Annotated in this window: 80 protein-coding genes; 35 read left to right on the top strand and 45 right to left on the bottom strand. The window is 46.6% G+C overall.

What is annotated here, in order from left to right:
* Positions 1–161 precede the first annotated feature (161 nt).
* Positions 162–710 carry a gamma carbonic anhydrase family protein gene (locus tag R7H07_RS18835; protein ID WP_033906568.1) on the top strand — a complete coding sequence of 183 codons (549 nt, stop codon included), beginning with the start codon at positions 162–164 and terminating at the stop codon, positions 708–710.
* A gap of 7 nt (positions 711–717) precedes the next feature.
* Here R7H07_RS18835 and R7H07_RS18830 read toward each other — a convergent pair whose 3' ends face one another.
* From R7H07_RS18830 to R7H07_RS18815, 4 genes are all read right to left on the bottom strand, one after another.
* Positions 718–981: a DUF1488 domain-containing protein gene (locus R7H07_RS18830; RefSeq protein ID WP_005379090.1), complete on the bottom strand. Its 264-nt coding sequence runs from the start codon at positions 979–981 to the stop codon at positions 718–720.
* A gap of 3 nt (positions 982–984) precedes the next feature.
* On the bottom strand, positions 985–1,818 hold the full coding sequence (gene aroE, locus R7H07_RS18825; RefSeq protein WP_042523879.1) for a shikimate dehydrogenase: 834 nt from the start codon (positions 1,816–1,818) through the stop codon (positions 985–987).
* Between the two features lie 101 nt (positions 1,819–1,919).
* Positions 1,920–2,837, bottom strand: coding sequence for an oxygen-dependent coproporphyrinogen oxidase (gene hemF / locus R7H07_RS18820; RefSeq protein WP_206959989.1), 918 nt, complete (start codon positions 2,835–2,837; stop codon positions 1,920–1,922).
* Between the two features lie 47 nt (positions 2,838–2,884).
* The gene (locus tag R7H07_RS18815) at positions 2,885–3,442 is read right to left on the bottom strand and encodes an L-threonylcarbamoyladenylate synthase (RefSeq protein ID WP_005379084.1); all 558 of its coding nucleotides are present in this window, start codon (positions 3,440–3,442) and stop codon (positions 2,885–2,887) included.
* A gap of 199 nt (positions 3,443–3,641) precedes the next feature.
* Here R7H07_RS18815 and purE point away from each other — a divergent pair, with 199 nt between their 5' ends.
* Together purE and R7H07_RS18805 are read left to right on the top strand one after the other, a co-directional pair.
* Positions 3,642–4,127, top strand: coding sequence for a 5-(carboxyamino)imidazole ribonucleotide mutase (gene purE, locus R7H07_RS18810; protein ID WP_033906572.1), 486 nt, complete (start codon positions 3,642–3,644; stop codon positions 4,125–4,127).
* A 4-nt stretch (positions 4,128–4,131) separates the two neighbouring features.
* Positions 4,132–5,265, top strand: coding sequence for a 5-(carboxyamino)imidazole ribonucleotide synthase (locus R7H07_RS18805; RefSeq protein WP_033906573.1), 1,134 nt, complete (start codon positions 4,132–4,134; stop codon positions 5,263–5,265).
* A 63-nt stretch (positions 5,266–5,328) separates the two neighbouring features.
* On the opposite strand, the gene R7H07_RS18800 is transcribed toward R7H07_RS18805, so the two are convergent.
* The 4 genes from R7H07_RS18800 to R7H07_RS18785 all read right to left on the bottom strand — a co-directional run bounded on the left by R7H07_RS18800 (position 5,329) and on the right by R7H07_RS18785 (position 8,646).
* On the bottom strand, positions 5,329–5,898 hold the full coding sequence (locus tag R7H07_RS18800) for a type I DNA topoisomerase (RefSeq protein ID WP_005386647.1): 570 nt from the start codon (positions 5,896–5,898) through the stop codon (positions 5,329–5,331).
* 78 nt (positions 5,899–5,976) lie between these two features.
* Positions 5,977–6,456 carry a DUF494 family protein gene (locus tag R7H07_RS18795; protein ID WP_031823674.1) on the bottom strand — a complete coding sequence of 160 codons (480 nt, stop codon included), beginning with the start codon at positions 6,454–6,456 and terminating at the stop codon, positions 5,977–5,979.
* A gap of 2 nt (positions 6,457–6,458) precedes the next feature.
* Positions 6,459–7,568 carry a DNA-processing protein DprA gene (gene dprA, locus R7H07_RS18790; RefSeq protein WP_149192458.1) on the bottom strand — a complete coding sequence of 370 codons (1,110 nt, stop codon included), beginning with the start codon at positions 7,566–7,568 and terminating at the stop codon, positions 6,459–6,461.
* Positions 7,552–8,646, bottom strand: a complete 1,095-nt coding sequence (locus R7H07_RS18785) for a LysM peptidoglycan-binding domain-containing protein (protein ID WP_206959990.1) — start codon at positions 8,644–8,646, stop codon at positions 7,552–7,554. Before R7H07_RS18785 ends, dprA begins: the two co-directional genes overlap by 17 nt.
* Positions 8,647–8,784: 138 nt before the next feature.
* On the opposite strand from R7H07_RS18785, the gene def reads away from it, so the two are divergent.
* The 6 genes from def to R7H07_RS18755 all read left to right on the top strand — a co-directional run bounded on the left by def (position 8,785) and on the right by R7H07_RS18755 (position 15,154).
* Positions 8,785–9,303 (top strand): peptide deformylase, encoded by a 519-nt coding sequence (def, locus tag R7H07_RS18780; protein ID WP_005379068.1) that lies wholly within the window; start codon positions 8,785–8,787, stop codon positions 9,301–9,303.
* 33 nt (positions 9,304–9,336) lie between these two features.
* The gene (gene fmt, locus R7H07_RS18775; RefSeq protein ID WP_064368874.1) at positions 9,337–10,284 is read left to right on the top strand and encodes a methionyl-tRNA formyltransferase; all 948 of its coding nucleotides are present in this window, start codon (positions 9,337–9,339) and stop codon (positions 10,282–10,284) included.
* Between the two features lie 80 nt (positions 10,285–10,364).
* Positions 10,365–11,648: a 16S rRNA (cytosine(967)-C(5))-methyltransferase RsmB gene (rsmB, locus tag R7H07_RS18770; RefSeq protein WP_158159522.1), complete on the top strand. Its 1,284-nt coding sequence runs from the start codon at positions 10,365–10,367 to the stop codon at positions 11,646–11,648.
* Positions 11,649–11,711: 63 nt separating this feature from the next.
* Entirely contained in the window at positions 11,712–13,088 is a 1,377-nt protein-coding gene (gene trkA, locus R7H07_RS18765) for a Trk system potassium transporter TrkA (RefSeq protein WP_005379062.1), read from the top strand.
* A 9-nt stretch (positions 13,089–13,097) separates the two neighbouring features.
* Positions 13,098–14,543, top strand: coding sequence for a TrkH family potassium uptake protein (locus R7H07_RS18760; protein ID WP_017821575.1), 1,446 nt, complete (start codon positions 13,098–13,100; stop codon positions 14,541–14,543).
* Positions 14,544–14,569: 26 nt separating this feature from the next.
* Positions 14,570–15,154: a DUF3157 family protein gene (locus R7H07_RS18755; RefSeq protein ID WP_005379050.1), complete on the top strand. Its 585-nt coding sequence runs from the start codon at positions 14,570–14,572 to the stop codon at positions 15,152–15,154.
* Between the two features lie 33 nt (positions 15,155–15,187).
* Here R7H07_RS18755 and trhA read toward each other — a convergent pair whose 3' ends face one another.
* Both trhA and R7H07_RS18745 read right to left on the bottom strand, forming a co-directional pair.
* Complete coding sequence (gene trhA / locus R7H07_RS18750) at positions 15,188–15,841, bottom strand: PAQR family membrane homeostasis protein TrhA (RefSeq protein WP_025768918.1); 654 nt, start codon at positions 15,839–15,841, stop codon at positions 15,188–15,190.
* Positions 15,842–15,911: 70 nt separating this feature from the next.
* Positions 15,912–16,718 carry a sporulation protein gene (locus R7H07_RS18745; protein WP_017821573.1) on the bottom strand — a complete coding sequence of 269 codons (807 nt, stop codon included), beginning with the start codon at positions 16,716–16,718 and terminating at the stop codon, positions 15,912–15,914.
* 296 nt (positions 16,719–17,014) lie between these two features.
* Here R7H07_RS18745 and R7H07_RS18740 point away from each other — a divergent pair, with 296 nt between their 5' ends.
* The 5 genes from R7H07_RS18740 (at position 17,015) to R7H07_RS18720 (ending at position 21,017) form a co-directional block, all read left to right on the top strand.
* Positions 17,015–17,182 (top strand): hypothetical protein, encoded by a 168-nt coding sequence (locus R7H07_RS18740; RefSeq protein WP_005379043.1) that lies wholly within the window; start codon positions 17,015–17,017, stop codon positions 17,180–17,182.
* A 166-nt stretch (positions 17,183–17,348) separates the two neighbouring features.
* Positions 17,349–17,615: a YihD family protein gene (locus R7H07_RS18735; protein WP_033906580.1), complete on the top strand. Its 267-nt coding sequence runs from the start codon at positions 17,349–17,351 to the stop codon at positions 17,613–17,615.
* A gap of 308 nt (positions 17,616–17,923) precedes the next feature.
* Positions 17,924–19,345 (top strand): cytochrome c oxidase accessory protein CcoG, encoded by a 1,422-nt coding sequence (gene ccoG, locus R7H07_RS18730; RefSeq protein WP_033906581.1) that lies wholly within the window; start codon positions 17,924–17,926, stop codon positions 19,343–19,345.
* Between the two features lie 48 nt (positions 19,346–19,393).
* On the top strand, positions 19,394–20,380 hold the full coding sequence (locus R7H07_RS18725; protein ID WP_172563652.1) for a serine/threonine protein kinase: 987 nt from the start codon (positions 19,394–19,396) through the stop codon (positions 20,378–20,380).
* 34 nt (positions 20,381–20,414) lie between these two features.
* Entirely contained in the window at positions 20,415–21,017 is a 603-nt protein-coding gene (locus tag R7H07_RS18720) for a thiol:disulfide interchange protein DsbA/DsbL (RefSeq protein WP_136976927.1), read from the top strand.
* Between the two features lie 46 nt (positions 21,018–21,063).
* Here R7H07_RS18720 and R7H07_RS18715 read toward each other — a convergent pair whose 3' ends face one another.
* Positions 21,064–21,942: an acyltransferase gene (locus tag R7H07_RS18715; protein WP_206959992.1), complete on the bottom strand. Its 879-nt coding sequence runs from the start codon at positions 21,940–21,942 to the stop codon at positions 21,064–21,066.
* Positions 21,943–22,091: 149 nt separating this feature from the next.
* On the opposite strand from R7H07_RS18715, the gene R7H07_RS18710 reads away from it, so the two are divergent.
* Positions 22,092–23,048 carry a DUF2860 domain-containing protein gene (locus R7H07_RS18710; RefSeq protein ID WP_005379034.1) on the top strand — a complete coding sequence of 319 codons (957 nt, stop codon included), beginning with the start codon at positions 22,092–22,094 and terminating at the stop codon, positions 23,046–23,048.
* A gap of 58 nt (positions 23,049–23,106) precedes the next feature.
* On the opposite strand, the gene R7H07_RS18705 is transcribed toward R7H07_RS18710, so the two are convergent.
* Positions 23,107–24,630, bottom strand: coding sequence for a YifB family Mg chelatase-like AAA ATPase (locus R7H07_RS18705; RefSeq protein ID WP_005383862.1), 1,524 nt, complete (start codon positions 24,628–24,630; stop codon positions 23,107–23,109).
* A 465-nt stretch (positions 24,631–25,095) separates the two neighbouring features.
* On the opposite strand from R7H07_RS18705, the gene ilvG reads away from it, so the two are divergent.
* The 5 genes from ilvG to ilvA are packed head-to-tail and all read left to right on the top strand — an operon-like array spanning position 25,096 to position 31,394.
* Positions 25,096–26,742, top strand: a complete 1,647-nt coding sequence (gene ilvG / locus R7H07_RS18700; RefSeq protein WP_005378960.1) for an acetolactate synthase 2 catalytic subunit — start codon at positions 25,096–25,098, stop codon at positions 26,740–26,742.
* A gap of 11 nt (positions 26,743–26,753) precedes the next feature.
* A complete protein-coding gene (ilvM, locus tag R7H07_RS18695) occupies positions 26,754–27,038 on the top strand; it encodes an acetolactate synthase 2 small subunit (protein WP_005378958.1) in 285 nt (94 codons plus the stop codon).
* A gap of 12 nt (positions 27,039–27,050) precedes the next feature.
* Positions 27,051–27,989 carry a branched-chain-amino-acid transaminase gene (gene ilvE, locus R7H07_RS18690; protein ID WP_206959994.1) on the top strand — a complete coding sequence of 313 codons (939 nt, stop codon included), beginning with the start codon at positions 27,051–27,053 and terminating at the stop codon, positions 27,987–27,989.
* A gap of 13 nt (positions 27,990–28,002) precedes the next feature.
* Positions 28,003–29,844: a dihydroxy-acid dehydratase gene (ilvD, locus tag R7H07_RS18685; RefSeq protein WP_206959996.1), complete on the top strand. Its 1,842-nt coding sequence runs from the start codon at positions 28,003–28,005 to the stop codon at positions 29,842–29,844.
* Between the two features lie 2 nt (positions 29,845–29,846).
* Positions 29,847–31,394, top strand: a complete 1,548-nt coding sequence (gene ilvA / locus R7H07_RS18680) for a threonine ammonia-lyase, biosynthetic (protein ID WP_206959998.1) — start codon at positions 29,847–29,849, stop codon at positions 31,392–31,394.
* A 54-nt stretch (positions 31,395–31,448) separates the two neighbouring features.
* Here the strand turns inward: ilvA and punR are convergent, their stop codons facing one another.
* The gene (gene punR / locus R7H07_RS18675) at positions 31,449–32,351 is read right to left on the bottom strand and encodes a DNA-binding transcriptional activator PunR (RefSeq protein ID WP_017821565.1); all 903 of its coding nucleotides are present in this window, start codon (positions 32,349–32,351) and stop codon (positions 31,449–31,451) included.
* Positions 32,352–32,503: 152 nt separating this feature from the next.
* Here punR and punC point away from each other — a divergent pair, with 152 nt between their 5' ends.
* Positions 32,504–33,709 carry a purine nucleoside transporter PunC gene (gene punC / locus R7H07_RS18670; protein ID WP_206959999.1) on the top strand — a complete coding sequence of 402 codons (1,206 nt, stop codon included), beginning with the start codon at positions 32,504–32,506 and terminating at the stop codon, positions 33,707–33,709.
* A 44-nt stretch (positions 33,710–33,753) separates the two neighbouring features.
* Here the strand turns inward: punC and R7H07_RS18665 are convergent, their stop codons facing one another.
* Positions 33,754–34,530, bottom strand: coding sequence for a transporter substrate-binding domain-containing protein (locus R7H07_RS18665; RefSeq protein WP_005378944.1), 777 nt, complete (start codon positions 34,528–34,530; stop codon positions 33,754–33,756).
* A 115-nt stretch (positions 34,531–34,645) separates the two neighbouring features.
* On the opposite strand from R7H07_RS18665, the gene R7H07_RS18660 reads away from it, so the two are divergent.
* The gene (locus R7H07_RS18660) at positions 34,646–35,386 is read left to right on the top strand and encodes an amino acid ABC transporter permease (RefSeq protein ID WP_005383852.1); all 741 of its coding nucleotides are present in this window, start codon (positions 34,646–34,648) and stop codon (positions 35,384–35,386) included.
* Between the two features lie 84 nt (positions 35,387–35,470).
* On the opposite strand, the gene glmU is transcribed toward R7H07_RS18660, so the two are convergent.
* The 23 genes from glmU to R7H07_RS18545 all read right to left on the bottom strand — a co-directional run bounded on the left by glmU (position 35,471) and on the right by R7H07_RS18545 (position 55,722).
* Complete coding sequence (glmU, locus tag R7H07_RS18655; protein ID WP_053304044.1) at positions 35,471–36,832, bottom strand: bifunctional UDP-N-acetylglucosamine diphosphorylase/glucosamine-1-phosphate N-acetyltransferase GlmU; 1,362 nt, start codon at positions 36,830–36,832, stop codon at positions 35,471–35,473.
* A gap of 149 nt (positions 36,833–36,981) precedes the next feature.
* The gene (locus R7H07_RS18650) at positions 36,982–37,404 is read right to left on the bottom strand and encodes a F0F1 ATP synthase subunit epsilon (RefSeq protein ID WP_176319949.1); all 423 of its coding nucleotides are present in this window, start codon (positions 37,402–37,404) and stop codon (positions 36,982–36,984) included.
* A gap of 18 nt (positions 37,405–37,422) precedes the next feature.
* Positions 37,423–38,826: a F0F1 ATP synthase subunit beta gene (gene atpD, locus R7H07_RS18645; RefSeq protein ID WP_005383849.1), complete on the bottom strand. Its 1,404-nt coding sequence runs from the start codon at positions 38,824–38,826 to the stop codon at positions 37,423–37,425.
* A 35-nt stretch (positions 38,827–38,861) separates the two neighbouring features.
* Positions 38,862–39,728 carry a F0F1 ATP synthase subunit gamma gene (atpG, locus tag R7H07_RS18640; RefSeq protein WP_005378932.1) on the bottom strand — a complete coding sequence of 289 codons (867 nt, stop codon included), beginning with the start codon at positions 39,726–39,728 and terminating at the stop codon, positions 38,862–38,864.
* Between the two features lie 44 nt (positions 39,729–39,772).
* Complete coding sequence (gene atpA / locus R7H07_RS18635) at positions 39,773–41,314, bottom strand: F0F1 ATP synthase subunit alpha (RefSeq protein WP_005378931.1); 1,542 nt, start codon at positions 41,312–41,314, stop codon at positions 39,773–39,775.
* A gap of 13 nt (positions 41,315–41,327) precedes the next feature.
* A complete protein-coding gene (gene atpH, locus R7H07_RS18630) occupies positions 41,328–41,861 on the bottom strand; it encodes a F0F1 ATP synthase subunit delta (RefSeq protein WP_017635596.1) in 534 nt (177 codons plus the stop codon).
* A gap of 14 nt (positions 41,862–41,875) precedes the next feature.
* Positions 41,876–42,346, bottom strand: coding sequence for a F0F1 ATP synthase subunit B (gene atpF / locus R7H07_RS18625; protein ID WP_005378929.1), 471 nt, complete (start codon positions 42,344–42,346; stop codon positions 41,876–41,878).
* Between the two features lie 74 nt (positions 42,347–42,420).
* A complete protein-coding gene (atpE, locus tag R7H07_RS18620) occupies positions 42,421–42,675 on the bottom strand; it encodes a F0F1 ATP synthase subunit C (protein WP_002540812.1) in 255 nt (84 codons plus the stop codon).
* Between the two features lie 57 nt (positions 42,676–42,732).
* Positions 42,733–43,545 carry a F0F1 ATP synthase subunit A gene (atpB, locus tag R7H07_RS18615; RefSeq protein WP_005378922.1) on the bottom strand — a complete coding sequence of 271 codons (813 nt, stop codon included), beginning with the start codon at positions 43,543–43,545 and terminating at the stop codon, positions 42,733–42,735.
* 8 nt (positions 43,546–43,553) lie between these two features.
* Complete coding sequence (locus tag R7H07_RS18610; protein ID WP_005378921.1) at positions 43,554–43,943, bottom strand: F0F1 ATP synthase subunit I; 390 nt, start codon at positions 43,941–43,943, stop codon at positions 43,554–43,556.
* 189 nt (positions 43,944–44,132) lie between these two features.
* A complete protein-coding gene (locus R7H07_RS18605) occupies positions 44,133–45,014 on the bottom strand; it encodes a ParB/RepB/Spo0J family partition protein (protein WP_005383840.1) in 882 nt (293 codons plus the stop codon).
* 24 nt (positions 45,015–45,038) lie between these two features.
* Positions 45,039–45,812, bottom strand: a complete 774-nt coding sequence (locus tag R7H07_RS18600) for a ParA family protein (RefSeq protein ID WP_005383838.1) — start codon at positions 45,810–45,812, stop codon at positions 45,039–45,041.
* A 10-nt stretch (positions 45,813–45,822) separates the two neighbouring features.
* Entirely contained in the window at positions 45,823–46,458 is a 636-nt protein-coding gene (rsmG, locus tag R7H07_RS18595) for a 16S rRNA (guanine(527)-N(7))-methyltransferase RsmG (protein ID WP_130546159.1), read from the bottom strand.
* A complete protein-coding gene (gene mnmG / locus R7H07_RS18590) occupies positions 46,458–48,353 on the bottom strand; it encodes a tRNA uridine-5-carboxymethylaminomethyl(34) synthesis enzyme MnmG (protein ID WP_206960000.1) in 1,896 nt (631 codons plus the stop codon). The genes rsmG and mnmG overlap by 1 nt, the downstream gene beginning before the upstream one ends.
* Positions 48,354–48,832: 479 nt before the next feature.
* Positions 48,833–49,267 carry an FMN-binding protein MioC gene (gene mioC / locus R7H07_RS18585; RefSeq protein WP_005378900.1) on the bottom strand — a complete coding sequence of 145 codons (435 nt, stop codon included), beginning with the start codon at positions 49,265–49,267 and terminating at the stop codon, positions 48,833–48,835.
* 100 nt (positions 49,268–49,367) lie between these two features.
* A complete protein-coding gene (gene mnmE / locus R7H07_RS18580) occupies positions 49,368–50,729 on the bottom strand; it encodes a tRNA uridine-5-carboxymethylaminomethyl(34) synthesis GTPase MnmE (protein ID WP_005383836.1) in 1,362 nt (453 codons plus the stop codon).
* A gap of 130 nt (positions 50,730–50,859) precedes the next feature.
* Entirely contained in the window at positions 50,860–52,482 is a 1,623-nt protein-coding gene (gene yidC, locus R7H07_RS18575) for a membrane protein insertase YidC (protein ID WP_005383834.1), read from the bottom strand.
* A gap of 2 nt (positions 52,483–52,484) precedes the next feature.
* Positions 52,485–52,742 (bottom strand): membrane protein insertion efficiency factor YidD, encoded by a 258-nt coding sequence (gene yidD, locus R7H07_RS18570; protein WP_005378822.1) that lies wholly within the window; start codon positions 52,740–52,742, stop codon positions 52,485–52,487.
* The gene (gene rnpA / locus R7H07_RS18565) at positions 52,709–53,032 is read right to left on the bottom strand and encodes a ribonuclease P protein component (RefSeq protein ID WP_005394102.1); all 324 of its coding nucleotides are present in this window, start codon (positions 53,030–53,032) and stop codon (positions 52,709–52,711) included. The genes yidD and rnpA overlap by 34 nt, the downstream gene beginning before the upstream one ends.
* Positions 53,033–53,078: 46 nt before the next feature.
* On the bottom strand, positions 53,079–53,213 hold the full coding sequence (rpmH, locus tag R7H07_RS18560) for a 50S ribosomal protein L34 (protein ID WP_005378825.1): 135 nt from the start codon (positions 53,211–53,213) through the stop codon (positions 53,079–53,081).
* A gap of 242 nt (positions 53,214–53,455) precedes the next feature.
* Entirely contained in the window at positions 53,456–54,193 is a 738-nt protein-coding gene (locus tag R7H07_RS18555) for an amino acid ABC transporter ATP-binding protein (RefSeq protein WP_005378827.1), read from the bottom strand.
* The gene (locus R7H07_RS18550) at positions 54,190–54,861 is read right to left on the bottom strand and encodes an amino acid ABC transporter permease (RefSeq protein WP_005378829.1); all 672 of its coding nucleotides are present in this window, start codon (positions 54,859–54,861) and stop codon (positions 54,190–54,192) included. Before R7H07_RS18550 ends, R7H07_RS18555 begins: the two co-directional genes overlap by 4 nt.
* A gap of 114 nt (positions 54,862–54,975) precedes the next feature.
* Positions 54,976–55,722 (bottom strand): amino acid ABC transporter substrate-binding protein, encoded by a 747-nt coding sequence (locus R7H07_RS18545; protein WP_005378831.1) that lies wholly within the window; start codon positions 55,720–55,722, stop codon positions 54,976–54,978.
* 412 nt (positions 55,723–56,134) lie between these two features.
* Between R7H07_RS18545 and dnaA the strand changes: the two genes are divergently transcribed.
* The 6 genes from dnaA (at position 56,135) to R7H07_RS18515 (ending at position 63,956) form a co-directional block, all read left to right on the top strand.
* A complete protein-coding gene (dnaA, locus tag R7H07_RS18540) occupies positions 56,135–57,541 on the top strand; it encodes a chromosomal replication initiator protein DnaA (RefSeq protein WP_005378835.1) in 1,407 nt (468 codons plus the stop codon).
* Between the two features lie 63 nt (positions 57,542–57,604).
* The gene (gene dnaN / locus R7H07_RS18535) at positions 57,605–58,705 is read left to right on the top strand and encodes a DNA polymerase III subunit beta (protein ID WP_206960001.1); all 1,101 of its coding nucleotides are present in this window, start codon (positions 57,605–57,607) and stop codon (positions 58,703–58,705) included.
* 9 nt (positions 58,706–58,714) lie between these two features.
* Positions 58,715–59,794, top strand: a complete 1,080-nt coding sequence (gene recF, locus R7H07_RS18530) for a DNA replication/repair protein RecF (protein ID WP_005378839.1) — start codon at positions 58,715–58,717, stop codon at positions 59,792–59,794.
* Between the two features lie 13 nt (positions 59,795–59,807).
* Complete coding sequence (gyrB, locus tag R7H07_RS18525; RefSeq protein ID WP_005378841.1) at positions 59,808–62,225, top strand: DNA topoisomerase (ATP-hydrolyzing) subunit B; 2,418 nt, start codon at positions 59,808–59,810, stop codon at positions 62,223–62,225.
* Between the two features lie 343 nt (positions 62,226–62,568).
* The gene (locus R7H07_RS18520; protein WP_025768940.1) at positions 62,569–62,985 is read left to right on the top strand and encodes a GreA/GreB family elongation factor; all 417 of its coding nucleotides are present in this window, start codon (positions 62,569–62,571) and stop codon (positions 62,983–62,985) included.
* A gap of 533 nt (positions 62,986–63,518) precedes the next feature.
* A complete protein-coding gene (locus R7H07_RS18515) occupies positions 63,519–63,956 on the top strand; it encodes an Hsp20 family protein (RefSeq protein WP_005378857.1) in 438 nt (145 codons plus the stop codon).
* 127 nt (positions 63,957–64,083) lie between these two features.
* Here the strand turns inward: R7H07_RS18515 and R7H07_RS18510 are convergent, their stop codons facing one another.
* From R7H07_RS18510 to glyQ, 4 genes are all read right to left on the bottom strand, one after another.
* Positions 64,084–65,337, bottom strand: coding sequence for a valine--pyruvate transaminase (locus R7H07_RS18510; RefSeq protein ID WP_154204935.1), 1,254 nt, complete (start codon positions 65,335–65,337; stop codon positions 64,084–64,086).
* Between the two features lie 229 nt (positions 65,338–65,566).
* Positions 65,567–67,651, bottom strand: coding sequence for an alpha-amylase (locus R7H07_RS18505; protein ID WP_206960002.1), 2,085 nt, complete (start codon positions 67,649–67,651; stop codon positions 65,567–65,569).
* A 217-nt stretch (positions 67,652–67,868) separates the two neighbouring features.
* Positions 67,869–69,935, bottom strand: coding sequence for a glycine--tRNA ligase subunit beta (gene glyS, locus R7H07_RS18500; protein ID WP_005378875.1), 2,067 nt, complete (start codon positions 69,933–69,935; stop codon positions 67,869–67,871).
* Position 69,936: 1 nt separating this feature from the next.
* Positions 69,937–70,866, bottom strand: a complete 930-nt coding sequence (gene glyQ / locus R7H07_RS18495) for a glycine--tRNA ligase subunit alpha (protein WP_064376850.1) — start codon at positions 70,864–70,866, stop codon at positions 69,937–69,939.
* A 484-nt stretch (positions 70,867–71,350) separates the two neighbouring features.
* Here glyQ and R7H07_RS18490 point away from each other — a divergent pair, with 484 nt between their 5' ends.
* Both R7H07_RS18490 and R7H07_RS18485 read left to right on the top strand, forming a co-directional pair.
* Entirely contained in the window at positions 71,351–71,905 is a 555-nt protein-coding gene (locus tag R7H07_RS18490) for a TMEM165/GDT1 family protein (protein WP_005378877.1), read from the top strand.
* Positions 71,906–72,065: 160 nt separating this feature from the next.
* Positions 72,066–72,326, top strand: coding sequence for a hypothetical protein (locus R7H07_RS18485; protein WP_005378878.1), 261 nt, complete (start codon positions 72,066–72,068; stop codon positions 72,324–72,326).
* 44 nt (positions 72,327–72,370) lie between these two features.
* Here R7H07_RS18485 and tusA read toward each other — a convergent pair whose 3' ends face one another.
* On the bottom strand, positions 72,371–72,619 hold the full coding sequence (gene tusA / locus R7H07_RS18480) for a sulfurtransferase TusA (protein ID WP_005378879.1): 249 nt from the start codon (positions 72,617–72,619) through the stop codon (positions 72,371–72,373).
* Positions 72,620–72,752: 133 nt separating this feature from the next.
* Here tusA and R7H07_RS18475 point away from each other — a divergent pair, with 133 nt between their 5' ends.
* Together R7H07_RS18475 and R7H07_RS18470 are read left to right on the top strand one after the other, a co-directional pair.
* Entirely contained in the window at positions 72,753–72,935 is a 183-nt protein-coding gene (locus tag R7H07_RS18475; RefSeq protein WP_005378880.1) for a hypothetical protein, read from the top strand.
* A gap of 168 nt (positions 72,936–73,103) precedes the next feature.
* Positions 73,104–74,048 (top strand): LysR family transcriptional regulator, encoded by a 945-nt coding sequence (locus R7H07_RS18470; protein WP_005378881.1) that lies wholly within the window; start codon positions 73,104–73,106, stop codon positions 74,046–74,048.
* 52 nt (positions 74,049–74,100) lie between these two features.
* On the opposite strand, the gene R7H07_RS18465 is transcribed toward R7H07_RS18470, so the two are convergent.
* From R7H07_RS18465 to fadB, 3 genes are all read right to left on the bottom strand, one after another.
* Positions 74,101–75,081, bottom strand: coding sequence for an MDR family oxidoreductase (locus R7H07_RS18465; protein ID WP_042523906.1), 981 nt, complete (start codon positions 75,079–75,081; stop codon positions 74,101–74,103).
* A gap of 250 nt (positions 75,082–75,331) precedes the next feature.
* Positions 75,332–76,507, bottom strand: a complete 1,176-nt coding sequence (gene fadA, locus R7H07_RS18460; protein WP_006743176.1) for an acetyl-CoA C-acyltransferase FadA — start codon at positions 76,505–76,507, stop codon at positions 75,332–75,334.
* 14 nt (positions 76,508–76,521) lie between these two features.
* A complete protein-coding gene (fadB, locus tag R7H07_RS18455) occupies positions 76,522–78,693 on the bottom strand; it encodes a fatty acid oxidation complex subunit alpha FadB (RefSeq protein WP_206960003.1) in 2,172 nt (723 codons plus the stop codon).
* A 261-nt stretch (positions 78,694–78,954) separates the two neighbouring features.
* Here fadB and R7H07_RS18450 point away from each other — a divergent pair, with 261 nt between their 5' ends.
* From R7H07_RS18450 to hemG, 3 genes are read left to right on the top strand one after another with little or no spacing between them, the layout of a single operon-like run.
* Positions 78,955–79,578, top strand: coding sequence for a YigZ family protein (locus tag R7H07_RS18450; protein ID WP_005378891.1), 624 nt, complete (start codon positions 78,955–78,957; stop codon positions 79,576–79,578).
* Positions 79,579–79,624: 46 nt separating this feature from the next.
* Positions 79,625–81,082: a TrkH family potassium uptake protein gene (locus R7H07_RS18445; protein WP_005378893.1), complete on the top strand. Its 1,458-nt coding sequence runs from the start codon at positions 79,625–79,627 to the stop codon at positions 81,080–81,082.
* Between the two features lie 9 nt (positions 81,083–81,091).
* Positions 81,092–81,619 (top strand): menaquinone-dependent protoporphyrinogen IX dehydrogenase, encoded by a 528-nt coding sequence (gene hemG / locus R7H07_RS18440; RefSeq protein ID WP_054577148.1) that lies wholly within the window; start codon positions 81,092–81,094, stop codon positions 81,617–81,619.
* The last annotated feature ends 120 nt before the right edge of the window (positions 81,620–81,739 follow it).

The following is an 81,739-nucleotide window of genomic DNA, read 5'->3' as shown; positions in this document are numbered from 1 at the left end:
TCAGCGAGGTGGCATTATAGAGATTGCGATCACATTGGCAAGCCCTTTTTCTCGTTTTTTTTGATTTTTTTATCGTTTGGGTGTTTTTTATTCTAAAAGGCGAGTTTTCACTACTATTCTACCTCCATACACCCTGTAATCGCCCTGAATAAGGAAAAAAGATGAGCTCAATGAGAAGCTACAAAGGTATAAAGCCTGAACTTGGTGAGCGTGTTTACGTTGACCCAACCTCTGTTTTAGTCGGTGATATCCGAATTGGCGATGATTCTAGCATTTGGCCACTGGTAGCAGCGCGAGGTGATGTAAACCACATTCACATTGGTGATCGAACGAATATTCAAGATGGCAGTGTTTTGCATGTCACCCATAAGAACGCCGAAAACCCAAACGGCTACCCATTGATTATTGGTAATGACGTTACGATTGGCCACAAAGTGATGCTGCACGGTTGTCAGATCCACGATCGTGTTTTGGTTGGTATGGGAGCTATTGTTTTAGATGCTGTTGTAATTGAGTCAGAGGTGATGATCGGAGCAGGCAGTTTAGTGCCACCTGGGAAAGTATTAGAAAGTGGCTACTTATATGTTGGAAGCCCAGTAAAACAAGCTCGCCCTCTATCAGAAAAAGAACGAGCTTTCTTGCAAAAGTCTGCCAATAACTATGTGCAGAACAAAAACGACTACTTAAATGAAGTAAAAGACTTGAACTAAAGCCCTGTTAACCGATGATGATATGGCCTTCTTCGTTGAAGGCTTCATCTTCTATTAGCTCTTCAGCCATTTCTTCTAGGTCGAATCGGTAATCAGTAAACACTTTAATTGCCGCTTGCTCAGTTTCGATCAGTGAACCACTGAGCTTTTCTAGCTTTTGTTTCGTCACAAAGCACTCTATTAGTGCGCCTGATTGTTGCGCCGAAAAGTTTACCGATTGTGATACTTCATCCCATGATTGAATATCTGGGAATAAGATGGATTGATTCATCGCTTATTGACCTTCAAGGTTCTTTCTTAGTTCTCTGAGAATTTGTTTGGCACCAGGACGTAAGCCACGCCAAAGCATAAAGCTTTCTGCAGCCTGCCCAACCAGCATTCCAAGACCGTCATACGCATGAGCGGCACCATTTTCTCTTGCCCATAAGTTAAAGCTCGTCACTCCTTTGCCATAAATCATGTCATAGCTTGTGCTGTTGGCGGCAAAGATAGAGGAAGAGATAGCAGGCAGTTCACCACTAAGAGAAGCGGAGGTAGAGTTAATGATGACATCATACTCTTCATCAATACTTTCCATCTCTCTCGCTACGATAGGACCATGAGAGACAAACAGCTCTGCGAGCTCTTGTGCTTTACTAAAGGTACGGTTGGTAATGGTTAAAGAGGTCGGCTTTTGATCGAGTAGTGGCTTAATAACACCACGAGCTGCACCACCAGCGCCAATAATTAGGATTCGCGCACCTTCCAATACAACCTGATGCTGAAGCAGATCTTGCACTAAACCTGCACCATCAGTGTTGTCACCGATGATTTCACCATCGTCTAACTTCTTGAGGGTATTTACCGCGCCTGCTAACTGAGCCCGTTCTGTCAATCGACTAGCAAATTGATAAGCATCTTCTTTAAATGGCATAGTGATGTTGCACCCCTTGCCACCTTCAGCAAAAAACACCTTCGCCGCGTCAATAAAACCATCAACAGGTGCACTTTCTGCGGTGTACACCAAAGATTGATTAGTTTGACGAGCAAACAAGGTGTGAATGAATGGCGACTTACTGTGTCCGATAGGATTACCAAACACGGCATAGCGATCGATTTGCTGGGTCATTTCCTTACCTTTGTTCCTTACTTAGATATAGAGAAAACAGGGCCACCTGATTACAGATGACCCTATCACTATCTATCTATATAGAAAAGGAGATTCCGTGCTTACCACTCTTGGGGCGTTAGGTATCGCTCGTAAAGCTCAGCTTCTGGCGATCCCGCTTCTGGCTCGTAGCAGTACTCCCAGCGAGCGAGCGGCGGCATTGACATCAGAATCGACTCAGTACGCCCACCGCTTTGTAAACCAAATAAGGTGCCACGGTCATACACTAAGTTGAACTCTACGTAACGGCCGCGACGATATAGTTGGAATTCACGCTCACGCTCACCATACTCGATCTCTTTACGACGAGAAACGATCGGCAAATAAGCCTGGCAATAGCCTTCACCGACAGCTTTGATGTAAGCAAAACACTTATCAAATTCCCACTGGTTTAGATCATCAAAGAACAAACCGCCAACACCGCGAGTTTCATTACGATGTGGTAGGAAGAAGTATTTGTCACACCATGCTTTATGCTCTTGGTAAACATCGTCACCAAATGGCGCACAAAGCAGTTTTGCAGTGTCGTGCCATGATTGGCAATCTTCTTCAAATGGATAGAACGGCGTTAGGTCAAAACCACCACCAAACCACCAAATTGGGTCTTCGCCATCTTTTTCTGCAATAAAGAAGCGGACATTGGCGTGTGAAGTCGGTACATAAGGGTTTTTAGGGTGAATAACCAAAGAAACACCCATCGCTTCAAAACGACGACCCGCTAGCTCTGGACGATGCGCTGTCGCAGATGCTGGCATTTCTTTCCCTTCCACATGCGAGAAGTTCACGCCTCCCTGCTCGAAAACAAGGCCATCACGCAAAACACGTGAGCGCCCACCGCCACCAAGACGTTCGCCCGGTTCACGATGCCATGCATCCTCGACAAAGACGGCCTTTCCATCTTCTTGTTCTAACTGCTGACAAATGGAGTCCTGAAGTGACATCAAGAACTGCTTTACGGCGTGCTTATCGATCGCTGACATACGTTATTACCTATTACGTGAAACCTAATGATGGCTGGCTAGCAGGGTTAACCCTGTCTTAATATTTGTGAAGTTTTGGCGTCACGAATCTCGCTGGGTTTATCACGACCGCTGGTCTCGCCACGAAGAATGGCGACCAGCTTATCACCCAACTGTTCTTCGACTTCTTCCGTGGTCATACACGGTGGTAAGCCGGAAAGATTCGCGCTGGTAGAGGTTAACGGCTTTCCGAATGCATTACACATTTTTTGCACCAAAGGATGATCAGTCACACGAACCGCAATTGAATCAAACTGCCCTGAAACCCAGTTGGATACTTTATCGCTCGCTGGCATGATCCAAGTGTATGGGCCTGGCCAAGTGGCATGAACAGTCTGTAATTGTTCTTCAGTCAACTGAGATTCATCAATATAAGGCAAGAGCTGATCGTAACTTGCAGCGATGAGAATCAGCCCTTTTTCTACCGGACGCTGCTTGAGCTCTAATAGCTTTTGAATTGCTTCTGGGTTATCTGGATCACATCCGACACCAAAAACCCCTTCTGTTGGATAGGCAATCACTTCGCCTTGCTTGAGTGCGTTGAGCACTTGTTCAAAGTTATCCACCGATTACTTCCTATTTGTTTGACTGTGTTGTTTTCACTAAGTGTACAAATATTCATTCTCAGACACTAAAGCAATTTTTTTATAAAATGTATCAATAGCGCCAACAACAAGACGCAAACGTTTGCTTGAGATAAAAATCCCCGTATAATGCGCACAAATTTATAGCTCACCTAATTTTTGCAGCTTAAAGGAGTTTGAGATGAAAGTCGGTATCATCATGGGTTCTAAATCCGATTGGCCAACCATGAAACTAGCAGCGGACATGCTAGATCAATTTGGCGTGCCTTACGAAACAAAAGTCGTGTCAGCACACCGAACTCCTCAATTACTGGCTGACTACGCTAGTGGCGCAAAAGAACGCGGCATCAAAGTTATCATCGCAGGCGCAGGTGGTGCAGCCCACCTACCAGGTATGGCGGCGGCGTTTACTAGTTTGCCAGTGCTTGGGGTTCCCGTTCAGTCTCGTGCACTGAAAGGTATGGATTCACTGCTCTCTATTGTACAGATGCCAAAGGGAGTTGCGGTTGGTACATTGGCGATTGGCGAAGCGGGCGCAGCAAACGCCGGTATCCTAGCAGCGCAAATCCTAGGCACTCATGATGAAAACATCATGGCGAAGGTAGAAGCATTCCGTAATGAGCAAACGGAAACAGTTCTCGCAAATCCAAACCCTGCAGAGGATTAATCAGATGCATGTACTGGTTCTTGGTGCGGGTCAGTTGGCTCGTATGATGTCTCTGGCTGGTGCGCCACTGAATATTCAAATTTCAGCTTACGATGTCAGCAGCGGTGATGTCGTTCACCCTTTAACTCAACAGGTACTTGGCCATGGCTTGGAAAATGCGATTACGCAAGTTGATGTGATTACTGCCGAGTTCGAGCATATTCCACATGACGTGCTAAAGGTTTGCGAAGCGAGCGGCAAGTTCCTACCAAGTACGCAAGCCATCAAAGCAGGTGGTGATCGCCGTATTGAAAAAGCACTGCTTGATGATGCTGGCGTGCGCAACGCGAAATACTACGTCATTGAAACTCGTGAAGACTTTGAGCGCGCAATTGAACACGTTGGTATGCCAATGGTTCTGAAAAGTGCATTGGGTGGCTACGATGGTAAAGGCCAATGGCGCTTAAAAGAAGCTTCTCAAGTCGACGACATTTGGACTGAGATGGCAGAGTGCATCGCGGCAACACCAACTCAAGCGATTGTTGCTGAAGAGTTTGTTCCTTTTAACCGCGAAGTATCACTAGTTGGTGCTCGAAGCAAAGATGGAAATGTGGAAGTGTACCCTCTGGCAGAGAATGTTCACACCAACGGTGTATTGAGTCTTTCTACTGCGATTGATGCGCCAGAGTTACAGGAACAAGCAAAGCAAATGTTCACGGCTGTCGCAGATAGCCTAGATTACGTTGGCGTATTAGCGCTTGAGTTCTTTGATGTCGATGGGGCACTTTTAGTGAATGAGATTGCTCCACGCGTGCACAACTCTGGTCACTGGACACAGCAAGGTGCAGAAACGTGTCAGTTTGAAAACCATCTGCGCGCAGTATGCGGCTTACCATTAGGTAGTACGAAATTGGTTCGTGAAACCTCAATGGTGAATATTCTTGGTGAAGATACGTTGCCAGAAACGCTGCTCGCCATGGATGGTTGTCACATCCATTGGTACGGCAAAGAGAAGCGCGAAGGGCGCAAAATGGGTCACATCAACGTATGCGGTGACTACCCAGGAGAATTGCACCGTAGGTTGTGCGCTCTCGCGAAGGTCTTAGATCCAATGACATTCCCAGCCGTGCACGAGTTTGCGAAACAAGCACAACGCTAAAATCTAGCCCCAAAAACCACAAAGGGTCGCACGATGCGACCCTTTTTAATTCCTTTGATGTATTTACCCTTGTTGAGTGTGCTGGCACTTACGGTTGGCACATTGCAATTTCACACCACTGGCGAGTTTCTTCTCCACCAACAACGTAAAACCACATTCTTCGCACCTCCCCTTTACCGGAGGGAGATTCACTGCAAATTTGCATTTAGGGTAGTTATCACATGCGTAGAAAGTTTTACCAAAACGCGTCTTACGTTCAACTAAATGACCTTTACCGCATTCAGGACACGCGTGGTGCTCTTGCGACTGCTTTTCTGGCTCAGGTTGATTAATCGACTCAATATGATGGCACGCCGGATAGTTACTGCAACCAACAAACATGCCATAACGCCCTTGGCGTAATACCAACTCGTTACCACAATCTGGACAAGGAACGCCAAGCTCTTTGACGATGTGTCCATCATTGTTGTGCAGGGCTTTGATGTAATCACAGCTTGGGTAGTGGCTACAGCCAAGAAAGGGACCGTGTTTGCCATGTTTGAGGGTCAACTCGCTGCCACATTTAGGACACGGCTCGTGTTCCAATGCGTGTTCATGGGCAGAGAAAAGGGTGTTGTCGATTTTACTACTCATACTTACCGTTTCGTGAAAAACACACCAAAAGACAAGCTCGCGTTCTTGCTAGCTAAACTCGAACTTGCCTAGATTGGGTTAGTGAAGAATCCCTTGTTCTTTGGTGTACAACAGCTCTTCCATTAGCGTATAAGCGTTTTCATTACCAGGCACATTAAACAGCACCATCAAAATGATCCATTTGAGGTCTTCAAGCTCAAACTCGCTCGTTTCTAGCCCCATCACTCGGTCAATCACCATTTCACGAGTTTCTGTCGTCAATACATTGATTTGCTCAAGGAACAATAAAAAACCTCGGCACTCCAAATCCAAACGCTGTATCTCTTTCGCAGTGTAGATACGAGTCGATGATGACGCGATACAAGCCGAAATCGCAGAAGATGTATCACTTTGCTGCAGCGCTGCGAGCTCTTCTAACCAGACAAGGGCTTTATAGATATCTTTTTGTTGGAAGCCAGCGCGAAGCAATTCTTCTTCCAACTCGTCTTGTTCGACCTGTAACTCTGCATCGCTATGGATGTAGGTTTCGAATAGATACATCAGTATATCCATCATCATAGCTAGCCCCTCCCCTTTCGAATATAGCCACCTGAAACCGCAACGACATGCCCAGAGAGTTCTAACTCTAAGAGCTGCATCATGACTTCTTGGACAGGTATATTGGTCCTGTTTGCAAGAATATCAACCGGTGTAGCTTCACTTCCTACGTTAGCTAACAGCTGAGGAAATGGCAATTCTTCTTCATCATTTAACGTAGAAAATAAATCGGTACTCTGATTAATAGACCAATCAAGCAAGGACTGTATTTCATCTAAGACATCTTTCGTCTTTTCTACGAGGCAAGCGCCATGACGTATCAACTGGTTTCCACCGCAGGCATTGGGGGCATTGATTGACGCTGGCAGCGCAAATACTTCTCGACCTTGCTCAAGCGCGTAACGAGCTGTAATTAACGAGCCGCTCTTTTTCGCCGCCTCGACGACCAGCACACCAAGCGATAATCCACTAATAATACGATTACGACGCGGGAAGTTTTCTGGGCGCGGCTTGGCATTAGGCCGAAACTCAGACACCAAAGCCCCATGTTCAATAACACGTTGCGCTAAACCACGATGACGTGCCGGATAAATATTTTCTAAGCCAGATCCTAGCACCGCAATCGTCTTACCACCCGCTTGCAACGCACCATCATGCGCATGACCATCAATGCCTAAAGCGAGACCACTGGTGACAATAAAATCGTGCTGAACAAACTCTGCAGCAAACTGACGTGCATGCTGTAATCCATCAATACTCGCATTTCGACTGCCAACCATCGCGATTTGTGGCTGAGAAAGACAAGTAGGGTTTCCTTGAACAAAAAGTAGAGGTGGCGGTGCAACGATTTGTTTGAGTTGAGGTGGATAACGCGGGTCAGTCAGTGTCAGGATATGATGGTTTGTAGAAGCCTCAAGCCAGCTTAAACAAGCATCGACTTCTTTATCTGTTGAAGCCCAAGCTTGAATTTGCTTAGTTGTTAACCCAAGTTGTTGTAGCTGTTCAGGAGAGAAGTTTACGATGTTACATGGCGTGTCTCTTGCCAGTAGCTTATTCATTTTGACGCCGCCAATGCCTGGTAAACAACTCAGTTTTAACCAGGCAACGAGATCATCGTTATTTCGTCGATTCATCGATGGTTAATTCGTCCGCCAACGGTGACACCACCGAAATATCTTGGTTAATGGGTTTCGTACTGTTAGTGATCAGTGCCAAGCTAAAGTACTCATAAGGACGAATGACCAGCAACTCACCAACTTTGCTTTGAGGCAAAGTGATTTTCTTATCAAGCACGCCAAACTCTTTCTTGAACTCATCGCCGTCTTTGTAAACTGGGTGCGCGTCTTCTTTTAAATCAAACACACTGCCTTGCTTGAGATTATCTGACGTGCCTTTATCAATCACCACGACTTGGTTAGTTGAACTAAAGCGAATACCTTCGATATTACCTAGCAACTTTGCAGAACTGCCTTGTGGCGACGGCAGCGGATAGAACGTAGTCGTGAAGTCAGTATTCTCAACCGATTGATTTGGCAACGCGATATCGTTACGTAGGATTTCTTGCATTTGCGATGTAAGCTTCAAACCTGAATAATCACTCGAAGCTTCAACGAGCTCGCCTTTGGCAATCAAACGCAGCGCGGTAATCTCTTCGGACACATCGTCACGCGAAAAGGTAGCTACTGGTCGGTAAATAGCCCAACCTGTCGCGGTCTGATTGCCATTGATATACAGCACATCTTCTGTAGTCAGATACTTACTGCCTTTGCTGCTACCCATCACTTTTGCAGCATTGTTCAACGAATCTTTATCTAGCAACCGATCCGATTTGAGGTAAGGCATCACCAAACCTTCCGCGACCGTTGGTACGGCTTTCTTTTCTGTGATGCGAGCTTTCGGGCTCAGCTTCTTAACCGGTTTTAGGCTCAACACGGGCTGACCGTTAATCCATACCAAAGACAGCTTGTCTCCGGGATAAATTAAATGAGGGTTATCGATTTCCGGGTTTACTTGCCATAAACGAGGCCACAACCACGGGCTATCCAAGTACATGGCCGAAATATCCCATAGCGTATCGCCCTTCACAACTACATATGTTTGTGGCGCATCATCTTTAACAGTCAGTGGGTTCGCATCCACATTTGCTACAGCGTTGAAAGAGAAAAGTAACGGCAACGTAACACTGGCAACGTTGCGGAAAATTCGATTCATGACCCTCGTCCTTGGTCTATTAAGCAGGAACCAGAATGGAAATTGGTGCAAGGATGCTGTCATTTAGGCTATAAAATGTCTAGAATTGAGCCAACAAGGTTTGTGCTGTTTCGGCACAGTTCAATATTTCGAGTGAATATGTCTGTATTACAAGTATTAACATTCCCGGATGATCGCCTGCGCACAGTCGCAAAGCCTGTTGAAGCGGTGACACCTGAGATTCAAAAAATCGTCGATGACATGATTGAAACCATGTACGACGAAGAAGGTATTGGCCTTGCTGCAACGCAGGTTGATATTCACAAACGTATCGTAGTGATTGATATTTCAGAAACTCGCGATGAGCCGATGGTGCTAATCAACCCTGAGATTCTGGAAAAGCGTGGCGAAGATGGCATCGAAGAAGGCTGTCTGTCGGTACCAGGTGCGCGCGCACTTGTGCCTCGCGCTGCAGAAGTTACCGTTAAAGCACTGGATCGTGATGGCAAAGAGTTCACCTTTGAAGCCGACGACCTGCTAGCGATTTGTGTTCAACACGAGCTTGATCACCTACAAGGTAAGCTGTTCGTGGATTACCTATCGCCACTGAAACGCAAACGCATTCAGGACAAGCTAGCGAAAATCAAACGCTTTAACGAGAAGCAGCAAAACGCTTAATCTCGAACCATACCAATTAGAAGGAAGTCTACCTTGAGTCAGTCTTTACGAATTGTCTTTGCAGGTACTCCGGATTTCGCCGCCCGTCACTTGGCGGCGTTGTTGTCTTCGGAGCATGAAGTCATCGCGGTTTACACAAACCCAGATCGTCCAGCGGGTCGTGGCAAAAAATTGGCTGCGCCACCGGTAAAACAACTGGCGCTAGAACACAATATCCCGGTTTACCAACCTGAAAGCTTTAAGTCCGACGAAGCGAAACAAGAACTTGCCGATCTGAACGCCGACCTTATGGTTGTCGTGGCGTACGGTATGCTGCTGCCACAAGCGGTTCTTGATACCCCTAAACTGGGTTGTATCAACGTACATGGTTCTATCCTACCTCGTTGGCGTGGTGCGGCTCCAATCCAACGCTCTATTTGGGCGGGCGATGCAGAAACTGGCGTGACCATCATGCAGATGGACATCGGTCTCGACACTGGTGATATGCTGAAGATTGCAACTCTGCCAATAGAAGCGACAGATACCAGCGCTTCAATGTACGAAAAATTGGCTGAGCTTGGTCCAGAAGCCCTGATTGACTGCCTAGCAGACATTGCTGCGGGTAAAGCAGTGCCAGTGAAGCAAGACGATGAGCTAGCGAACTATGCGAAAAAACTCAGCAAAGAAGAAGCACGCATCAACTGGAACGACGATGCGGCGCACATTGAGCGCTGCGTTCGTGCATTTAACCCATGGCCAATGAGCCACTTTGAGGCGGCAGAAAACAGCATCAAAGTATGGCAAAGCCGTGTGGCAGAGCAAACCAGTGACAAGCCAGCCGGCACCATCGTGCAAGCAGATAAAACCGGTATCTATGTTGCGACAGGCAACGGCATACTGGTGCTAGAGCAACTGCAAGTTCCTGGCAAAAAAGCCATGTCAGTTCAGGATATTCTGAATTCGCGTGCGGCTTGGTTTGAAGTGGGCACTCTGCTAGTTTAAGCCATACTAGGGGTTATTATCCCCAATTATACGAACTTTTAGAGGGCAGAGATGCCCTCCTTTACTTTAAGGTACTCATCATGAATGTTCGCGCTGCGGCTGCTAACGTCCTGTATCTTGTCGTCGACAAGGGCCACTCACTTTCAAGCGCTCTTCCAGCGGCTCAACAAACGGTACGACCTCGTGACCACGCTCTGTTACAAGAGATCTGTTACGGTGCGCTACGTTACCTCCCTCGCCTAGAAATGATCGCAAACCAGTTGATGGATAAGCCCCTCAAAGGCAAACAACGTGTATTCCATCACCTAATTCTGGTTGGTATTTACCAACTGAGCTTCATGCGTATTCCTGCGCACGCAGCAGTCGGTGAAACGGTTGAAGGCACTAAAGAGCTGAAAGGTCCTCGTCTGCGTGGTTTGATTAACGCGGTATTGCGTAACTACCAGCGCAACCAAGAAGAACTCGACCAAATGGCCGTCAGCAACAACGCTGGCAAGTACGGTCACCCAAGCTGGTTACTAAAACTGCTGCAAGAGGCCTACCCACAGCAATGGGAAAGCATAGTTGAAGCGAACAACCAAAAAGCACCAATGTGGCTCCGTGTAAATCACCAACACCACACTCGTGATGAATACCTTGCGCTGCTCAAAAATGAAAACATTGATAGCACGCCACACACAGAAGCAATGGACGCCATAAAATTGGCCGCACCATGTGACGTGATGAAGCTACCTGGTTTTGATAAAGGTTGGGTTTCGGTACAAGATGCGGCAGCGCAGCTCTCGATCAACTATCTAAAACCACAAGACGGCGAACGGATTTTAGATTGCTGTGCTGCGCCAGGTGGCAAGACGGCGCACATTCTAGAGCGCACGTCGGGCAGTGAAGTGGTCGCGATTGACTGCGACGACACACGCTTGAAACGTGTGCATGAAAACCTGAAGCGTCTCAACCTTCAGGCAAAAGTGGTTTGCGGTGATGCGCGTAATCCACAAGAATGGTGGCAAGGCGAGCAATTTGATCGCATTTTGCTGGATGCCCCATGTTCTGCGACTGGCGTGATTCGTCGTCACCCAGACATCAAATGGCTACGTCGTGCAGACGACATCGCCGCATTAGCAGAGCTACAAAGTGAAATTTTTGATGCCATGTGGACGCAACTGAAGCCCGGCGGCACCATGGTTTACGCGACTTGTTCAATCACACCGCAAGAAAACGTGGAGCAAGTAAAAGCGTTTTTAGCACGTACCGCGGATGCGCAACTGCTGGATTCTGATCCCGACCAGCCTGGTCGTCAAATTCTACCAGGCGAAGAAGATATGGATGGTTTCTACTACGCAGTGCTAACTAAAACACACGCGTAACAGCATGCTAAATAGGGCGATTGAAGTGATTTCAATCGCCTTTTTCAGATACGAGAAAAGAGTATGAAGATCATTATTCTTGGTGCAGGTCAGGTTGGCGGCACACTGGCAGAAAACCTAGTGGGTGAAAACAACGACATCACCATCGTCGACAATAATGCCGACCGACTGCGTGAATTGCAGGACAAATACGACCTGCGTGTGGTCAATGGCCATGCGAGCCACCCAGACGTGCTGCATGAAGCTGGCGCGCAAGACGCCGATATGCTCGTCGCAGTAACCAACACTGATGAAACCAACATGGCCGCCTGTCAGGTCGCGTTCACTCTATTCAATACCCCAAACCGCGTTGCACGTATTCGCTCTCCAGAATACTTGGCAGAAAAAGAAGCCCTGTTTAAATCTGGCGCTATTCCTGTTGATCACCTTATCGCACCAGAAGAACTCGTCACGAGCTACATCGAACGTCTGATCCAATACCCAGGCGCGCTGCAAGTGGTGAGCTTTGCTGAACAGAAAGTCAGCCTAGTGGCGGTGAAAGCCTACTATGGTGGCCCGCTGGTGGGTAATGCGCTGTCTGCTTTGCGTGAGCACATGCCGCACATCGATACCCGTGTGGCGGCTATTTTCCGCCAGGGTCGCCCGATTCGCCCACAAGGCACCACGATTATTGAAGCCGACGATGAAGTGTTCTTCGTTGCAGCAAGTAATCATATTCGCTCAGTGATGAGTGAGCTTCAGCGTCTAGAAAAACCGTACCGCCGCATCATGATTGTTGGCGGGGGTAACATCGGCGCAAGCTTGGCTAAACGCCTAGAGCAAACTTACAGCGTGAAGCTGATTGAGCGTAACTACCAGCGTGCAGAAAAGCTCTCTGAGCAACTAGAAAACACCATCGTGTTCTGCGGTGATGCGGCAGACCAAGAGCTTCTCTCGGAAGAGAACATCGACCAAGTCGACGTCTTCATCGCGCTGACCAACGAAGATGAAACCAACATCATGTCTGCAATGTTGGCAAAACGCATGGGCGCCAAAAAAGTGATGGTGCTGATCCAACGTGGCGCTTATGTAGACCTGGTACAAGGCGGCGTAATTGATGTAGCAATCTCACCTCAGCAAGCCACTATTTCAGCCTTGCTAACGCACGTTCGTCGCGCTGATATCGTAAACGTGTCCTCACTTCGCCGCGGTGCTGCGGAAGCGATTGAAGCCGTCGCTCACGGTGATGAAAGTACATCCAAAGTGGTTGGACGTGCAATTGGAGATATAAAACTTCCACCTGGGACCACCATTGGTGCTATCGTTCGTGGCGAAGAAGTTCTTATTGCCCACGACCGTACGGTCATCGAGCAGGATGACCATGTGGTGATGTTCCTGGTCAACAAAAAATACGTATCAGACGTCGAAGCGCTATTCCAGCCGAGTCCATTCTTCCTCTAGGATTTTCCTATGGTCAACTTACGTCCCGTACTGTTTGTTATCGGGCTAGTTTTATCCAAACTGGCCCTGTTTATGTACGTGCCGACTTTGGTCGCTTTCTTTACCGGTACGGGGGGATTCCTCGATTTCGCCCAAGCCGTTGTGATCACGCACCTTGCCGCCTTCATCTGCCTAACGATAGGTCGAACCGCCAAGTTCAAACTCAGCGTACGCGATATGTTCCTCATCACCAGTTTGGTTTGGACCATCGCGAGTGCGTTTGCCGCCTTGCCATTTGTGTTTATCAACCACATCAGCTTCACCGACGCCTACTTCGAAACGATGTCGGGTATCACCACGACGGGCTCAACGGTGCTCAGTGGCCTAGACAACATGGCGCCGAGCATATTGCTGTGGCGCTCTATTTTACAATGGCTTGGTGGCATTGGTTTTATCGTGATGGCGGTAGCAGTGTTACCTATGCTGAATGTCGGTGGTATGAAGCTATTCCAAACCGAATCATCAGATTGGTCGGATAAAAGTAGTCCAAGAGCGAAAACGGTCGCCAAAAACATCGTAGCGGTATATTTAATGCTAACGGGCCTATGTATTTTGGGCTACTTGATCACCGGCATGAACCTGTTCGAAGCAATCAACCATGCCTTTACTACGCTATCGACGGGTGGATACTCTACATCTGATGGGTCAATGAACCACTTCTCTAATGGCGCACATTGGGTGGCCACTACCTTTATGTTCTTAGGTGGTTTGCCGTTTTTGCTCTTTATCGCCGCGTTACGTAAACGCCGTATTGATGTGTTGGTTAACGACGCTCAAGTTAGAGGATTTGCGTACCTGTTCGTATTCTCAAGCTTAGTGATTTCAGCTTGGTTAGTGATTCGAGATGGGTACACCATTTTGGATGCCCTGCGAGTGTCGATGTTTAATATTGTCTCTGTCGTCACCACAACTGGCTTTGGCTTAGAAGACTTCACCGCATGGGGCGCATTACCCACCACTCTTTTCGCATTCTTAATGATGGCGGGAGCATGCTCAGGATCAACGTCTGGCGGGATCAAAATCTTCCGCTTCCAAATTGCGATGACGCTGCTAAACAAACAAATGATGAAGTTGATTCACCCTTCAGGGGTGTTTGTACAGCGTTATAACCAGCGACCGGTGAATGATGATATTGTTCGCTCAGTGGTGGCATTTGGCTTGATGTTTTTTATCACCATTATCTTTATCGCGGGTTGTTTAAGTGCACTAGGCCTCGACCCTGTGACCAGTATTTCTGGCTCAATCACCGCCGTTGCCAATGTTGGCCCTGGTATGGGCAGTGTGATTGGCCCGACAGGCAACTTCGCGCCTCTGCCCGATACTGCCAAATGGCTCTTAAGCTTTGGGATGTTAATGGGCCGCTTGGAAATTCTGACTATTCTTGTACTGTTCTTTCCTGCGTTTTGGCGCCGCTAAGCAGACTCTAATTAAAAGGTATAACAATGAAAACATGGATTACTCTGGCGACCCTACTTGCCGCCTCATCCACATACGCCGCCGAGGTCATCACTTTAGCCGATGGTCGAGAAGTGAAGTTGAACGATGACTTTACCTGGGAGTACGTCATGAAAAAACCGGCGCAGCAAGCGACGGAGACACAAACAACAGCAAGCGTAGTTGAAACAATCGCAGCTCCTGCGATTGCGACAATTCCTGTGGTAACGAAAACCGTTGGCACGACCGTGGTGGTAAACGCCAAAAAGCCAACCATGCAGCTATCAGATTCAGGTGTGGATGTATTGATTGGTTCAGCAAGCTATCAAAGCGGTGAGCTTATTTTGCCTACATCAATCACTAACCAAAGCTCTCAATCTGTCATTCAAGTGGAAGTTGAGGTGCAAGTGTTTGATATGTCTGGTCAGCAACTGGCAAAAGAAAACGTGACGGTTTGGCAATCCATCAAGCGCATGGCGGATACCTACCTGCGACCACAGCAAGCGGAACAAGGTAAGAGCATTAAATTGGCTGTACCGCAATCACAGCAATACCAGTTTTCTGCCAAAGTGCTAGAGGTAAAAACTCGCTAATACGTGTTTAATATTCTTTGTTGAGCCTATCGGCTAGATAGGCTCAACAAAGTAATAAATAGCAAAGAAATGGCACACGCAGCCAGCCAAAACAAAGCCGTGCCAAATCGCATGGTTAAAGGGAATGCGCTTCGCAACGTAGAAAATCACGCCCAGTGAATACACAACTCCACCAGCAGCAAGCAGTGTAAGTCCGCCGACATCCAAGTTGATCGCCAACTGATAAATCACAATCAACGATAACCATCCCATCACCAAATACGTCATCAAAGAAAGCTTTTTAAATCGATAGACGAACGCAACTTTCATGATGATGCCGATCAACGCAATGCTCCAAATAACGATCATCAACCCAAATGCTAGAGGTGTTCTTAAGCTGACTAACAAGAAAGGGGTATAGCTGCCTGCTATCAAAAGATAAATAGCACAGTGGTCGAAGGTTTTTAGCCAACGTTTCGCTTTGGGATGAGGGATCGCATGATAGAGCGTCGAGGCCAAAAATAGCACGATAATACTCGCACCATAAATCGCCATACTGGTAAGCGTTAAAGTGTCAGCTTGATGGTCTATGGCTTTAACTAACAGCAGTATCAAGCCAACAATACCAAAAATCATCCCTATACCGTGGGTGATGGTATTGGCCAGTTCTTCACGTTGACTGTATTGAGGTTTCTGCAGCTCGGACATCAATGCGCCTATACTAGAGTTTGAAATTTGCTCTAGTATGGCACATTAGGCTTACACGTGTAAGCTTAAATTAAGACTCATGAACGGCAGTAGTTTGATCGAGATAATTGAGTACCAGTTCGCCAACTTGATCTGGCTTAGTCGTGGCAGGAATGGTCAGCTCTCGCTTGAGTTTGCCACTACTCAGTAAGCTCGCGAGCATGCCACCTTGCCCCTTGCGTGTGCGGTCAACTTCAAACCACAACTTGAGCTCTTGCTCACTGCGGTGGGCAACAAATTCTAATTCGCGCCACACGCCGTGGTAAGGTCCGTCGGTTGGCACCAGTTCAAACTCTTGCACAAATGGTAGATCGAATCCTTTCACTTCCTCGCATTCCACCTGGCGAATTCGTAAACCTTGCGCTTCAAATGCAGATAGTACCGCATCCATCAGTGGATCAGGTCGAACGGTGAGGATGTCTTTATCAGTCGGATCCAAAGCAGCGGCAACGTCTAAGCCGGTTTCTAACCATACTTTGGCATCACCAATGGTGACAGGCGTGTTCCAAGGCACATCGAGCTTAACATCGAAGGTACGCTCTTCGCCGGAATGGATGGTAAATGCGTAAGGGAGACTCCACTTAGCAAGCACATGAGTTTGAGGTACTCGGCGCATGCTGTGTCCTTCTCGCGCACCACGGTCATCAGGGGCTTCTGCGATGTAGCGGCAACAGAGTTTTAAATCAATGTTGTCGATCGCTTGTTCAGTCGCACCACCATATACATGGATCGACACATCCACACTTTGACCTGGGTATAGCACGTCTTGGTTTAAGATTGAGTCTACCTTCGCGCTCCCAATCCCAAAACTGGCAAGTGTCTTCTTCAAAAATGACATAGGCACCTCCTTCATCGAGATCTCATACTACTACTGCTGATCGTGGGATCAAACAAAAATTGCCTCGAACATCGCGACAAAATGACAAAATCTAAACAATTCAATTGCTCAACTATCGACCAATTATTACAAGGATGCTAATCTTACACTTGATATGCATGCATATCGGTATTCCTGACTCATTAACTGGATTGGCGAGAGCCAGAAGAGTGATTCTTCAATCTTGTTGGAGCCTAGCTCATAATGATTCAGGCCATTACATCGGCAATGGATATGCCTGACAGTTAGGTAAATTAATGCGCCCAACAACAGTCAGGTTCGCACACACTAATACTAGTGCAATGCGCCGCCGCAGTGGCTTTACTACTGCACCAAAGGCAAAGCAAGTTGCGCCAGCAATGACATTGGTTGAGAAGACAGCAATGATGTCGAGTGTTCCGGCCAAAGTTATCAAAGCAGCTTAATCAAAAGCGCGGCGCCAGCTGCGCTTTTTTCTTTGCACGCGACTCATAAAGCTTCAAAGACTTAGAACAAACTACAGTGAAAGAGATAGTTTTTCCTATTTGGTCTTCGCAAAGCAATTTGGTACCTTTACTGCTAATTACACCTATAAATTCTGTGGAGAAAGAAATGAAGTGTCATCGCATTGAAGAGCTGCTTGAGCTACTAGAGCCTGAATGGCATAAAGAGCAAGAGCTGAACCTATTGCAGTTCATCGTTAAGCTGGCAAAAGAAGCAGGCTATGAAGGAAAGCTAGAAGATCTGACCGACGATGTACTGATCTACCACCTTAAAATGCGTAATAGCAGCAAAGATGAAATGATCCCTGGACTCAAAAAAGACCAAGAGGACGATTTTAAAACGGCGATCCTACGCGCTCGTGGCATCATCAAATAACCAGCTCAACAGCCAGTATTCTTTAAGCGACTCTCTCTGTGAGTCGCTTTTTTATAACCAAAGTTTTTAGTCCCACAATTGGTTATAACTGTTCAGCCAATTATCAGGTTAACTGTACTGATTTTTGTTGTTAAACATTGACTGCGTTAAAGAAACGGAATTGTTATTGATTGTATAATCGCCGTTCATCAGTATTTACTAAAATAATTATGTTCGGTCATCTTTATGACGGAACGAGCAGCAATGTCATCGAGCGACATCAATAGAAATGACGCCGTACATTATAAAAGCCTAAGAAGGATGAGTGCATGAGTCAGGACAAGATCGATATCAAAGATGTGACTCCTAAAACCTATAATCCCAAAACCCACAAAGGAAACGGGGATCGGTTTAACCCAAGTAATCGCATCTATGTACGCGAAAGTAAAGGAACTTACCAGAAACTACGTCGTTACGGTGGTTGGTTCTTACTACTTCTCTTCGCTTTGATACCGTGGATTCCTTACGGTGAACGTCAAGCGATCTTGCTCGATATTGGCAACCAGCAGTTCAACTTTTTCGGTACCACCCTGTACCCACAAGATCTTACCCTACTCGCCTTGCTGTTTGTGATCGCGGCGTTTGGGTTGTTCTTTATTACCACCTTCTTAGGTCGGGTTTGGTGTGGCTATCTCTGCCCACAAACCGTCTGGACCTTCATGTATATCTGGTTTGAAGAGAAGCTCGAAGGTAGTGCCAATAAACGCCGTAAACAAGACTCCAATAAGCTGACGGCGAATTTAGCGATGCGTAAAACCGTCAAACATATAGCTTGGTTTGCCATTGCACTCGCCACTGGTTTTACTTTTGTTGGCTACTTCGTACCAATGAAGCAATTGGTTATCGACTTTTTCACCTTTAACGCCAACTTCTGGCCCGTCTTTTGGGTAATGTTCTTTGCCATTTGTACTTATGGTAATGCTGGTTGGATGCGTTCCATCATGTGTATTCACATGTGTCCTTACGCGCGCTTCCAGTCTGCCATGTTTGATAAAGACACCTTCATCGTTGGCTACGATGCAAAACGTGGGGAAAAACGTGGCCCACGTCCGCGCAAAGCCGATCCAAAGCAACTTGGTTTGGGTGATTGTATTGATTGTGACTTGTGTGTGCAGGTGTGCCCAACAGGTATCGATATTCGTGACGGCTTGCAGTATGAATGTATCAACTGTGGCGCCTGTATTGATGCGTGTGACAACACCATGGATCGCATGGGCTACGAGAAGGGCCTAATTAGTTACACCACCGAGCACCGCTTATCGGGTAAGAGTACCAAAGTCATGCGTCCGAAGCTGCTGGGCTATGGAGCTGTGCTACTGGTCATGGTCGGTCTTTTCTTTGCCCAAATTGCAGCGGTAGACCCAGCCGGTATGAGTGTTATTCGCGACCGTAACCAACTGTTCCGCGTTAATAGCTCGGGCGAAGTAGAAAACACCTACACCCTCAAGGTGATCAACAAAACTCAGCAAGTGCAAGAGTACTCGTTGGATGTTGAAGGGCTATCCGATGTAAGCTGGTATGGTAAGCAGACAATTCAGGTCCAGCCAGGTGAGGTATTGAACCTGCCAATGAGTCTTGGTGCCGATCCTGACAAGCTAAACTCTGCGATTACGACAATTCAGTTTATACTCACCGATAAGAGCAACGAATTCACCATTGAAGTGGAAAGCCGATTTATCAAGAAGCTATAACTTCGATGACTAATGGAAAAAGGCTCAGTAATGAGCCTTTTTGTTTATATGTCCCAAAGTATGTTTAACTTTGACGCCCTTACCCCAGACTTTATGTGGTACGCGTTAGAAAGCATCGGCGTTCGCGCAGAATCAGGCTTTCTTCCCCTCAATAGCTACGAAAACCGTGTTTATCAATTTACTGACGAAGAGCGTCGTCGTTATGTCGTCAAGTTTTACCGTCCTGAACGTTGGAGCAATGAACAGATCCAAGAGGAGCACAACTTTACTTTAGAGCTGATTGGCAATGAGATCCCCATCGCACCACCTGTGCGCATCAACGGTGAAACCCTGCATCACTATCAAGGCTATGCTTTTGCGCTGTTTGATAGCGTGGGTGGTCGCCAATACGAGGTTGACAATTTAGATCAGCTCGAAGGTGTAGGGCGTTTCCTTGGCCGAATCCATAAAGTCGGCAGCCGCCAAGCCTTCCAACATCGCCCTACGATCGGCTTACAAGAATACCTGTATCAACCAAGAGAGATTCTGCAAAACGCCAATATGATTCCAATGCACTTGGAGAACAGCTTCTTCAATGACTTGGATATGCTGATCAAATCAATTGAAAGCCACTGGCAAGAAGGCTTCAATATCATTCGTTTGCATGGCGATTGCCACCCAGGCAATATTTTGTGGCGAGATGGCCCTATGTTTGTTGATTTGGATGACGCTCGTAACGGCCCTGCAGTACAAGACTTATGGATGCTATTGAACGGTGAACGCCAAGACAAACTGATGCAGTTGGATATTGTTTTAGAGGCTTACCAAGAGTTTTGCGACTTTAATCCTGCAGAATTGAAACTAATCGAGCCACTTCGCGGTCTACGAATGGTGCACTATATGGCATGGCTGGCAAAACGTTGGCATGACCCTGCATTTCCTCTCGCTTTTCCATGGTTTAATGAGCCAAAATACTGGGAAGGTCAGGTCCTTGCATTTAAAGAGCAGATCGCCGCTTTAGAAGAAGCACCGCTGTCTTTAATGCCTCAATGGTAAGTCAGGCCAAAAATTCAAAAATGGAGATATTTCGATGAAAAAACTGTTCGCACTGTTTTCTATGCTGATGTTAAGCCTGTCGGCACATGCAGCGCAATTCAAAGAAGGTGAACATTACAAATTATTGGATCTTGAGGCATCAAAAAAACCTCTTGTGACGGAGTTTTTCTCTTTCTACTGCCCGCACTGTAATAGCTTTGAACCGGTTATCCAGCAACTGAAAAAGCAGTTGCCAGAAGGTACTAAGCTATTAAAAAACCACGTTTCTTTCATGGGTGGCAACATGGGCCCATCAATGAGCAAAGCCTACGCAACGATGGTTGCACTAAAAGTGGAAGACAAAATGGTGCCAGTGATGTTTAACCGCATCCACAATCTAAAGAAAGCACCACGTAATGATGAAGAACTTCGTCAAATCTTCCTTGATGAAGGTGTAGATGCGAAAAAATTCGATTCTGCATTCAAAGGCTTCGCGGTTGATTCAATGGTTCGCCGTATGGACAAGCAATTTGAAAACAGCGGTCTAACCGGCGTTCCTGCGGTTATCGTTAACAACAAATACCTAGTTCAAGCACAAAGCATCAAAACGATGGATGAGTACTTCTCTCTGGTGAACTACTTGCTGACACTAAAATAAGCACATCGATATCAATCAAAAGGGGAGCACGTCGCTCCCCTTTTGTTTACTTGTAAATCTCTTGTAGTAACCGATCTTTTTCTTGCCACACATCACTCAGCCATTGCTGAAATTGCCGCTTATAGGGCTTATCGTTGAAGTAATCACCGAGCACTCGTTCATCAACGGGTAACACATTCACACGCACAACCACCTTGCCCATTCGACCCATCAATAAATCCTTGAACGGTTTATGCGTATTTTTTGGGTACGCCAACGTCACGTCGATAATGCTCTCGAACTGTTCCCCCATCGCCGCTAACGTGTACGCAATCCCGCCCGATTTTGGTTGCAGCAAATATTGATAGTTTGCTTTACTCTTACGCTGCTTTTCTTCGGTAAATCGGGTTCCTTCGACATAGTTAACCACTGTGGTTGGAGTGTGTTTGAATTTAGCGCACGAGCGACGTGTCGTCTCTAAATCTTGACCTCGCTTATGAGGGTTGCGGATCAGATACTCTCGCGAATAGCGACGCATAAATGGCATGTCGAGCGCCCAACACGCCATCCCGATGAAAGGCACATACAGCAGTTGTTGCTTGAGAAAAAACTTCGGCATGGGAATACGGTCTTTAAACACGCAGCAAAGCACAACAATATCTGTCCAACTGAGATGGTTACTGATCAGCAGATACCACCCGTCTTTTTTAAGCGCTTCACCGCCCTGAACATCCCACTCAACACGGTTAGATACCGCCAGAATGCACGCATTAACGGTAGCCCATAACCACATCACCTTATTGGCACAAGCGGTCGCTATCGCTTTTAGCTTTACGCCAGGAAGCAATATTTTAAATACAGCGATAACACAAATTGCGAGTGAACAAACCGCAGAATTGAGAATCACAAAAGAAGCGTTAAAAAAAAATAACAAATATGCCAACATGATAGTCAAACAACAGTAATAATGTGTGAAGAATAAAACAGCGTGTAATTATACTGCGCCTTTGCCACATTGGAACATGCGTGGGAATGGTCAGATTTGTTACCGCAACCAATATGTGCACCACTCATTCGACAACAAGGAGATAACGAATGAAACCAAGGCTACTTCTCTTGCCTTTGGCCTTTGTCGTCAGTTCTGCTCAGGCTCAACTCGCTGAAACCGCAGGTTTTGGCGGTGAAATTTCGCTGAATGCCGGATTCATATCATCAGAATCCAATTTCAATACAGAAAATAGTAACACCATCGATTCTCTCGATAAGCGTGCCGATAGTGACAGTTCCGTTATCGCTGCACCGCTAGGGAGTGTGACATACACCTTTGGTAGCCGACTCAACCACCAAGTTTACGCCGGTACCACACGCTCAGATGTCGCGGTAGGTACACTCGCTTTTCAGTTGGGCTATCAACACGAGCTACAATCTGGCACCGTGCTCGATGTTTCCTATCTGCCGACGGTACTCAAAGGCGAAACTTGGCGCAACCCTTATCAAGTAGGAACCGCACGTAAAGAGACGGATGTTGACGGCAATGCATATCGCTTTCAGATCAAAGGGTTAATTGATAAGAACTTCAACCTTGATCTTGCTTATGCTGATAAAGACATCGAGCAGGAGGAAGTGACAGACCGCTCACTTGCTCGCGATGCTAACCTTTACTATGTCAAAGGCGACTATCGCATTCCACTCAACCAAACGTCTATGTTGCAACCCGCTTTCACCTACATCAATCAAGATGCCGACGGTAAGGCGGAATCATTTGATTCGTACGGGTTTGACATCAGCTGGTTTAAATTTATCAATCGCCATCGATTGGCTCTCACCGCGGGTTACGCATGGAAAGACTATCAAGCCGCTAGCCAAACTTTTGCTAAAACACGAAATGACGACACCATCAGCCTATTTGCGGCCTACGAATATCAAAACGTATTTGACTGGCAAGACTGGTCGTTCATTTCTTTAGCCGGCTATAGCCAAACTGACTCGAATATCACGTTTTATGAGGAGAAAGAGTACCTATTGTCGCTTGGTCTCAACTACACCTTCTAACGTCCTTCATCGCAACAAGGCGCTCACAACACTTGTTGCGATGACATTTTGCATGTCTCTATACCGCTTGCGCCGTAAGCTGTTTCAGTAAACGGTCCATCGCTCGATACCCAAGCGCCTCGGCCAAGTGCGTTCGTTCAATTTGCTCCGCCCCATCCAGATCGGCGATTGTTCGCGCCACTTTGATAATACGATGATATGCACGAATCGAGAGCCCTAAACGGTGCAAAGCGGTTTCAAGAAACTCAGCATCACTCTTGTGCAAGGGACAAAACGCCTCAATTTCTCGACTACCTAGCAGTGCATTGACCTTACCACTGCGGTTTAGCATATTGTTACGCGCATGGCTCACACGCGCTTTTACGATAGCAGTCGGCTCACCGCGATCACCACCTTCTGCTAATGTCCCTTTGGGCAAAGCTGGGATTTCTAAAGACATATCAAAGCGATCTAACAGTGGTCCAGATAATCGACCAAGGTAGCGCAAAATAGCTTGTGGATTGGTGCGCGCTTGATTGCCTTCGTAATATCCTGTCGGGCTTGGGTTCAAGGCTCCAACTAATTGGAAGCGAGCCGGAAAGCGTGTTTTACCTTGCGCTCGAGAGATAATGATCTCGCCAGATTCGAGCGGTTCGCGTAACGAGTCTAGAACTTTACGATCAAATTCGGGCATTTCATCGAGAAACAATAACCCGTTGTGGGCTAAAGAGATCTCCCCTGGTCTGGGTACCGAGCCACCGCCGACTAATGCCGCCATTGAACTTGAATGATGCGGAGAACGAAACGGACGCGACTTCCAGTTATGCTCATTAATTTCACTCTGAGTCAACGATGCCACCGAAGCGGTTTCCATTGCTTCTTCGTCACTCATTTCCGGTAATAAGTCACACAAACGCGAAGCCAACATCGTTTTTCCAGTACCTGGCGGGCCAAGGAAAAGTAAGTTGTGGTTTCCAGCGGCAGCAATCTCCAGTGCTCGCTTACCTTGTTGTTGGCCAATAATATCTTGTAAGTCTCGACCATGTTTTTCGATCGTTTTTCGCTTAGGCGTTTGAAAAAGATTCAGTCGATGTTGACCACAAAGCTCGGCACATACTTCCAGTAATGATTGGGCCGATTTATGTTGTTCCTTCCCCACCAGCGCCGCCTGATCGCCATTCACATGTGGGACGACCAAATGGCGTTGAATCTTACTAGCTTCCAGCGCAGCAGGCAGCACACCTTTTACAGGTCTCAGACCACCAGATAGTGCTAACTCACCAACAAATTCGTAGTTTTTGAGCTTATCTGTCGCGATTTGCTCCGAAGCGGCCAAAATTCCCAATGCAATAGGAAGATCAAAACGTCCTCCCTCCTTGGGTAGATCTGCCGGAGCCAAGTTCACGGTGATCCGCTTAGCAGGAAATTGAAAGTTAGAATTAATGATCGCACTGCGTACGCGATCTTTGGACTCTTTTACCGTTGTCTCTGGCAAGCCTACTAAGGTAAACCCTGGCATGCCGTTGCTGATATGAACTTCTACACTAACCGATGGCGCTTGCACCCCGACGCTTGCTCGACTATGAATGATTGCCAGCCCCATACGTTCCTCAATTTTTTTGAACACTCTGTAAACAAATGTTTTATCTAGTTGGTTATGTTATATACCGCGTCCCAATTGAGAGTTAATGTGAAAAAAGAATGACTTTTTGCTTGTCATGCAGCGGAATTGTGTGATACCACTAATGACGCAAACAATTTCGTAGAACATTACACAACATTTTTTAACGAAAAAAGAACGACAGACAGATGAACCTTTTCGCTCATATCAACGCACTGCTAGCCCTGATTATCGTGGTCATTATTGGCACCGCGCGGGGTATTGTGGGCGAAAGGTAACCACAAATTACAAAAAACCCCCGCACTGAAAAGTCCGGGGGTTTTTTTACAACTACAAGTTGTCATCTGTCTAACCCTCGGACAGTTTAACGGGAAGAATGGGAGTGCACATGAAGTGCAATAAATATGGCAATCGCTACGAGCCACAACGTAGCAAAGGAGGTTTACGATGACTGGTGCACAACTTGTCGTAGCCGCTTTAAGACAGCAAGGCATCGAAACCGTTTTTGGCTACCCCGGCGGGGCCATCATGCCAATCTATGATGCTTTGTATGACGGTGGGGTGGAACACATCCTATGCCGTCACGAGCAAGGGGCCGCTATGGCAGCTATCGGGATGGCTCGTTCCACTCAAGACGTTGCTGTGTGCATGGCAACTTCTGGCCCAGGAGCCACTAACCTTGTTACCGGCCTTGCCGACGCTTTCCTTGACTCCGTACCTCTAGTTGCCATCACAGGCCAGGTTGCTAGCTCTCATATCGGTACCGATGCATTCCAAGAAATGGATGTGATCGGAATGTCCCTAGCCTGTACTAAGCACAGCTATCTCGTGACCGAAATTGAAGATCTAGCTCCGACACTTGCCGAAGCCTTTGAGGTCGCAAAAACCGGTCGTCCGGGTCCTGTCATTGTCGATATCGCCAAAGACGTTCAACTCGCTCAAGCACCTACAGACCTTCTTCCTCCATACATAGCACCAGCAATCGAAGATGTCAGCGCTGAAGATATCAAACGTGCGCAAGATGTGCTGGCAGCATCTACTCGCCCAGTGTTGTATGTTGGTGGTGGCGTGCAACTTGCGAAAGCAACCGATGCAGTACGCGAATTTCTTCGCTTAAACCCAATGCCTGCAGTTAGCACATTAAAAGGCCTCGGTACCATTGAACGCCATGATCCTCACTATCTTGGTATGTTGGGTATGCATGGCACCAAAGCCGCCAACCTAGTGGTTCAAGAAGCCGATCTATTGATCGTGGTTGGCGCGCGTTTTGATGACCGTGTGACGGGTAAGCTCGATACGTTTGCACCAAATGCGAAAGTGATTCACATCGACATTGATGCTGCGGAGATTCATAAACTGCGCCACGCCAACGCACCATTACGTGGCGACATCAACACCATTCTTCCTCAGCTAGAGCTGACTCAAGATATCTCACCGTGGGTTCATCACAGTGAAAGTCTGCGCAGCGGCTTTAAGTGGCGTTACGACCACCCAGGCGAGTTAATCTACGCACCGCTATTGCTTAAACAACTGTCTGACATGATGCCAGATAGCTCAATTGTCTCGACCGACGTCGGTCAGCATCAGATGTGGGCAGCGCAACATATCCAGCCACGCGAACCACAAAATTTTATCACTTCTGCTGGCCTTGGCACCATGGGCTTTGGCTTGCCAGCAGCGATGGGCGCTGCAGTCGCACGTCCTGATGATCAGTCTATCCTTATTACAGGTGACGGTTCATTTATGATGAACGTTCAGGAATTGGGCACGCTGAAGCGTCGGCAGATTCCAGTGAAGATTGTCCTTCTTAATAACCAACGTCTTGGCATGGTTCGCCAATGGCAGTCATTGTTCTTTGACGGTCGCCATAGTGAAACCATTCTTGATGACAACCCAGATTTCGTGATGTTAGCAAAAGCGTTCGATATCCCGGGCAAAACCATCACCAAGAAAGAAGAAGTCGAACCTGCTCTCAAAGAGATGCTAGCGAGTGAAACTTCTTACATGCTTCACGTTTTGATTGATGAAGAAGAAAACGTGTGGCCATTGGTGCCACCTGGCGCATCAAACAGTGATATGTTGGAAAATACATAGGAGACAATCGCATGGACAGATATTTACTCGACATCAAAGCCGATGACAAACCGGTACTGTTGGAGCGCGTTCTACGTGTGATTCGTCACCGAGGCTTCGTGATCAAACAAGTCGCTGCTACGCAAAACCACGAAAGCAAAGTAGCTAGCGTCGAGATCATCGTCGACAGCGATCGACCAATCTCGTTTTTGATCAATCAAATAGAGAAGTTGTGGGACGTTCGTAAGGTTGAGGTGCTAAAAATCCGCAACGATGAACTGCCAAATCACAACTTACAACAACACGTAAGTGCATAAGGAAGGCAACAAATGGCAACGAAAACTGCAGATTTCATTTGGTTTAATGGTGAGATGGTTCCATGGGCAGAGGCGAACGTTCACGTTCTGACTCACGCAATGCACTATGGTACATCCGTGTTTGAAGGCGTGCGCTGTTACAACACACCAAAAGGCCCAATTGTCTTCCGTCACCGTGAGCATGCACAACGTCTAAAAGATTCTGCCAAGATTTACCGCTTTCCGATCCCTTTCTCTGTAGAAGAAATCATGGAAGCGACCCGCGAAACGCTGCGCCAAAACAAACTCGACAGCGCTTACATTCGTCCATTGGGTTTTGTCGGTAATGTTGGCTTAGGCGTATGTCCACCAGTTGGCACTGAGATGGATCTAATCATTGCAGCATTTCCTTGGGGCTCTTACTTAGGCGAAGAAGCGCTAGAAAAAGGTGTCGATGCGATGATTTCAAGCTGGAATCGCGCTGCGCCAAACACCATCCCAACAGCGGCTAAAGCAGGCGGTAACTACCTATCTTCACTACTGGTTGGGGGTGAAGCGCGTCGTCACGGTTACGACGAAGGTATTGCGCTAAGCGTAGATGGTTACCTATCGGAAGGGGCTGGTGAAAACATCTTCGTTATCAAAGATGGCGTGCTCACCACACCACCAGCAACTAGCGCGATTCTACCGGGCATCACTCGTGACTCGATCATGACAATTGCACGCGATAAAGGCTACGAAGTACGTGAAGCGAACATTGCACGTGAAGCCCTTTACCTTGCCGATGAAGTCTTCATGACAGGTACTGCGGCTGAGATTGTACCAGTGGCAACCATCGACAAGATTGAAGTGGGCACTGGTAAGCGCGGCCCTATCACTAAAGAACTACAAGCAGCCTACTTTGGCCTATTTGACGGCACCACGGAAGATAAGTGGGGCTGGTTAGACTATGTGTACCCAGAAAAGAAGTAAGAAGGATTAGGAAATGCCAAAATATAGATCAGCTACCACCACACATGGTCGTAACATGGCGGGTGCACGAGCACTGTGGCGTGCAACGGGTGTGAAAGAAGAAGACTTCGGTAAACCAATCATCGCCGTTGTAAACTCGTTTACTCAATTTGTTCCGGGCCACGTACACCTGAAAGACATGGGTCAGCTTGTAGCACGCGAAATCGAAAAAGCTGGCGGTATTGCGAAAGAATTCAACACCATCGCGGTTGATGATGGTATCGCAATGGGTCACGGCGGCATGCTGTACTCACTGCCTTCACGCGAACTTATCGCAGACTCTGTGGAGTACATGGTCAACGCGCACTGTGCCGATGCCATGGTATGTATCTCTAACTGTGACAAAATCACTCCGGGAATGTTGATGGCATCTATGCGTCTCAACATCCCGGTTATCTTTGTTTCTGGTGGTCCAATGGAAGCGGGTAAAACCAAGCTTTCTGATCAGATCATCAAACTAGACCTTGTAGATGCGATGATCCAAGGCGCGGATCCAAAAGTGTCTGATGAGCAAAGCGAGCAGATCGAACGCAGCGCATGTCCAACGTGTGGATCGTGTTCAGGCATGTTCACTGCAAACTCAATGAACTGTCTAACGGAAGCACTGGGTCTTTCTCAACCAGGTAACGGTTCTATGCTGGCAACGCACGCTGACCGTGAACAACTGTTCCTTAATGCAGGTCGTCGTATCGTAGAACTGACTCGTCGTTACTACGAGCAAGATGACGAATCAGCACTGCCGCGCAACATCGCTACGTTTGATGCGTTCGAAAACGCAATGGCACTGGACATCGCAATGGGCGGTTCAACCAACACCATTCTGCACCTACTTGCCGCGGCGCAAGAAGGTGAAGTGGATTTCGATATGGAAGATATCGATCGCCTATCACGTCAAGTACCACACCTATGTAAAGTGGCACCATCTACCCAGAAATATCACATGGAAGACGTACACCGCGCAGGTGGCGTCATGGCGATTCTTGGTGAGTTAGATCGTGCAGGTCTTCTACACAATGATGCGCGCACCGTGCTTGGCCTTTCGATGAAAGAGCAGCTGGCGAAATACGACATCATCCAAACTGAAGACGAAGAAGTACTTAAGTTCTACCGCGCAGGTCCCGCGGGTATTCGTACTACTCAAGCGTTCTCACAAGATTGCCGCTGGGATCGCCTTGATGACGACCGAGCAGAAGGTTGTATTCGCACCAAAGAAAATGCCTTTAGCCAAGAAGGTGGCCTAGCCGTTCTATCAGGCAACATCGCACTGGATGGTTGTATCGTTAAGACTGCTGGTGTGGATGAGAGCATCCATAAGTTCACTGGCCCAGCCGTAGTCTTTGAAAGCCAAGAAGACGCCGTAGAAGGCATCTTGGGTGGCAAAGTAAAAGCAGGCGACGTAGTAATTATCCGCTACGAAGGCCCTAAAGGTGGTCCGGGCATGCAAGAAATGCTTTACCCAACCACTTATCTAAAATCGATGGGCCTTGGCAAAGAGTGTGCACTTCTGACTGACGGCCGTTTCTCTGGCGGCACATCAGGTCTTTCTATCGGCCACGCCTCTCCTGAAGCAGCAAACGGCGGTGCAATTGGTCTGGTAAAACAAGGCGATATGATCGCAATTGATATTCCAAACCGTTCAATTTCACTCCAAGTGTCTGAACAAGAACTTGCTGAGCGCCGTGCAAAACAAGACGAACTAGGCTGGAAACCAGTTGACCGCCAACGTGAAGTTTCATTTGCACTCAAAGCGTACGCGAGTATGGCAACCAGTGCTGACAAGGGTGCAGTACGAGACAAGTCGAAGCTAGAGGGCTAGCAATGATGGAAGCTCAACCCGAAAAACAAGTGAACCAAACTGGCGCAGATTATCTGCGCCAAATCCTTCGCGCACCTGTTTATGAAGTAGCAACAGTGACGCCACTACAAGAAATGCCTCGTTTATCTGCACGTATCGGGAATAACGTGCAGATCAAGCGTGAAGATCGCCAACCCGTACACTCGTTCAAATTGCGCGGTGCATACAACATGGTGGCGAGTTTATCTGAAGCACAAAAAGCCGCTGGTGTCATTGCAGCATCGGCAGGTAACCACGCACAAGGCATGGCGCTTTCTGGTACTAAGCTTGGCATTAAGACCACTATCGTGATGCCAAAAACCACACCAGACATCAAAGTCGATGCGGTACGCAGCTTTGGTGGCAATGTGGTGCTGCACGGCAGTAACTTTGATGAGGCCAAAGCCGAGGCAGAGCGTCTATCCGAGTTAAACAGGTACACCTTTGTCCCACCGTTCGATCATCCACTGGTGATTGCTGGTCAAGGCACCATCGGCATGGAAATGCTGCAACAAAATGGTCACCTTGACTACATCTTCGTTCCTGTCGGTGGTGGCGGTTTGGCTGCGGGTGTTGCAGTACTTGTGAAGCAGCTCATGCCAGAAATCAAAGTGATTGCGGTCGAGCCAGAAGATTCTTCATGCCTCAAAGCGGCATTGGATGCAGGTGAACCAGTAGTATTAGACCAGGTCAGCATGTTTGCCGATGGCGTTGCAGTAAAACGCATTGGTGAAGAGACGTTTCGTCTATGCCAAAAGTACATTGATGGCCATATTGCAGTCTCTAGCGATGAAATCTGCGCAGCAGTAAAAGACATCTTTGAAGACACCCGTGCGATTGCAGAGCCTTCTGGCGCGCTTGCTCTGGCGGGCTTGAAGAAGTTTGCTGAACAGAACAAGCTGAAAGACAAAAACCTAGGTACGGTATTGTCTGGCGCAAACACCAACTTCCACGGTCTGCGTTATGTTTCTGAACGCTGCGAGCTTGGTGAAAAACGTGAAGGTCTGCTTGCCGTCACCATCCCTGAGCGTCAAGGTGCTTTCTTTGAGTTCTGTAATCTCATTGGCGGCCGTGCCGTGACAGAGTTTAACTACCGCTACAACGATGACGCATTGGCAAATATCTTTGTCGGTGTGCGTTTGCAAGGCGGTCAGGAAGAGCTAGAACATATCATTCGCGACTTACGTGATGGTGGCTACCCAGTGGTTGATTTGTCTGATGATGAAATGGCGAAGCTGCACGTGCGCTACATGATTGGTGGTAAGCCGTCTAAGCCGCTTAAAGAGCGCCTCTACAGCTTTGAATTCCCAGAGTATCCTGGTGCCTTGCTGAAATTCTTAAGCACTCTTGGTACCCATTGGAATATTAGCTTGTTCAACTACCGTAACCACGGCGCAGACTACGGACGCGTTTTATGTGGTTTCGAGTTAGATGAAGGAGATTTAGCTCAGTTTTCTGCGCATTTACGCGAACTTGGCTATCAATGCAAAGACGAAACAGACAACCCGTCTTACAAGTTCTTCCTGTCATAAAACGCCACATTTTAAACATATCAATGAAAACACCTCGCTAATGCGAGGTGTTTTTTATGACTGTAACCAATCTTTATGTAGCTGATTAGGCGATCCAAGATAGTCCACCATCCACTGGATCAATTTATGATTATCATCTTTGCGCCATACTAAGCAGCAGTGACTGAGCGGTTTATCATCCGGCATGACCTTCTCCACCAGCACACCATCATTGATTAAGGGTGTTGCAATATGACGTGGCATGTAACCCACGCCCACCCCATTTTTTAAACATTCAATCGCACTATACCAATTGGGCAATAATAATCGGCGCTGTTGCGGATAATGGCCAGTATGGCGTTTTGGCAGCACGTTCGAAGTATCATCAAGACAGATCGCCGGAAATTGACTCACAAACTCTTCAGTAAGCACTTGTTGTCTAACGCAAGGATGAGCGGGTGACATTACAAATGCCCAATCTAATACGCCCATATCTTTGACTTCAAAATCTCCCCCAACGGGAACCGCAGATGTCGCGCCAACGACTATGTCGGCTCGACCTTGTGCTATGGCTTCCCAAGAACCATTGAAGACCTCCATATTGATCTGCAATTCAGCAAATTCAAACTCGCGATAAAAATCTTCCACCAAAGGTTTGAGTTTTTCTAACTTCACCACGTTATCTAAGGTCAGCTTTAACGTGCTTTTCCATCCTTGAGCCGCTCGCCGCGTTTGTGCTTTCACCTCTTCCATTTGACGCAGCAAAGAGCGCGCCTCGGCCATAAAAAGTTCACCCGCTGGAGTTAGCTCGACTTTCCTTGGTAAACGTCGAAACAGCACCACATCTAAATCTTGCTCGACCTGCCTTACTCCATAGCTGATGGCTGAGGGGACTTTATGCAATACCTCAGCCGCAGCGGTGAAACTGCCTAAACGGGCAACCGTATCCAGCATTTCCAAAGACGCTTTAGAGAACATGATTTAACCTTTCAAAAAATTTGATTGATAACCAACAATTTTAGCGTTTTATTTTCTCAAAATCGAAAAATAGAATAATAAGGTAAATAAATCAGGGTTGGCGCCAACTGATGTTGATTAAAAAATGATTAAATAATTTGACTGGTTGAATCATGAAAATCTCAAAACTACAGCTCATTTATCTGGCAACATTATCGATGCTTGGCTTCGTTGCTACCGATATGTATCTGCCAGCATTCAAAGCGATGGAAATCGACTTTGCAACAGGCCCTGAGCAAATTGCGCTCTCTTTAACGGTATTCCTCGTTGGTATGGCGATTGGCCAACTAATGTGGGGATTGGCATCCGATAAATTTGGCCATCGTAATACACTCGCAGCCGGGTTGGTGCTATTTACTATCGCGTCATTCGGTTTGGCTTTCTGTGATCAAGTATGGCAACTACTCACACTGCGCTTTATCCAAGCTATCGGTGTGTGTGCACCAGCCGTGATCTGGCAAGCTATGGTCATTAAGCGCTACTCAAGCAGTAGCCAACAAATTTTTGCGACAATCATGCCACTCGTCGCGCTATCACCAGCACTAGCACCTCAATTAGGGGTTGTGTTGGCAGATAACTTCGGCTGGCACAGTATCTTTATTACGCTAACACTAGTTGGCGTCTTTTTGGTCTTTGCGACCATGGCACAAAAAGACGAGAAAGCAGAAATCAAACAAACCAGTATGTCTGCCGACATCAAAGCGCTGCTGAGTTCTAAAAAATACCTTGGCAACGTGTTTATGTTTGCGACGGCTTCAGCTGCATTCTTTGCTTACCTAACAGGGATGCCAGAAATCATGGCGCAACTGGGCTACGAAGCAAAAGATATTGGTTTGAGCTTTATCCCACAAACTATCGCGTTTATGGCTGGTGGCTACTTAGGTAAAGTAGGCGTTCGAAAATTTGGTGATGAAAAGGTTCTGCGCCAACTGATTGGCCTATTTAGTGTCGCGGCATTAATGATTTTCATTGCTTCACAGTGGGAGCTGTCATCGATTTGGCCTATTCTTGCGCCATTCTGTTTGATTGCCGTTGCTAACGGCGCACTGTACCCAATCGTGGTAAACCGTGCACTGGCCAGCGCACAACAGAGCCCTGCAACAGCAGCAGGTTTGCAAAACAGCCTGCAAATCTGTGTAAGTAGCTTCTCAAGTGCATTGGTAGCCGCAATGGCAAGCCAAGCTCAGATGGTTACTGGCATCGCAATCATCATCTGTATGGGTGGGCTGTGGATGGGATACATTCTGTCGAATCGCGAATTATCCAAGCACTTTACGACTCCTGACAACGCCCGAGTCGTGAGTGAAGACGAACTTTAATCGTTCAGATAATAAAAAGAGCCGCGCAATGCGGCTCTTTCTGTTTATAAGCTTTTCAACCCCCATTTCTTGGCAGTCTGCTTAAAAAAGCCTTGAGTCTTTTTCAACTCTACCCAGTGATTGATGTAATTAATCCATACTTGATCGTCTTGCGGCAACAACATAGCAATTGGGGTTGGTTTACGCGGTGCGGTCACTGGCACTATCGCCAACTGTTTAAACTTATCCACCAACGTCGCTGCTTCCACATTGGACGTCACCGATACATCGGCCCTGCGAGCTAGTAGTTCTTGGAAGTCGCGCGCTGGCGCTTCAATAACAATATGCTGAGCAGACGGGAAGAACTCTTTCACCATTTTTTCTTGTACCGTACCTAACGTCGCCGCGACTTTTACTTCTGGTTTATTAAAATCCGCCCAATCAGAGAATTTGGCGAGATCTTTCTTTTGCACCACAGGTACAAAGGCAAGGTAGAAATATGGCTGGCTATATCCAGCGACTTTCGCGCGCGACATGTTCAGAGATGCGCTGCCAGTAATATCGTATTTGTTGGCGGTAATGCCATTAACTAGCGTCTTCCAATCCGTGGGAACATACTCCACTTTTACACCGAGATCTTTAGCAAGTTCTGTTGTTACATCGATATCGAAGCCACGATAACTGTTTGTCGCAGGGTCTTTCATCGTCATCGGATTCCAATCTCCCGTCGTTCCAACTCGGAGTACGCCATTGTCTAAAATGGATTGAAGACGGCTTTCAGCGTGAGCGACTTGAGTCGCAGCAAGCAAACACATTCCTAGCACTAGTAAAATCTTTCTCATTTTTATTCCCTTAAAAATAATGACCTTATACGGTTTAATAATTAACCTTTATTAGAGCTCTACTGATAACATAGCAGCAACAAAGGAAGTTTTTTAGTTAATTCAGGGAGTAAATGTGACGTTTCGAACTCTATGGCTGTTTTCACTGCTATTACTCACTGGTTGTTCAGATTATCAATGGGGCTGGTATGTACTTGACCCTTCGACGGATCAAGGGCTCACCAATCTAAAGTTTTTAATCGCTGGGTTTAATGACACCATTCAGGTATCACTCCTCAGTATGTTATTTGCGATGAGCTTGGGCCTGATCGTTGCGTTACCCGCTCTGTCGGACTCAGCCTCTCTGAAGTGGATAAACCGTATTTATGTCGAGGTGATCCGTTCAGTGCCAGTTTTAGTCTTACTACTTTGGGTGTATTACGGCATGCCTACGCTATTGGATGTCTCACTCAATCACTTTTGGGCGGGTGTTATTGCACTGACTATCGCTGAGAGCGCGTTTATGGCGGAAGTATTTCGCGGTGGAATACAAGCTATCAGCCGTGGCCAGCATGAAGCGGCTGAATCTTTGGGCTTAAGCTATTGGCAAAAGATGCGCTTGGTAATTCTTCCCCAAGCGTTTCGGCAAATTCTCCCACCACTGGGCAATCAATTCGTCTACATCCTCAAGATGAGTTCTTTAGTCAGTGTGATTGGTTTAAGCGATCTCACTCGCCGTGCTAATGAGCTGGTGGTGAATGAGTACTTACCCCTAGAAATTTATACCTTCCTCGTTTTGGAGTACTTGTTGCTCATCCTATTTGTATCTCAAGCCGTTCGTTGGCTCGAAAAACGTATTGCTATTCCTAGCTACTAACGATGAAGCCAGAGCTAGAAACAACAAAGCCGCTCTTGTTGAGCGGCTTTGACAGTATAGCGATAGAGTGAGTGCAGGTAATGTTTATTTCTGTTTTACAGGACGCTGCCAGCCAGTAATTTTGCGCTCTTTGACGCGAGTAATTACTAACTCACCTTCTTCAACATCTTTTGTTAGTGTCGTGCCTGCACCGATGGTTGCGCCATCAGCGATAGTGACAGGCGCCACCAGCTGGCTATCAGAACCAACAAAAACATCATTACCGATGATGGTTTTAAACTTGTTCGCACCATCGTAGTTACAAGTGATAGTACCTGCACCGATGTTAGTACGTTGGCCGATCTCTGCATCACCTAAGTAAGTTAGGTGGTTCGCTTTTGAACCTTCTCCGATGCGCGCATTTTTCACTTCAACGAAGTTACCCACATGGGAATCGTTACGCATTTCAGCACCAGGACGAAGGCGAGTAAATGGACCAACCGTACATTCTTCACCAACCGTTGCACCTTCAATCACACTGTAAGGGCGAACGATGGTGTTGTCGTCGATTTCACAATCTTTCAGTACACAACCCGCACCGATAACCACGTTATCACCCAGTGAAACTTTACCTTCGATGATAACATTCACGTCGATTTCACAGTCCATACCGCACTGTAACTCACCACGCAAATCAAAGCGTGCTGGATCGCGTAGCATGACACCTTGCTCTAGTAGTTTCTGAGCTTGCATTGACTGGAAAGCACGCTCTAGACGAGCAAGCTGTGCGCGGTCGTTGACCCCTTCCACCTCAATGGCATTGACTGGGTGTACTGCCTCAACGGCACGACCTTCATCGTGTGCAGCTGCAATAACGTCAGTTAGGTAGTATTCGCCTTGTGCGTTGTTGTTGTTTAAGCCAGACAACCAACGCTTAAGATCCCCACCAGTCGCAACCATCACGCCAGTGTTGATCTCTTTAATTTGTTTTTGTTCTTCTGTTGCATCTTTTTGCTCAACGATCGCCACAACAGGACCATTCTTACGGATAATACGACCGTAGCCTGTCGGGTTATCTAGAATCACTGTTAGTAGTGCAATACCGCCTGTTGGCTGTGCATCTAATAGGTTTTCAATCGTTTCAGCTGAAATCAGTGGAACATCACCGTAAAGCACCAGTACTTTTTCATCGTCTTCAAACTTCGGAGACGCTTGATCAACCGCATGACCTGTCCCTAACTGCTCCGCTTGAAGCACCCAATTTACAGGCTCTTCTGCAAGAGTGGTTTGCATTTGATCACCACCGTGGCCAAAGACCAAGTGGATATTTTGTGCACCTAGACCTGTACATGTATCAATCACATGTTTTGCCATTGGCTTACCTGCCAAAGTGTGTAGCACCTTAGGCATGTTCGAATGCATACGGGTACCTTTACCCGCTGCAAGAATCACAGCACTGAATTTCATTGATAACCTATTGACGTTTTATGTTAATTGGCCGTTATTTTAAACAGCTCTTTTAAAATAGTTAATGGAGTAAGGTAAATTTCCAACTAAAATTAATCAAAAAGGCGACCAATTGGCCGCCTTTTTTCATGCAACGTTGCTAATTGAGCTTAGCGACGCTTTTTTGTCAGCTCGATAACTCGTAGCTGAGCAATGGCTTTAGCCAGTTCACTGGCCGCTTGTGCGAAGTCCATGTCACCATGCTGATTCTGGATTTGCTCCTCAGCGCGGCGTTTGGCTTCTTCTGCCTTCGCTGCGTCTAGCTCTTCACCACGGATAGCTGTATCAGCTAGTACAGTCGCTGTACCAGGCTGAACCTCTACCATACCACCAGAAACATAAATAATTTCTTCGTGGCCGTGCTGTTTCACAATACGCACCATACCAGGCTTGATAGCGGTCAGCAGCGGTGTGTGACCATGGAAAATACCAAGTTCACCTTCGCTACCGGTCACCTGAAACGTTTCAACACGACCAGAGAAGATTTTCTTCTCAGCGCTTACTACGTCTAGGTGAAAGGTTATTGCTGCCATATCGCCTCCTAGTTAGCCTTATAGCTTCTTCGCATTCTCAATAGCATCGTCGATGCTACCGCAGTACATAAATGCCTGCTCAGGAATGTCGTCGTATTCACCAGCTAGTAGACCTTTAAAGCCACGTAGAGTCTCTTTTAGAGGTACGTAAATACCAGGGTCACCTGTAAATACTTCTGCTACGTGGTAAGGCTGAGTTAGGAAACGCTCAATCTTACGTGCACGAGATACAACTTGCTTATCTTCTTCAGATAGCTCGTCCATACCTAGGATAGCAATGATATCTTTCAGCTCTTTGTAGCGCTGAAGAGTCTGCTGAACACCACGAGCAACTTCGTAGTGATCTTGACCAACGACTAGTGGATCAAGCATACGAGATGTTGAATCTAGCGGGTCGATCGCAGGGTATAGACCCATTGCAGCGATGTTACGGTTAAGTACAACCGTTGCATCCAAGTGCGCGAACGTTGTTGCTGGAGACGGGTCAGTCAAGTCATCCGCTGGTACGTATACCGCCTGTACAGACGTGATAGAACCTGATTTCGTTGACGTGATACGCTCCTGAAGTACACCCATCTCTTCTGCAAGAGTTGGCTGGTAACCTACCGCAGAAGGCATACGACCTAGTAGTGCTGATACCTCTGTACCTGCAAGTGTGTAACGGTAGATGTTATCAATGAACAGTAGTACGTCACGACCTTCGTCACGGAAACGCTCTGCCATTGTTAGACCAGTCAGTGCAACACGTAGACGGTTACCTGGTGGCTCGTTCATCTGACCGTAAACCATCGCTACTTTTGATTCTTCAGGCTTCTCAACGTTTACAACGCCCGCTTCCTGCATCTCGTAGTAGAAATCGTTACCTTCACGAGTACGCTCACCAACACCAGCAAATACTGATAGACCTGAGTGCTGTAGTGCGATGTTGTTGATAAGTTCCATCATGTTAACGGTCTTACCTACACCAGCACCACCGAATAGACCGATTTTACCACCCTTAGCGAATGGACAAATTAGGTCGATTACTTTAACGCCCGTTTCTAGAAGTGCAATTTCGTTTGATTGCTCTTCGTAGCTTGGTGCACTACGGTGGATAGAGTAAACCTCTTCCGCACCCACTTCACCACGCTCGTCAATCGCGTCACCTAGGACGTTCATGATACGACCTAGAGTTTTAGTACCTACTGGTACTGAAATTGGAGCGCCAGTGTTAACCACTTCTACTCCACGACGTAAACCATCAGAGCTACCCATTACGATACAACGAACTACGCCACCGCCTAGCTGTTGTTGAACTTCAAGAACTAGACGCTCTTTTGAGTCCGTTACGTTTAGAGCGTCATATACACTAGGTACATTGCTCTGTGGGAACTCTACGTCGACTACCGCACCGATGATCTGTACGATCTTACCTGTAGCCATCGTTAATCCTCTAAACTATTTCGTTTTACCTAAGCTTAAACCGCAGCTGCACCACCAACGATTTCTGATAGTTCTTGTGTAATCGCAGCCTGACGGGCTTTGTTGTACACAAGTTCCAAATCGTCAATCAAACTGGTTGCGTTATCCGTTGCAGCCTTCATCGCAATCATTCGAGCCGCTTGCTCACAAGCAAGGTTCTCAACCACACCTTGGTATACCTGAGACTCTACGTAACGCACTAATAGCGTATCCAGTAGAGGTTTTGGTTCAGGCTCATAGATGTAGTCCCATGAATGCTCACGCTGCATCTCTTCGCTGTCCGATTTAGGCAAAGGTAGCAATTGATCGATCGTTGGTTGCTGAACCATAGTATTAACAAACTTGTTGAATACTACATATAGACGGTCCAGTTCACCTTCATCGTATTTCTTCAGCATTACGCCAACAGAGCCGATTAGGTCTTGTAGGCTTGGATTATCTCCAAGACCAGAAACCTGTGCCGCAACTTTTGCGCCACCATGTTTAAAGAAAGCTGTTGCTTTTGAGCCAACAACGGCTAGCTCAATCTCAGCACCTTTCTCTCTCCATGCTTGCATGTCTGTAACGGCTTTTTTGAACACGTTAATGTTCAAACCACCACACAGACCACGGTCTGTCGAAACGATGATGTAACCAACACGTTTAGCTTCACGCTCTTCTAGGTACGGATGACGGTACTCTAGGTTTGCGTTAGCCACATGACCGATCACTTTACGCATTGTTTCAGCGTATGGACGAGAAGCTTCCATTGCATCTTGAGAACGACGCATTTTTGAAGCTGCTACCATTTCCATCGCTTTCGTAATTTTCTGAGTGCTTTTAACACTACCGATTTTATTACGTATCTCTTTTGCGCCGGCCATCGTTACTCTCCGTTAGTTGGTGGCAGAAACTGCCACCGACCTAATTACCAAGTTTGGGTTGCTTTGAAGTCGTCAGTCAGTTTCTTCAACTGAGCTTCGATTTCATCGTTGTAAGCGCCAGACTTGTCGATCTCAGCTGCTAGTTCAGCGTATTGACCGCGAGCGTACGATAGTAGAGCCGCCTCGAAATCTAGAACTTTGTTAAGTTCTACATCATCAAGGTAACCGCGCTCTGCCGCGAAGATAGTTAGGGCTTGGTCAAATACAGACATTGGAGCGTACTGCTTCTGCTTCATTAGTTCTGTAACTTTTTGACCATGGTCTAGCTGTTTCTTCGTTGCGTCATCAAGGTCAGAAGAGAACTGAGCAAATGCCGCTAGTTCACGGTATGCAGCTAGTGCTGTACGGATACCACCTGATAGTTTCTTGATGATTTTCGTCTGAGCTGAACCACCTACACGAGATACTGAGATACCAGGGTCAACAGCAGGACGAACACCAGCGTTGAATAGCTCAGTTTGTAGGAAGATCTGACCATCGGTAATCGAGATTACGTTAGTCGGTACGAATGCTGAAACGTCACCTGCTTGAGTTTCGATGATAGGAAGAGCAGTCAAAGAACCAGTCTTACCTTTCACTTCACCGTTAGTGAAACGCTCTACGTACTCTTCGTTTACACGAGCTGCACGCTCTAGTAGACGCGAGTGTAAGTAGAATACGTCACCTGGGAATGCCTCACGGCCTGGTGGACGTTTAAGTAGTAGAGAGATCTGACGGTAAGCTACCGCTTGCTTAGATAGATCATCGTAAACAATCAGTGCGTCTTCACCGCGATCGCGGAAGTATTCACCCATCGCACAACCTGCGTAAGGCGCTAGGTATTGAAGCGCTGCAGATTCAGAAGCTGATGCAACTACAACGATAGTATTTTGTAGTGCGCCGTGCTCTTCTAGTTTGCGAACAACGTTAGCGATAGTCGATGCTTTCTGACCGATTGCTACGTAGATAGAGAAAATACCAGAGTCTTTCTGGTTGATGATCGCGTCGATCGCCAGTGCTGTTTTACCAATCTGACGGTCACCGATGATAAGCTCACGCTGACCACGACCGATTGGGATCATTGAGTCAACTGACTTATAACCAGTTTGCACAGGTTGGTCTACCGATTTACGGTCGATTACACCTGGTGCGATCACTTCTACAGGCGAAGTCATTTTCGCTTCGATTGGACCTTTACCATCGATAGGCTCACCCAGCGTATTTACTACGCGGCCTAGTAGTTCTGGACCAACTGGCACTTCAAGAATGCGGCCAGTACCTGTAACTTTCATGCCTTCCTTAAGGTCAGCATATGGGCCCATTACAACCGCACCAACCGAGTCACGCTCAAGGTTAAGTGCCAGTGCATAACGGCCACCCGGTAATTCAATCATTTCACCTTGCATCACGTCCGCTAGGCCGTGGATGCGGATGATACCATCGCTTACCGATACGATAGTACCCTCGTTGCGAGCTTCACTAACAACTTCGAAAGATTCGATACGTTGTTTGATCAGATCGCTAATTTCCGTGGAATTAAGTTGCATGCTCCAATCCCCATTAAGACTGCAATGCATCGCTCAGGCGGTTCAAACGACCACGCGCTGAGTCATCGATGACTAGGTCTCCGGCTCGAATAATAACCCCACCAAGTAGGGTCTCATCTACACTGCAATTCAGCTTCACTTTGCGTTCAAGACGCTTTTCAAGTTTGCTGCCAATGTTTGCAAGTTGTTCATCAGAAAGCTCTGTTGCTGAAATTACTTCAACATCAATTTCTTTCTCATGTTCTTTTTTCAGAGTAAAAAACTCCGTGCAAACATCAGGAAGGGCCGCTAAACGACCATTCTCAGCCATTACCTTCAAAAGGTTTTGACCGTGCGCATCAACTTGTTCGCCGCAAACTGCAACAAAAATTTCTGCCATTTTGTCAGCAGAAACCGAACCCGTTAGTAGTTCGTTCATTTGTTCGTTTTTGGCCACTTCAGCAGCAAAAGATAACATTTGGCCCCATTGGTCCAACTGGTCTTTCTCTAAAGCAAAGTCGAAGGCTGCTTTAGCATAGGGGCGTGCGATAGTAGTCAAATCAGACATATGCGCCCCCAGACTTAAAGTTTTGCAGTAATGTTGTCGAGAATATCTTTTTGCGCATCTTTATCGATAGAACGCTCAAGGATTTTCTCAGCACCAGCTACAGCCAGAGTAGCAACTTGTTTGCGCAGCTCATCGCGTGCACGATTGCGTTCAGCTTCAAGTTCTGCTTCTGCTTGCGCTAGGATTTTCTGGCGTTCTGCCTGAGCTTCCTCGCGAGCTTCATCAAGAATTTGAGACTTACGTTTGTTCGCTTGTTCGATGATCTCAGTTGCTGTGCGCTTCGCTTCTTTCAATTGATCAGAAGCGTTGGCTTGTGCTAGATCCAAGTCTTTCGCAGCACGTTCTGCTGCTTGAAGACCATCAGCAATTTTCTTCTGACGCTCTTCGATCGCTTGCATCAATGGTGGCCATACATACTTCATGCAGAACCACACAAATAGTGCGAACGAGATTGCTTGACCTAGCAGAGTTGCGTTTATGTTCACAACAGCTACCCCTCTATTTGGACTTAGTGTTAATCAGTGACAAGCGATAATCGCCCGTCCCGAGTTAAAGGTGATTAACCTAGTTGACCAACGAATGGGTTTGCGAAAGTGAATAGTAGCGCGATTACGATACCGATCATTGGAACCGCATCAAGTAGACCCGCGATGATGAACATCTTAACTTGTAGCATAGGAGCCATTTCTGGTTGACGTGCAGCACCTTCTAGGAATTTACCACCTAGCAGTGCGAAACCAATCGCTGTACCAAGAGAAGCAAGACCGACGATAATACCTACGGCGATTGCAGAAAAGCTCAGTAAAGTTTCCATTACTATCTCCAATTTATAGTTGTTGGCTTAGTGCCCAAATAAAAAGCTTTAAAAAAATTAATGATCAGGATCTTCGTGTGCCATTGACAGGTAAACAATTGTCAACATCATGAATACGAAGGCTTGAATCGTAATAACCAAGATATGGAAGATTGCCCACGGTAGTGAACCCATCCATTGTAAGTACCATGGTAGCATTGCCGCACAAAGAATGAATACAACCTCACCCGCGAACATGTTACCGAATAGACGCATACCAAGTGATAGAGGTTTCGCTAATAGCGATACCACTTCAATTAGTAGGTTAAACGGAATCATCAGTGGGTGATTGAATGGATGTAGTGCAAGTTCTTTTGCGAATCCACCTAGACCTTTTACTTTGATGCTGTAGTAAATCATCAATGCAAAAACGCCTAGAGCCATAGCCATGGTGATATTCACATCAGCAGACGGTACAACCTTAAGGTAAGGAATACCTAGCCAATGCTCTGCTGGGTATGGTAAGAAGTCGATAGGAACTAAGTCCATCACGTTCATCAAAAATACCCAACAAAAGATAGTCAGTGCTAAAGGCGCGATCAGTGGGTTGCGTCCATGGAACGTGTCTTTGACGTTATCGGCGACAAATTCAACGATCATTTCTACAGCACACTGAAGCTTACCCGGTACACCCGCTGTTGTTCTCTTTGCTACTTTGTAAAAAATTCCGAGGAAGATTAAACCAGTAAACCAAGAAAAAAACAGGCTATCGATATGTACGTTCCAGAAACTTGTCTCCGACCCTACTAAACCCAACTTGTATAGCGATAGGTTAGAAAGGTGGTGGGCAATGTAACCGGACGATGTTAGCGCTTCACCTGGCGCAGCCATAACTCATCCTATTTTTTGTTGTTAATGAATAGCACTGGTGCACAGATATTAATACCTAGTACCAGCAAATAGGTTAGTTTGAGGGGAACAAGTTCCACCTGCATATACATGTAGGCAACATAGAACAGTGCAACCGTGATGAGAATTTTCAGTACTTCACCCGTATAGAAGGAAGCAGCGATGCGCTTGGCAGCGCGAGCTCCACTAAACATGAAAGCACACAGCGCGAATACTGCATTGGCAACAACAAAAATGCCTCCGCCAATCAGCGCTGAAAATCCCCAGTCAGGATTTATGGCTACCGCCATTCCTGCTGCCACAAAAATAACCGCGCCAGACTGGATCATTAACAATTGCCTTGCGAGCTCTCGTCCTGGTCTAGCTAACGCAGCTACCATGTATTCGTACCTCTAGTAATATCCACTTCGCACTTAACTCTCTGTGCTGGGAAATTGGCGAAAATTATACGTTCAGTTCAACGTAAAGCAATTCGATTGCATCAAAAACTTACAGTTTTGTTTACAAAACGACAACTTTCGCACAAAATTCGATTAATTAGATTAATTGACCTAAATCAATTATCTCATCTAGGCCTCAAGCTTGGCAATTAGTTGGTCCAATTTGTGAGGCTCATCAAGACTTATCGTCAATTTCGCTTTTCCGTTTGCAGAACGGGTAAGAGAAACTTTTGCATCAAGCAGCTGACTCAATTTATGCGACATTTGCTCGGCTTCGGTATCCTCTTGTTGCCCTTTTTGCTCATTTTGTGGGGCTAAGCACTTTTTTACTAACTGTTCGGTTTGGCGAACAGTCATTTGCTTCTTAGCCACTTGTTGAGCTACTTCGACTTGCTGTTCGCCTTCTAACGCTAACAGAGCTCGAGCATGACCCATTTCCAATTTTTTATCTGCAACCAGACCTTTTACATCAACTTCCAACTGATTCAGACGTAATAGGTTACTCACCGTCGTTCTTGATTTACCAATCACATCGGCCACTTGCTGATGTGTCAGCGTGAATTCATCTTGTAGACGCTCAAGCGCTTGGGCTTCCTCAATCACATTCAAGTCTTCACGTTGAATGTTTTCAATCAACGCCATGGCGATGGCGGCACGATCTTCAACTTTTTTCACCAAACACGGCACGCGTTTTAAACCCGCCTGCCTTGCAGCACGCCAGCGGCGCTCACCTGCGATGATCTCAAACTGACCATTTTCGACCTGGCGAACCACGATTGGTTGAATAATGCCTTGTGATTGAATCGAAGCCGCTAGTTCTTCTAGCGCTTCAGGCGCCATATCTTTACGCGGTTGGTATACGCCCGGCTGCAATTGACCAATCGCTAAATCGGTTAACTCACCGTCTGCCGATAATTCTTGGCTATGCGATGCAATATGCTGTTTTTCACGAGCAAACGAACTGGTCGACAATAACGCATCCAGTCCTTTTCCGAGACCACGCTTAGACATGGGATTGAATTCCTTAGGTTAGAGTTAAACTGGGATTTCTTCGCGGCGGAGCATTTCGCCCGCTAGAGCAAGATACGCTTTGGCACCTGCGGAGTACTTATCGTAGTACATTGCAGGCTTACCGTGACTTGGCGCTTCAGCCAAACGAACATTACGTGGAATGACAGTACGGTAAACTTTATTCCCAAAGTGTTTTTTAAGTTGATCGGATACTTCATTCGATAAGCGGTTGCGTGGGTCGTACATGGTACGTAGTAAGCCCTCAATTTTGAGGTTCTCATTGACCACGGCCGCTAACTTGCTGATTGTATCCATAAGAGCAGTTAAACCTTCTAACGCAAAGTATTCACATTGCATCGGCACCAGCACAGAGTCAGCTGCCGCCATCGCATTGATTGTAAGAAGGTTTAGAGAAGGAGGACAATCAATAAAGATGAAATCATAGTTATCGCGAACTGACGACAATGCATTTTTTAGACGCACTTCACGAGCGAAAACTTCCATCAATTTGATTTCTGCCGCGGTCACGTCTCCGTTCGCCGCGATCAAATCATACTTCCCTGTTGTTTGGGTACAAACGACTTGATCGAACGGTGTATCTTCAACCAAAAGATCGTATGCGGTGGCGTCGACCATATACTTATCCACGCCACTGGCCATCGTAGCATTGCCTTGCGGGTCGAGATCGATCACCAAAACCTTGCGCTTTGTTGCCGCCATCGAAGCCGCTAAGTTAATGCACGTTGTTGTTTTGCCGACCCCACCTTTCTGGTTGGCGATTGCTACAATTTTACCCACGATTACCTCGCTAATTTTCCTTGCGCGATAAGATTACTAGATGACGATCACCTTCCAACTCAGGAACAGCCAAAGATATGATCTCTGTCACACTGCACCATTCAGGAAGCTGATCCATTTCATCTTTAGGGTGCTGTCCTTTCAGCGCTAGAAACACCCCGTGCTCTTGTTTCGGCAAATGGTGGCACCATTCCACCATGTCTATCATTGAAGCAAAAGCTCGACTCAAAACGCCATCAAATTTTTCTTCAGGTTGGAATTCTTCGACACGACTTTGAATTGGTGTCACGTTTTTCAGCCCTAATGTGTGCACAACTTGCTTGATAAAACGGATGCGTTTGCCAAGACTGTCGAGCAAAAAGAAGGTTTTCTCAGGGTTCATGATTGCCAAAGGGATGCCCGGTAACCCCGGACCAGTACCAACATCAATGAAGCGCTCACCGGGCAGGTGTGCGCTTACAACGATACTATCAAGAATATGTTTCACTAACATATCAAGCGGATCACGTACCGATGTTAAATTGTACGCTTTGTTCCATTTGTCGAGCAGTTCGACATAACCAACTAACTGCTCTCGTTGCTGTTCTGACACTTCCAAATCGGTTTTCGCGATCAGTGAATCCAGCTTTGTTCGCAATGCGCTCATTATTCTTCCTCACCTTTCTTCAGCAAACCATGCTTTTTCAAGTGAACAAGTAGAATAGAAATTGCAGCAGGCGTAATACCAGAAATGCGTGATGCAATACCGATGCTCTCTGGTTTGGCCTCGCTCAGTTTAGCAACGACTTCGTTTGATAAACCTTTTACATCGCGGTAATCCAAATCAGCAGGTAACTTGGTATTTTCGTGACGCAGTGATTTTTCGATCTCTTCCTGCTGACGCTTGATGTAACCATCGTATTTCACTTGAATTTCAACTTGCTCAGCCGCTTGCTGATCTTCAAGAGCAGGAGCAAACGCTTCAAGTTGCGTCAGTTGTGAATAAGTGATCTCTGGACGACGCAGAAGATCCTCACCACTCGCTTCACGGGCCATTGGGGTTTTCAGCAGCTTGTTCAACTCATCAACACCCTCTGACTTCGGATTCATCCACGTTGCTTTCAAACGCTGACGCTCCGTTTCCATATTGTTGATTTTCTCGTTAAAGCGAGCCCAACGAACATCATCAATCAAGCCTAGCTCGCGCGCTTTTTCCGTTAAACGCAAATCGGCATTATCTTCACGAAGTAGCAGGCGATATTCCGCACGAGAAGTGAACATGCGGTACGGCTCTTTGGTACCCATGGTCGATAAGTCATCAATCAACACGCCCATGTAAGCTTGGTCACGACGTGGGCTCCAGCCTTCTTTGTCTTGGCTAAACAAGCTTGCGTTTAGGCCCGCCATCAAGCCTTGCGCTGCGGCTTCTTCGTAGCCAGTCGTACCATTAATCTGGCCAGCAAAGAACAAACCACGGATGAACTTCGTCTCGTACGTTTGCTTCAAATCACGTGGATCGAAGAAATCATATTCAATCGCATAACCTGGGCGAACGATGTGTGCATTTTCAAACCCTTTCATTGAGCGCACGATTTGTACTTGCACATCAAATGGCAAGCTGGTCGAGATACCATTAGGGTATAACTCGTGCGTGGTTAGGCCTTCTGGCTCAATGAATATTTGGTGGCTGTTTTTGTCAGCGAAACGCATCACTTTGTCTTCAATAGACGGACAGTAACGCGGACCAATACCTTCAATCACACCTGCGTACATTGGACTGCGATCCAAGTTACTGCGGATCACATCGTGAGTTTGTTCATTGGTGTGGGTGATGAAACATGGAATCTGACGCGGATGCTGTTCACGTTTGCCCATGAACGAGAATACAGGCGTTGGGTTATCACCGTGCTGAGCTTCTAGCACTGAAAAATCAACAGTACGAGCATCAATGCGCGGTGGAGTACCTGTTTTTAAACGATCCACACGGAACGGCAGTTCACGCAGTCGATCCGCTAATGCGATCGATGGTGGATCCCCGGCACGACCACCAGACGAGCTTTCCATACCTATGTGGATCTTACCACCAAGGAAGGTACCCACGGTTAGCACAACGGCTTTCGCATGGAAGCGAAGTCCCATTTGAGTTACCACACCAATTGCGCGATCTTGTTCAACAATCAGATCATCAACTGATTGCTGGAACAACGTTAAGTTAGGCGCATTTTCTAATGCATTACGAACGTACGCTTTGTACAGAGCGCGATCGGCTTGAGCTCGAGTTGCTCGTACTGCAGGACCTTTGGAGGCATTTAGTGTACGAAACTGAATACCTGCATGGTCGATGGCTTCAGCCATCAAACCGCCCATAGCATCTACTTCTTTTACTAAGTGACCTTTACCAATACCACCGATCGCCGGATTACAAGACATCTGGCCTAATGTATCGATGTTATGGGTAAGGAGAAGCGTTTTTTGTCCTGTGCGTGCAGATGCGAGCGCGGCTTCCGTTCCTGCGTGTCCGCCACCGACAACAATGACGTCAAAGTTTTCGTGATAAAGCATGAACTGACCTCAGGTATTCAAAGGGATTTAATGGGCAGATAAAGGAGCCGTATTTTACCTTCTTTATGCCAGAGAGAAAAACGTTTTCTCGTTTTATCCGTTTTAAGCTTCAAGATAAATATATATAAGATCTATATATATGATCTTTTATTAGATCTACTATTAGGATCGACCGTTTCTGTGGATAACCTAAAAATGATCAACAAGATCATGGATCTTCTTTGGATCATATCTTGTGATCATGATTGGATCAGATCGAGGATTACCTGGGATCAAAAGTGGTGGTTATACACAGGGGGTGAAATTGATCAAAGTTGTTATTGGGATAACTAAAGGAAAATCACTGGATCTTATTGTAGTTATCCACAGTCTGTTTGGTTGGTTTTTGAGCGGTTAAACAAAATAATTTGGTGGGAGAGTTATTCACATGGGAGAAAACAGAGCCGAATTTCGACTCTGTTGAAGGGAAAGTCGTGAGTTTAAAAACGTTCGATATTCTCTTTTAACCACATTTCTGCGGCGTCTTCTGGCACATCATGGCTCAGTACATCGATTTTAAAGCAATCTGCGAGAGGGGTTGCACCAATATCCTCTAATAAATCATAAGCGTGTTGACCAGCGGCACAGAACGTATCGTAGCTAGAGTCACCAATCGCAATCACCGCAAATTTTACATCAGTCATTTTTGGCGGTGTATTTTGTAATGCTGCGATAAAAGGTTGGATATTATCAGGATACTCACCAGCTCCATGTGTAGAGGTGATCACCAACCACGTACCTTGATTTTCGATATCACTGAGGGAAGGCTGGTTGTGGATCGTTGTTTCAAATCCATTCTCGTTGAGTAGATCACTCAGGTGATCCCCTACGTATTCTGCGCCACCTAACGTGCTGCCTGTAATAATGTGGATCATACTTCTTCCTTATTGAATGCGACGGCTAAAGCTCATGGATGGCTTGCCGTACAAAAAGAAACGCGGTGTGAGTTAAGCTCAGCACCGCGCGTTCGATTATTTACTTCCCGATACAGAATGAAGAGAAGATTCGTCCCAGTAAGTCGTCAGAACTGAACTCACCGGTAATCTCATTGAGATGTTGTTGGGTGATGCGTAGCTCTTCAGCCAATATTTCACCTGCCATATAGCCTTCAAGCTGCTCCTGGCCTATTTGAAGGTGCTGTGCGGCACGTTCTAATGCATCGAGATGACGACGACGAGCCATAAACCCACCTTCACTGTTGCCAGAGAAGCCCATACACTCCTTGAGATGATCGCGCAGAGCTTCAACCCCTGCACCAGTCTTCGCTGACAAACGGATAAGAGTAGGGTTATTGACGTGGCAGATCCCCATATCTTCACCCGTTTGATCCGCTTTATTACGGATCACAGTTATGCCAATGTTGTCTGGTAGGCGATCCACAAAATCTGGCCAGATATCTTTCGGATCGGTGGCATCGGTTGTCGTGCCATCCACCATGAACAACACGCGGTCTGCTTGGGCTATTTCATCCCACGCACGTTCGATACCGATTTTCTCTACTTCATCGGAAGCATCACGCAAACCTGCTGTATCAATGATGTGTAGTGGCATGCCATCAATATGGATATGCTCACGCAGTACATCACGCGTGGTTCCTGCGATGTCGGTTACGATTGCAGATTCTTTACCCGATAGCGCGTTCAGTAGGCTTGATTTGCCCGCATTTGGGCGACCCGCAATCACGACTTTCATCCCTTCACGCATAATAGCGCCTTGGTTAGCTTCTTTGCGCACCGCATCTAGGTTGTCGATGATGGCTTGTAGGTCACCAGCCACTTTACCGTCGGCCAAAAAGTCGATCTCTTCTTCAGGGAAGTCGATGGCTGCTTCAACATAGATACGCAAATGAATCAGCGACTCAACTAAGGTATTAATACGGCCTGAAAATGCGCCCTGTAAGGATTGCAGCGCCGATTTTGCTGCTTCTTCAGAACTGGCATCAATGAGGTCTGCAATCGCTTCGGCTTGAGCGAGGTCGAGTTTATCGTTCAGAAATGCGCGTTCAGAGAACTCACCAGGGCGAGCAGCTCGAATACCATCTATACCTAGAATGCGTTTTATCAGCATATCCATCACGACAGGGCCGCCATGGCCTTGCAGCTCAAGTACGTCTTCACCTGTAAATGAGTGCGGGTTAGGGAAGTACAGTGCGATGCCCTGATCAAGCACAGTGCCATCTTCTGACTTAAACGGCAGGTACTCTGCGTAGCGGGGCTTTAGTGTTTTGCCAGTGACTTCTAACGCCACTTGGTTGGCTTTAGGGCCAGAAACTCGAATAATACCGACACCGCCACGACCAGGCGCGGTCGCTTGAGCGACAATCGTATCTGTAGTCATAATTTTGCCTTTTGAGCTGGGCTATAGGGAAGATACCTAGGGAGCCATCACAATTAATTAGCTGAATTGTAATCAGCCAAAAACAAAAAGGCGACCTTTTGGCCGCCTTTCTCAATCATTTCCTAAAAGGTTACTTGCTGTGTAAGCCTTTTTTCTCTAATCCTTTGTAGATCAGAGTTTGCTGGATAAGCGTTACGATGTTCGACACCAACCAGTACAGAACGAGACCTGATGGGAAGAACAAGAAGAAGAAGGTAAACATAACCGGCATAAAGGTCATGATCTTCTGCTGCATTGGATCCGTTACCGTTGTCGGGCTCATCTTCTGGATTAGGAACATAGACGCACCCATCAATAGCGGCAGGATGTAGTAAGGGTCCTGCGCTGAAAGGTCATGAATCCAACCGAAGAATGGTGAGTGACGTAGCTCTACCGATTCCATTAGCGCCCAGTATAGTGCGATGAAAATAGGCATCTGTAGGATAAGAGGTAGACAACCACCTAGTGGGTTCACTTTCTCTTTCTTGTACAGTTCCATCATTTCTTGGCTCATGCGCTGACGGTCATCACCGATACGCTCACGCATTGCTTGCAGCTTAGGCTGTAGCATGCGCATTTTCGCCATAGACGTGTATTGCGCTTTTGTTAGTGGGTACATTGCACCACGAACGATGAAGGTCAGACAGATGATTGCCACACCCCAGTTACCAACAAAGCTCTGGATGAATGAAAGCAACATATGAAGAGGCTTCGCAATGAACCATAACCAGCCGTAGTCCACTACTAGGTCTAGGTTAGGTGCCACTTCTGCCATTTCATCTTGCAGTTTTGGACCAACCCAAAGTGTTGCTTCAAACTTAGCCTGATCGCCTGTTGCGATAGTTTTGTTTGGCATACGAACGCCGATGTCTCCTAGGTTGCCAATTACACGAGTGTATAGGTTAGTACCTGGTTCGTTACGTGGAATCCAAGCTGCGGCAAAGTAGTGCTGAATCATTGCTGCCCAACCTTGGCCATCGGCTAGGTTAAGAGACAGGTTGCGATCCTGCATATCATCAAAGCTGTACTTCTTGTAACGCGTATCTTCTGTTGAGTATGCGCCACCACGGTAAGTAGGCATTGTGATGCTACCACCATCGTCCATTAGGTTTTGACGTAGGTGAGCGTACATACCAAATGTTGCGTTGTTGCCTGAGTTGTTCACTACATCGTATTCAACATTAAGCGCGTAGCTGCCGCGTTTAAAGATGTAAGTTTTGGTGTATTCGATGCCGTTTGCAGTGAATGTCATCGGAACGCGAAGTTCATCTTGACCGTCAGCCATTGTGAAGCTGTCTGCACTTACGTTGTAGTGAGGGCGATTTGTGCTGCTCAAGTCGATACCTTGAGGACCCACTAGACCGCTTTGAGCGATAAATTGGTGACCTTGAGCGTCTTTAAGCAGAACAAAGGAATCTGATGAATCTAACTCAGCAGAGTATTCGTTAAGGTTGGCATGTACCACATCGCCACCAACGGTGTCGATCGACAGAGTTAAAACATCAGTCGTTACTGTGATAGTTTTTGCAGAAGCTTGCTGTTGACCAGGAACTGGGTCAAGTTCATCAGCAAAAGATGGTGCAGGTAGAGTGCTGCTTGATTGAGCCTGTTCAACTGCTTGAGGTTCTGGATTCTTTGCAACTTGCCATTGTTGAAACAGCAAAAAAGAAACCAGGGCCAAACCGATGAGCAGGATATTACGTTGAGAATCCATCGTTAGTTATCTCTGTCTTGTTTTTGGACTGGTGGAACGGGGTCATACCCCCCTTCATTCAAAGGGTGGCATTTTAATAGACGTTTGCCTGATAACCAACATCCTTTTACAAAACCGTGAGCTCTCAAAGCTTCTAGCGCGTAAGTGGAACAGGTTGGTGTGAACCGGCAACGAGGACCAATCAAAGGGCTGATAAACCAGCGATACAGATAAACGAGCCCAATGGCTATCCACGTGAAGGGCGAGACAGGCGTTGCCATAGCTTATCAAACAACTTAAAAATTTCCTCATTGCTTAAATCTTGCGCGCTTTTCTTCGCAATCACAACAAAATCTTTGTTTGGAAGCTGATGTTGATTGTTACGAAAGCTTTCACGAGCCAAACGCTTAAATCGGTTACGACCGACAGCCGTTTTGATTTGCTTTTTGGGAACCGCTAAACCTAATCGTGGGTGAGAAAGTTTGTTATTGCGAGCAATGATGGTGAAATGAGGCGAGCCAGCTCGATGAGCTTGCTGGAAGACGTTTTGATAATGCTCGGGAGTTAACAAACGTAACTCCCGATTAAACGCGTACGTGTTCAAAATAAACTAGCGATTATTTTGATAGGCGCGCACGGCCTTTTGCACGACGTGCGTTGATAACTTTACGACCGTTCTTAGTTGCCATGCGAGCACGGAAGCCGTGAGTACGCTTGCGCTTTAGAACTGTAGGTTGAAAAGTGCGTTTCATGATAATTACCTTTACTGATCAGTAGTTTTAGGTTCTTGTTAAACCCGGCGTGGGTATTTGCTTTCTTATATAAAGAAGCTCTTTATATAGAGAAGGACAACCGACGCCTCTCAACAAAGAGGCGGAATTGTAATCACACTCACATAATGTGTCAATGACTCAATGAGTACGAAATTCCGGCCGGGCGATTATACGTAGTGTGAGTAAAATCTCAAGGATCAATCGATCCTGATGCTTGATCGTTACTCTATTCCTACTTGGTTAAGGAATTTTTTCAAACGAGGATCTTGTGGATTATCGAAGATATCCTGTGGAGAACCTTGCTCAACGATATTGCCTTCCGCCATGAAGATCACTCTATCAGCTACTTCTTTCGCGAATTGCATCTCGTGCGTCACCACCAGCATGGTTTGATGCTGATTAGCTAACTTCTTCATTAATGAGAGAACTTCACCGACCCATTCAGGATCCAGCGCAGAAGTTGGTTCGTCAAACAACAGCAGTTCTGGTTGCAGCGCCATCGCTCGGCCGATACCCACGCGTTGTTGTTGGCCGCCAGATAATGCCGCTGGATAACTATCGCCTTTATCCCCAAGGCCGATGTCATCCAGAATTTGTTGCGCTCGTTTGAGAGCATCGGCTTTTTTCCAGCCTCGAACGGTCACTAGACCTTCGGCAATGTTCTGGCGCGCATTCATGTGGGCAAACAGGGCATAGTTTTGGAACACAAAGCCAGTTCGACGACGCAGCGCTAATACTTCGGCTTTAGTGTGTTTTTGAGTATCAACGGAGATGTCATCTATCGTGATACGACCTTCATCTGCTTGTTCTAGAAAGTTCACCGTACGCAGCAAGGTTGATTTACCCGTGCCACTTGAGCCGATAATCACGATGATCTCACCTTGCTTAATATCGAGGTCGATGCCTTTCAGCACTTCAGTCTCACCAAAACGTTTGTGAATATTTTCTAACTTAATCATCGTACGTACGCCTTATTCAGTTTTGCTTCTGCCCAGATTTGTACGCGAGTCAGAATCACCACCACTCCCCAGTAAATAAGAGCAACCGCAAGGAAAGCTTCAAAGAAACGGAAACTTGATGAGGCTTCCATCTGTGCTTTCGCCATGATTTCGGCCACACCAAGCGTGAAAGCGAGAGACGTTGACTTGATCATATCGATGAAATAGTTCATCAATGAAGGCAGTGCGACACGCGTTGCTTGAGGTAAAATCACTCGGCGCATTGCTTGGGATGTCGTCATACCGACCGATAAGCTCGCTTCCATTTGGCTGCGATCAATACCAATAATGGCGGCACGAATACTTTCCGCCATATAAGCGGCAAAGTGCAGCGTTAAACCGATAACCGCTGCTGAAAAGGCGTCGATACCGACCATCAATGGAAAAATTTGCGGTAAGCCGTAGTAAAGCAGGAAAAGCTGAACCAACAGTGGGGTGCCACGGAAGAAGCTGATGTACAGTTGGCTTAATTGATCCAGAACTGGCAGTTTAAATACGCGAATATTGGCTAAAATGACGGATAAAATCAGCGAAAACACCAATCCCCATGTCGCCATTTCCATGGTTGTGCCAAGATATTTCAGCAATATCGGCAACAGTTCCAACATGTAATTAAAGTCAAATCCCATACGGCTTACCTAAAGGCTAGAGAAAAGAAAAGGTGGAAAACAAGTTCCACCTTTACGTAAGTTTATTTTAGTCCGAGAGTGATACCACTTTGCGGCCTAAAGTACAAAGAGTTCTTATTTCGTGATGTCAGCGCCAAACCACTTCACGGAAATTTTCTCTACTGTACCATCTGCGCGCATCTCAGCCAGTGCTTTGTTTACTTCTTCTTGCAGCTTACGACCTTTCTCGTTGTCAACGAAAGGCCATGCGTTTTGAATGGTCTCAAACGGTTCACCTGCCAATTCCAGAGGAAGGCCAGTTTTCTTAATCAGCTCTAACGCAGAAAGACGATCCATTACAAACGCGTCTGCACGACCGAGCGCCACGTCATGTTCGATACCTGTGTCGTACGTTTTAATGTTGATCTTGCCGTCTTTGTCGTATTGACGCAGTAGTTGCTCAAAGTTAGAGCCTAGGTTGACCGCAACGGTTTTGCCCGCAAGATCGTCAACACCTTTGATGCTGTCGTTGCCTTTACGCACGGTAATTTGTGCGCCATCTACAACGTAAGGGTCAGCAAATAGGTATTTAGCTTTACGCTCATCAGTCATGGTGATTTGGTTGGAGATCGTATCGATACGACCGGTTTCTAAAAGACCAAATAAACCAGAGAAGTTGGCTGTTACGTATTCGATTTTGTAATCGTTACGTTTACCGATTTCATCCCACATGTCGACTTCAAAGCCTTGTAGCTTGTCTTGCTTTACAAAAGTAAACGGGAAGTAGCGACCTGACATACCAACTTTGACTTCAGTAGCGGCTTGTACGGTTGCTGCCGACAGTGCAATGGCTGCAACGGCAACCTTAATCCAGTTTTTCATAATACATCTCCATAATTTTATGGTTGGAAATACTACTGTTAGTTAGCTCAATTAAATAAATAACCAAGAGCAATAACCTAGACCTGTGAGTTATTAGATAATAGAAGAAGAATGTTAAATGTGACGAAAATGCGAACTGAACCTAGCGAAATGATCGACAAAATCAGCATTGGGAATAAAATAATACACAGACTTATCACCAATCGCTCGATCTTGTGAATTTTGCCCAATTGTGGATCGTTATGTGGGCAAATTTGGGGCAAGGTGTGTTGATCTCATCAAGTTTGCAGAAATAATTGTGAATAACTTGGATCTTATTCACTGGATCGTCGATCAATCGCTGGCGATCTTGGTTATCAACAGGTAAAATTGCCAGTCTTTTCCGATAATTCAATTACTCAGTGGGGGCACCGTGTCATCTTCGCTTTGGCTGCAATGTTTGCAGCAGCTTCAAGAAGAGCTACCAGCTACAGAATTCAGCATGTGGGTTCGTCCGCTACAAGCGGAGCTCAATGACAATACTCTCACTCTATTCGCGCCAAACCGCTTTGTGTTGGACTGGGTGCGTGATAAGTATCTGAACAATATTACTCGCTTACTGCAGGAATACTGCGGTGGCGATATTCCTAACTTACGCTTTGAAGTGGGGAGCCGACCTGTCTCTGCTCCAAAACCAGCGCCGACACGTACGCCTGCAGATGTGGCTGCCGAGTCATCTGCACCTGCGCAATTACAGGCGCGTAAGCCAGTACACAAAACCTGGGATGACGACGCTCAAGCTATTGCGGCTATCAATCACCGCTCAAACATGAACCCAAAACACAAGTTCGACAACTTTGTTGAAGGTAAGTCGAACCAACTGGGTTTGGCTGCGGCGCGTCAGGTATCGGATAATCCTGGAGCTGCTTACAACCCGCTGTTCCTATACGGCGGCACGGGCTTGGGTAAAACGCACTTGTTGCATGCGGTGGGCAACGCGATTGTGGATAACAACCCGAACGCAAAAGTGGTCTACATGCACTCAGAACGTTTTGTGCAAGACATGGTAAAAGCGCTGCAAAACAATGCGATTGAAGAATTCAAACGCTACTACCGCAGTGTGGATGCACTCCTTATCGATGACATCCAATTCTTTGCTAATAAAGAACGTTCGCAAGAAGAATTCTTCCATACCTTCAACGCACTATTGGAAGGTAATCAGCAGATCATTCTAACGTCTGACCGTTATCCTAAAGAAATTAATGGCGTTGAAGATCGTCTTAAATCTCGCTTTGGTTGGGGTCTTACTGTTGCGATCGAGCCGCCTGAGCTTGAAACGCGTGTGGCGATCTTGATGAAAAAAGCTGAAGATCACCAAATCCACCTTGCTGATGAAGTGGCATTCTTCATTGCCAAGCGTCTGCGTTCGAACGTTCGTGAGCTAGAAGGTGCATTGAACCGTGTTATCGCGAACGCGAACTTTACTGGTCGTCCAATCACGATTGATTTTGTGCGTGAAGCGCTGCGCGATCTGCTTGCTCTACAAGAGAAGCTGGTGACGATCGATAACATTCAAAAGACCGTGGCGGAATACTACAAGATTAAAGTGGCGGACTTGCTGTCTAAGCGTCGTTCTCGTTCTGTAGCGCGTCCTCGTCAGCTGGCTATGGCGTTAGCAAAAGAACTAACCAACCATAGCTTGCCTGAAATTGGCGATGCGTTTGGGGGCCGCGATCATACGACCGTACTTCATGCTTGTCGCAAGATTGAGCAGCTGCGTGAAGAGAGCCACGACATTAAAGAAGATTACTCTAACTTGATTCGCACCCTGTCTTCGTAATCGGTTAGAATAACGGTATTCTAAGCAAATCATTTATTGAGCTGACAGCGTAAAGAGCCAAGCATGAAATTTACCATTGAACGTAGTCATTTAATCAAACCGCTACAGCAGGTTTCGGGCGCTTTAGGTGGCCGACCAACTCTGCCAATCCTGGGTAACCTACTTCTTAAAGTAGAAGAGAACGTATTGTCGATGACGGCAACCGATCTTGAAGTAGAGTTAGTAAGCAAAGTGATGCTAGAAGGTGATTTTGAAGCGGGCAGCATTACCGTTCCTTCGCGTAAGTTTCTCGATATCTGCCGTGGTTTACCGGACGATGCGATCATCACATTTGTATTAGAAGGTGATCGCGTACAAGTTCGCTCTGGTCGCAGCCGTTTCTCATTGGCAACGCTTCCTGCGAACGATTTCCCTAATATTGAAGACTGGCAAAGCGAAGTGGAAGTATCACTGAGCCAAGCTGATTTACGTACGCTGATCGACAAAACTCAGTTCTCGATGGCGAATCAAGACGTTCGTTACTACCTCAACGGCATGTTGTTTGAAATTGACGGCACCACGCTACGCAGCGTGGCGACGGACGGCCACCGTATGGCGGTATCGCAAACTCAGCTAGGTGCGGACTTTGCGCAGAAGCAAATCATCGTGCCACGCAAAGGTGTGCAAGAATTAGTAAAGTTGATGGATGCGCCAGAGCAGCCCGTAGTACTTCAGATCGGTAGCTCCAATGTTCGTGCTGAGGTGAATAACTTTACTTTTACCTCTAAGTTGGTTGATGGTCGTTTCCCTGATTACCGCCGTGTATTGCCTCAGAGCACCAATAAGACCCTAATAGCAAGTTGTGACGAGTTGCGCCAAGCCTTCTCTCGTGCTGCGATTCTTTCCAACGAAAAATTCCGTGGCGTGCGTGTGAATCTGGCTGATACTGAAATGCGCATTACTGCCAATAACCCAGAGCAAGAAGAAGCAGAAGAAATGCTAGACGTGACCTTTGAAGGTGACGCTATCGAGATCGGCTTCAACGTTAGCTACGTGCTTGATGTGCTTAATACACTGCGTTGCGATAACGTGCGTGTGTCGATGTCAGATGCGAACGCAAGTGCGTTGATTGAAAACGCAGACGACGACAGTGCCATGTACGTGGTGATGCCAATTCGTCTATAAGCCATCTGAATGCCACTTTCTCGCCTCATCATTCAGCAGTTTCGAAACATTAAAGCCTGTGATATTGAGTTATCAGCAGGCTTTAACTTTCTTATCGGGCCGAACGGCAGCGGTAAAACCAGTGTCTTAGAAGCGGTTTATCTGCTCGGGCATGGCCGCTCATTCAAGAGCTCTCTCACCGGACGAGTGATACAAAATGAGTGTGACGAACTGTTTGTTCATGGTCGTTTTTTGAACTCGGATCAATTTGAGCTACCTATCGGCATTAATAAGCAGCGTGATGGCTCAACAGAGGTTAAAATAGGCGGTCAATCTGGACAAAAATTAGCGCAGTTGGCACAAGTTCTGCCTCTGCAGTTGATACACCCAGAAGGGTTTGATTTACTGACAGATGGCCCTAAACATCGTCGTGCGTTTATTGATTGGGGCGTGTTTCATACCGAGCCCGCTTTTTATCAAGCATGGGGAAGGTTCAAGCGCCTGAACAAGCAGCGCAACGCGTTGTTGAAAACCGCCAATAGTTATCGTGAGCTCAGTTATTGGGATCAGGAAATGGCAGGATTGGCTGAAAACATCAGCCAATGGCGAGCAAGTTACATCGAGCAGATGAAAACTGTCGCAGAAACTATCTGTCAGACATTTTTGCCAGAATTTGAGATCCAATTGAAGTATTATCGTGGCTGGGATAAAGACACTCCATACCACGAGATACTAGAAAAGAATTTTGAGCGTGATCAGGCATTGGGATACACCTTTAGTGGCCCAAACAAAGCTGATTTGCGCATTAAAGTGAACGGAACGCCCGTTGAAGATGTTCTGTCACGCGGTCAATTAAAACTCATGGTGTGTGCATTGCGTGTAGCGCAAGGGCAACACCTGACAGAGATGGCCGGTAAACAATGCATTTACCTAATTGATGACTTCGCGTCGGAATTAGATAGCCAACGTCGCAAGCGTCTTGCTGACTGCTTAAAAGAGACGGGCGCACAAGTATTTGTAAGCTCTATCACTGAAAGCCAAATCGCCGATATGTTGGACGATAACGGTAAATTGTTTCATGTGGAACATGGCAGGATAGAGTCAAACTAGAAGAGAGAAACTCATGTCTGAAAATTACGATTCATCGAGTATTAAGGTACTGAAGGGTCTGGATGCGGTACGTAAGCGTCCAGGAATGTACATCGGCGATACGGACGACGGCACCGGCCTTCACCACATGGTTTTCGAGGTGGTGGATAACTCAATTGATGAAGCGTTGGCAGGTCACTGTAAAGACATCGTTGTGACAATTCATGAGGATAACTCGGTTTCCGTTAGCGATGATGGTCGTGGCATTCCAACAGAAATCCACTCTGAGGAAAATGTCTCTGCAGCAGAAGTAATCATGACGGTTCTTCACGCGGGTGGTAAGTTCGACGATAACTCATACAAAGTATCGGGTGGTCTTCACGGGGTAGGTGTTTCAGTAGTAAACGCACTATCAGAGAAAGTTGAGCTAACGATTCATCGTGGTGGTCATATCCATACGCAAACCTACCGCCATGGTGAGCCTCAAGCGCCACTAGCCGTTGTGGGTGATACGGATAAAACCGGTACACAAATTCGTTTCTGGCCAAGTGCCGAGACGTTCTCTAACACTGAGTTCCACTATGACATTCTGGCGAAACGCCTGCGTGAACTGTCATTCCTGAACTCTGGTGTGTCGATCAAATTGGTTGATGAACGTGAAGCGGACAAACATGATCACTTCATGTATGAAGGTGGTATTCAAGCGTTCGTTGATCACCTAAACACCAACAAAACGCCAATCATCGAAAAAATCTTCCACTTTAATTCTGAGCGTGAAGACGGCATTTCAGTTGAAGTGGCGATGCAATGGAACGATGGTTTCCAAGAGAATATCTTCTGCTTTACCAACAATATCCCACAGCGTGATGGTGGTACTCACCTTGCTGGTTTCCGTGCTGCGCTAACACGTACATTGAACAGCTTTATGGATAAAGAAGGTTTCTCGAAGAAAGCGAAAACAGCGACTTCAGGCGACGATGCGCGTGAAGGTCTAACTGCGGTTGTTTCGGTGAAAGTGCCTGATCCTAAGTTCTCAAGCCAAACAAAAGACAAACTGGTTTCTTCTGAAGTGAAATCAGCTGTTGAGTCTGCAATGGGTGAAAAACTGTCTGAGTTCCTGATTGAGAACCCGACAGAAGCGAAGATGGTTTGTTCGAAAATCATCGATGCAGCACGTGCTCGTGAAGCAGCGCGTAAAGCTCGTGAAATGACGCGCCGTAAAGGTGCACTAGACCTAGCTGGCCTTCCAGGTAAACTTGCAGACTGTCAGGAAAAAGATCCGGCACTCTCTGAACTATACATAGTGGAGGGTGATTCGGCAGGCGGCTCCGCAAAACAAGGCCGTAACCGTAAGAACCAAGCGATCCTACCGCTAAAAGGTAAGATTCTTAACGTAGAAAAAGCACGTTTCGACAAGATGCTATCTTCTCAAGAAGTAGCAACACTGATCACCGCACTAGGTTGTGGTATCGGTCGTGACGAGTACAACCCGGACAAGCTTCGTTACCACAACATCATCATCATGACCGATGCCGATGTCGATGGTTCGCACATCCGTACGCTACTGTTGACCTTCTTCTACCGTCAAATGCCAGAGCTTATCGAGCGTGGTTATGTCTACATCGCTCAGCCACCACTATACAAAGTGAAAAAAGGCAAACAAGAGCAGTACATCAAAGATGAAGAAGCGATGAACCAATACCAAGTATCATTAGCTCTGGATAATGCATCGCTACACGTAAACGCAGAAGCACCTGCACTGGCTGGTGAAGCACTAGAGAAGCTTGTTCAACAGTACAATGCGGGTATTAAACTGGCGGAACGTATGAGCCGTCGCTACCCAAGTGCTTTGGTAAACGAGTTGATTTACACTCCTCGTCTAACGCCAGAGCAATGCCATGACGCATCAGTTGTGGAAGCGTGGACGAAGCAGCTTATTGAGCAGCTGAATGCGAAAGAAGTGGGTGCAAGCCAGTACAGCTACGAAGTTGAGCAGCACGAAGAGCTAGGCTTAAACTTGCCTAAGATTGTGGTTCGTACTCACGGAGTGACGCACGAACATGCAATTAGCATCGACTTCCTAAACTCGAAAGAGTACGGCAAGTTGGCTGATCTATCAGAAGCACTTGATGGACTTCTGGAAGAAGGCGCGTACATCAAACGTGGTGAGCGTACTATGCCAGTGGCAAACTTTGCAGAAGCGCTTGACTGGTTAGTGAAAGAGTCAATGCGTGGCTTAAGCCGTCAGCGCTACAAAGGTCTAGGTGAGATGAACCCAGACCAACTTTGGGAAACCACCATGGACCCAGAAACTCGTCGTATGATGCAGGTAACGATTGAAGATGCGGTAGGCGCAGATCAACTGTTCACTACGCTAATGGGTGACCAAGTAGAACCTCGTCGTAACTTCATCGAAGAGAACGCACTGAAAGTAGCGAACCTAGACGTATAACGACACTGTTCGTGATAGTAAAAAGCAGCGAGAAATCGCTGCTTTTTTTGTTGTACCACCAGCTAAAATCGCCACTTTCTGCTAAAGCGGATGTTTTTCTGGTACTAACTGCCAACAACCCGATCAAGCCTGCCATTTTATATCTGTTTTCTTTTTTTCTCGCCATTTTGTTCGCTTGAGCGCTTTTGCTTTCTTTTTTCTGCTCGCTATAGTGCTGAAGAGCTGATGATTAAGGAGACTAAGAAAATGGTGATGACTTTCCTGAACTAAGCCGGAAGTGATGCACTTCCGGTTCAATGCACTGAATTTATTTGTAAGACAAGGCATTAAGAAGGAAATAATCATGTTTGAACGCTGGTTCTCAGCGTACTGCTTGGCGCTGCGAACTTGGTGGTTAACCAGTCGCTTTTTAACCTATCAATCACCACTAAGGTTGTTATCGCTATTTGAAACCTGCGAGCAACAAGCCCATTGCCGTAACCGAGCTCGTATTGCGGTTGGGGACACGGTTCGCTTAGTGGATGTTGAACGCGCCTATCAATATCGCATGACATTGGTCAGCTCGCGCAAGGGGCAACCCATGACAGGTATGCTCGCGGTCGATTCTTATTTGGGGTCTCGACTATTAGGTCGAGCTAAAAATGATGCGCTTGAAGTGGAAATTTTTAATCAGCGACGCTGCTTTGTGATTACTGAAATTGTTCATCAATCGCAGCCTCCAGCGCAGAAAATGCTGTGTGGTTGTCTGTTGTGCCAATAAATAGAGGTGAAGTCATGAGTAAGAAAGAAAAGAAACAACCGCAGTTGAGTCTAAAAGAAAAGCGTAAATTAAAGCAGGAAAAGGCGGCAGAAAAGGGCGTTGTAAAAGCGCGTAAATCCTCCCGCAAGTAAAGTGTAGATTGAGCCCTCCAGAACGGCGGGCTTTTTATCACTGATCGCGAAGTGATGAGGAACTAAGCTGTTCAAGGGGATAGTGGATGCTTTAAAAATTTTTTATTTTTTCCCTTGAAAGTCATTTTTGACGACCTTATATCTAGTTGTGAAGAGGGTGACTGGCTTGCTAGAGACTAGAAGACCAGCCCTCTGAAATCGCTAAAACGAGATCGCTCAGAAGAGGATATGGCGTTTTAGCACACAACTTAAACCTTTAGATTCAATATCATGTCTCCGAGCCAAACCAAGGCCAGTGGAATGATAAGAATCTCTTAGTTCGGCGTTGGTTTTTGCATAAACACGCCAGTAGGATGAAACTCATCTGAACTAAGACTATTGCTTAATTAAGAGGATAGATTTATGCGTAATGTAGATTTCTCGCCACTATACCGTAATGCAATTGGCTTTGATCGTCTGCTAAACCTGATGGAAGCGAATACAGCGAAAAATACTTCTGGCGGTTACCCTCCATACAACATTGAGCAAAAAGACGAGCACAACTACCGTATTACTATGGCCGTTGCTGGCTTTGCTGAAGAACAGCTCGATCTGACTCAAAACGAAAACATGTTGATTGTGAAGGGCGAACGTAAAGCAGAAGAAGGCAAAAACTACGTTTACCAAGGTATTGCAGAACGTGATTTTGAACGTAAATTCCAGCTAGCGGATTACGTAAAAGTCGTGGGTGCATCAATGGAAAACGGTCTGCTTCATATCGATTTAGTTCGTGAAATCCCTGAAGCCATGCAACCACGTAAGATTGCTATCGGTGGCAACAACCTGATTGAGAACAACTAATCAGTTAACCACCCGGTTATAGAATGAGAAAGAGCGCCATATGGGCGCTCTTTTTAGTTTGGGGGTTTTCAAATCCGCTATTTTAAAGCCGTAATTTCAAAGAGAAGAACGGCTGAGTTCAATCCGTCTATTTACCTTCGCGGTAAGCCTTTTCCACTTCTTCAGCGATAATCGCAATGCCTTTTTGCATCATCTCATCATCTTGAACGTAGTTCATACGCAGGCATTGGTGCGCGTGATCCCACTCGTCTTGCTGACCAATAAAGAAATATTCACCAGGGACAATCAATACGCCACGCGCTTTCAAGCGTTGGTACAGTTCCATTGTTGTGATTGGCAGTTCATCAAACCATAACCACAAGAAGATAGCGCCTTCCGGCTTGTGGATGCGGAATCGCTCATCGGTAATTGCTTGTTGGAGCAGTTCAACCGCACGTTGTGATTTTTGCTTGTAGAACGGCTTAATCACCTCTGAACTCAGTTTAAGAAGATCGCCTTTGCCAATTATATGGTTTGCCAGCGCTGGACCAACACTGCCCGGCGCTAGGCTGATGATGCCGTTCATATTGGTTAACGCTTGAGTGATTTCTTCACTCGCAATCACAATGCCACAACGCACGCCCGGCAAGCCAAGTTTAGATAGGCTCATGCATAGGATGGTGTTTTCATTCCAGAACGGTTCGACATCTTCAAAGATGATGTTCGGGAAAGGTAGACCGTAGGCGTTATCGATGATCAGCGGGATGTTGTTCTCACGTGCTAGCTTGTCCAGCTTACGTACTTCTTCGTCTGTCAGTACATTACCCGTTGGGTTGGTTGGACGAGATGCACAGATTGCCGCAACAGAGTCGTCGACGGTTAGCTGCTCAAAATCGACGTGGTATTTAAACAGACCGTTATCTAACAGCTCGATTTCTGGGTGGTAAGAGATAAAGATATCTTTATCAATGCCAGCATCACCATAACCGATGTATTCAGGTGCGATAGGCAGTAGCACTTTCTTGTGCGAACCGTCTGGCTGTTTACCTGCCAACAAGTTGAACAAGTAGAAAAAGCCACTCTGGCTACCGTTAGTTAGGCTGATGTTCTTTTCGGAAATATCCCAGCCGTAAGTTTCACGGAATAACTGAGCTAGCGCTTTGACGAACGCGTCTTTACCCTGCGGGCCATCGTAGTTGGCGAGGGCGGCGACGAGCTCCCCACTGGCGAGCATTTCCTCACTGGCTTGGTGAAAGTAATCGAGCATGGCAGGAATGGCGGCAGGATTACCTCCACCGAGCATGATGGCACCTGGTGTGCGCAGACCATCATTCAAATCGTCCATTAACTGCGTAATACCTGAATACTGATTAAATTTTTCACCAAACTTTGAGAACTGCATGCTGACTTATACCTAATTCATTGTGATTGCTTTGTGTATGTTTATGCCGATGTTTTATCGGCTTATCGAGTAATCCTTGACCTTACCTCAATGTGTAATTAACGCAAAGTGTGAATTAAGCCGAAAAAGAAAAAAGTGCGTCATCAGACCAGAGGAACGAGACAAAAGGGCAAAAAGAACAATAAAAAAGGGAAGCTTATGCTTCCCTTGCTGGTGGAGAGAGTGTGATTTACTCACCGGTGTAAACAATCAGCACCTTGTCGTCTTGGTATTGGCGTTCGAATGCGTAGTAACCTTCTTGGTTGCGAGTGATGTGCTTACCTTGAGCAACTGCTGGGTGGCGTTTACGGAATTCGCCCAACTTTTGCCAATGTTGCAGTAGATCCTCACGCTCGCCATGAATCTTATCCCATGGCATATCTGAGCGTGTGCCTTGGTGGGCGTCTGAACCAGTAATGCCAAAATCACGAGCTATCTCATCGCCATAGTAGATTTGTACTGCACCCGGTGCCAGCATTAACGCATTGGCGGCGCGAGCTTGGTCATCAAAGCTGCGGCTGCGTGCCGACCAAAACAGTTGAGTATCGTGCGAAGACAGGTAACTCAACACGTTGAACTCAGGATCGGAGTTAATACGTTCTGCATAGCGGCGGTAATCATTATCAAGTTGAGCGAAACACTTTAGCGCTTTTGGAGCCACGTCAGATTGGAACTCGAAGTTGATGATCGAATCGAAGCCGTTATCGAAATACGGGCTCTTCACCACGCTGTGTGCCCACACTTCGCCGGTCATCCAAAATGGCAGATCGTCTAGTGCTTTGTCGGGGTGGTTTTGTTTCCATTCGGCGAGGGCTTGAGTGGTACTTGCTTTGAGCTCTGCCCACGCTTCCATCTCAACGTGTTTGGCGGTATCGACGCGGAAGCCATCAATGCCGTAATCACGTACCCAGTCGGATAACCACGTAATCAGATGCTCACGCGGGGTTTGCAGTTCATCTTGCGCATTGGTGTATTTATTGCGGAAGAAGTTTGGTAGTCCGGTTTTCTGCGTCGATTCGGTTTTGAGATCCGGTAGGTAGTTCAAAGACATGGTGATGTCGTTGTAGCCCGGCGCATCGTAATCGCCAATGTCGGTGCGAATCCAATCTTTGCCCCACCATTTTTCCCACGCTTCGCTATCACCGTATTTGATGTAGTCGTTAAAGCTGTGCCAGCTTTGTCCTGATTTTGGTTGCCAGTCGGTCCATTTTTCACCAAGTACTTGTTTGGCTTCTTGGTCATCAAGGTAAAGTTGACCAAATCCGAATTCCTGCATGTCTGCTAGTGTCGCATAACCTGTGTGGTTCATGACCACATCCCAAATCACGCGGATACCTTTCTTATGGGCAGTATCGACGAAGGTTCTGAGTTCATCTTCGGTACCCATGTTGGCATCAAGCTTGGTCCAATCTTGGTGATAGTAGCCGTGGTAGCCGTAGTGCTTAAAGTCGCCTTTATCGCCGCCGCCAACCCAGCCGTGGATTTGTTCCAGTGGTGAGGTTATCCAGATAGCATTGACACCAAGTGATTCGATGTAATCGAGTTTTTTCGTTAGACCCGATAAGTCACCACCGTGGAAGGTACCAATCTCATATTTTCCGTCTTTGCTGCGACCGTAGCTGTTGTCGTTGTCTGGGTTGCCATTGTAGAAGCGGTCGGTCATGACGAAGTACACCGTCGCATTGTCCCAACTGAACGGTTTGTCGGCTTGCTGTTCAACTTCTTCTAGCAGCAATAGACCTTGGCTCATAGGACTCGGCTGCATGGTGACGCTGCCATTGGCGACTGTGGTTTCTTGTCCGGTTAAGGCATCGCGAACGACAGTGCCATCATTAAAGGTTTGAGCAACATTGATGGTTTTTGGCGCGTCAGTTGCGACAGGGCAAGAGTAGGTGATGTCCTGACTCTGTTTTGGTTTGATTTTTACAGTTAGCTCATTGGTGGTTGGATTGAGCGTAAATTGATAGGTATTGGCTTTGAAGATGCGCAGTGGCATTTGTACATCAGTGGCGCAGTTATCCATTTTTAATGGACGATTGAACTTGATGCGACCTTCTTCTGCTAGGGCAAAGCTACTGCCACAGCTTTGCTTGCTGTCAGCAATGGTAAAGGTGTAACTGCCTTTTTCGAGTTTTTGCTCGGCGACAAGTAAGCCTTGTGAGTTTTCTTCAAAAACAGCGGTGTCATCACCAACGCTTAATACGATGGCATTTTCTGGAATCTGGCTGCAGGCGCTCAGTAGACCGATAGAGAGTGCGAGAATTGTTTTTTTCATTGTGTCCTTCCCCCGAATAAACAGTCCAGTTATAGCAAAACTGTGCCTCTACAATCCGAGCTCTACACCAACAAGTTAAACGCGTCTCACCCTACAAATTTTAGTCTTGTTCACAAAATGAATAATAAGCGTCACCTTCATCGGTTTGAAGGCAACAAAAAAGGGAAGCATCTGCTTCCCTTTTACTTATTTCTTAATCACTTCGAAGAGTAATGAATTACTTTTGAAGCAAAGAAATGTCTGCGATCTGTAGGAACAGGTTACGCAGGTTGTTCAGTAGTGTCAGACGGTTCTTCTTAAGTGCTTCGTCGTCTGCCATTACCATTACGTTATCGAAGAACGCATCAACTGGTTCACGTAGGTCAGCTAGCTTGCTTAGGGCTTCTTGGTAGTTACCAGTAGCAAATGCTGGCTCTAGCGCTTCTGTCATTACTTCAACGCTTTCTGCTAGTGCTTTCTCTGCGTCTTCTTGTAGAAGTGCTAGGTCGATGTCTGCTGCTAGTTCGCCGTCGAATTTCGCTAGGATGTTACCTACACGTTTGTTCGCTGCTGCTAGAGACTCTGCCGCTTCTAGCTCACGGAAGTGAGAAACCGCTTTAACTCGTTGGTCAAAGTCTGCTGGTTTTGTAGGACGACGCGCTAGAACCGCTTGAATGATGTCTACGCTGAAGCCTTCGTCTTGGTACCAAGCACGGAAACGACCAAGCATGAACTCGATAACGTCTTGTTCAACGTTGTCGTTGGTTAGGCGGTCGCCAAATAGTGACTTCGCTTTCGCTACTAGGTCAACAAGATCTAGGTTGTAGCCGTATTCAACGATGATACGTAGTACACCTAGAGATGCGCGGCGTAGTGCGAATGGGTCGCTGCCTTTAGGCGCTTGACCAATACCGAAGATACCTACGATAGTGTCTAGCTTGTCTGCCATTGCAACTGCAGTTGAAACACCGTTTGATGGCAGTTCATCACCTGCGAAACGAGGCATGTATTGCTCGTTCAGTGCTACTGCAACTTCTTCTGCTTCACCGTCGTGGCGAGCGTAGTGCATACCCATCACACCTTGAGTATCCGTGAATTCGAATACCATTGAGGTCATTAGGTCACATTTTGCTAGTAGACCAGCACGCTTTGATTTCTCAACGTCAGCACCGATTTGCTCAGCAATGTAGCCAGCAAGCTCTGTGATGCGGTCTGTTTTGTCTTTGATCGTACCCAGTTGCTTTTGGAAGATCGCTTGCTCTAGTTCAGGCAGACGGTCGATAAGCGGACGCTTACGGTCTGTGTTGAAGAAGAACTCTGCGTCAGCAAGACGAGGGCGAACTACTTTCTCGTTACCTTCGATTACGTAACGAGGCTCTTTTGATTCGATGTTCGATACGAAGATGAAGTTAGGTAGTAGCTTCTTGTTTTCGTCATAAACAGGGAAGTACTTCTGGTCACCTTTCATGGTGTAAACCAACGCTTCAGAAGGCACTTTTAGGAACTCTTCTTCGAACTTCGCTGTTAGTACTACTGGCCATTCAACCAGAGACGTTACTTCTTCTACTAGGTCATCTTCTAGGTCAGCGATACCGCCAACCGCTGCTGCTGCTTTTTGTGCGTCAGCTAGGATGATTGCTTTACGCGCTTCGTAATCTGCCATTACTTTACCGCGCTCTTCTAGGATCGCAGGGTATTGTTCAGCAGAATCGATAGTGAACTCTTGCTCACCCATGAAGCGGTGACCACGGATAGTGCGATCAGAAGCGACACCAAGGATCTCGCCTTCGATTAGGTCGCTGCCCATTAGCATGGTTAGCGTCTTAACTGGACGGATAAATTGAGTCGTTTTGTTACCCCAGCGCATTGGTTTTGCGATAGGTAGGTTTGCTAGTGCTTTCGCTGCAAGTTCAACTACGATCTCAGACGTTGGCTGACCTTTCACTTCTTGTTTGAACAGTAGCCATTCACCTTTGTCTGTAACCATGCGCTCTGCTTGGTCAACCGTGATGCCACAACCGCGTGCCCAGCCTTGAGCCGCTTTTGTTGGGTTGCCTTCCGCGTCAAACGCTGCAGAAACCGCAGGACCACGTTTTTCAACAACTTTGTCAGACTGGCTGTCTGCTAGTGCTGCGACTTTAAGTGCAAGACGACGAGGTGCCGCGAACCATTTAACGCCTTCGTGAGCAAGCTCAGCGCCTTTTAGTTCTGCTTCGAAGTTTGCTGCGAATGCTTCAGCTAGAGTGCGAAGTTGCGTTGGTGGTAGCTCTTCTGTACCTAGCTCGATTAGAAATTCTTTTGCCATGTTACTCTACCCCTTGCGCTTGTTCTTTCTTACACATTGGGAAGCCTAGAGCTTCACGCGATGCGTAGTATGCTTCTGCAACTGCTTTAGTCAGGTTGCGGATGCGTAGGATGTAACGTTGGCGTTCAGTTACTGAGATCGCTTTACGTGCGTCTAGTAGGTTGAATGCGTGACCAGCTTTTAGAATGCGCTCGTAAGCAGGTAGTGGCAGTGGCTTTTCAAGCTCAAGCAGCTCTTTACACTCTTTCTCGCACTGTTCGAAGAAACCAAATAGGAATTCCACGTCTGCGTGCTCGAAGTTGTAAGTCGATTGCTCTACTTCATTTTGGTGGAAGATGTCACCGTAAGTCACTTTGCTGCCGTCTGGTGCGATGTTCCAAACTAGGTCGTAAACAGAGTCTACTTCTTGGATGTACATTGCTAGACGTTCGATACCGTAAGTGATCTCACCAGTAACTGGCTTACACTCAAGACCGCCAACTTGCTGGAAGTAAGTAAACTGAGTCACTTCCATGCCGTTTAGCCAAACTTCCCAGCCTAGACCCCATGCGCCTAGTGTTGGGTTTTCCCAGTTGTCTTCTACGAAACGGATGTCGTGTACAAGAGGGTCAATACCAAGAACTTCAAGGGAGCCAAGGTACAACTCTTGAATATTGTCAGGCGATGGTTTTAGCGCTACTTGGAATTGGTAGTAGTGCTGAAGACGGTTAGGGTTTTCACCGTAACGGCCATCAGTAGGACGACGTGAAGGTTGTACGTAAGCTGTCGACATTGGCTCTGGGCCAAGCGCTCGTAGACAGGTCATTGGGTGAGAGGTACCCGCACCCACTTCCATATCTAGCGGTTGAACAATGGTACAACCATTTTGAGCCCAATAATCCTGCAGCGCGAGGATCATTCCCTGGAAGGTTTTGATATCGTATTTTTGCATAAGTCAGGTTCGCGCGATTCTCTTGTTACTCGTTAATTCGTCATCTATGCCGAGTTTTTCAACTCTAACAACGGCGATAAAGAGTAATTACGGTTGAATAAATTAACAATCTAGTATAACCAGATATTGAGCATGGGAGTAGAGCTAATCTTGATTAATTCGTGGGCGATTTTCTCCTTTAATGAATTTTTACCGCGTTATCTGCTGTATTTTTCCTAAAAGGGAGTTTTTGCCTGCTTTGGCTCTTGAGAAGCGCAACAAAGGTGGCTAGAATTGCGCCTGTCTTTGGGGAGTAGCTTACCTGATGAAGTTTCTGTTTCATCTGGTTCGTCCGTCAACATAATTGGTGCAAAATCACCATGGCGTTCGAGACTTGAAGCCTTTCAAGTTTAGCAAGACCTTAGACAAATCATCACGAACCGGGGTAGGGGCGTGAGGTTTGTCTTCGGTTAAAAATAATAATCCCTGCCCCAATGAGCATGTCGTGAGCGTTTTAGCTATTTCAATTACTACTGTAGCGTTAGCAGAAATTGGCGATAAGACCCAATTGCTATCTCTATTACTCGCAAGTCGTTACCGAAAACCAATCCCAATTATTGCAGCAATCTTTTTGGCAACTATTGCCAACCACGCTTTGGCTGCATGGTTAGGTGTGGTTGTCGCAGACTATCTATCACCTGAGATTTTAAAGTGGGTGCTGGTGGTCAGTTTTGTCGCGATGGCGGCTTGGGTTCTGATCCCGGACAAACTGGATGATGACGAACAGATTTCTAATCGAGGCCCATTTATTGCCAGCTTTATCGCGTTCTTCGTTGCGGAGATAGGCGATAAAACTCAGATCGCCACTTCCATCTTAGGGGCGCAATACGCGGATGCGTTAAGTTTGGTGATTATCGGTACCACAATCGGTATGCTGCTGGCGAATGTTCCTGTGGTCCTGATTGGTAAATTGTCGGCCGACAAGATGCCTTTAGGGCTGATCCGTAAAATCACCGCATTTTTGTTTATTGCTCTGGCAATAGGGGCTGCACTGTTCTGATTTTTTGCACGTGAAATGATGTGAGTTATCAATCATTAGTGGCGTGCTGCGCGAGTTCAAACTCTGACTCTAAATCGTTCCGTTGCGTGACGGATGACATATAAGTGTCATACTTGTCATGGTAGTTTAATGGTGTGAATGATAGCGAGAGGGCAAGTTTATGCTTACACGTTACATGGGGATGTCCCCGAAGAGTCAGAGTTATTTATTCACTTTTGGTTTAGCGCTGTGTTTACTAGCGATGGTGCTAACTGATATGTGGTTACCGATTGTAGCAGGATCGTTCGTTCTTACTGGATTGACAGTAGAAGCGTGGATTCGTGTCGCTCACATCATTCCTATGCATGAAGAGATGCGGGCAATGAAGAAACAACTTAACAAGCTCCAATCAGAAGTTCGCACACTCGAATACGATGAATAAACAAACGGCAGCCAATATTGGCTGCCGTTTTTAGTTCGACCAGATTATTCCAATCCTTTCTTGATCAGGTACTGATACGGAACTTGCTCCGTTTGTGCCGCAACTAATTGGTGGTCCATAAAGCGGCAGAAACTCGGAATGTCTCGAGTTGTGGATGGATCGTCTGCTTTGACCAGCAAAATCTCACCATCTTGCATGTTGCGAATTGTCTTCCTGACCATCATCACTGGCTCTGGGCAGCGCAGTCCTTCCGCCTCTAATGTCTTGTTTGCCAGTTCAGGATTAAAGCTCATAGTGTGATTCTCGTAACTAACTGAGCGTTGAATTTTACTTTCGTTGAAAAAATATTCAATAACCACTTGGCAAACCGAATTTTTTGTTTTACCTTAAATTAACAATTTGGTAACAACTGGCAAGGGAGAGGCAATGTTAACAGCGTTAGACAGACTTACGATTTACTCAGTGCTGTGTTTTATCTCGTTTTGTGCATTGGTACTCAGGACGCCAGCTGACACCTCTTTGACGCCTCTAGTAGGCATGGTTGCCACTATTATTGGGATTTGGATCGAGATGCGCAGATGGTCTGGCGCATCTGAGCAAGAAAATTAGCGCTTCTTGCTTGGATCAGAATGCTTTTAATAACGCTCACCTATTTTTTACCGACACTTCATTCCGACACTATCCCCATTTTTCTTGGGCTTCCCCGCTGAAAGGCGGGATTTTTTTTGCCTAAAGAGTACAATTTACCCAAACACATACAAAATAAGTGGCTAATTCGTGGAACTGGAAGACATCTATCGCCGAGATTTAAATTTACTGGTTGCGTTGCGAGTACTGATAGAAGAAAACAGTGTCAGTAAGGCGGCAACACGTCTGAACTTGAGTCAATCGGCAATGAGTCGTGTGCTTGGTCGTCTACGTGACTTGTTGGGAGACCCGCTGTTTACTCGTCAGGGACAGCATTTGATCCCAACTCAGAAAGCGTTAGAGATCGATCGCTCATTGGGCGAACCATTAGAGTCTTTACGTCAGTTGTTATCTCCGGTTGAGTTTGACCCATTGCAATGCGTGCAGACTTTCAACATCGTGACCACCGACTATGCCATGCAAACAATCTTACCGTTCGCTTTGCCGAGAATTTACCAAGAAGCGCCAAACGTGTCTTTCAACTTCTTACCACTGCAACACGACCGTTTATCAGATCAGCTCACTTATGAAGGTGCAGACTTAGCGATTTGTCGCCCGACAGGCCCGGTGGAGCCTCTACGCAGTGAAGTGTTGGGGCGAGTGGGGGTGCTGTGTATGCTTTCAAAACAGCATCCATTAGCGGATAAAGAAATGAGCTTGGATGATTATCTGAGTCATCCACATGCCATGATCGCCATCAGTGATGGTGTTAAGGCACTGATCGAACAAGCTTTGATGGAGAAACCTAAGCGTAAAATGGTTCTGCGGGCTTATCATTTAGAAGCCGCATTGGCGATCATGGATACCTTGCCAATTATCATCACAGTGCCAGCGGACTTGGCGTATCTGGTTGCCGAGCGTTATGACTTAGTGGTGAAACCGTTACCATTCCAATTCACGCCGTTTGAATACTCGATGATTTGGCATGCGCGTTGCGAGCATTCTCCCGCTCAAGAATGGTTAAGAACGATTGTGCGTGAAGAGTGTAGCCGTCTGATAGCTAAACGTATCGAAGATATGGGACTGAACTGCTAACAAAAAAGAGCCAGCAAAGCCGGCTCTTCGTCTGTTTACACTGAGTCAGTGTTTATAGCTTGATAACCACACGACCCGTTACTTGACCGTTGGTGATGTCTTCTGCATATTTCGGTGCTTCAGCAAGAGCAACTTCAGTACACGCTTGCTCGAAGTAGCTGTCTGGTAGTAGCTCGACCAGCTTTTCCCATGCAGCGATACGTTTCTCTGTTGGGCACATTACTGAGTCCACACCTTGTAGGCGAACATTACGTAGGATGAACGGCATCACTGTGGTTGGTAGATCAAAACCACCAGCAAGACCACAAGCTGCAACTGCACTGTTGTAATCCATTTGCGCCAATACTTTAGCCAGTACTTTGCTGCCTACAGTATCAACCGCACCTGCCCATACTTGCTTTTCAAGTGGACGTGCTAGTTCTTCAAATTCAGTACGGTCGATGATGCGGCTAGCACCTAGTTTTTCAAGTAGCGGGCCATTTTTTTCTACACGACCTGTCACTGCAGCAACTTTGTAGCCAAGCTGTGCTAGAAGCGTTACTGCGACTGAGCCTACACCGCCACTTGCGCCAGTTACTAGGATTTCGCCATTTTCAGGTTTGATGCCTGCATCAAGCAGTGCTTGAACACACAGCATACCAGTGAAGCCAGCAGTACCAACCATCATTGCTTTCTTGCTGTCTAGACCTTTTGGTAGTGGTACTAGCCAATCCGCTTTTAGACGAGCACGCTGAGACATACCACCCCAGTGGTTTTCACCCACGCCCCAGCCAGTAAGGACAACTTTGTCACCAGCTTGGTAGCGGTCGTCTTCTGAGCTTACTACCGTACCTGCTAGGTCAATACCTGGCACCATCGGGAAGTTACGGATGATTTTACCTTTACCTGTGATCGCAAGACCGTCTTTGTAGTTTAACGATGAGTAATCAACGTCAATCAGAACGTCGCCTTCAGGCAGTTGTGTTTCATCGATTTGCTCGATGTTAGCGATAGTACGTTTGTCTTCTTGATTTAGAACTAGAGCATTAAACATAAGGTTCTCCGATTGTGCGGTAGCATGACTCTGGGTCACATGCAGCAAGATATCAACTGGTCTAAGTGTATGTCTTCTTTGTCTATGAATAAAATGAAACTTGAGCATTTAATGTATGCTCTTCATGCATGTTTGATGTAAAACAAAGGGCGACATCAATTGTCGCCCTTAAGTGTAATACTAAAAATTTTAGTACTAGTTCATTTGCTTATGATTGTTGGCTCGATCACTACAACAACGTCTTGAACTGTTATGGTCGTTCAAATACTGTCGCAATGCCCTGACCCAAACCGATACACATGGTGGCCAGACCGTATTTCGCGTCTTTCGCTTCCATTAGGTTGATCAACGTTGTTGAGATACGTGAACCAGAACAGCCTAGTGGATGACCCAATGCTATCGCACCACCGTTAAGGTTGACCTTCTCATCCATAACATCAAGCAGGCCTAAGTCTTTAGCACACGGCAGAGACTGCGCGGCAAATGCTTCGTTTAGCTCAACCACATCCATGTCTTCAATTGAAAGACCGGCACGCTTGAGCGCTTTTTTCGTCGCAGGTACAGGACCGTAACCCATGATAGAAGGATCGCAGCCCGCAATGGCCATACCTTTAATGCGTGCACGAATCTTCAAGCCAAGCTCATTGGCTTTCTCTTCGCTCATGATCAACATCGCTGATGCACCATCGGACAGAGCCGATGATGTACCGGCTGTTACTGTACCGTTTGCTGGGTCGAACACTGGGCGAAGTTGAGATAGACCTTCAACGGATGTTTCAGGGCGAATCACTTCGTCGTAATCCAGAGTGAACAGTGTGCCATCTGCTGCGTGGCCTTCAATTGGTAGAATTTCGTTTTTAAAACGACCCTCTACGGTTGCTGCGTGCGCACGAGCGTGAGAGCGAGCGGCAAACTCGTCTTGTTGCTCACGGCTAATACCATGTAATTTACCAAGCATTTCAGCCGTTAAGCCCATCATGCCCGCAGCTTTTGCTACGTTCTTTGACATACCTGGGTGAAAGTCTACACCGTGGTTCATTGGCACATGCCCCATGTGCTCAACGCCACCAATTAGGCAGATTTCAGCATCGCCAGTCATGATGGCACGTGTACCGTCGTGAAGCGCTTGCATTGATGAACCACACAAGCGGTTAACCGTCACGGCGCCAATTTCAATCGGCAGGCCCGCGAGTAGCGCGGCATTACGTGCAACGTTAAAGCCTTGCTCTAGTGTTTGCTGTACACAGCCCCAGTAGATGTCTTCAATCTCGCTTGGGTTCACTTGTGGGTTACGCGCAAGAATGCCTTTCATTAGGCGCGCAGATAGATCTTCTGCTCGTGTATGACGGAAAGCACCACCTTTAGAGCGACCCATTGGAGTACGTAGACAATCGACTACGACAACATTTCTTGTTTGATTAGTCATTTTAGAATCCCTCCTTAGATAGAACCTTGCTGTTGTGCACCGTAAAAGCTTTCACCTTTCGCCGCCATATCAATCAGCATTTGCGGTACTTGGTACATCGCACCTAGCTCGGCGTGTTGTTTTGCCATTTCAACGTATTCAGCAATACCCACGCTGTCTAGATAGCGGAATACGCCACCGCGGAATGGAGGGAAACCAAGACCATAAACCAGTGCCATATCCGCTTCTTGTGGAGTGGCAATGATGCCTTCTTGTAGGCACAGCACCACTTCGTTGATCATTGGAATCATCATACGTTGAATGATGGTCTGATCGTCAAAGTCCTGCTTATCGGCACAAACGTCAGCAAGTACCGGTAAGATCGCTTCGGAGAAGGTTTTCTTCGGCTTACCTTTTTTATCTATGGTGTAGCTGTAGAAGCCATTACCATTTTTCTGACCATATTTGTCTGCTTCGAACAGTGCATCAATCGCATCACGACCTTGTTTACCCATACGCTCAGGGAAACCGTCAGCCATCACAGCTTGTGCGTGGTGCGCGGTATCAATGCCGACTACGTCAAGCAAGTACGCCGGTCCCATCGGCCAGCCAAACTTACGCTCCATGACTTTGTCGATTTTCGTAAAGTCAGCACCATCACGAAGTAGCATGCTGAAGCCGCCAAAGTATGGGAACAATACGCGGTTAACGAAGAACCCTGGGCAGTCATTAACGACAATTGGTGATTTGCCCATTTTCGCAGCATACGCCACAACACGATTGATGGTTTCATCAGAGGTGTGCTCACCACGGATGATCTCAACAAGAGGCATACGATGCACTGGGTTGAAGAAGTGCATACCACAGAAGTTTTCTGGGCGTTTTAGTGATTTTGCCAATAGGTTGATAGGAATCGTCGATGTGTTTGAGGTGATAACGGTGTCGTCACCGACATGGGACTCAACTTCACTCAAAACTGCTGCTTTTACTTTCGGGTTTTCAACGACAGCTTCAACAATCACATCAGAGTTTTCAATACCTGCGTAATGTAAGCTCGGTGTGATTGACGCTAAAATACCCGCCATCTTAAAGCCATCAATGCGATCGCGAGATAAGCGTTTATTCAGCAGCTTAGATGCTTCAGTCATGCCTAGGTCGAGCGACGCTTGCGCGATGTCTTTCATTAAGACTGGCACACCTTTTAGCGCTGATTGGTAAGCAATGCCGCCACCCATGATACCTGCACCTAATACGGCTGCACGTTGCGTGTCTTTACTTGCTGACTTCGCTGCTTTTTTCGCAATGCCTTTGATGTATTGATCATTAAGGAATAGGCCAACGAGTGATTTTGCTTCTTCCGATTTAGCCAATTTCACGAAGTGCTTACGTTCAATGTCTAACGCTTCATTACGTGCAAAGCGAGCACCTTCTTCAATCGTGATAACGGCTGTCATTGGGGCAGGGTAGTGAGGACCTGCTTTTTGTGCCACCAGACCCTTCGCCATGGTGAAGCTCATCATTGATTCAAGCTTACTCAGCGTTAGAGGCGATGTTTTCTGTGCTCGGCGTGCTTGCCAGTCAAGTTTCTCATTAATTGCAGAGTTAAGAGTTTGTAGTGCTGATTCGTATAAAGCATCAGTCTCTACAACAGCATCGAGTAAGCCAATTTTCAATGCTTCATCAGCTCGGCATGCTTTACCTTGGGTTATGATTTCCATTGCGCTGTCTGCGCCAATAACGCGAGGTAAGCGTACACAACCACCAAAGCCCGGCATGATTCCCAGTTTCGTTTCTGGTAGGCCGATGCTGGTGGTTTTGTCACCAATACGCATGTCTGTTGCTAGCACACATTCACAACCGCCACCAAGAGCGTGGCCTTTGATCACTGAGATGGTCGGAACGGGTAAGTCTTCTAATTTGTTAAAGATGCTATTAGCAAATTGCAGCCATTGGTCGAGCTCGGCATCCGTTTTAGCAAACAGACCTAAAAACTCGGTAATGTCTGCGCCTACAATGAATGCGTCTTTATCTGAAGTGAGCAACAACCCCTTGAGGCCTTGATGGGCAATGAGCGCATCAAGAGCTTTATCTAGCGATTCTAATGTCGCTAGGTCGAGTTTGTTGACGGATTTTGGAGAGCAGAAGCTTAGCTCTGCAATACCATCTTGTATTTCCTTTACCTGTAGGGTTTCGGCTTGGTAAATCATTGTCTATCTCCATGACATACAATCGTGGATTGTCTGTATACCTATTTCAACGACGCCGTGTACCTCGGCAAATAGGTATCGAGGAAGTCGTTTTATTTTTGTTCTGGTTTGACCAGTAAGGTTAGTTTGGATCGTGGATTGTTTAATTTCAATACATTTTTTAAACAAGTGTTTAACATTGTGCGCTGTGGCAGATCTTATGCGACGGGTAAATCACACACGTGATAGACTTCAGGCAAATAGACATGAATCCATAATCCTATGAATGACAAGCCTTATCTGATTCCAGCAGAGCCCGCTCAATTTGAAGAAGAAATTAAAAAGAGCGTCTTCATTACTTATTTGGCACACACGCCAAGTATCGAAGCTGCAAAAGCATTTGTTGATCAAATCAAAGCTAAACACGCTGATGCTAGACATAACTGTTGGGGCTTTGTTGCTGGTCGACCAGAAGATTCGATGAAGTGGGGCTTTAGTGATGATGGAGAACCTTCAGGGACGGCAGGCAAACCAATCCTGGCGCAGCTGTCTGGATCTGGGGTGGGGGAGATCACGGCTGTGGTCACGCGATACTCTGGTGGAATCAAGTTAGGTACAGGCGGCTTGGTTAAAGCGTATGGGGGTGGGGTTCAACAAGCGCTCAAGCTGCTTCAAACTATTGAGAAAAAAATAACCACAAAGCTCAGACTAACGTTAGACTATGGGTTTATGCCTATCGCACAATCAATCATGCCGCAATTTGGTGCGATAGAAGTCGAGGCTGAATACAGCGATCAGGTCGTATTAGTGGTGGAAATTGAGCTTCGAGAAGTGAGCGCGTTTACCCAAGCAATCATCAATAAAAGCGGGGCAAAGGCAATTGTCACTCCGCTAGACGGACAATAATGAAAAACAGGAAGCAACAGGGACAGCTTCGCTAGTCAATTTATCCATGCAATTTCGTTCAATTATTCGAATCGTCGGGCTACTGCTCGCACTCTTTAGTGTCACTATGCTTGCGCCAGCACTCGTTGCGCTGATCTATCGAGATGGTGCTGGTGTGCCTTTTGTCACGACATTTTTTGTTCTGCTGTTTTGTGGGGCCGTTTGTTGGTACCCAAACCGCAGGTATAAGCACGAGCTTAAAGCTCGAGATGGCTTTCTTATTGTCGTCTTATTCTGGACAGTACTTGGCAGTGCAGGCTCGATCCCCTTTCTCATTGCTGACAATCCGAACGTCTCAGTGACAGATGCGTTTTTTGAATCGTTTTCTGCTCTCACGACGACCGGGGCGACCGTTATTGTTGGTTTGGATGAGTTACCTAAAGCGATTCTATTCTATCGACAGTTACTGCAGTGGTTCGGCGGTATGGGAATCATCGTATTAGCGGTGGCGATTTTGCCAGTACTTGGCATCGGTGGTATGCAGCTTTACCGCGCCGAGATCCCAGGTCCAGTCAAGGATACTAAAGTGACGCCGCGCATAGCAGAAACTGCTAAGGCGCTTTGGTACATCTATTTGAGCCTGACTATCGCCTGTGCTTCGGCTTTTTGGTTAGCTGGTATGACGCCATTTGATGCCATCAGTCACAGCTTTTCCACCATTGCCATTGGTGGCTTCTCTACCCACGATGCCAGCATCGGATACTTTGATAGTTACGCGATTAACCTGATTACGGTGGTTTTTCTGCTTATATCTGCATGTAATTACACACTGCACTTTGCTGCATTTGCATCAGGTGGCGTACATCCCAAGTATTACTGGAAAGATCCTGAGTTTCGCGCCTTCTTGTTTATTCAAGTGCTGCTATTTATCATTTGCTTTCTATTATTACTGAAACATCACTCTTACACATCGACATACGATGCTTTCGATCAGGCTCTGTTCCAAACTGTATCAATATCCACAACAGCGGGCTTTACGACAACAGGTTTTGCGGATTGGCCGCTCTTCTTACCTGTGCTGTTATTGTTCTCTTCCTTTATAGGTGGTTGTGCTGGTTCAACAGGCGGCGGCATGAAAGTGATCCGTATCCTGCTTCTTACCTTACAAGGTGCGCGTGAACTAAAACGTTTGGTGCACCCTCGTGCGGTTTACACCATCAAAGTGGGTGGCAGTGCCCTACCGCAACGTGTTGTCGATGCAGTTTGGGGTTTCTTCTCCGCATACGCATTGGTATTTGTGGTTTGTATGTTGGGGTTGATTGCAACAGGAATGGATGAGCTCAGTGCGTTCTCGGCGGTGGCTGCGACTCTGAACAACCTCGGTCCTGGCTTGGGAGAAGTAGCGCTGCACTTTGGTGATGTTAACGACAAAGCAAAATGGGTATTGATAGTTTCTATGCTGTTTGGTCGTTTGGAAATCTTTACCTTACTTATTCTACTTACGCCGACGTTTTGGCGTAGCTAAGGGGAAATCGTGGCAAAAGCATTATTTCTATACTCTTCCCGCGAAGGGCAGACTAAAAAAATTCTCCACTATATAGATGAACAACTTCCAGACTTCGATTGTGAGCTGGTGGATTTACATAATGTCGAGACGATTGACTTCAGCCAATACGACAGAGTATTGATAGGCGCCTCTATTCGCTATGGCCATCTTAATAAAAAGCTATACCAGTTTATTGAGCGAAACCTCAATCAATTGGAGCAAAATAAAGTGGCATTTTTCTGCGTAAACCTAACCGCTCGTAAAGAGGACCAAGGAAAGGATACACCTGAAGGTAGTGCCTACATTCACAAGTTCCTAATTAAGTCGCCTTGGAAACCAACGCTAATAGGTGTTTTTGCTGGTGCACTTTATTACCCACGTTACAGCTGGTTCGACAGAACTATGATTAGGTTCATTATGTCGATGACGGGTGGCGAAACTGATACGACCAAAGAGGTGGAGTACACCAATTGGGAAAAAGTGGCTCTTTTCGCAGATAAATTCAGAGAACTGTAGAAATAACGTGCTCTTTTGACCGCTTTTGATGCAAATTTATCCGAACGATAAAAAAATCAAAAAAAACGAGAAAAAGGGCTTGCCAATGTGATCGCAATCTCTATAATGCCACCTCGCTGA

Source organism: Vibrio sp. Vb1127 (genome assembly GCF_033338735.1).
In the GTDB taxonomy this organism is placed as follows: Bacteria; Pseudomonadota; Gammaproteobacteria; order Enterobacterales; family Vibrionaceae; genus Vibrio; species Vibrio alginolyticus.
This window is presented reverse-complemented; position numbering and strand designations above follow the sequence as displayed.

Excerpts from the sequence above, each read along its gene's own strand:
- atpD (WP_005383849.1), bottom strand. The coding sequence starts at position 38,826 with ATGGCTACAGGTAAGATCGTACAGATCATCGGTGCGGTAGTCGACGTA.
- dnaN (WP_206960001.1), top strand. The coding sequence starts at position 57,605 with ATGAAATTTACCATTGAACGTAGTCATTTAATCAAACCGCTACAGCAG.
- trkA (WP_005379062.1), top strand. The coding sequence starts at position 11,712 with ATGAAGATCATTATTCTTGGTGCAGGTCAGGTTGGCGGCACACTGGCA.
- R7H07_RS18805 (WP_033906573.1), top strand. The coding sequence starts at position 4,132 with ATGCATGTACTGGTTCTTGGTGCGGGTCAGTTGGCTCGTATGATGTCT.
- R7H07_RS18485 (WP_005378878.1), top strand. The coding sequence starts at position 72,066 with ATGCTTACACGTTACATGGGGATGTCCCCGAAGAGTCAGAGTTATTTA.
- yidC (WP_005383834.1), bottom strand. The coding sequence starts at position 52,482 with ATGGATTCTCAACGTAATATCCTGCTCATCGGTTTGGCCCTGGTTTCT.
- R7H07_RS18520 (WP_025768940.1), top strand. The coding sequence starts at position 62,569 with ATGTTTGAACGCTGGTTCTCAGCGTACTGCTTGGCGCTGCGAACTTGG.
- punC (WP_206959999.1), top strand. The coding sequence starts at position 32,504 with ATGAAAATCTCAAAACTACAGCTCATTTATCTGGCAACATTATCGATG.
- R7H07_RS18550 (WP_005378829.1), bottom strand. The coding sequence starts at position 54,861 with ATGGGATTTGACTTTAATTACATGTTGGAACTGTTGCCGATATTGCTG.
- R7H07_RS18610 (WP_005378921.1), bottom strand. The coding sequence starts at position 43,943 with ATGGTAGCTGCGTTAGCTAGACCAGGACGAGAGCTCGCAAGGCAATTG.
- R7H07_RS18745 (WP_017821573.1), bottom strand. The coding sequence starts at position 16,718 with ATGTCATTTTTGAAGAAGACACTTGCCAGTTTTGGGATTGGGAGCGCG.
- aroE (WP_042523879.1), bottom strand. The coding sequence starts at position 1,818 with ATGACCCAGCAAATCGATCGCTATGCCGTGTTTGGTAATCCTATCGGA.
- mnmG (WP_206960000.1), bottom strand. The coding sequence starts at position 48,353 with ATGCTTTATCACGAAAACTTTGACGTCATTGTTGTCGGTGGCGGACAC.
- fadA (WP_006743176.1), bottom strand. The coding sequence starts at position 76,507 with ATGACTAATCAAACAAGAAATGTTGTCGTAGTCGATTGTCTACGTACT.
- rsmB (WP_158159522.1), top strand. The coding sequence starts at position 10,365 with ATGAATGTTCGCGCTGCGGCTGCTAACGTCCTGTATCTTGTCGTCGAC.
- hemF (WP_206959989.1), bottom strand. The coding sequence starts at position 2,837 with ATGTCAGCGATCGATAAGCACGCCGTAAAGCAGTTCTTGATGTCACTT.
- R7H07_RS18465 (WP_042523906.1), bottom strand. The coding sequence starts at position 75,081 with ATGTTTAATGCTCTAGTTCTAAATCAAGAAGACAAACGTACTATCGCT.
- rpmH (WP_005378825.1), bottom strand. The coding sequence starts at position 53,213 with ATGAAACGCACTTTTCAACCTACAGTTCTAAAGCGCAAGCGTACTCAC.
- trhA (WP_025768918.1), bottom strand. The coding sequence starts at position 15,841 with ATGTCCGAGCTGCAGAAACCTCAATACAGTCAACGTGAAGAACTGGCC.
- R7H07_RS18605 (WP_005383840.1), bottom strand. The coding sequence starts at position 45,014 with ATGTCTAAGCGTGGTCTCGGAAAAGGACTGGATGCGTTATTGTCGACC.
- yidD (WP_005378822.1), bottom strand. The coding sequence starts at position 52,742 with ATGGCAACGCCTGTCTCGCCCTTCACGTGGATAGCCATTGGGCTCGTT.
- R7H07_RS18445 (WP_005378893.1), top strand. The coding sequence starts at position 79,625 with ATGCAATTTCGTTCAATTATTCGAATCGTCGGGCTACTGCTCGCACTC.
- dprA (WP_149192458.1), bottom strand. The coding sequence starts at position 7,568 with ATGAATCGACGAAATAACGATGATCTCGTTGCCTGGTTAAAACTGAGT.
- ilvA (WP_206959998.1), top strand. The coding sequence starts at position 29,847 with ATGATGGAAGCTCAACCCGAAAAACAAGTGAACCAAACTGGCGCAGAT.
- R7H07_RS18450 (WP_005378891.1), top strand. The coding sequence starts at position 78,955 with ATGAATGACAAGCCTTATCTGATTCCAGCAGAGCCCGCTCAATTTGAA.
- R7H07_RS18800 (WP_005386647.1), bottom strand. The coding sequence starts at position 5,898 with ATGAGTAGTAAAATCGACAACACCCTTTTCTCTGCCCATGAACACGCA.
- glmU (WP_053304044.1), bottom strand. The coding sequence starts at position 36,832 with ATGAAATTCAGTGCTGTGATTCTTGCAGCGGGTAAAGGTACCCGTATG.
- R7H07_RS18510 (WP_154204935.1), bottom strand. The coding sequence starts at position 65,337 with ATGCAGTTCTCAAAGTTTGGTGAAAAATTTAATCAGTATTCAGGTATT.
- R7H07_RS18830 (WP_005379090.1), bottom strand. The coding sequence starts at position 981 with ATGAATCAATCCATCTTATTCCCAGATATTCAATCATGGGATGAAGTA.
- atpG (WP_005378932.1), bottom strand. The coding sequence starts at position 39,728 with ATGGCCGGCGCAAAAGAGATACGTAATAAAATCGGTAGTGTTAAAAGC.
- glyQ (WP_064376850.1), bottom strand. The coding sequence starts at position 70,866 with ATGCAAAAATACGATATCAAAACCTTCCAGGGAATGATCCTCGCGCTG.
- glyS (WP_005378875.1), bottom strand. The coding sequence starts at position 69,935 with ATGGCAAAAGAATTTCTAATCGAGCTAGGTACAGAAGAGCTACCACCA.
- R7H07_RS18555 (WP_005378827.1), bottom strand. The coding sequence starts at position 54,193 with ATGATTAAGTTAGAAAATATTCACAAACGTTTTGGTGAGACTGAAGTG.
- atpA (WP_005378931.1), bottom strand. The coding sequence starts at position 41,314 with ATGCAACTTAATTCCACGGAAATTAGCGATCTGATCAAACAACGTATC.
- ilvE (WP_206959994.1), top strand. The coding sequence starts at position 27,051 with ATGGCAACGAAAACTGCAGATTTCATTTGGTTTAATGGTGAGATGGTT.
- R7H07_RS18705 (WP_005383862.1), bottom strand. The coding sequence starts at position 24,630 with ATGGGGCTGGCAATCATTCATAGTCGAGCAAGCGTCGGGGTGCAAGCG.
- R7H07_RS18755 (WP_005379050.1), top strand. The coding sequence starts at position 14,570 with ATGAAAACATGGATTACTCTGGCGACCCTACTTGCCGCCTCATCCACA.
- ilvG (WP_005378960.1), top strand. The coding sequence starts at position 25,096 with ATGACTGGTGCACAACTTGTCGTAGCCGCTTTAAGACAGCAAGGCATC.
- R7H07_RS18795 (WP_031823674.1), bottom strand. The coding sequence starts at position 6,456 with ATGATGATGGATATACTGATGTATCTATTCGAAACCTACATCCATAGC.
- R7H07_RS18515 (WP_005378857.1), top strand. The coding sequence starts at position 63,519 with ATGCGTAATGTAGATTTCTCGCCACTATACCGTAATGCAATTGGCTTT.
- R7H07_RS18725 (WP_172563652.1), top strand. The coding sequence starts at position 19,394 with ATGTCCCAAAGTATGTTTAACTTTGACGCCCTTACCCCAGACTTTATG.
- mioC (WP_005378900.1), bottom strand. The coding sequence starts at position 49,267 with ATGATCCACATTATTACAGGCAGCACGTTAGGTGGCGCAGAATACGTA.
- R7H07_RS18545 (WP_005378831.1), bottom strand. The coding sequence starts at position 55,722 with ATGAAAAACTGGATTAAGGTTGCCGTTGCAGCCATTGCACTGTCGGCA.
- recF (WP_005378839.1), top strand. The coding sequence starts at position 58,715 with ATGCCACTTTCTCGCCTCATCATTCAGCAGTTTCGAAACATTAAAGCC.
- gyrB (WP_005378841.1), top strand. The coding sequence starts at position 59,808 with ATGTCTGAAAATTACGATTCATCGAGTATTAAGGTACTGAAGGGTCTG.
- ilvM (WP_005378958.1), top strand. The coding sequence starts at position 26,754 with ATGGACAGATATTTACTCGACATCAAAGCCGATGACAAACCGGTACTG.
- atpH (WP_017635596.1), bottom strand. The coding sequence starts at position 41,861 with ATGTCTGATTTGACTACTATCGCACGCCCCTATGCTAAAGCAGCCTTC.
- R7H07_RS18505 (WP_206960002.1), bottom strand. The coding sequence starts at position 67,651 with ATGAAAAAAACAATTCTCGCACTCTCTATCGGTCTACTGAGCGCCTGC.
- rsmG (WP_130546159.1), bottom strand. The coding sequence starts at position 46,458 with ATGAGCGCATTGCGAACAAAGCTGGATTCACTGATCGCGAAAACCGAT.
- fadB (WP_206960003.1), bottom strand. The coding sequence starts at position 78,693 with ATGATTTACCAAGCCGAAACCCTACAGGTAAAGGAAATACAAGATGGT.
- ccoG (WP_033906581.1), top strand. The coding sequence starts at position 17,924 with ATGAGTCAGGACAAGATCGATATCAAAGATGTGACTCCTAAAACCTAT.
- R7H07_RS18650 (WP_176319949.1), bottom strand. The coding sequence starts at position 37,404 with ATGGCAGCAATAACCTTTCACCTAGACGTAGTAAGCGCTGAGAAGAAA.
- atpE (WP_002540812.1), bottom strand. The coding sequence starts at position 42,675 with ATGGAAACTTTACTGAGCTTTTCTGCAATCGCCGTAGGTATTATCGTC.
- R7H07_RS18740 (WP_005379043.1), top strand. The coding sequence starts at position 17,015 with ATGCGCCCAACAACAGTCAGGTTCGCACACACTAATACTAGTGCAATG.
- ilvD (WP_206959996.1), top strand. The coding sequence starts at position 28,003 with ATGCCAAAATATAGATCAGCTACCACCACACATGGTCGTAACATGGCG.
- tusA (WP_005378879.1), bottom strand. The coding sequence starts at position 72,619 with ATGAGCTTTAATCCTGAACTGGCAAACAAGACATTAGAGGCGGAAGGA.
- R7H07_RS18785 (WP_206959990.1), bottom strand. The coding sequence starts at position 8,646 with ATGAATCGAATTTTCCGCAACGTTGCCAGTGTTACGTTGCCGTTACTT.
- R7H07_RS18735 (WP_033906580.1), top strand. The coding sequence starts at position 17,349 with ATGAAGTGTCATCGCATTGAAGAGCTGCTTGAGCTACTAGAGCCTGAA.
- R7H07_RS18710 (WP_005379034.1), top strand. The coding sequence starts at position 22,092 with ATGAAACCAAGGCTACTTCTCTTGCCTTTGGCCTTTGTCGTCAGTTCT.
- R7H07_RS18760 (WP_017821575.1), top strand. The coding sequence starts at position 13,098 with ATGGTCAACTTACGTCCCGTACTGTTTGTTATCGGGCTAGTTTTATCC.
- def (WP_005379068.1), top strand. The coding sequence starts at position 8,785 with ATGTCTGTATTACAAGTATTAACATTCCCGGATGATCGCCTGCGCACA.
- R7H07_RS18715 (WP_206959992.1), bottom strand. The coding sequence starts at position 21,942 with ATGTTGGCATATTTGTTATTTTTTTTTAACGCTTCTTTTGTGATTCTC.
- purE (WP_033906572.1), top strand. The coding sequence starts at position 3,642 with ATGAAAGTCGGTATCATCATGGGTTCTAAATCCGATTGGCCAACCATG.
- atpB (WP_005378922.1), bottom strand. The coding sequence starts at position 43,545 with ATGGCTGCGCCAGGTGAAGCGCTAACATCGTCCGGTTACATTGCCCAC.
- R7H07_RS18835 (WP_033906568.1), top strand. The coding sequence starts at position 162 with ATGAGCTCAATGAGAAGCTACAAAGGTATAAAGCCTGAACTTGGTGAG.
- R7H07_RS18475 (WP_005378880.1), top strand. The coding sequence starts at position 72,753 with ATGTTAACAGCGTTAGACAGACTTACGATTTACTCAGTGCTGTGTTTT.
- R7H07_RS18720 (WP_136976927.1), top strand. The coding sequence starts at position 20,415 with ATGAAAAAACTGTTCGCACTGTTTTCTATGCTGATGTTAAGCCTGTCG.
- mnmE (WP_005383836.1), bottom strand. The coding sequence starts at position 50,729 with ATGACTACAGATACGATTGTCGCTCAAGCGACCGCGCCTGGTCGTGGC.
- R7H07_RS18665 (WP_005378944.1), bottom strand. The coding sequence starts at position 34,530 with ATGAGAAAGATTTTACTAGTGCTAGGAATGTGTTTGCTTGCTGCGACT.
- punR (WP_017821565.1), bottom strand. The coding sequence starts at position 32,351 with ATGTTCTCTAAAGCGTCTTTGGAAATGCTGGATACGGTTGCCCGTTTA.